The following is a 112,053-nucleotide window of genomic DNA, read 5'->3' on the forward strand; positions in this document are numbered from 1 at the left end:
CGCCGTCGAGCTGCTGCCCGAGCACGGCGGCCAGTGAACGCACGTGCCGCAGCAGCGGGTTGCCCGTGCGCTCGGGCCAGGCCGGGCGGCTGGAGAGCACCTCGGTACGCACCCGCGCGCCCGGGCGCAGCGCCGTGAGCCGGGCCAGGTTGTCGAGCGTACGGCGCTGCGCCTCGGCGGTGGCGAAGCGCAGTCCGAGCTCGGCCTCGGCCCGTCCGGCGACCACGTTGGCGCGCGAACCGCCGCTGATGCGACCGGCGTTGAGCTCGGTGCCGGGCTGGCGGGCGAGCCCGCGGACGAGGACGAGCTGGTCGACGAGCTCGTCCACCGCGGACACCCCGTCGTGCGCGTCGTTGCCCGCGTGGGCCTCCCGCCCGGTGACGGTCAGCCGCACTCGGGTGCTGCCGCGCCGCGCGGTCTTGAGCCGCCCGTCCGGGTGTGGCGGCTCCAGGCCCAACACAGCTGCTGCCCCGCGCAGTTGGCGCTCTACGAGGCCGCGCCCGTCCGGGCTGCCGACCTCCTCGTCCGAGACGACGACCAGCCGCACGGTGCGGTGCGGGCGCTGCCCGAGGTCGGCGAGCAGGGCGAACGCGCCTTCCAGGATGGCGAGTCCGCCCTTCATGTCGACCACGCCGGGGCCGGTGAGCAGGCCGTCCTGCTCGGTGACGGGCCAGTCGGCGAGGGTGCCGACGGGCCAGACGGTGTCATGGTGGCCGACCATCAGCAGGTGCGGGAGGGACTCGTCCTGTCCCGCCCACTCCAGGACGAGGTGGTCCCCGGCGGGGCCGGGCTCGCGGCGGGCGGTGGCGCCGGTGGCACGGAAGCCGGAGGCCAACTCCTCGGCGAGGGCGTCGAGTCGGGGCGCGTCCCCGCTGGGCGACTCGATCCGGGCGAGGTCGGCGCAGCGCCGTCTGACGGCCCCGGCGAGGGTGCGGGCCCGGGTGCTGAGCGCCTGGGGCAGGCCGGGCAGGGCCTTGGTGACCGTCGCGGCGGGGGCGCCGGTCGTGGCGGGCTTGGTGGCGGTCGTCGCGGCGGGCTTGGCGGCGGGTTCGGTCGGGGCTTCGGCGACGGTGTCGGGCGCGGCGGGCGCGGCGGGCGACCCGAGGGTCTGGGGGGTCAACGCACGCCTCCGCCGGTGCGGCCGGTATCCAGCGGCCGCAGCGGCCGGCCGCCTCCGCCCGGGCGTCCGGCCCGGCCGGGCTCCGCCGGGGCGCCGGGGCGGTGTGCGGCCCCCCGGTACGGCCCGTCTGGCCCAAGTGCGGTGGAACGGCTGGGCGGCGTGCTTGACATTGCGTCCTCCTCGCTCGATCCGGTGGCCCCGGTCCGCCCGGGGCCCCGTGGACGGCGGCCTGCCGGCGGCGGCGGGCGCAGTGGCCGTACCGCAGCAGGGAAGCCGAGATGTGAGCCTAGAAGAACCGTTCGGTTTCCTGCGAGGTGGCCCTGCTCCCAGCGTGCCGGTTCCGGACCGCCCGCCCCGGGCGCCCGTCGACGGACGGCGGCGGGTGCGGGGGCGCGCGGGACGGGCTCGGCGCGCGGGCGCGGTCCTCGGATCACGCCCGTCTCCAACGATGGACCCGCGGGGCGCGATCGGCAGCGCAAACGGCCAAGGCACGGCATTTCCACGCCGGATGGGTGACATCGGCTCAGTCCGCGGTACGAGCCCGGGTCACGCCGCCGACCCGGGAGAGCCCGCTTCCGCGCCGCGGGGACGCGCGCGGACGGCGCGCGGGGACGCGGGAGTGACACCGGGCGATGGCGGGGGTGCCGGGGCGAACCGCCGTCGAACCTCGGCCGAATCCCGACCGAATCCCGACCGAACCGAATCCGAACCGCGACCGGACCGAGTCCTACCGGACACCTGGGGAGCGCGTCTCGCCCGGGAGGGATCGCTCAGGCGCCGTCCCCGACGAGCCCCGCGTCGCGCGCCAGCAGCGCGGCCTGCACGCGGTTGCCGACGCCGAGCCCGGTGAGGATGCGGCTCACGTGCGCCTTGACGGTGCTCTCCCGCATCCCGAGGGCGCCGGCGATCTCGGCGTTGGAGAGGCCGTCGGCGAGTTCGCGCAGCACGTCGGTCTCGCGCGGGGTGAGCCCGGCGACCCGGCCGCGCGCGGCGACGGACCGGGGGGCGCCGGCGCGGTGGTAGCGGTCGATCAGGCGCCGCGCGGCGGCCGGGTGCAGCATCCCCTGCCCGCCGGCGACCACGTGGACGGCCCGGGCGATCTCGGACGGCGGGGTGTCCTTGAGCAGGAAGCCGTCCGCGCCGGCGGCGAGCGCCTGGTACACGTACTCGTCGAGGTCGAAGGTGGTGAGCGCGATCACCCGTGGGGCGTCGGGGAGTTCGCGCAGGCGGCGGGTGGCGGCGATGCCGTCGAGCCGGGGCATGCGGATGTCCATGAGGGCGACGTCGACGCGCACGCTCCGGGCGAGTTCGACGGCCTGGAGGCCGTCCGCGGCCTCGGCGACCACGGCGAGCGCCGGGTCCTGGGCGAGCAGGTCGACCAGGCCGAGACGGACCAGCGCGTCGTCGTCGACGACCATCGTGCGGATCATGCGGAATCCTCCTGGCGCGGCCCCGGGAGCGGGGACAGCGCCGGGGTCTGGGTCTGGGTCTGGGATGGGGACGGCTGGACGGGCGGGCGCGGGCCGGGGGCCGGGCCGGGGGCAGAACCGGGGCCGGGGCCGCGAACGTCGGCCGCGCCCGGGCGCACGGGCGCCGGCGGCGGGCGCTCCGGCGCGGGCAGCCGGGCCGAGAGGCGGAAGCCCCCGGAGCCGTCCGGGCCCGCGTCCAGGTGGCCGCCGAGGGCGCCGACCCGCTCGGTGAGCCCGACCAGCCCGTACCCGCCGCCGGTGGCGGGCCCGTCCGGCGGTGCCTGGCCGGGGCCGTTGCGCACCTCGACGGTGGTCGCCGGTGCGCCGTACGCGACCCGGACGGTGACGGAGGCGGCGTGCGCGTACTTGCGGGCGTTGGTCAGCGCCTCCTGGACGAGCCGGTGCACGGCCAGGCGGTGGGTGGTCGGGACGGCCTCCGGGTCGCCGGACAGGGCCAGTTCGACGTCCTGGCCGGCCTGGGTGGCCTCGCCGACGAGTTCGGTGAGGTCGCGCAGCGCGGGCGCCGGGACGACGGGCGGACGGGCCGGGGCGGCGGGCCCGTCCGCGCCCTCCGGGGCGGGCGGCGGGTCGGCGCGCAGGGCGCCGAGGACGTCGCGCAGGTCGTCGAGCGAGCGGGCGGCGGTGGTGCGCAGCAGTTCGAGGCGGTGGGTGAGGCGGTCCTGGTCGGCGGCGACGGTGCCCGCCCTGGCCTGGTCGCGCAGCACCCCGGCGTGCAGCACCAGCAGGCTGAGCCGGTGGGCGAGCACGTCGTGCATCTCCCGGGCGATCCGGGCGCGTTCGGCGGCGCGGGCCTGTTCGGCGCGCAGTTCGCGCTCGCGGCGCAGCGCGTCGACCTGGGCGTGCAGGGTGCGGATCAGCACCCGACGGCCGTGCAGCCAGAGGCCGAACGACAAGGTGGCGGCCTGGACGAGGAGTTGGGAGCCGGTGGTGCCGGCCCAGCCGATCACGGAGTCCGCCCCGATGGCGCTGAGCACGGCGATGACGCTGCCCCCGGCCATCGCGGCGCCGGGGCGGCCGAGGTAGGCGAGGTAGAAGACGCTCATGAGGCCGGGCAGGGCGCGGTTGAAGAGGCCGCCGGTGAGCACCGGCAGGACGGCGGAGGCGAGGGGGTAGCGGCGGGCGAGGACGAGGGAGAGGGAGGCGAGGGCGACGGCGACCGTGCCGGGCACGCGCATCGCCCCGCTCGCGTGCAGCCACTGGTAGACGCACTCCTCGGCGGTGAGGGCGAGGATGCCGAGCAGCATCAGGGTCTCGCTCCAGGCGCGGTGCTCCGGGCCGTACCAGCCGAGCGGGCCTGCGCGCACGGGCGCCCTCCTTCCGCCGTTCCCTCGCCGTGGGCCGTGGGCGTTCGCCCGCGATCGCCCCCGATCGTCCGCGATCCTCGGCGGTTCTCCGGGGGCCGTCCGCGGCCCGTACGCGACCCCGACCGGGACCGCCTGGTCGATGCTAGGGCGCGGGCGGGGGCGGGCGCCGCCGACTTCCGGTCGGTCGCGCCCTCGACTTTCGTCGGGGGTCGGCGCCGCTCGTCGGCCGATCCGGGGCGGCGGCGGGCTGCCTAGCGTCGTCGGCATGACGAACGAGCTCTCCCCGCCCCGCGCCAACTCCGCCGACCTGCCCGCCGGTTCGGCGTCCGAGCCGCAGGCGCACCGGGCGCCCGGGTGGCCGCCGAACGGGGACCACGTGCTGTTCCTGGCGGAGGCGCTGCGCACCTTCCACGACACGGGCGCGCTGGCGCCGAGCGGGCCGGACCTGGTGAACGCGCTGGTGGTGCCGGTGCTGAGCCGTCCGAACCGGCCACTGTCGGTGCTGGAGGTCGGCGCCGGGACGGGGGTGGTGACGCGCCGTCTGGCGCAGGTGCTCCGCCCGGGCGACCGGCTGCACGCCGTCGAGGCGAATCCGCGCTTCGCGCAGCGGCTGCGGGAGGACCCGGTGCTGGCGACGCGCAAGGCCGGGGTGGAGCTGCGGCTGTCGACCTGCCGGGTGGAGGAGTTGGAGCCCGCCGGGGCGCGTGAGGAGCCGCTCGAGCGGTACGACGTGATCGTCTCCGGGCTGCCGTTCACCAACTTCGAGCCGCGGACCGTCCGGGAGATCCTCGACCTGTACCTGCGACTGCTCGTGCCCGGGGGCGAGTTGACGTACTTCGGCTACCTCGGCACGACGGTGGCCCGCTCCCTGACCTCCCGTCCGAGCGAGGGCGCGCGGCACCGCGCGGTGGTGCGGCTGCTGCGGCGCTTCGAGGCGACGTACGGGCTGGGCTCGCGCACGGCCTGGCGCAACCTGCCGCCGGCCCGCGCGCACCTGCTGCGGGCTCCGGGCGGCCGGGAGGACTGGCGGCCGGTGGGCGGCGGGTGACGGCCTGCGCGTGACGGGCGCGGGATGACGGGCGACACAAGACAGGTAACAAGTAACAGAAAACAGATAACAGCGAACAGATTTTGAAATCTGTTCGCCGCTGTGGCACAGTTGGCCCCAGGTCGCCCACCGACCCCGCCTCCCGGCGCCGCAACCGATCTGGAGCCCTCCTTGCCTTCGATCAACCGCACCGCTGCTCAGCGCACCCTCGGCACCAACGGCACCGCCCCCTTCACCACCTCCGCCCTCGGCCTCGGCTGCATGGGCATGTCCGACCTGTACGGCCCGGCCGACGAGGCCGAGAGCATCGCCACGATCCACGCCGCCCTGGACGCCGGAGTCACCCTCCTCGACACCGGCGACTTCTACGGCATGGGCCACAACGAGCTGCTCATCCACGAGGCGCTGCGCGGCCGCGACCGCGAGAGCGTCCGGATCAGTGTCAAGTTCGGCGCCCAGCGCGGCCCCGACGGCATGCCGGTCGGCTACGACGCGAGCCCCGCCGCCGTGAAGACCTCGCTCGCCTACACGCTGCGCCGCCTGCGCACCGACCACGTCGACGTCTACCGCCCCGCCCGCCTGGACCCGAAGGTCCCGGTCGAGGAGACCGTCGGCGCCATCGCCGAGCTGGTCGAGGCCGGGTACGTCCGCCACATCGGCCTCTCCGAGGTCGGCGCCGACACCCTGCGCCGCGCCGCCGCCGTCCACCCGATCTGCGACCTCCAGATCGAGTACTCGCTGCTCTCCCGCTCGATCGAGGAGGCCGTCCTGCCCGCCGCCCGCGAGCTGGGCATCGGCGTCACCGCGTACGGCGTCCTGTCCCGCGGCCTGCTCAGCGGCCACTGGCAGCAGGGCCGCGAACTCGCCGCCACCGACTTCCGCGGCCTCAACCCCCGCTTCCAGGGCGACAACCTGGCCCACAACCTCGCCCTCGTCGAGGCGCTGCGCGAGGTGGCCGCCGCCAAGGGCGCGAGCGTCGCCCAGGTCGCCATCGCCTGGGTCGCCTCGCGCGGGGAGGACGTCGTCCCGCTGGTCGGCGCGCGCCGCCGCGACCGGCTCGCCGAGGCCCTCGGCGCACTCGACGTCAACCTGACGGAGGCCGACCACACCGCGATCGAGGCCGCCGTCCCGGCAGGTTCGGCCGCGGGCGAGCGCTACGCGGCCGCCCAGATGGCACTGTTGGACAGCGAGCGCTGACGCCGACCCACCCGAGCGACCCCGGCACGACCGCGGCACGGCCCGGCACGACCCCCAAGGACGGACCCACGTGACCATGGAAACCACCCTCACCGCCGAGCAGATCCTGAGCGCGGCCGAGGACGTCTTCCGGCGATTCGGCCCCACCAAGGCCACCGTCGTGGACGTCGCCCGCATCCTCGGCGTCAGTCACAGCAGCGTCTACCGGCACTTCCCCAGCAAGACCGCGCTGCGCGAGGCCGTGAACCAGCGCTGGCTGGACCAGGCCAACCAGGAGCTCGCGGCCATCGCCGGCGACGCCACCCGGGGCGGTGCGACCGACCGCCTCCACCGCTGGCTGACCACCCTCTTCCAGACCAAGCGCCGCAAGGCCCTGGAGGATCCGGAGCTGTTCGCCACCTTCGCCGTACTGACCGAGGAGAACAGCGCCGGCATCGAGGAGCACATCGAGATCCTCATCGCGCAGATCGGCCAGATCTTCCAGGACGGCGTGGAGTCCGGGGAGTTCAAGCTCGCCCACATCCAGGACACCGCCCGCGCCGTCTTCGACGCGACCGCCCCCTTCCACGACCCCGCCTACGCCCCCGAGTGGTCCGGCCCCGAGGCCGAGCGCCGCTTCGAGGCCGTCTGGACCCTCATCCTCGGCGGCCTGCGCACCACCGGCTGACGGGCCTTCGCCCGCTCCCGCCCAGGGGCCCGACGCGACGCCGGCGACCGGAACGAAATCCGGTCGCCGGCGCCGCGCCCGTCCGGCAGACTTCCGCGCACGGTTGATCTCACCCGGAGGATGACATGCGCGCAGTGGCCGGACCGGCCTCGGACAGCCTGCGGGGGCTCGCCCTCGGCGACGCCTTCGGCGACCGCTGGTTCTCCGTGCCCGCCGACGAGGCCCCCGCCGCCCTGGCCGCGCGCCTGCCCCGGCCCGCACCCTGGCACTGGACGGACGACACCGCGATGGCCCTCGTCCTCCTCCGCCACCTCGACACGCACGGCGAGGTCCGACAGGACGCCCTGGCACGGGAGTTCGCCGCCGAGTACACCGGCACGCCGCACCGCAAGTACGGGCCCTCGATGCGCCGGGTCCTGCGCGACGTCGCCTCCGGAGCCGACTGGCGGGCCGTCACCTCCGCCCAGTTCGAGGGCCAGGGCTCGTACGGCAACGGCGCCGCCATGCGGGTGGCACCGCTCGGTGCCTGGTTCGCCGACGACCTCGCCGAGGCGGCCCGCCAGGCCGAACTCCAGGCGCTCACCACGCACTCCCACCCGGAGGCCGTCGCCGGGGCGGTGGCCGTCGCGCTCGCCTCGGCGCTGGCCGTCCGGGGCCGGGGCGAAGTCCCGCCGCCACGCGGCGAGTTGCTGGCCGAGATCGCCGGACGACTGCCGGAGGGCGACGTGCGCTCCGGCCTGCGGATCGCCGCCCGGCTGCCCGCGCACACCAGCGTCCGGCACGCCGCCACCGTCCTCGGCTCGGGGCTGCGGCTCTCCGCGCCGGACACCGTCCCGTTCGCCCTGTGGTCCGCCGCCGGGCACCCCGACTCGCTGCCCGAGGCGCTCTGGCACACCCTGGAGGGCGGGGGCGACAAGGACACCACCTGCGCGATTTCGGGCGGCGTGGTCGCCGCCCGCACCGGGACGGCCGGCGTTCCGCCCGCATGGCTCGACGCCCGGGAGGCCCTGCCGGACTGGGTCGGCGAGGGCCCCGCCGCATAGCGGAGGCGGGCCGGTTCCCCCCGGAACCGGCCCGCCCGTCGCTCACCGCCCCCGTCAGTTGCGGGAGTTGCCGAACAGGAGGCGGTAGACGATGAGCAGCACCAGGGCGCCGCCGATCGCGGACACCCAGGTGGCCACGTCGAAGAAGTGCGCCGTCACCGAGCGGTGGAGGAAGTGCGAGGCGATCCAGCCGCCGACGAAGGAGCCGGCGACGCCGATCAGGGTCGTCACGATCAGGCCGCCCGGGTCCTTTCCCGGCAGCAGCAGTTTGGCCAGGGCCCCAGCGACCAGGCCCAGTACGATCCACGCGATGATGCCCATCCGTCCCCGTCCCTCACGTCATCGGCGCGAGCGCCCCGTCGCGCGCCGCTCTGCCCCGCAGGACGCCGATCGACCGGCCGGCGGTTCCGGCGCGGGCGTGGCGGCCTGTCGGCGGGCCCCGGCGGCCGGGATACTGCGGCCATGCGCATCCTGATCGCCACCGCCGGGTCCCGGGGCGACGTCGCCCCCTTCACCGGGCTCGGCGTACGGCTGCGGGCGGCGGGCCACCAGGTGGCCGTCGCCACCCACGACACCTTCGCCGAGGCGGTGCGCGACGCCGGGCTGGAGTTCCGCCCGCTGCCCGTCGACCCGCGCGCCGAACTCTCCTCCGCCGAAGGGCGCCGCCTGCTGCGGGCCGGTACGGGACCGGCGGCGATCGCCCAACTCCTGCGCATGGGGCGCCGGTTCATGCCCGCGCTCGGCGAGGGCATCGTCGCGGCGGCGGAACTCGGCGCCGACCTGCTGCTGACCACCAGCACCACGGACGCGCTCGGACAGGTCGCCGCCGAGGCCGCCGACATCCCCAGCCTCGGACTGCACCTGCAACCCCTCTCCCCCACACGGGAGTTCGCGCCCGCCGTGACGGGGGTGCGCTCGCTCGGCCGGGCCGGCAACCTGCTGGCCGGGCACGCCGTCCAGGCCGCCGTCGACCAGCTGTTCGCCCCGGCCGTCCGGGGGCTGCGCCGACGGCTCGGGCTACCCGCCCTCGGCGTGGCCGGCTCCCGGCGGCGCCACGCCGTGCTGCACGGCTTCTCGCCGACGGTCGTGCCCCGCCCGGCCGACTGGCACCCCCGGCTGGACGTCGCCGGGTACTGGTGGCCCCCGGAGCAGCCCGGCTGGCGGCCCCCGGCCCGGCTGCTCGACTTCCTCGCGGCGGGGCCGCCGCCCGTCTTCGTCGGCTTCGGCAGCCTCGTCGTGCCGGACCCGGAACGGCTCACCGGGACGGTCCTCGCCGCCGCCCGGGCCGCGCGGGTACGGCTCCTCCTGCAGTCGGGCTGGAGCGGGCTGGGCGCGGAGGACTCGGACAGCGCCCTCACCATCGGCGACACCCCGCACAGCTGGCTGTTCCCTCGCACGGCGGCCGTCGTCCACCACGCCGGGGCCGGCACCACGGCCGCCGCCCTGCGTGCCGGAACGCCGACCGTGCCCGTGCCCGCCCAACTGGACGCGCCGTTCTGGTCGGACCGTCTCACCCGGCTCGGCGTCTCCCCCGGCCCTGTGCCCCTGCGCACCCTCACCGCCTCTCACCTCGCCGCCTCGCTGCGCCGGGCCCTCGACGACCCCCGCCACTCGGCCCGCGCCCGTGCCGTCGCCACCGCCCTGGCCGCCGAGGACGGCACCGCCAAGGTCCTCGCCGCCGTGGAGCGGGCGGCGAACAGGTGACCGAAGACGAAAGACAGATGACGGATGACAGCGAACAGATGACAGCGAACGGATGACAGATTTCATCAGCTGTCATCCGTTCGCTGTCGATTGAAATCTGTTCGCTGTTATCTGTTTGCTGTCATCTGTTCGCCGTCTTCTGTCGGCCGCCCCCCGGCAGCGCCGCCAGGGCCAGGTACACCGCCGCCGCGCCGACGAAGCCCACCGCCCAGCCGTAGTCGGCCAGCGGCTTGAGGAGCGGGATCAGCCCGTCCACCGGGAACGGGCCCTGCTTGACGCCCTGCGCGTCCACACGCGAGTGCGAGCCGCCGACCGCCAGCAGGCCGCCGGTGAGCAGCGCCGCCACCGCCCGTACGTTCCAGCCCGCCGTGTACCAGTACGCGCCGCCGGGGCGGTACAGCTCGGCGAGGTGCAGGCGGGTGCGCCGCAGGACCCAGTAGTCGGCGAGCAGGACGCCGGCGACCGTCCCGAGGAGTCCGCCGACCACGCCGAGCCAGGTGAAGATGTACACGTGCGGGTCGGCGATCAGTCGCCACGGGAAGATGGCGATCCCGACCACGCCCGCGATCAGCGCCCCCGTACGGAAGTTGACGAGGCGGGGCAGCAGGTTGGCGAGGTCGTAGGCCGGTGAGACGACGTTGGCGGCGATGTTGACCGACAGGGTCGCGACCAGCACGGTCAGCAGCGCGAACAGGATGCCGACCGGGTTCTCCATCTTCGCCGCGAGCTGGATCGGGTCCCACACCGGCGCCCCGTACACCGCCTGGGAGCCCGAGGTGACGAGCACCGACAGCAGGGCGAACAGCGTCATCGTCGTCGGCAGCCCCAGCGCCTGCCCGCGGATCTGGGCGCGCTGGCTGCCGCCGAAGCGGGTGAAGTCCGGGATGTTGAGCGAGAGCGTGGACCAGAACCCGATCATGCCCATCAGCGCCGGGAAGAAGACCTTCCAGAACCCGGACCCCCAGCCCAGCGCGGAGGGTTGGGAGAGCAGCGGCCCGAACCCGCCCGCCTTGACGGTGATCCAGACCAGCAGCGCCAGCGCGCCCGCGATGACGAACGGCGCGGCCCAGTTCTCGAACCGCCGCAGCGCCTCCATGCCCCGGGCGATGATGACCATCTCGATCAGCCAGAACACCAGGAAGGAGAGCCACTGCGTCCACGGGTACCCGCCGAACTCGGCGGCCTCGCGCCAGGATCGGCCGAGGAGCTTGCCCGCGAGCAGGAAGATCCCCTCCCCGCCGATCCAGGTCTGGATGCCGAACCAGGCGCAGGCCACCGCGGCCCGCACCAGCGCGGGCAGGTTGGCCCCGCGCAGCCCGAACGCGGCTCGGGCGAACACCGGGAACGGGATGCCGTACTGCGTTCCCGCGTGTCCGGACAGCAGCATCGGCACGAGCACGATCAGGTTGGCCAGGGCGATGGTGAGCACCGCCTGTTTCCAGTCCATGCCGAGCGCGACGAGCCCGGAGGCCAGCGTCCAGGAGGGGATGTTGTGGGCCATGCCGACCCAGAGGGCGAGGAAGTTGTAGGTGGTCCAGGTGCGCCGCGCCACGGGCACCGGTCTGAGGTCGTCGTTGGTGAATCCGTTGGAAGGCAACTCCCCTGCAGCCGGGTCGAGTTCGACCCGGCCGTCGGGGTGCCGCCGCTGTCCGCCGCCGTCGGCCGCGGTCTCCGCCATGGGCAACTCCCGTCTGCTGCAACCGAATGTCAGGCAAAGCGATAGGAGAGGAGGAGATGAGACAGGAGCGGGAGTCAGAGCCGGGGGATGACGTGCTCCCCGTAGGCGTCGATGGTGGCCTCGATCGCGTCGTGCATCGCGTAGACGGCGAACTGGTCGACACCGAGCGCGCGGAGCTGTTCCAGCCGGGCGAGTTGGGCCTGCGGCGGGCCGATGAGGCAGAAGCGGTCCACGATCGCGTCGGGGACGAAGGCGGTGTCCGGATTGTCGGCGCGCCCGTGGTGGCTGTAGTCGTAGCCCTGGCGCTCCTTGATGTAGTCGGTGAGGGCGTCGGGTACGAGTCCGGAGTGCTCTCCGTAGTGGCGCACGAGGTCGGCGACGTGATTGCCGACCATCCCGCCGAACCAGCGGCACTGCTCCCGGGCGTGAGCGAGCGCGGCGGGCGAGTCGTCGGCGGTGACGTAGGCGGGCGCGGCCACGCAGATGGTGATCGAGGACGGGTCCCGGCCCGCCTCGGCGGCGGCCGCCCGTACGGCCTTCACCATGTACTCGGTGAGGTAGGGGTCGGCCAACTGCAGGATGAACCCGTCCGCCTGACGGCCTGTCAGGGCGAGGGCCTTGGGCCCGTACGCGCCCATCCAGACGGGCAGTTCGGCGCCGGGGCCGACCCACGGCAGGTGCATGTCGGTGCCGTCGACCTCGACGGTGCGGCCCTCGGCGAGCTCCTTGACGGCGTGCATGGCCTGGGAGAGCCGGTCGAGGGTGGCGGGGCGGCGGCCGGCGACGCGCATGGCGGAGTCGCCGCGTCCGATGCCGCAGACGGTGCGGTTGCCGTACATGTCGTTGAGGGTGGCGAACAGGGAGGCGGTGACCTCCCAGGTGCGGGTGGAGGGATTGGTCACCATCGGGCCGACGACCAGCCGTTCGGTCTCGGCGAGGATGCGGCTGTAGATGACGAAGGGCTCCTGCCACAGGACGCAGGAGTCGAAGGTCCAGCCGTGGCTGAACCCGGCGCGTTCGGCGCGGATCATCCGCTCGACGAGCAGGCGGGCGGGCGGGTCGGTCTGCAGGACGAGGCCGATGTCCATGGGTGCGGCTCCAAGCGCGAAAGGAGGGGAGGGGCCGCCGCCCGGGACGCGGGCAGGGGCCCCGGGCGGCGGATGGAAGAGAGGGAAGGGCGGGAGAAGGAGGGTCAGCCCAGGTACCCGCAGGTGCCCCGGCGCAGGAAGGAACCGTGCCCGGCCCGGCCCAGCCACTGCCCGTCGTCCAGCACCACGGCGCCCCGCGAGAGCACCGTCCGTACCCGGCCGGTGAGTTGGCGCCCCTCGTAGGCCGAGTAGTCGACGTTCATGTGGTGGGTGGCGGCGGAGACGGTCTGCACGGCCACGGGGTCGTACACGACGAGGTCGGCGTCCGCGCCCGGCGCGACGGTGCCCTTGCGCGGGTGGAGGCCGAACATCCGGGCCGGCGCGGTGCAGGCGATCTCGACCCAGCGGCGCCGGCTGATCCGCCCCTCGACCACGGCCTGGTGGAGCAGGTCCATCCGGTTCTCCACGCCGGGAAGGCCGTTGGGGATCTTCGAGAAGTCCCCGCGGCCCAGTTCCTTCTGCCCGACGAAGCAGAACGGGCAGTGGTCGGTGGAGACCACCTGGAGGTCGTCGGTGCGCAGCCCGCGCCACAGCGCCGCCTGGTGCTCGCGCGGCCGAAGGGGCGTGCTGCACACGTACTTGGCGCCCTCGAAGCCCGGTTCGGCGAGGTTGTCGGTGGAGAGGAAGAGGTACTGCGGGCAGGTCTCGCCGAAGACGGGGAGCCCTTCGTCGCGGGCCTTCGCGATCTCGGCGAGCGCGGAGGCGGCGGAGACGTGCACGACGTACAGCGGACTCCCGGCGACCTGGGCGAGTTTGACGGCCCGGTGGGTGGCCTCGGCCTCCAGCAGTTCGCGCCGCACCTCGCCGTGGTAGCGGGGGTCGGTCTTCCCTGCGGCGAGGGCCTGTTCGACGAGGACGTCGATGGCGATGCCGTTCTCGGCGTGCATCATGGTCAGCCCGCCGTTGAGGGCGCCGCGCTGCATGGCGCGCAGGATGCGGCCGTCGTCGCTGTAGAAGACGCCGGGGTAGGCCATGAAGAGCTTGAAGGAGGTGGACTCGCCGGAGTCGACGAGCGCGTCCATCTCCTTGAGGACGGCGTCGTTGACGTCGGAGACGATGGTGTGGAAGGCGTAGTCGACGGCGCAGTTGCCCTCGGCCTTGGCGTGCCAGGCGTCGAGGCCCTCGCGCAGGCTGCCGCCGACGGGCTGGACGGCGAAGTCGACGATGGTGGTGGTGCCGCCCCAGGCGGCGGCGCGGGTGCCGGTCTCGAAGGTGTCGGAGGCGGCGGTGCCGCCGAACGCACTGGACCTGCCCATTTTATCCGGAACGGGGTCCGGGCCGAACCCGATGTGCGTGTGCGCGTCCACTCCGCCCGGGATCACGTAGTGCCCGGTCGCGTCGATGACCCGCTCAGCCGTCCACGCTTCGGCCGTGGCGCTCCCGGTGGCCGCGAGCGCCACCACCCGCTCACCTTCGATCAGCACATCCGCGTGAATCTCCTCAGTGGCGGTGATCACCAGACCGTTCTGAATCAGGGTCCGCGTCATTCACTGGCTCCTCTCGGGCACGGGACAGGTACAGATTCCCGCCCAAGCGGCCCGGCAACCCGGAGACACGCGAAAGCCCGCGCCGAGGGACCTTCCCGGACTCGGCGCGGGCTCGTGAGAGCTACTCCTCTCGGTGTGCGAGGGTGACCGTCACATGGTCGGCGGCGAACCGGACGAACTCCGTGTGCCCCGCCTCCCTCGTGTGCCTGCCCATGTCGAGACTCAGGATCTTCAGCGGCACCGGCTCTGTGGTCTCCCACCCGCACGCTTCCCGTAGGCACTGCGCCAGGCCCGTAACGGTCACGTCATCCAGGTCGGTCACGGTGACGTCGCAGAGCCGCAGGATGGGGGCCGTCACGGCTGGATGTGGCGGGCGTACACGCCATCGGTCAGCAGGGAGAATCCGTGTCGTCCCCATGCCCGCCGGAGTTTCTCCACGGCCTCATCGTCGAGCCGCCTCACCATCGGGTCGTCCGACTCGTACGAGCACGCCTCTCCGGGGCCGTGCTTCGGGTGGACGGGGGCCGGGTAGCAGACGGCAAGCGTCCCGGGCACGGCGAACCGGCGCAGCGCCGCGACGGCCAGGCGCATCCCGACGCCCTTGCCCCGCCACTCCTCCGACACCTCAACCGACTCCAGCAGCAGGAGGAGGGACGGCCTCAACTCGGCAACCACGGGAGTGAGTTCGCCGTCCTCGGTGAAGATCACGCGCGGGATGCGGTCGAGCAGGCCGGGGTCCGCCTCGAACGTCTCCCAGGGGTTCGGGGTCACCCCGGGGATGACGCGCGTGAACTCGGCCGTCCCGAACACCTTCGAAACGGCATCGGTGTAGAAGCTCGCCGTCCAACGGTCCGCCTTGGCAGCCCAGTTCGTACCCTCGTAGTGGCGCGTCTCGTAGGCGATCGCGAACCTGTCCGGGTCGGTCACTTGTTCTCTCCCTTGCAGAGGGGGCGGCCCCCGCGCAATGGGCACGCGAGGGCCGCCAGCGTGTCAGCTTCTCGGCGGCGCGGGGTGCGGCGTCGGGTCGGGCGGCCGGTGAGGATTCACCGGCGGATTCGAGGGCGGGGGCGGGGCGGGCGTCTCGGGCCCCGGCTTGCCCGGGTGGATCGGCACCGGATCACTTGCTCGGCGTCGGCGGCGTGGGCTCCGGCGCGGGGTTGCCCCGGTGCTTCGGCGGGTCCTTGGGCTCACCCTTGTGCTTGAGTCGGACACTCATGGCGAACTCCTCCTACTCGGCGTGAACGGTGGTGGTGTGCGCGTTGGGCTCCATCGGGCCGGGCGGCCTCGTCGGCTTGGTCGGCGGCGGGGGCTTGGGCTCCGGGTCGGGGCTCATGGCGGTGCCTCCTCACACGGTGGGGTCCGGGCCGCCTGGTGGCGGTCCGGCCGTTCGGTGTTGCGGACCCTCCCCGCCCGATCGGTTCCGAGCGATCAGGCGGGGAGGGAGTTGTGCCCCCTCCCGTGCGGGGCGTGTCGGGGCCGCACGGGAGGGGAGTTCAGTGGACGACGAGCCAGGCGAGGACGGCCAGGCAGAACATCCCGGCGAACAGGGCCGCCCAGACCTCCGTGTGCGTCGTCGTGCTGGTCCTGGTGCGCTCGGTGCCGTCGCGGTACTCGGCCATCTGATCCTCGGTCATGTCGCGGCCGATGCTGGGCCGTTCACCTACCGGCCCCATGCCGGCCGACCGTTGATCTCAGCCGTCGCCGCACGGAGGCGGAGAAGGCCGGGGGAGTCGGCGGGCTCCAGCTCCGCCGGGTCGGTCGCGGACAGTTCACGCTCCACCCACGCCCGCGCCGACTCGAAGTCCTCGAACCACACGGCGCGACCGGCGAGGCCCCTCGCCCACCGCGCGGGAGCGCCCTTGCGGTAGTCGAGCACGCCGTACCCGTCGAGCCCCCGGGCGTCCTGCCGGGGCACCGGGTGAAGCCCGTCGTGCGGCGTGGTGGACTCCTCGGTGATGATCATCCGGCCGCCCTCCCCGCGTGCACGCGGCAGCCGCAAGAGGCGTGGATCTTCCGGCCGTTGGGCTTGCGCCGCTTCGCCTCGGCCACCCGGTACTCCTCCAGGATGGCCGCCATCGCCTCCGGGGACGCGCGTCCGTCGTCCTTCTTCGGGCCAGACTGTCGCTGCCGCTCACCAGTCGCCATCGCCTGCACGCTCCCTGCTTCCGCTGCTGCGACTGCATCTGCAATCCCGTCAGCAAGACGGTAGGGACCGGCTAGACCGAGCCGCGAGCAAGTTGCACGGTCTTGCGCGGATTCACCCGAGGGCAGCTATTGCCGACGCAATGAGTGCACGCGCCTGCGCGCCGTAGACCGCGAGCCCCTGCATTTCACCGAACGCCCGGATGTAGTCAGCGATCTCACGGGGCTGAGTGACGTTGACCTCGGCGGTCAGCGTCTCCACGACGGCATGCCGGTCGTCGTACAGGTAGAACGCTTCGAGAGGCCACATGCCGCGCTGGGCGGTGAAGGGGATAACGCCCAACGACAAAGACGCTAGCGGCATCACCGCCAGCAGATGACCGAGTTGACCAGCCATCGTCTCCGCGTCGCCGATCCGAGCGCGGAGCACCCATTCCTCCACCAGCACCGCGAACCGGTGCCTACCCTCGTGCAGGAGCCGTCCTCGCGCCACCCTGGCGGCAACGGCAGCGGCAACGTCATCAGGGGTGCCCTGGAACTCCGTGATGGAGCGCATCAGGGCAGTCGCATACTCAGGCGTCTGGAGGAAGCCAGGAACGACGTTGGAGACGTACGTCCGGCACAACTCCGCCCGCTCATGGAGCGCGTAGAAATCCTCCTGCACCTGGCGCATGCCAGTGCGGTGGAGCCGCCGCCACTCCAGGTACATCGATTCGACCGCTCTCGATTTGGCGATCAGGTCGTCCGCCTGGTCAGACGCCGAGCAGGCCGCGCACCACGCCCGAATGTCGGAGTCGACCGGCGGGGTCCGCGCGCTCTGGATTCGGGACACTTTCGAAGGGTTCCACCCGCACCGGAGCGCCAACTGTTTACCCGTGAGCCCGGCGTCCTTTCGGAGGTCGACCAGGCGGTTGGCAAGGGCAAGGCGCGCTGCTTGCGCGCTTGACGACGGAGACGTCGGCATCAGTCTGGCGGTCCGGTGATCGAAGGGGAAGGGTGAGTCAGACGCTGTACTCGTTGTGCGGGGTGCCGCGCTCCCAGACGGCTTCGAACGCAGAGGAGACGAGCCGAACCGTCACGGGGTCCTCGGAGAAGGCGTATCCAGGTACAGCCCAGTCGCCGTACCCCGTGAAGAAGTGGAACAGGGCCAACTTGTCATCAATCAGCCAGAAGTCGTTGCCCGGCAACGCAATGTCCGACGCCTGACTCCTCGGAAGCCAGCGGACCAGTTCCCCGGCCGCCAGGTTCATCGGGGTGACCGCGTGCTCCCACCGGATGTAGTCCGTCACCGGCTCCGAGACGATCCGGGCCCGACGCATGACCACCCCACGGCCGATGGTCTCGCGGACAAGTCCCAGCCACTCGGGCCACCACGACGCCTCGGGGTCCAAATCGATCTCGCCGGTTCGGGCGAAGCGGTCGATCTCCTCGGCCTCGTCGCCGACCGCGTAGGCGTCACGCATCTCCAGGTGTACGGCGGTCTTCTGGGCGCTCTTCAGCAGCGCGGCGAAGTCGGGCACGTTCGACACGTTCGATAGCCTCCTTCAGGATCGGCAACATGTGTGCCGGGATTCGGATGACGGACTCGTGAGCGGGGATGCCGATCGTGTGGCCGGGAACCCACTCGATCCCTGCGATCTTCTCGCAGAGCGCGGCACCGGCCGTCCAGCTCTGCACGATGATCTCCTCCAACTCGTCCTCGACCCACACGGTCGGAGATCCTCCGCCGCCGGTGGTCGGGTCGATGCCCACGAAAATTAGCGCCACGACGATCTCCAACGTCTAGGAAGTTGCAGGGACATGCACCACCGTCAGCCCTGCGAGTGAGATCCACAACCCCGCATGCACGAAATTGCACGAAGTCGGCACGAGGCGCAGCCCCCACGCCGCTCAGCGCAAGATGAGCCGGGCCATGCCAGAAGCGTGAGCGGGAGGGACCACGGGCCGGGGGCTGAAACGACGAAAAGCCCCGGCCTGCCCTTCATGGGCAGGCCGGGGCCTTGGGATGTGAGGCCGACGCCGGCCTGACGGAGAGTCACAGTACGTGGCTCAGGGCAATGGGATAGCCCCCTTGGCCAAGCGGCACAAGGGAAAGCGAATTCACCGCATTCTGGAAAAGAGGGGTCAACCCTCTTCGTATGGGATTCGGGATGCTATGACGGTACGGCCAGGGAAAGGCGGAGAGGGGAGTTACCCCCCACCCCCGATATGGGTTCCGATAAACGCTGACGCATTTGCAGCTCGCCATTCTCAGGCGGTTATGCGCGTATCGAATTGTGCATTTATTTGCATTCTCTCAACGCAAGTGAATCAATTCATTGCAATGCAGCACGACCACCCATGCCTACCCCACCCCAGGGCCATAAACCCATACACTCAGGGCCGCCCTGCACGGGGGCCTGATGAGGGACCAACTATCGGTAGAGGATGGATAGTTGACTCCTTCTCTCCCGAGCCGGCACAGGGCCGGAAGGGCCTACAGGAGGCCGTTCCGGCAATGCCTCCGCACCGGGGGAATCAGGAGGGGATCGACGGGGCCCGGTGGAGGAATTCCTCTACCGGGCCCGCGAGTTGTCGTCTCAGTCGAACGGGTTCAGCGCACGCCGGGCAACAGCATCCGGATCGAATGGCGGGGACTGAGCCTTCACCCGCCGTTCCAGCGCTGCTTTCTCCCGCGCCTCTCGGGCCCGCACGACTTCCTGCCTGGTGGCCTTACCAGTACGCGGGTCAGCCAGGATCGCCGCCTCGCCGAATTCATATCCGGCGGCTTCCAGAGCCACTTCCGCGTTCCAGCGCTTCTTCGCTTCCTCGCTCCAGGCCATCAGCCCACCTCGCCCGGGTGGCGGTTGGCGTCTTCCTTGGCGGCCCGGCGCTTCCGCGCGGCCTCCTTGGCGTCCGCCTTGGCCTGCTCGGCTTCGGCCTCAGCCTTGGAGGTGTCCTCGGCCCCGGCCTCCGGCTGTGCGTCCTCGCCGCCGAAGCGCTCCACCCAGTGCAGCGGCATGCGGGTGTCCGAGGTGTGGAGCAGATCGAAATTGTCCTTGGGCTCCTCGGCATAGCCGTCCACGAACCGGCCAAGCAGGTCCCCGATGGCGGCAACGTTGGTCTTGAACGACGGATTGCCCTCCGGGGCCCGGGTGGTCCACGACTGGCTCATAACGCCGCCTGCCAGGTGTCCCATGAGCGAGCGGACGTGCTCGTATCGGCGCATGACCTTCTGGGCCTCTCGAAGCGCCTTCACGGCTTCCTCCTGAGCCTTGATCAGGTCGGGCCAAACCGCCTGCGCGGTCGACTCCTTCACAGCGGGGTCAGCCAGTGCGGCCGTCACCATCTGGTGATGCCGGTTGGTGACGGCCTGCAATGCGTCGTGCGCCCGGGAGGCGCGGTTGAAGTCCCGCTCCAGCCCCTCGACAGACTTCGGCTCCGGCAGGTCCTCACCCGCCAGCAGCGCCCGGCGGTCGGCCGTCTCGTTCTCCGTCTTGACCCGGGCTATCTCGGTCAGCAGCGCGGACGCGGCCCGATTGGTCTCCTTGAGCTGCCGCTCGGCCACGAAGGTGGGCTCCCACACCTCCCGGACGGCCGGGGAGTACGGGGCAGCATCCGCGACCCAGGTCGGCACATCGCGGCGTGCGTGGTTCAGCGCTTCCCGCATGCGGTCGCGCTTGAGGATCTGCTCATCAGTGCTGTACACGTCGTCGTCGTGAAGCATGTGGCGCATGATTCGGGTGTCTCGCATGGTCAATCTCCTTGCTAGTTATTGCTGTTGATGTCGTCGGAAGCGCTGGATGCGTCTTCCACGGAGTCGATGAAGGGCACGCGGGCCAGTTCCTCGGCCGACCACAGGTCATCCACATCGGCCAGCAGTTCAGGCACGGCGGCAAGGGCCTGCGCGTGCTCCTTCTCGGCAGCCTCCACACAGTCCCGTGCGGCCTTCTCCCGGACGTTCGCGGCCTCCTCGGCCTGCCGGGCGCTCAGGGCCTCCTCGGCGGCCTCCTCGGCCTGCTCGGCCTCCTCCTGCTCCCACCGCCGGTACGCCTGCGCGTGAAGCCACCGCACGCGGCGGCCGTCCTCCGCGTTGGCGATGCCCAGGAAGGCCGGGGAGGCCGGATCGTGGAGCCTCAGCGCCCCGTCCGGGTCGACCAGCACGGGCAGGCCGTACGGGGGCCGGGCGTGGCCGCGCGGGGGCCCGGCGATGTGCCAGCCCGCCACCGGGTACCAGGTGATGCGGCTGTGGGTCTGCGGATCGTAGAAGTAGGCGCGTGTCTCGCGCTCCTCCGGGAGGTATCCGGGGGTGTTCATCAGGTGTCCTCTCATGCGAAAGCCCGCGCCGGGTTGACGCGGGCTCATGTGGTGGTTGTCCGTCAGGCCGCTTGGGAGCGAGGGCCGGGCGAGACGCCGGCTGAGGGCCACTCCGGGCCCAAGTCGTCACGGCGAGCGGGCCGGGAGGCCAGGGTGTAACGAAGTAACGTTTTCAGGTCTGTTTTCCAGAACCTTCCTATGCGAGTACGTACTAGAGAGGTTTAGGCAATCGGCCCCAAAACCGTTACTTCGTTACACCTCGGCCAGGATGTTGGGGTACCGGCCCGCCGCACTGTCCTCCCGCAGGCGCACGCCGCGCAGTCCCCGTACTGCCCTGCCGTGGTGGCGGAACGCCTTGGCCGGGCGCTCACCGCCGACGTGCCGGAGCACGGCATCCGAGAACTTCCGGCCCTGCCCGCGCAGCCCGTACGCCTTCGCGCTGGCCTCGATCTCCTTGTTCGACACGGCCCCGTCGGGGGCGGCCTCGAACGCGCCTTCCGCCCATTCGGCGAACGGGTCGGACTCCTCGCGGTAGTCGTTGGTGGCCTCGCTGATCCGCTGGTGCGGTCGCAACCCTTCCGCGTGCCATTCGACCGCGCCCCGGACGGCCCATGCGGCGATGCCCGGGGCTGCCTGTGCGGACTTGAGCCGGGGTTTGAGCCCCTTGTCCGGCCGGTCGGCGAAGGACTCCTCCCACGGCACCAGACGGAAGCGCCGCCAAATACCCTCGTCGGTGCCCTCGATCACGGGCTTGTCGTTCCCGGACATGATCAGCAGGGACACCGGCCGGAAGTCGTACGCCGGTTTGTACTTCTGGTTCGCCGTCTGGAGGTCAGCGGCGGTGAACCCCTTGACGAATGCCTCGTCCATCCGGGCCGCCTTCACCTCTCCCGTGACGACCAGTCGGGCACCGTGCAGCTTGGCCATGAGCGAGCCGTTCCGCTCATGGCGCTGCTTCTCCCAAAACGCCGCGTCCTGCGTCGTCGTGATGTCGGCGAAGTGGTGGGAGAGCGTCTCGGTGAACGCCCCCTTGCCGTTCGCGCCGGAGCCGTAGAAGAACGCGAGGCACTCCTCCCGGGTCTCGCCGGTGATCGCGTATCCGGCGAGCCTGCGCAGGAATCCGGGCATCTCCGGGTCGTCCGGATGGCAGCTCGTCAGGAACGACTCCCACTCCTCGGCCGGGGCGTCGGGGTCGTACTCCACATCGACAAGGCGCGTCAGCAGATCGGCGGGATCGTGGGGCCGAATCGCGCCGTCCCGCAGATCGACCGTGCCGTTCGAGAAGCTCAGGAGGTGGGTCGGGCCGTCCAGCTCGGCCACGCTACGGCGGATGCCCGGCATGGCCTGTAGCTCTGTCAGAAGGGCGCTGATCCGGTGGGACGACCTGAGGGCCTGCGCGGCCTCGATGGCGTCCCGCCCGTTGGCGGCCTGCGTGTCGGCGGCGTACCGGAGCAGTTCGGCGGACAGCTCGTGCACCTTCCGGCGGGCCACGGCGTCGCGGGTGGAGTCGTTGACCCACACGCGTCCGTCCCATGCGTACCAGCCCGGCCCCTCGCAGTACATGAGCCGCCCGGCGAGCTTTCGCGCGGCGTATTCGGCGCGGTCGACGTCCGTACCGGCCTTGCCGTACAGCGCGGTGAAGTCCTCGGCGTCCAGCGGCTCCGGGGCGTATGCGGGCCCGGTCATGGCGTCCAGGTCGGCGGTCACGTGCTCACGTCCTCGGTGATCTCGTAATCGGGCAGGCCGCCGGGCGGACGGGTCCAGAGGGGTTGTTTGGTGCGCCGTCGCCCGTCCTCGCCGGGGAGTTGCCAGCGGTACACCTCGGCCGGGCAATGCGGCGTGCGGGTGCCGTGGCTGGCCGTTCCGGGGTCCGGGTCGCCGGTGGTGTTGCCGCTGCCGTGCGCGTGCTGCATCGGGCAGTGGGGGCACTGCACCAGCAGTTCCCAGTAACGGACTTGGCCTCGCCGGGGACCTCCGCGCACCAGCACGGGCCTCTTCTTCACCAGCGGTGCCTTTGACGGTTCGGTAGTCATGCGCTTCTCTCGTTCGGTGTCACCGAGCGGTGGTCGACCGCCTTCCGGACTGGTCCAGGGGGTGCGGTTAACGCGCACCGGGCTGTTGTGGGGACTCCACAGGGACTTCCGTCCCACCGCCGCTCAACCGCAAGGGTTCACGCCAGCGGCCGGCGGTTGGGGTTCCTACAACGCCAGTGGCCCGCCGCTGGTCTCCCAGCAACGGGCCACAGTGATTCAGGGGGTGCGGTTAACAGCGGTCAGGCGGCGTACCCCTCAGACGCGTCTTCCAGGATCGCCGCGTAGTCTGCTTCGGGCGACCCGACAGAGAACCGCAACCGGTCAGCCACGTTGCGCCTGCCCTTGCCCGTGGGGAGAACGAGCAGCTTCGCCCCTGCGTCCCGCAGCATGGTCCGCTTCTCGGAGTCCGATCCGGCGTCGTCCCACATCTCGCTGAACGTCTGGCCGGTCGGCACCTCCTCACGGCTGGCGGGGATCACCGGGGCCGCTGCCAACGACTCCGCACGGTCGGAGAGGGCGTTGAGCTTCTTCGACACCGACTCTGCGGCGCGGCCCCTCAGGCCAACCAGTTGTTCCGTCAGTTCGTCAATGTCGGAGTTCAACTCCGTGATCTCCGGCGTGTGGTCGACCCCCGGCGTCTCGACCACGGCCACCACGGGAGCCTCTCCGAACTGGTCGAGGAACTGCCCGTGCGTCCACTCCAGCGCGGGCCCCAGGGTGACGACCACGGGGTGTTCGCACACTCCGCCACGGCTGCGCGCGTTGCACTTGAGAAGCGGGATCTTGACGCCCTTGCGGGTGTTCCATCCGGCGTACAGGAAGTCTCCGCAGCTCCCGCAGTGCGCCACGTGGAGCAAGGGGTGAGCATCTGCGCGCTGTGTCGGGACCTTCTGGGGGTTGCGGGCCTCGGCACTGGCCTGGCAACGCTGCCAGAGCGCGTCCGTCACCAGGGCGTCGCCCCAGAGGACGGGGCGGCCCTCGGCGTCGCGGACCGTACGCCCGTCGTGGATCGCCCGGCCGCGCGCGGTGTCCTCGGTGGCAAGCTTGCGGACCTTGTTCGCGGTCCACCCGTACTTGGTCTTCTTCTTGCCTTCGGTCAGCTTGCGCCGTTTGAAGTCGGCCGCGATGTGCGCGTACGCCTCCCCCTTGGCCACCCGCGCGATCAACTCCACTCGGATCGGGCCCTCCTCCGGGTGCTGGTGCAGCCACCGGCCGGACTCCAGCTCGGGGTGCGGCCCGGACTCGTAGCCAAACGGCACCTTCCCACCTGGCCAGCGGCCGACTGTCGGCAGGAATCGGCGGGCCCCGGTGACACGCTCCTGAGTGGCCTGCGACTCCATCTGAGCCGCGAAGGCGAAGATCAACAGGATCAGCTCGGACAGGGGCGACTTGAAATCCAGTTCGAGCCGGACCCCACCGGGCCCGCTGGCGAAGATCAACCGCTTGCCGTGCTTCTTCGCCCAGGCACCGAGCGCGGACATGTCCGCCATGGAGCGAACCGCGCGGTCGAGCCTCCAGAACACGATGCCGTCGTAGGCGTCCGGACGGCGCAGCCACTCGCCGAGTCCCTTCCGGTCGAAGGGGCCGACCTTGGACGCGCTGACGCCGTAGTCGTCCGCGTACTCGGGCAGCAGCGAGCCGCCGACAGCCGACACACAGGCGCTGATCGCCTCGTCCTGCCGTTCAAACGACGTGGACTCGTCGGACGCAACGGACAGACGCCGCGCGCCAAGGAATACGGGAGCCATACTGCAAGCCTCCGGCGGGAGTTGGGCGCGCGCCCGCCGGAGTAGGCCACATGTGCAGGTGTGGTGCCTACGTGCCGCCGAAGGGCAGCTCCATGTGGGTGTGGGCGTCGACACCGCCCGGGATGACGTAGTGGCCGGTGGCGTCGATGACGGTGTCGGCGCTCCAGGCCTGGGCGGCGGCGCTGCCGGTGGCGGCGAGGGCGGCGACGCGTTCGCCCTCGATCAGGACGTCGGCGTGGATCTCCTCGGAGGCGGTGACGACGAGGCCGCCGCGGATGATCGTGCGCTGTCCGGGGTCGCGGGTGGTCATCGGGGCGCCCCTCAGGCCTCGGCGAGCGGGCCGTAGGCGTCGGGACGGCGGTCCCGGTAGAACGCCCACTGCTGGCGGACCTCTTCGATCAGGCCGAGGTCGAGGTCGCGGACGACGAGTTCCTCCTCCTTGTCGGAGGCGACGTCGCCGACGAACTGCCCGCGCGGGTCGACGAAGTAGGAGGTGCCGTAGAAGTCGTTGTCGCCGTACTCCTCGGTGCCGACGCGGTTGATGGCGGCGACGAAGTACTCGTTGGCGACGGCGGCGGCGGGCTGTTCGAGCTGCCACAGGTAGGCGGACAGGCCGCGGCTGGTGGCGGAGGGGTTGTAGACGATCTGGGCGCCCGCGAGGCCCAGGGCCCGCCAGCCCTCGGGGAAGTGGCGGTCGTAGCAGATGTAGACGCCGACCCTGCCGACGGCCGTGTCGAAGACGGGCCAGCCGAGGTTGCCGGGCTTGAAGTAGTACTTCTCCCAGAAGCCCTTGACCTGCGGGATGTGGTGCTTGCGGTACTTGCCGAGGTAGCTACCGTCGGCGTCGATCACGGCGGCGGTGTTGTAGTAGACGCCGGTCTGCTCCTCCTCGTAGACCGGTACGACGATCACCATGCCCAGTTCGCGGGCGAGGCCCTGCATCCGGCGCACGGTGGGGCCGTCGGGGACGGCCTCGGCCCAGCGGTAGTGCTCGGCCTCCTGCACCTGACAGAAGTACGGGGCGTTGAACACCTCCTGGAAGCCGATGATCTTCGCGCCCTGGGCGGCGGCCTCGCGGGCGTGGCGCTCGTGGAGGGCGATCATGCTCTCCTGGTCACCGGTCCAGCGCGTCTGGACGAGTGCGGCACGGACGATCTGCGACATGGGTACCTCCGCAACTGCGCCGCCCGGCGTACGGGCCGGGGAGGCGCTTCGAGGGTCGGCGGGGCGGGATGAAGCGGGTCGGGATGAAACGGTCATCTACCCCGCGGGTCGGCTCCCTACGCATCCGCCCACCACGTGCCCGCCCGCCCCCGTACACCGCCGCGCGCCCCCGTACGCCCCGGTCGGGGGATCAGGCGGGAGATCGGGCCTGGGCTCGGGTGGCGGTGGAGCGGTCCGCGGCCCGGCTTGACTTCGCCCGCGTCGCTCGGGAAGGATCCGGCGCATGGACACCGGCACCACTCTGGTCTGCCGCCTGCACGTCGATCTGCGACGCCAGGCGAGTTCCATCTGTGCCTGTTGACCTTCGCCCCTCCCGCGCGCCCCTCCCTGTGACGTCCGCCAGGGCCCTCGCCGCGCACCCGCATCCGCAGTCCTGACTCCCGCCCTCTCCGGCGCTCCGCACCCGTGCGGGCCGGTCCGCTCCCGCGGCCCGTCCGCCCGCGTCCGCGCCGGGCCCGGGCAGCCCCTTTTCGACGTTCCCGCCGCATCCGAGGACGCCCCGATGAGCCCGAGCACCACCACCCCGCCCGCCGTCACCGACACCGCCGCCACCGCGACCGCCGCCGCCTCGGGAGCCCCCGAGGAGGCCGGGCCCCGTACGCCGCTCACCCCGAGCACCCTGCGGGGTATCGTCCGCGACCTGGCCGAACGCCCCGACCAGTGGATCCACCACGTCCGCCTCTCCACCGAGGAGCGCTGGTACCGCCGGCTGGCGGGCGACGAGGAGCACGAGGTGTGGCTGATCAGCTGGCTGCCGGGCCAGTCGACCGGCTTCCACGACCACGGCGGCTCGCGCGGCGCCTTCACCGTCGCCCTGGGCGAGCTGGAGGAGCTGTCCCTCGGCGGCCCCGAGCAGGGGCTGCTGATCCGCAGGGTCCCGGCCGGGACGGCCCGGGCGTTCGGCCCGGAGTACGTCCACGACGTGCGCAACACCGCGAGCGGACCGGCCGTCACCCTGCACGCCTACTCGCCGCCGCTGAGCTCCATGGCGCACTACGACCTGCGGGCCGAAGGGCTCGTCCGCACCTCGGTGGAAGGACCTGAACAGTGGTGACCACGATCGACGACCTGGTGGAGCGCTCCCGCGAAGGGGTCCACCGACCCCGGGGGCCCGAGGCGCACCGGGCCCAGCAGGAGGGGGCGCTGCTGGTGGACATCCGTCCGGCGGCGCAGCGCGCGGCGGAGGGGGAGATCCCCGGTTCGCTGATCGTCGAGCGCAACGTGCTGGAGTGGCGCCTCGACCCGACGGGCAGCCACCGCCTGCCGGAGGCGACCGGGTACGACCTGGAGGTGATCGTGGTCTGCTCGGAGGGCTACGCCTCCAGCCTGGCCGCGGCCTCGCTGCGCGAGCTGGGGCTGCACCGGGCGACCGACCTGGACGGCGGTTTCGTCGGCTGGGCGGCGGCGGGGCTGCCGACGCGTCAGGGAGGCTCCTGAGCGGCGCCGACGCGGGCGGCCGACCCCTGGCCGGCGCCTTGCCGCCACCTGGCCGGCGCCTCGCCGCCCGCCCGGGAGACGGGCCTCGTGACGGACCTCGTGACGGGCCGGGAGGCGGCCCGTCATACGGCCCGTCCGGCCTCCGGCGGCTGATAACCGTGCGACAGGAGATGACGCAGCTCATAGTCTGATCAGAGTTTCCAACGCTCCGAAGCTGGGCAGCCACGCGGGCGGCGAACGGCGGAAGAACGTCGGCGCCCCGGCGGTTGAAGCCGCTGTCAACCGAACAACTGTCCTATCGATCGAACCAGGCGCCGCCTCCCCGGGGCGCCCTGACGAGGAAACACCCCGTGATCAGATTCGAGGGCGCCGGCAAGCGCCACCCCGACGGCACCATCGCCGTCGAGGGACTGGACCTCGAGGTCCCCACCGGTCGTACGACCGTCCTGGTCGGGCCGTCCGGCTGCGGCAAGACCACCCTGCTGCGCATGGTCAACCGGATGGTCGAGCCCACCTCCGGCCGGGTCCTGCTGGACGACACCGACGTGGCCGACCTGGAGCCCGCCAAGCTGCGCCGCGGCATCGGGTACGTGATCCAGCAGGCGGGCCTCTTCCCGCACCGCAAGGTGATCGACAACGTCGCCACCGTCCCGCTGCTGCTCGGCTGGGACCGCAAACGGGCCCGCGCCCGGGCCGCCGAGCTGCTGGAGCTGGTCGGGCTGGCGCCCGAGACCGCGAAGCGGTACCCGTTCCAGCTCTCCGGCGGCCAGCAGCAGCGCGTCGGCGTGGCGCGCGCCCTGGCCGCCGACCCGCCCGTCCTCCTGATGGACGAGCCGTTCAGCGCCGTCGACCCGGTGGTGCGCGCGGGGCTGCAGGACGAGCTGCTGCGGCTGCAGTCCGAGCTGCACAAGACGGTGCTGTTCGTCACCCACGACATCGAGGAGGCCGTGCGCCTCGGCGACCAGGTCGTGGTGCTGCGCGAGCACGGCCGAATAGCCCAGCTGGCCGATCCGCACACCCTGCTCACCGCCCCCGCCGACGAGGGCGTGGCCGCCTTCCTCGGCCGCGACCGGGGCCTGCGCGGGCTCGCGCTGCGGCCCGCGAGTGCCGTCGACGTACGCCCGCTCGGCGACGGACTGCGGTACGGGGCATGGGAGTTGACGCTGGACGACGAGCGCCGCCCGATCGGCTGGATCGACCGGGACGCCGCCGGGGCCGAGCTGCACCCGGCCGCCGGCTACCGCCCGGACACGGACACCCTGCGCGCCGCCCTCGACGCGGCCGTGCTCTCCCCCGCCGGGGTCGCCGTCGCACTGGACGCGGACGGACGGGCCACCGGCACGGCGGGCCGCGAGGCCGTCCTCGCGGCGCTGTCCTCCCCGGCCGGGTCCGCCGTTCCCCCGGACCTGCTGCGCAAGGCCGACGCGGCCGCGCAGGCGCCGACTCCCCCGACGGACGGAGCCGCCGGTGGACGATGAACCGATCATCCGCTGGTACTGGATCGGCGACCACCTCGGCTACCTCGGCCACCTCCTCGCCGACCATGCCGTGATCGCCCTCGTACCCGTCCTCATCGGCCTGCTCGCCGCCGTGCCCCTGGGCCTGGCCTGCGCCCGCTTCCCCCGGCTGTACCAGCCGCTCGCCGCCGTCTTCAACATCGTCTACGCGCTGCCCTCGCTGGCGGTGTTCATCATCCTCATCCCGTACACCGGGCTCGCCACCCAGGCGACAGTGATGATCCCGCTGACCTTCTACGCCCTGGCCGTGCTGCTGCCCACCACCGTGGACGGGCTGCGCGCCGTCCCCGACCCCGTGCGCCAGGCCGCCACCGCGATGGGGTACGGGCCCTGGCACCGGCTCACCGCCGTCGAACTGCCCGCCGCCGTGCCGTACCTGATCGCCGGACTCCGGGTCGCGGCGGTGTCCAGCATCTCGCTGGCCAGCGTCGGCGCGCTGGTCGGGCGCGGCGGGCTCGGCTACCTGTTCATCGACGGCTACCAGCGCAACTTCCCGACGCCGATCTGGGCCGGGATCGCGCTGATCGCCGTCCTCGCCCTGGCCGTCGACCTGCTGCTGGTGGGCTCGCGGCGCCTGCTCGCGCCCTGGGCCGCACGGCAGAAGGGGGCCGGATCGTGAACTGGCTGGACTGGCTGGGCGACTTCTTCTCCGCCCCCGACCACCGCAGCGGCCCGGACGCGATCGTCCACCGGGTCTCCGAGCACCTGCTGTTCTCGGGCGAGGCGCTGCTGTACGCGGCGCTGCTGGCCGTGCCGCTCGGGCTCCTGATCGGCTACACCGGGCGGGGCGTCACCGCCGTCACCGCCTTCGCGGGCGCCACCCGGGCGCTGCCCACGCTGGGCCTGGTGACGCTGGCGGTGCTCCTGATCGGGGTCGGCGAGACGGCCGTGCTGATCGCGCTGGTGGCGCTGGCCGCGCCGCCGCTGCTGGTGGCCGCCGTCGAGGGGGTGCGCGGCACCGACCCGGACGTGCGGGACGCGGCGCGCGGCATCGGCCTGACCCACCCGCAGGTGCTGTGGCAGGTCTGCGTCCCCTCCGCCGCACCGGCCCTGCTGGCGGGCTTGCGCACGGCGACCGTCCAGGTGATCGCGACGGCCACGGTCGCCGCGTACGTCGGCCTGGGCGGCCTGGGCCGCTACGTCATCGACGGGCTGGCCACCCGGCAGTTCTCGTCCACGGTGGGCGGGGCGCTGCTGGTGGTGCTGCTCGCCGTCCTCGCGCAGGCGCTGTTCGCCCTGCTCGCCCGCTTCGCGCTCCCGTCGGGGGTGCGCGCCCAGCTCCGGGCCCGCTGACCCCCGTCCGGCCGTACCGCTCCGCTCTGCTCCTCCCCAACTCTCCCGTCCACTCCGGAAGGACCTCCGACACCATGTCGACCTCGCACAAGGCCCGGCGCGCCGTCGTCCTCGGCACCCTGGCCGCGCTCACCCTCGGCGCCACCGCCTGCGGTTCCTCCAGCAGCAACCCGCTGGGCGGCTCCACGGCCTCCTCGGGGGCGACGGCCTCCGGGGCGTCGGGCGGCTCCGGCTCCGGTTCGGGCTCGACGGTGGTCGTCGGCTCGGCGAACTTCCCCGAGAACGTCCTGCTCGGCTCGATCTACTCGCAGGCCCTCAAGGCCAAGGGCGTCAAGGTCGAGGAGAAGTTCAACATCGGCAGCAGAGAGGTGCTGTACGGGCAGTTGCAGAGCGGCAACCTGACGGTGCTGCCCGAGTACAACGGCGCGCTGCTCGCCTACCTGGACGCCAAGGCCACCGCCGTCACCACCCAGGACGTGAACGCGGCCCTGGGCAAGGCGCTTCCCGCCTCGCTGTCGATCCTGGACTCCTCGCCGGCCGAGGACAAGGACTCGCTCAGCGTCACCCAGGAGAGCGCCGACAAGTACAACCTCAAGAGCATCTCGGACCTGGCCGCCAAGGCCGGGGAGTTCACCATCGGCGGGCCGCCGGAGTTCAAGACCCGCCGCGAGCAGCAGTTCAAGGACGTCTACGGGCTGACGTTCAAGGAGTGGAAGCCCACCGGGGACACCACGGCGAACGCGCTCAAGGACGGGGGCATCCAGGTCGGCAACGTGTTCACGACCGACCCGAAGATCGTCCAGTACAAGCTCGTCGCGCTGGCCGACCCGAAGAACGTCTTCGGGGCGCAGAACGTCACCCCGCTGGTCAACAAGGCGGGCGTGGACGCCACGGCGACGGCGGCGCTCAACGCGGTGTCGGCGAAGCTGGACACGGCGGGGCTGACGGCGCTGATGAAGCGGGTCGCGGTGGACAAGGAGGACCCGTCGACGGTGGCCAAGGACTGGCTGAAGTCCAACGGCCTGGGCTGACACGCGGGTTGGGTTCCGGAGGGGCGGCGCGGCTTCGGCCTCGCCGCCCGTCGGCGTCCTGTGAGGCTTCCGGGGCACTCCGGCGACGTTGCGGTGGCGTTCCGACGGCGTTCCGGCGGCGCCTTGAGAGCACCTTCCCTTCGGCGCCGCGAACATGACAGGGTGGCGCCATGCGCACTCGTCTCCTCGCCGCCACCCTCACGGCATTCGCCGCGGTGAGCCTCGCTGCCTGCTCCAGCTCCGGCTCGGGTTCCACCGCGGCCGGCTCCCCCACCACGGCCGCCTCCGCCGCCGGTTCGGCCGCCGCTCCCACGGCCGCCCCGACCGGCGACGCGTCGGCCACCGCCCCGGCCTCCGCGCCGGCCGACGGCGCCACCCCCGGGGCGACCGCCCCGGCCAAGCCCGCCCCGCCCACCGACGCGGGGCTGCCCGGCAAGCCGGACGCCGACCTGACGGCCAAGCTGGTCGCCGCGCTGAACGCCATCGACCCCTCGATCGTCGACGGCAAGCCCGGCCAGGCCGTGGAGCGGGCCCGCAGCCAGTGCCAGGCGATCTCCCAGTCCCCCAAGGACAAGCAGAAGTTGACCGACCTGGCCGACCAGCGCTTCACCTCGCCGCAGCACCCGCAGGGCCTCGGACCGGAGACGGCCGCGAAGATCAACGACGCCCTGCGCGCCACGCTCTGCCCGCCGCCCCGCTGACCCTCGCTCCCCCGAACCGCCCGGTGTCCTGAGCGCCGGGCGGCCGCGGCCGCGCCCCGTCCACCGGGTGCGCGGCCGTGGCGTTTGCATGCCACCCGCGCCCCGTCCGGACATGCCAAAGCCCGTGCGCCGACGAACAGTTAGGACTCTTGACAGAGCAGTGGTCTAGTCCAAACATAGGCATGTCGATCCGACCGGGATGCACTGTGGGGGTGTGACCACCGGCGGCTGAGGCACTGCCCTGCCCTGTTCCGATCCACCCCCGCTCCCTACGGCGTGCGCGCGCCCGCACCACCCGCCGCACCGCCACCGCCGCACCGCCACCGCCGCACCGTCGCTGCTCCACCGCCACGGTCCGGCGGGTCTTCGCACGCCCGCTCCTCCACCACCCGGCTCCCCGGGCCCGACCGTCCACGCGGCCGACCCCACACGGCCGCCGGACGCCCCCGGCCCGTCCGCACCGCCCCAACACCATCCCCCACCACGTCCGTTGGAGAACCGATGCGTCTACGCAGAACCATCCAGGCGGCGCTGACGGCCTGCGCCACACTGGCCGCCTCGGCCGGCCTCGTCGCCGCCGGGACGGGCACCGCCCAGGCCGCGACCCCGCTGCCGAGCCGGGTGTTCGCCCCCTACTTCGAGTCCTGGACCGGCCAGAGCCCCGCGACCCTGGCCGCGCAGTCCGGCAACAAGTACCTGACGATGGCCTTCCTGCAGGCCAGCACCAAGGGCTCCTGCACCCCGTACTGGAACGGCGACACCTCCAAGCCGGTCGCCTCCTCCACCTTCGGCGCCGACATCGCCACCATCCGCGCCAACGGCGGGGACGTCATCCCTTCCTTCGGCGGCTACACGGCCGACAACACCGGCACCGAGATCGCCGACAGCTGCACCGATGTCAACCAGATCGCGGCCGCCTTCGAGAACGTCATCACCACCTACGACATCAGCCGGATCGACCTCGACATCGAGGACAACTCGCTGACCAACACCGCCGGCATCGACCGCCGCAACAAGGCGATCAAGCAGGTGCAGGACTGGGCCGCCTCCAACGGGCGCAACGTCCAGTTCTCCTACACCCTGCCGACCACCACCAGCGGGCTGGCCGACAGCGGCCTCGCGGTGCTGCGCAACGCCGTCAGCAACAAGGCGAAGATCGACGTCGTCAACATGATGACCTTCGACTACTACGACAACGCCACCCACGACATGGCGGCCGACACCCAGACCTCGGCGCAGGGCCTCTACAACCAGCTCTCCCAGCTCTACCCGGGCAAGACCCCGGCGCAGATCTGGGGTTCGATCGGCATCATCGAGATGCCCGGCATCGACGACTTCGGCGCGGCCGAGACCTTCACCCTGGCCAACGCCGCCACCGTCTACAACTGGGCCGTCTCCAAGGGCATCAGCACGCTCTCCTTCTGGGCGCTGCAGCGCGACAACGGCGGCTGCCCGGGCAAGGGCGGGGACGACACCTGCTCCGGGATCGCGCAGAACACCTGGGACTTCTCGCACATCTTCCAGCAGTTCACCAGCGGCACGACGGTGCCCACCAACGACTTCTCGGTGGGGGTCAACCCCAACTCCGCGACGGTCACGGCCGGTTCGTCCACCTCCGCCACCATCTCCACGGCGGTGACGTCCGGTTCGGCGCAGAGCGTGAACCTGTCCGTGAGCGGCGCTCCGGCAGGCGTGACGGCCACCGTCACCCCGGGCAGCGTCACCGCGGGCGGCAACGCCACCCTCAACGTGGCCACCACCTCCTCGGTGGCCCCCGGGAGCTACCCGCTGACCGTCACCGGCAGCGCGGCCTCCGGCAGCCACACCGGCGTCTTCACCCTGAAGGTCACCGGCACCCAGCCTGGCAACGACTTCTCCGTCGCCGTCAACCCGAACTCCGGTACGGTGGCGGCCGGTTCGTCCACCTCGGCGGCGATCGCCACGGCTGTCACCAGCGGCTCGGCGCAGAACGTGAACCTGTCGGTCGCCGGCGCCCCGGCGGGCGTCACGGCCACCGTCACCCCGGGCAGCGTCACCGCGGGCAGCGGCGCGACGCTGAACATCGCCACCACCTCGGCGGCCACGGCGGGCACCTACCCGCTGACCGTCACCGCCACCGGCGCCTCCGGCAGCCACACGGCCACGTACTCGCTGACCGTCACCGGCACCACCCCGCCGCCCACCGGCCTCGTCAACGGCGGCTTCGAGACGGGCAACCTGGCCCCGTGGACCTGCCAGAGCGGCGGCGCGGTCGTCACCACGCCCGTCCACTCCGGCTCGTACGCCCTCTCGGCGGCGGCCTCCGCGAGCCAGACCGGCGAGTGCTCCCAGACCGTCACCCTCAAGCCCAACACCAGCTACACGCTGAGCGGTTGGGTGCAGGGCAACTACGCCTACCTGGGCGTCTCCGGCGGCGCCACGGCCAGCACCTGGACCAACTCCTCCGGCTGGACGCAGCTGACCGTCCCCTTCACCACCGGCGCCTCCGGCACCGTCACCGTGTACCTGCACGGCTGGTACGGGCAGGGGAACGTCTACGGGGACGACTTCTCCATCGCCTGAGCGGCGCGAACGAACGACAGGCGACCGGCGACCAGTAACAGGTAACAGGTGACAAGTAACAGATAACAGACGACGGATAACAGCTGACAGATTTCATCATCTGCCAGCTGTTATCCGTTCGCTGTTTTCTGTCATCTGTTCGCTGACATCTGTTCGCCGTCCGGCGGCATCCGTCAGCCGTCAACCGTCGGCTGCCAGCCCTCAGCCGGCAGCCCCGGCCGTCAGCCCTCGACCGCCTCCGGCATCCGCCCCGGCCGGCAGAGCACCAGGTACGTGAGCGTCGACAGGACGCCCGACGCCAGCACCACGATCGCCAGCAGCACCGCGGACGGGTGCCCGCCGAGGCTGCTCAGCGGGGCGACCACAGCGCCCGCGAGGAAGCTGAACGTGCCGAGCAGCGCCGCCGCCGTGCCGGCCGCCTGCGGCTCGACCAGGCCGAGCGCCAGGGCGGAGGCGTTCGGCAGCAGCACGCCCAGGCTGCCCATCATCACGAACAGCGGCACGCAGAACCCGACGAGCCCGGCGTCCCAGACCGCCGTGCCCAGCACCAGCGCCACCCCGGCGGCCACCGCCGCCGCGAGCCCGCCCAGCACCAGCGCCCGCGGCGTGAAGCGCGGAGCCAGCAGCCGTCCGTTGACCTGCGTCATCACCACGATCGCCACCGAGTTCAGCCCGAACAGCAGGCTGTACGTCTGCGGCGAGACCTCGAACACGTGCTGCAGCACCGTCGACGACCCGCTGATGTACCCGAACAGCGCGCCGTACGCGAGGCCGTTGGTCAGCACCAGCCCGAGGAACGGCAGGTCGCGCAGCAGCCGCCCCATCGTCCGCAGCGTGGCGCCGACCCCGCCGCCGTGCCGGGACGCGGGCGGCAGCGTCTCGCGCAGCGCCGCGAAGGAGGCGAGGGTGAGCAGCAGCCCGAGCCCGGTCAGTGTGCCGAAGGTGCCCCGCCAGGAGGTGAAGCGCAGCAGCTGCGCGCCGACGATCGGCGCGAGGATCGGCGCCAGCCCGGAGATCATCGTGATCGAGGCGAGGAAGCGCAGCATCGCCACCCCTTGGAAGCGGTCCCGGGCTATCGCCCGTCCGATGACCAGGCCCGCCGAGCCGGCCGCGCCCTGGACGAAGCGTCCGGCCATCAGCACCGGCAGGTTGGGCGCGAGCACGCACACGGCGCTGGCCAGGGTGTACAGGACCATCCCGACGAGCAGCGGGGTCCGGCGGCCGAAGCGGTCGCTGAGCGGTCCGAAGAGCAGCTGCCCGGCCGCGACGCCGAACATCGAGAAGGTGAGGGTGAGCTGGACGGCGGCCGGGTCCGCGTGCAGGTCGTCCGCGATGGCGGGCAGGCCGGGCAGGTAGAGGTCGATGGTCAGCGGGCCGAGGGCGGCGAGCCCGCCGAGGACGGCGATCGTGGCCGGGCCCGTGATGGAGGAGGCGGCAGCGGCGGATTTCGTGCCGGGGGCGTCCTCGGGGCCTGAGTCGGGGCCGGTGGTGGGGGCGGTGCCGGCGGGTCCGGCGGCGCCGGCGGTCGGGCCGGGCATGGGGCTCCTTTCGGAGGGTGAGGGATGTTCGATCACGCCCCGTCCTATCGCAGCCCGGTGCGGTTCCGACAGGAGGGGTCCCCCCGAACGCTCCTGTCGGCCCTCTCCGACCTGCGGTTTCGCCCGGTCCCCCCGCGAGGGTCCCTGTACGCACGAAGGCCCGCCCGGTGCCGTGGCACGGGGCGGGCCGGTGCGGCCGTACGGGTCCGGGCGGGTCAGCGCCGGGCGGAGTGCTCGGCGCGGTGGGCGGCCTGCACCGCCGCGCCGTCCTGCCAGGCGTACAGCTGGTTGCCGTGCATCGAGACGCTGTAGTGGCCGCAGGTGCCCGTCGCCCGGGTGGCGACGTCCTGCGGGAACCAGCCGACCTTGAGCGAGGCCGGCACCGGGTGCGTCGTCCGGCCCGGTACGCCGATGGTGCAGCCTGCGGGCAGCCGGCCCTCGGGGAGGGTGGCGATCAGCAGCCGGTCGTCGCCGGTGGTGGACATCAGGTACTTGACCGAGGAGGCGTTGTCGGGCAGCCAGGCGGGCATGGAGCGGCGGTCGTTCTTCGCCTGCACGCCGGTCGCGTACGCCGCCTGCTCCTGGTGGCGCTCGTCGTACCAGTCGGACACCCGCGGGCCGATGGCCACGGCCGCCACGGCGACGGCCATGCCGGTGCCCGCGACTCCCAGCGCGACCTTGCTCACGATGCCCTTCATGCCCGCCTGCCCTCTCGTGTCCGACTGTCCGTGCGTCCGTGCCATATGCGTTGTTGTTGCCGCTGCCGTCGCCGTGCGGCCCGTCCTGCTCCGCCGCCCGGGTGTCTCCATCGTGGCCCAGTCCGACCCTTCGGAGCGTCACCACCAAGTCGCGATCCGGCTTCCGACCTACGGGGTACGGTCTCCACCTTCCGGCGTATGTCGTTCGGCGGAGTCCTGGTGACGGCCTGGTGGCGGGCCCGGTGGCGGGCCCCGATCGAGCCTCGCCCAGAGCCGTGCGCTCCGCAGCCCGGCCTGCTGCACCCGGGGGGATCGCCCCCGGGCCGGCGGGTCCGTACGGCTCCGTACGGGGCGCGGTCAGACGGCCGCGGCCACCGGGCGGGCGAGGGGGAAGGGCCGCCCGTCCAGCGTCCAGTGCGGGTCGATCGGGCGCAGCAGCGAGGCGTACACCTGGGCGGCGACGTCCGGGTGGCGGATCTCGCCCAGCGGCGGTCCGGCCGGGATGTCGTGCCCGGCGCAGGCGACCCAGGCGGTGCGCTCCTCGTCGGTGCGGCCGCCGTGGCCGCCCGCGTCGACGTGCCCGTGGTCGGTGACGACGATGACGGTCCACTGCTCCTCGGCGTACGTGGCGCGGCCCCGGACGGCGTCGAGCAGGCGGCCGAGGCGCTCGTCGGCGGTGCGCATGGAGGCGCGGTACTCGTCGCCGCAGCCGAGGAAGTGGGCGGTCTCGTCGACGGCGCCGAGGTAGACGAAGGAGGCCTCGGGGTCGGCGGTGGCCAGGACGTGGACGGCCTCGCGGGTGACCTCCTCGTCGACGGTCTCCCAGGCCTCGGGGGTGTCCTCGGCGGGGGCGACGTAGGAGAGGCGGCCGGGGGCGCGGAAGAGCGGGCCGCCGGCCTCGTTGATCATCAGCGGGTCCCAGCCGGCGGCGACGAAGGTGCGGCGGCGGTCGCCGCGGTTGAGGCGGGTGGCGAAGTCGGGGAAGACGTCGAGGCGGTTGCCGGCGAGGTGGTTGCCCCAGACGCCGTGCTTGGCGGGCTCGACGCCGGTGACGATGGTCGCCCAGCAGGGCCCGGACATGGTGGGCACGGTGTCCGCGACGGTGACCGGCACCAGGAACCCGGCCTCGGCGACCTCCTGGAGGCGCGGCATCGGCACCTCGGTCAGGTAGTCGTGGCGGACGCCGTCGATCCCGACGACGAGCACCCGGGGGCGGGGCCACTGGGCAGCGGTCATGGCAGGGGGTTCCTTTCGATCGTGCACACCCGGCCGCGCCCGCCGTGGGGCGCCGCCGACCGCGCCATGGTTCACCGCCCGCCGTACCGATCGGCGTCGTCGCGTCGAACGCCGGGTGTCCTGGAGGTGTCGGACGGACGTCAGCCGGTGGGCTGCACGCCGTCCGCGAGGGGGCCGGGGCCTGGGCCGGTTCCTGGGCCGGTTCCTGGGCCGCGGACGAAGCGGCGGTCGGCCGGGGCGAGTTCGGCGGCCGGCCCGGCGGCGCGGAGCACGACATCGAGGACGCGGTCCGGGTCGGCCGCGTAGCAGTGGGCGAACCACGGCATGTTGGCCTCGACGACGGCCCAGTGCTCGGCGGGGTCGTAGGGGTCGGCGAGCGGGCCGACGTCCAGCGCGACGGCGCCGGGCAGGGTGTCGCCGACGGCGTCCAGCAGGCGGCGGGCGAAGCCGGCGGCCCCGGCGGTGAGCGGCGCCGGGTCGAGGCGGCCGAAGCGGGCGTAGCGGCTGCCGGTGAGCACCTCGCCGTCGAGGAGGAACAGCCGGTACTCGGCGGCGAAGGTCACCGGTTCGCTGACGAGGACGGGCGTGTCGGGGCCGATCCGCTCGCCGGTGCGGGGCAGCCGGGTGCCGTCCGCGTAGACGGCGGGCGGGACGGACTTGTCGGCGGGCGGCTTGACGAAGGCGGGCTCGCGCAGCGCCCACGCCTCGGCGAGGGTGGTGAGCTCGATGCGTCGGCGGGTGAACTCCCGGGGCAGGCGCGGCAGCCAGCCGTCCTCGGGTTCGAGGAGGGCGAGGCCGAGCGGGCCGGCGATCCGGGCGGCGGCGAGCGGGCCGCCGTACCAGTGGACGGGCCGCCCGGCGAGGCGCTGTCCGTCGAGTCCGTCGAGGACGGCGATGTCGAGGCCCCGCCGCGCGGCGGCCGCGGTGAGGAGGGCGGTGGTGGTGGTCTCCTGGGCGGAGGTGAGCAGGACGCGGCCGGCGGCGTTCACGGCTGGGGCCGGAACTCGTGGACGACCTCGATGCGGCCGACGATGTGCTCGTTGAACTCGGTCAGTTCCTCGGCGGGCACCCACAGTTCGAGGATCGTGCGGCCGCCGGCCTGCCGCACCGGGTAGCGGGCGAGGAACTCCGTCTCGACCTCGAAGCGGGTCACGTAGCCGACGCCGGAGGCGGGCACGTTCCAGTCCCGGGCGATGCGGATCGCGTAGTCCTCGTCGAGGACGGGGTAGAAGATCGGCTGCTCGGGCAGCCGGGGCGGCCAGGCGCGCCGGTCGGCGGCCTCGACCAGGGCCAGTTCCTCGGGGCCGGTGGGGCGCCAGAGGGTGGTGGTCGGGGGCGTCGGGGCGGTCCTGGTCATGCCGGGGACGGTAGCCGGGCCGCGGCGGGCCCGGCCATCGGTTTTCCCCGGCCACAGGTCTTCCCCGGCCATCGGATCTCCCCGGCGCGGGGCGCCTCAGCGGTAGGCGGACTCGCCGGTGATGGCCTCGCCGAGGACGAGGGTGTGGATCTCGCTGGTGCCCTCGTAGGTGAGGACCGACTCCAGGTTGTTGGCGTGGCGCAGCACCGGGTACTCGGTGGTGATGCCGTTGGCGCCGAGGATCGTGCGGGCGCTGCGGGCGATCTCCAGCGCGGTGCGGACGTTGTTGAGCTTGCCGAAGCTGATGTGCGGCGGGCGGGCGGCGCCCTGCTCCTTGAGGCGTCCGATCCGCAGCGCGACGAGGTAGGCCTTCTCGACCTCCAGCATCATCTCGACCAGCTTCTGCTGGGTGAGCTGGAAGCCCGCGATGGGGCGGTCGAACTGGATGCGGCTCTTGGCGTAGTCGAGGGCGGCGGTGTAGCAGTCGCGGGCGGCGCCGACGGTGCCCCAGAGGATGCCGTAGCGGGCCTCGTTGAGGGAGGAGAGGGGGCCTCGCAGGCCGGTGACGCCGGGCAGGACGGCGTCGGCGGGCAGGACGACCTCGTCGAAGGCGAGTTCGCTGGTGACGGAGGCGCGCAGGGAGAGCTTGCCGTGCACGTCGGTGGCGGTCAGGCCGCGGGTGCCGTGTTCGACGAGGAAGCCGCGCACGCCGTCCTCGGTCTGCGCCCAGACCACGGCGACGTCGGCGATGCTGCCGTTGGTGATCCACATCTTGGTGCCGGAGAGGACCCAGTCGCCCCTCTCGCCGCCCTTCTGGACGGCGCGGGTGCGCATGTTGGCGGGGTCGGAGCCGAAGTCCGGCTCGGTGAGGCCGAAGCAGCCGATGAGTTCGCCGGCGGCCATGCCGGGCAGCCAGCGCTGCTTCTGCTCCTCGGAGCCGTAGGCGTGGATGGAGCGCATGGCCAGGGAGCCCTGGACGGAGACGAAGCTGCGCAGTCCGGAGTCGGCGGCCTCGAGCTCCATGCAGGCGGCGCCGTACGCGACGGCGCCGGCGCCCGCGCAGCCGTAGCCGTCGAGGTGCATGCCGAGGACGCCGAGGGCGCCGAGTTCGGGGGCGAGTTCGCGGGCGGGGAAGACGCCTCGTTCGAACCAGTCGCCGAGGTGGGGGCGGACGCGCTCCTCGGTGAACCGGCGGACGGTGTCGCGGACCAGCCGCTCCTCGTCGGTGAGGAGGTCGCCGACGGCGAGGAGGTCGGCGGGGTCGATCCGGGGCGGCTTCGTCATCGGAGCTCCTGGTCGTCTCGGCGTAGTGTCTGCGTAGTCTCGCGCACTCCGCCCGGTGGCGGAGGGGCGCGAAGGCGTGAGGAAAGCGACACACGGGGGAGGCAGGCATGGCGCGCTGGGCGCTGGTGGTCGAGGAGACGGTGGGGGTCGGCCAGGACCGCACCTGGGGCAACAAGGTGCTCGCCGAGGTCGAGGGCACCCGCGAGGAGGCCGTGGAGGAACTGCGGCGGATCGTGCCGACGTTCGAGCCGCAGCACCCGTTCAACAGCCGCCAGCGGACGCTGCTGCGGGACGGGGACACGTACCTGCTGATCTCCCGGGGGAGCATGCGCGACTACCACTGCGTGTTCAAGGTGTGGGAGATGCTGTGGGACAGCAAGCGCCCCGAGGTGCAGGCGGAGCGGCTGGCGGAGGACGACTGACGGGTTTCGGCGAACAGAATTCAGATGACAGCTGACAGATGACAAAATCTGCCAGCTGTCATCTGTTCGCTGTCGACTGTTATCTGTTCGCTGAAATCTGTCGGTTGTTCGTTGACATCTGTCAGCTGCTCGCCGCCACCGGCGGGCGGGGACCGGCCGCCCACCGCTCGTCACCCCGTACCGCTCGTCAGCCGACGCCGCACAGCCGCAGGAGGGCGGTGGTCGCGGCGCCCGCGACGACCACCGCCGGGAACGGGGCGCGGCGCAGCGCGAGGAGGCCCGCGGCCAGGACGCCCGCCGGGCGGGCCCAGCCGGCGAAGCCGTGCCCCTGGGTCAGTGCGCCGGTGGCGACCAGGGCGACGAGCAGCACCGCCGCCGCGACGGTGAGCAAGTTCCGCAGCCGGTCGGAGAGTTGGAGCCGGTGGCCGAGCAGCGGGCCGGCGAGGCGGAAGGCGTAGGTGCCGGCGGCGAGCAGCAGGACGGCGTAGAGCGGCATCATCGGGCGGTCTCCTCGAGCGCCGGGGCGGGGGCCGGCTGCGGCGGCGTGGCGGGCCGGCCGGCGAAGAGCAGCCCGAGGAGGGCGAGCAGCACCGGCAGCCCGGCAGGGACGTACGGGGTCGCCGCGACGGCCACAACCGCGCCCGCCAGGGCGGCTGTTCGGGTGCGGCGTTCGGAGAGCGAGGGCAGGACGAGGGCGAGCAGGACGGCGGGGAAGGCGGCGTCTAGGCCGAGCGCGTCGGTGTCGCCGATCAGTCCGCCGGCGAGGGCGCCGAGCAGCACGGCGAGGTTCCACACGATGAACAGGGCGAGGCCGCAGATCCAGTAGGCGGCGCGGCGGCGGCGCGCGTCCGTCTCCTGGAGGACGAAGGCGGCCGATTCGTCGGTGAGCAGCTGGGCGCCCAACAGCCTTTTCCACCAGGGGCCCTGGAGCACGTCGGCGACGGTGAACCCGAAGGGCAGCATCCGGGCGTTGAGGACGAGCCCGGTGGCGACGGCCGCGAGCGCGCCGCCGCCGGAGAGGACGACGCCGACGGCGGCGAACTGCGAGCCGCCCGCGAAGACGAGGACGGACATCGCCATCGGCACCCACAGGGGCAGCCCGCCGGAGACGCTGATCGCGCCGAAGGAGGCGCCGACGAGGGCGTCGGCGAGGCAGACGAGGGCGATGTCGCGCAGGGTGGCGCGTTCCAGGGTTCGGAGGAGCGAACGCATGTTCATCAGAGTGAACCCACCCCGCCGGGTTCGTCAAGCCGAACGAGTGGACCGACAGAGCGAACGATCACCGGGCGGGGCGCGGGCGGCGGGGGCCGTGGCAGCATGAACGGCACCCGACCGAAGGAGTCGGGAGGAAGCGTGCGTGGCGACCATGACGGACCAGACCCCCCACCGGGCCACGGGGACCAGCGGCCCCGGAACCAGCACCGAAACCAGCACCGGCACCGAGCTGATCGGCCAGATCGCCGCCTCCATCCGCCGCGAGCGCGAGCGCAGCGGCCTGTCCATGGCCGAACTCGCCCGCCGCGCGGGCATCGCCAAGTCGACGCTCTCCCAACTGGAGTCGGGCGCGGGCAACCCCAGCGTGGAGACGCTCTGGGCGCTCGGGGTCGCCCTCAACGTGCCATTCAGCCGGCTCGTCGACCCGCCGCGCCCGGCGATCAAGGTGATCCGGGCCGGGGAGGGCCCGGTCACCCACTCCGAGCAGGCCAACTACGCCGCGACGGTGCTCTCCTCCTGCCCGCCCAACGCCCGGCGCGACATCTACCGGATCGAGGCGCAGCCCGGCGAGACCAGGGCCTCCGACCCGCACATGCCCGGCACCGTCGAGCACGTGATGATCGGCGCGGGCCGGGCCCTGGTCGGCCCGAGCGAGACGCCCGTCGAGCTGGGCCCGGGCGACTACATCAGCTTCCCCGGCGACGCCCCGCACGTGTTCCGCGCGCTCGCCCCCGACACCCTGGCGGTGATCGTGATGGAGCACATCTGACGAGTCGTCAAGAACGGGAGCCTACGTCAACAGCCCGTCCAGGAACGGGTTTCCGAACACCCGGTGCGGGTCGTGCCGGTCGAGGACGGCGACCGCCTCGTCCCAGCCGGGGCCTCCCCCGGCCCGCAGGCTCTCGGGGATGACCCGCCCGAGGAGGTCGGGGTCGGCCCAGGCGGCGTCGGCGGTGTAGGCCCAGCCCTTGGACCACTCGACGCGCAGGCCCGCCCGGGTGCCGTCGAAGGTGCGCACCAGCCACTGTTCGAGGTCGCGGGCGAAGCGCTCCAGTCCGGGCGTGCCGGGGAGGGAGAGGACGTCCAGCCAGACGGCGGTGTCCCACTCCGGGCGGTCGGCGCGCGGGCGCAGCGCGGACAGCAGCGGCGGGCGGGCGCCGGGGACGCCGGCGGCGGCCGGGTCGTCCAGGCCGGTCACCCGGATCTCCACGGCGCCGTTGATCGGGAACTCGCCGCGCGCCTGGTAGTCGGCGAGCAACTGCCGGTAGAAGGCAGCGAATTCGCTGACGACCCACTGGAGGTCGGCGCGCCGGGCGAGGATCGCGTAGCCGTTGGCGGTGACGCGCAGGGTGGTGGGGCGCACGTACTGGAGCAGGGTGCGCGAGGGGCCCCAGAGGTCGGATCGCAGGCCGCCGGCGAGCAGGTGGGTGATCAGGTCCCCGGTGAGCAGTTCGCGCAGGAGTCCGCCGGAGAGCAGGACGTCGGTGAGGTCGCCGGTGAGCGCCACCTTGGCGATCAGGTACTGGAGTTGGCCGAAGAGGGGGGCCGACGCCCAGGTGCCGGCGACGAGTTGGCCAGCGAGGCGGGCGACGGGTTCCGGGATGCTGTCCGAGAAGGGGTAGTTGTAGGGCTGGTCGACGGCGCGGGAGGCGAGCGGCTTGGCCGGTGCGACGCTCCAGGTCTTCAGCCAGGGGGTGTCGGTGTAGGCGAACCAGATGGCCTCGGCGCGGCCGTCGCGCTCGACGAACTCGGCGAAGGTGCGGGGCCCTCCCCCACCCAGCAGCCCGCCGCCGCCCAGCAGCCCGCCGAGGAGGCCGCCGCCAGGCGCCGTGCCGGGCCGGGCGAAGAGTTCGGCCGCCGGGATGTCGAGGCGGCTGACGCAGCGCAGCGGCCGGTCGGTGCCGGCGCGCAGGACGACCTCGGTGAGGAAGGCGCGGCCGAGGTGGACGAGGAAGGCGGCGCTGTCGGCCTCGTTACGGTCGAAGGTGCGCAGGGCGTAGCGGCCGGTGGCGGGGTCGAGGACGACGGCGGTGAGCCGGACGACCTGGTTGGAGACGGAGCCGTAGCCGAGCCCGTCCGGGCGGAGTTCGCCGGCGGCGGGGACGGCGGTGCCGTGGCCGCCGATGGCGAGGACGCCGCCGAGGGTCAGTTCGCCGGGTGCGGGGCAGGCCGTCAGGCCGAGGCCCCGGTCGGCGAGGTGGGCGAGCAGGGCCTCCATGGTGGCACCGGTCTGGGCGCGGACGGTGGTGGGCGAGTCGGCGGTGAGCGCGGTGAGGTGGCGGGCGGTGTCGACGAGGAGCACCCGGGCGCCCTCCGGGGTGCCGTTCGCGACGGTGAGCGGTGCCCAGGTGTGGCGGTGGCCGGTGGCGCGCAGGCGCCAGCCGTTGGCGTGCGCCCAGTCGGCGAGGGCGGGCACCTCCTCGGGGGTGCGGGGTGCGCAGGTCCACAGCTGGTCGGTGCGGATCTCGCCGGACCAGTTCTGGAAGACCCGCTGGTACAGCTCGGTGCCGGCGGGCAGGCCGGGCGGTACGGGTGCGGAGGCGCGGGCGTCCTCGGGGCCGATGGTGGCGCGCAGCAGCCAGGCGGCGCCGCCGAGGGCGGTGGTGCCCAGGAGCCTTCGGCGGGTGAGGCCGCCCTCGAGGTCGGTGGTCCGTGCGCCTGCGCCGTGTTCGGTGGTCATTCGTCCGCCCCTGGCCCCTCGGTTGGTCCCTCGGTACGGGCCGGGTCTCCCCCGGCCCGGTCAGGAGCGTACGAAGCGCCGTACGGCCGTTTGAAGCCTCGCCTCCGCTTTCTCACTCGTTCGAGTGATCATGGAGCGGAACCCCGTACGCGCGCCTCCCGCAGCATGAACCCGGGGCGGCCTCAGCGCGGAGCGGCCTCAGCGCGGAGCGGCGAGCGCGGCCTGCGCGTAGCGGCTCCAGCGGGCGGCGGAGGCAGCCGGCACGCACACCCAGTCCTTCATCGGTCGCCCACCCGCCGGATCGAACAGGTGTGCACCGGGCAGGGCGAGGGCCTCGGCGTGCTCGGCGGAGTCCCGGCCGAGCCGGCAGACGAGCTCGCTGCCGTGGAGCCCGGCGAACGCCTTGCCGTTGACGTCCTTGAGGCAGGGCATGCCGAACATCTGCGAGCGGTGGGCGCCGAGCGGGGCGAGGTCCTCGGCGATGGTCCCGTAGCGGGCGAGGGCGGCGGAGTCGGCCGCGTCGTTTCCGGTCATGCGGCCATCGTCGCGCACACCGGTGCCTTGCCGCGCCGTCCGGCGGGCCGATAACTTGATCATCATCCCGCACCCCCGCCAGGAGGCCCCTCCATGCCCTCGTCCAGCAGCTCCGCACGCCCCGGCCTCACCGTCGCCGTCGCCCAGCCGCCCTGCGTGCCGGGCGGCCGCCCGGACACCCTGGCCGGGAACGTCGAGCAGCACGCGCTGGCCGTACGGGAGGCCGCAGCCCGCCTGGTGGTGTTCCCGGAGCTGTCGCTGACCGGCTACGACCTGGCCGCCCCCGCCGTCGACCCGGCGGACCCGCGCCTGGCCCCGCTGGTCGAGGCCTGCGCCGCCGCCGGCTCCCTCGCCCTGGTCGGCGCGCCGGTCGCCGAGGAGGGCGGGCGCGAGTCCATCGCCACCCTGGCCGTCACCGGCGAGGGCGCGAGCGTCGTCTACCGCAAGACCCGCCTGCACGGCGCGGGCGAGCCGGAGCGCTTCACCCCCGGCGAGGGGCCCGTCGTCCTGGAGCTGGACGGCCTGCGCCTCGGCCTCGCGATCTGCGCCGACGCGGCCGACCCGGGCCACGCCGAGGAGACCGCCGCCCTCGGCATCGACGCCTACGTCGCCTCCACGCTGTACGGCCCCGGCCCGGCCCAGGCCGAGCGCCGCGACGGCCACCTGCGCGGGCGCGCCACGGCACACGGCGTCTGGTGCGTGCTGTCCACCTCCGCCGGCCCGACCGGCGTCTTCCCCGACAGCTCGGGAGGCTCCGGCGTCTGGGCCCCGGACGGCACCGTCGTCGCCCGGTGCGGCACCGCCCCCGGCGACCTCGCCCGCGCCGAGCTGCCCCGCCCGTAACGCGCGTCCCCCGGCACACCCCGGCCCCCGGAAATACCCCGGCCCCGGAAATACCTGCGGCCCCCGCGGGGCTGTGGTGATCAGGAGCCCGCCCCGCCCCCGGGGAGGGCCGTACGGGAGGTGCGGGGCGACATGGGCGGCGAGCGGGAGTACCGGGTCGAGCACGACTCCATGGGCGAGGTCCGGGTGCCGGCGGACGCGAAGTGGCAGGCGCAGACGCAGCGGGCGGTGGAGAACTTCCCGGTGTCCGGGCAGCGGCTGGAGCGGGCGCACATCGCGGCGCTGGCCCGGATCAAGGCCGCCGCCGCCCGGGTGAACGCGCACCTGGGCGTCCTGGACGGGGAGACGGCGGAGGCGATCGCCTCGGCCGCCGAGGAGGTGGCCGAGGGCCGCTGGGACGGCGAGTTCCCGGTGGACGTGTTCCAGACCGGCTCGGGCACCTCCTCCAACATGAACGCCAACGAGGTGATCGCCACCCTCGCCTCGGAGCGGCTCGGCCGGCCCGTGCACCCCAACGACCACGTCAACGCCAGCCAGTCCTCCAACGACGTCTTCCCGTCCTCGATCCACATCGCGGCCACCGCCGCCGTCACCCACGACCTGATCCCGGCGCTGGAGCACCTCGCGGAGGCGCTGGAGCGCAAGGCCGTCGAGTTCGCGAACGTGGTCAAGTCCGGCCGCACCCATCTGATGGACGCCACGCCCGTCACCCTGGGCCAGGAGTTCGGCGGCTACGCGGCGCAGGTGCGGCACGGCCGCGAGCGGCTGCTGGCGACGCTGCCCCGGGTGGCCGAACTGCCGCTGGGCGGAACGGCGGTGGGCACGGGGATCAACACCCCGCCCGGCTTCCCGGAGGCGGTGATCGCCGAGGTGGCCCGCACCACCGGCCTGCCGCTGACGGAGGCCCGCGACCACTTCGAGGCGCAGGGCGCGCGGGACGCGCTGGTGGAGCTGAGCGGCCAACTGCGCACGGTGGCGGTCGGGTTCACGAAGATCGCCAACGACCTGCGGTGGATGGGCTCGGGCCCGCGCACGGGCCTGGGCGAGATCAACCTGCCGGATCTGCAGCCGGGTTCGTCGATCATGCCGGGCAAGGTCAACCCGGTGCTGCCCGAGGTGGTGCTGATGGTGGCGGCCCAGGTGGTGGGCAACGACGCGACGGTGACGCTGGCGGGCGCGAGCGGCAACTTCGAGCTGAACGTGATGCTCCCGGTGCTGGCCCGCAACGTGCTGGAGTCGGTGCGCCTGCTCGCCAACTCCGCCCGGCTGCTGGCGGACCGGACGGTCGACGGGGTCACGGCCAACGTCGAGCGGGCCCGGGAGTACGCGGAGTCCTCCCCCTCGGTGGTGACGCCGCTGAACCGGTACATCGGCTACGAGGAGGCGGCGAAGGTCGCCAAGCAGGCGCTGGCGGAGCGCCGCACCATCCGTCAGGTGGTGCTGGACCGCGGCTACGTCGAGCGGGGCCTGCTCACCGAGGAGCAGCTGGACGAGGCCCTGGACGTCCTGCGGATGACCCGCCCCTGAGAGCGCGCGGGAGCGCGTGCGCCGGGGCGCGGCGGGCGGTTGAGGCCCTCCGCGCCCCGGCACGGGCTGCGGGGTCGTTCAGCCCCTGGCTCGGCCGGCCCGGCCGCGCCGCATCGACGCTCCGTTCGACGTCATGGTCGCCATGGACAGCGCCGCGAGGCCGAGCAGGAACATGACGGCACCGGCGATGAGGCAGGTGACGATGTTCTTGCCGTGCGCGACGGAGCCGGAGACGGCCCAGGGGGAGATGATCGTCCAGACGCCGAGCGCGGCGGCCGCCCAGGCCCTCGCGTGGGTGCGTTCGTAGGCCGATCCGTAGCCGGCCATCAGCGCCGTGTAGGCCAGACCGACGATCAGGCAGGTCACGGTCAGGGTGCTGAAGGCGGTGAAGCCGACGATCCACGGCGATGCCGCGAGGAAGAGGCCGGCCAGTACGGCCAGGGCTTCGACGCCCTGGGCGCGGGGGGTCGAGGTGACCCGCTCGTAGTGTTCGCGTAGTTCGACGATGTCCGGATGGTGCTCCATGCCCGTCGGGATATGGGTTGCCACCGATACCACCTCCTGTGGTCCGGATGGGTGAAGGCGCATGCCCCGTACCCCATTCTGGCGCTTCTCGAAGGTTTTGCACCTGATAGTCCGCAATGACCGATAACCATCCGGTCACGCCGGTGACCTGCGTCTCACCGTCGCGCGCCGCCATTGCCTATGCAACTCGTTGCATAGCAGGATGCGGTCCATGGCACTGGAGCACGCGATCCTCGTCTCGCTGCTGGAGCAACCCGGCTCCGGCTACGAGCTGGCCCGGCGCTTCGACCGCTCCATCGGGCGCTTCTGGACCGCCACCCACCAGCAGATCTACCGGGTGCTGCGGCGGATGGAGGCGGACGGACTGGTCCTCTCCGAGGAGGTCGCCCAGGACGGTCGGCCGGACAAGAAGGTGTACGCCGCCTCCTCGGACGGGCGCGCCGCGCTCGCCGACTGGCTGCGCGAGCCCGTCGAACCGGAGACCGTCCGGCACGAGCTGGCGGTCAAGATCCGCGCCGCCGCCTTCGACGACCCGGGCGCGCTGCTCTCCGAGGTCGAGCGGCACCGGGAGGCCCACGCCGCCCTGCTCGCCCGCTACCTGCACGGCGAGGAGCGCGACTTCCCCGACCCCGCCGCGCTCGACGCCCAGCAGCAGCTCCAGCACGTCGTCCTTCGCGGCGGCATCGAGTTCGAGCGGATGACGCTCGCCTGGCTCGACGACGTGCTCGCCACCCTGCACCGGCTCGCCCGGCCCTGAGCCCGACACCCTGCACCGGCTCGCCCGGCCCTGAGCCCGACACCCTCACCCACCCCTCCCGGGAGCCCCTCATGCTCTTCAACCCGCGCACCTACGACCCCGCGCAGTTCGACGAGCCGACCCGCCGGCTGCTGCGCGCGACCGTCGACTGGTTCGAGACCCGCGGCAAGAAGGCGCTCATCGACACCTACGTCGACCGCACCTGGTACGCCGACTTCCTCGAGTTCGCCGCGCGCGAGGGCCTGTTCGCCGAGTTCCTCACCCCCGCCTGCGCCGACCCGGACAAGCGCTGGGACACCGCCCGCATCGCCGAGCTGAACGAGATCCTCGGCTTCTACGGCCTCGGCTACTGGTACACCTGGCAGGTCACCATCCTGGGCCTGGGCCCGGTGTGGCAGAGCGGCAACGAGCAGCTGCGCGCCCGCGCCGCCGAACTCCTGCGCGAGGGCCACGTGATGGCCTTCGGCCTGTCCGAGCGCACCCACGGCGCGGACATCTACTCCACCGACATGGTCCTCACCCCCGACGGCGAGGGCGGCTTCACCGCCACCGGCTCCAAGTACTACATCGGCAACGGCAACGTCGCCGGCCTGGTCTCGGTGTTCGGCCGCCGCTCGGACGTCGAGGGCCCGGACGGCTACGTCTTCTTCGCCGCCGACAGCCGCCACGAGGCGTACCACCTGGTCAAGAACGTGGTCAACGCCCAGATGTACGTCAGCGAGTTCCGCCTCGAGGACTACCCGGTGCGCGCCGAGGACGTGCTGCACACCGGCCGGGCCGCCTTCGACGCCGCGCTGAACACCGTCAACGTCGGCAAGTTCAACCTCTGCACCGCCTCCGTCGGCATCTGCGAGCACGCGATGTACGAGGCCGTCACCCACGCCCGGAACCGGGTGCTGTACGGCAAGCCCGTCACCGAGTTCCCGCACGTGCGCCGCGAGTTGACGGACGCCTACGCCCGCCTCGTCGCGATGAAGCTGTTCAGCGCCCGGGCCGTGGACTACTTCCGCACCGCCTCCCCCGAGGACCGCCGCTACCTGCTGTTCAACCCGATGACCAAGATGAAGGTCACCACCGAGGGCGAGAAGGTCATCGACCTGATGTGGGACGTCATCGCGGCCAAGGGCTTCGAGGCGGACACCTACTTCGACAAGGCCGCCAAGGACATCCGCGGCCTGCCGAAGCTGGAGGGCACCGTCCACGTCAACCTGGCGCTGATCCTCAAGTTCATGGCCAACTACCTGTTCGCGCCCGCCGACTACGCCCCGGTGCCGACCCGCCTGGACGCCGCCGACGACGAGTTCCTGTTCCGCCAGGGCCCGGCCCGCGGCCTGGGCGCGATCCGCTTCCATGACTGGCGCGCCGCCTACGACCGCCACGCGAAGACGCCCAACGTGGCCCGCTTCCGCGAACAGGCCGACGGCTTCTGCGCGTTGCTGCTCGAGCACGCGCCGAGCCGGGAGCAGCAGGCCGACCTCGACTTCCTGCTGGAGATCGGCCAGCTGTTCGCGCTGATCGTCTACGGCCAGCTGGTGCTGGAGCAGGCCGAGTTGACGGGCCTGGACGGGGACGTGCTGGACCAGGTCTTCGACGCGCTGGTGCGCGACTTCTCCGCGCACGCGACCGAGCTGCACGGCAAGGCCTCCACCACCGAGGAGCAGGCCGCCTGGGCGCTGGCGCACGTGCGCCGCCCGGTCGCGGACGCCGGGCGTGCCGCGCGGGTGTGGGAGAAGGTCGAGGCGCTGTCGGGCGCGTACGAGATGCGCCCGTAGCGGCGACGACGCTCCGGGGGTGCCGGTCGGCGGACCGGCACCCCCGGCCTCACAAGGCGCTACTGGAGGCCGGTACCCGGACCGGAGGCGTCGCCCAAACCCATGTCGCGGGCCCGGGCGACGGCCTCGGCGCGGGTGGCGACGTGCAGCTTCTCGAAGATGTGCGTGACGTGGTTGCGCACCGTCTTCTCCGCCACCACCAGCTCCCGGGCGATGCGCCGGTTGTCGTGCCCGCGCGCGACGAGGTCCAGCACCTCGGCCTCGCGGGCGGTGAGTTCGGGGAACAGCTGCCCGGCCTCGCGCATCCGCGCCCCCGCCAGCAGCGCCGTGATCCGCCCGGCGACCTCGCCGCCGAAGACGGCGCCGCCCGCCGCGACGGTGCGCACCGCGTGCAGCACCTCCTCCCGCCCGGCGCCCTTGACCAGGTAGCCGCGCGCCCCGGCCTGGAGGGCGGCGAGCAGGTTCCCGTCGTCGTCCGACATGGTGAGCATCAGCACCGGCGGCGCCTGCTCCCCCGGCGCCCGCTCCCCCGCGCAGAGGCGGCGCACGGCCTCCAGCCCGGAGCCGTCCGGGAGCGAGAGGTCCATGACGACCACGTCCGGCCGGTGCCGGGCGACGGCCCCGGGGACATCCGCGACCCGCTCGGCCTCGGCGACCACGGCGACCCCCTCGGCGCTCTCCAGGGCCGCCTTGAGCCCGGCGCGGAACAGGGGGTGGTCGTCGACGATCAGCACCCGAACGGGCGGGTCGTCCCGCGACCGGTCGGGGGGTGTCACCGGCTGCTGTTCATCCACCCGGCCGACACTACCAGCGATGATCCGTGACGTTCCGTGACAGGCTCGGTGAAGCCCCGGCGCGTCGCCGCACGGCCCCTGCGCGATGCGGGACGCCCGCCTCAGGCGTCCGGGACACCGGGCGGACCAGACTGGGTGCGCATGCCCCGGGCCCGTCAGCGAGGTGGTGGTGCCATGATCACGGAGGGCCGAGCCCGCCGCACACCGGCCGAACGGCAGCTGACGGCCGCGGCCGTCGCCACGGCGGTGTGCCTGGTCGCCGCCGCCCTGTGGACCTGCTACGTGCTCGTCCACCTCGGCGACCCCGGCGTCTCCCACCCCCGGGACCAACTCGCCACCCTCGTCTACGCGTTGCCGACCGCCGGCGCCGGGATGCTGCTGCACGCCCACCGCCCCGGCAGCCCGCTGGGCTGGGTGATGCTGGTGTACGCGATGACCGCGATCCTGCCCCACGCGGCCACCGCCCCGGTCTGGGTGGAGGTCTCCGACCCCGGCCTGGTCGGCGCGGCGGCCGCCTTCTCCGCGCTGTGCGCCGTCGTCAACGTGACGCTCTTCTACGTGCTGCCGCTGTGGCTGCCCAACGGTCGGCTGACGAGCCGCCGCTGGTGGTTCTACATCGCGGCCGTCGCCCTGTTCGTCGTCCCCGAGGTGGCCTGGACCCTCGACCTGCCGACCCTGTACGGGCGGGCGAACCCGCTGGCCGGGAACCCCCCGGCGCACCTGCTGCACAGGATCGCCCACGCGGTCGACGGCCACGACATGGTCGTCAGCGAGTACCTCGTCGGCTTCGTCGCCCTCGTCCTGCTGGCCCGCCTGCTGCGCCCCACGCCCGGGAGCCTCGGCGCCGAGGCCCGGCGCCACCGGCTGCGGGTCGGCGCGATGCTCGCCGCCTACCTGCTCTGGGCCGCGGCGCAGGACCTGTACGAGCGCTCCTGGACGACCAACTACTGGCTCAGCTACGCGCTGTTCGCGGGAGCGGGGGTGGTGTGGGCGGTCGCGGTCGGCCTCCTGGTCGTGCGCGACCACGGCTGGCGCCTGCACCGGGCGGCCCGCAGCGCGCTGATCGGCCTGAGTCTGGCCACCGGCACCACCGTCCTGTTCGTCGGCGCCTCCGCCCTGTGCTCCACCCTGCTGGTGCCCGGGCGCGGCGGCCCCGTCCTGCTGCTGATCGCCGTCGTGTACGTCCTCGGCGCGTTCCTGCCCCGGGCGGCGCGGCGCTCCGTCGGCGTCGTCGACCGGCTGTACTACGGCGAGCGCGCCCAGCCGTACCAGGTGCTGCGCACCCTGGCCGGGCGGGTGCGGCAGGTGGTGGACCCGGAGCAGCTGCCCGCCGCGCTGTGCGCGACCGTCGCCGAGGAGCTGCGGCTGCCCGGGGTCGCGCTGACCGTCACCACCCGGGCCGGGCGCCGCACCCTGGCCGTCGCGGGAACACCCGACCAGGGGCGCGGCCAGGGCTTCGAACTGGTCCACAACGGCCTGGCCATCGGCGAGTTGAGGGTCGCGCTGCGGGCGGGCGAGGAGCGCCTCGACGCCAGCGACATGGACATCCTGCGCTCGCTCGCCGACCAGGCCTCCCCCGCCGTCGCCTCCCTGCGCCTCCAGCAGGACCTCCAGGCCGGGCGGGAGCAGGTCGTGGCCGCGCGGGAGGAGGAGCGGCGGCGGCTGCGGCGCGACATCCACGACGGGCTGGGGCCCGCGCTGGCCGGGCTGCGGCTGCGCGTGGACAGCGCCGCCACCTCGACGGCGGCGGACGGCGGGCTGGAGCGGTCGCTGCGCGGGGTCTCGGACGACCTGGGGCTGGCCATCCGCGAGCTGCGGCGCATCACCGACCGGCTCGGGCCCGCGCCGCTGGGCGAGTTCGGGCTCGCCCGGGCCGTCGAGCAGCTGGCGGGCACGTTCAGCGGGCCGGGACTGGCGGTGACGGCGGAGCTGTCGCCGCGTCCGCTGCCGGAGCTTCCGGCGGCCGTGGAGGTGGCGGCGTACCGGATCGCGGCGGAGGCGCTCACCAACGTGCTGCGCCACGCCCGGGCGCGGACGGCGCGGGTCGAACTGCGGGTGGAGGCGGGGGCGGTGGTGCTGTCGGTGCGCGACGACGGGGTGGGGTACGGGCCCGCGCCCGACGGTGCCTTCGCGTCCGCGGACGGCGCGACGGACGGCCTGGCGGGCGGCGGGGTCGGCCTGCGGTCGATGGCGGACCGGGCGGCGGAGATCGGCGGGTCCTGCACGGTGCGGCCGCTGCCGCTGGGCGGCGGGACGCAGGTGCTGGCGGTGCTGCCCCGGACGGCCGGGGGCGGGTGAGGGGCGCCGGCGGAGGCAGGCCACGGCCCCCGGTGCTGGCTGCGCCGGGGGCCGTAGGGGTTCGAGGGGTTCGAGGGGGTCGGGGACGGGCGAGGACGGGTGGGGTGAGCCGGGTCAGCTGTCGCCGGGGCCGCCGCGGCCGGGCGGCGGCGGGCAGTCGCCCGGGGTGCAGCCGATGCCGCCGGCGATCCCGCCGCTGCGGGCCGGGGAGGCGGCCGGAGCGGAGGGGGCGGACGGGACGGAGGGGGCGGAGGGCGCGCAGGCCCTGCGGAACGCGGCGGCGGCCGCGATCACCCCGGTGAGCGCACCGGCGGCCGCGCAGACGGCCTTGGTCGCGGTGTTCGTGGTCATGAGGGGTACTCCCGTGTTCTTCCTGGGGAGCGGGGCGGCCGCTCCCGTCCACCACTGTGCGCAGCGCGGGCGCCCGGGCGCACGGGTCCGCCGTCCCGTTCCTGTCCCACATCCGACTCAGAGCCCGGTTCAGGGCCGGGTCCGGGAGGCCGGGCGGGGGTGCCCGGCGGAGGCCTTGCGGCGGGGCGCGGCGAGGACGAGGCAGAGGAGTTCGGCGCCGAGCGGCCCGGCCTCCAGGTGCAGTTCCCTGCCGCGGGGGGCGAGCAGCAGGTCGCCCTCGGAGGCCAGGTGGTCGGGGGCGTCGTCGGTGCGGCCGACGACGGCGGCTCCGCGCAGCACGTGCAGGACCGTCTCGGTGTCGGGCCGGCCGGGGAGCACGTGGTGGGCGCCGGGGCTCAGGCGCAGGTGGTCGAAGGTCTCGCAGTCGCTGGCGAGCATGGCGCGCCGGGCGAGGGAGCGGACGCGGACGCGTTCGCCGCCGGGGCCGAGGAGGATCATGGCGGCGCCGGTGTCGGTGGTGACGATCACCGGGGATCGCCTCCTTCGTCTTCGTGTGGTTCGTCTTCGGGCCCGTCCTGGGGCGGGGCCTGGTGGCCGGGGACGGCGAGGACGGCCTGGAAGAACTCCAGCCCGGCCGTTCCGGCGGTGAGGACGGTGTGCCGGCCCAGCGGCAGGACGAGGGCGGTGCCCTCGACGAGGGGGATCGCGACGCCGACCTCGGAGCCGTCCGGCAGGCCGCCCTCGGGCAGCACGCCCTTCGGGAGGGCGTCGTCGGGCAGGGAGGCCAGGCCTGAGCCGGCGGTGACGTAGACGGCGTGTTCGACGCCCTCCGCGGCCAGTTCGGCGCTGCGGCCGGGGTCGAGGCGGCGCAGTCCGACGCCGCGCAGCGGGCCCGCGAGCAGGCGGCCGGGGTCGACGGCGCCACGGCGGCGCAGGTCGGTGATGACGGTGCCCGGCATCTCGGGGCCTCCTTCCTGTGGTGGGCGGGCCCTGCGGCCCGTCCGTCCCCCTCACGGTCCGCCGCCCGCCGTCCCGGCCGCACGGGGGCCGCGTCCCGTCCCGTTCCCGTACGTGCGCCCGGGGCGTCCCGTTCACGTCCCGGGCGGGGCGGGACCGGGTGCGGGACCGGTCGCGGGACCGGTCCCGAGCAGGCACGGGCGCGGGCGCCGGTGCAGCGGGGCGACGTACGGTGGAGGGCGGAGGACGTGACATGCGCGTCACCGGAGTCCGGTTCACCGACCGCACCGACGCCGGCCGGCGGTTGGCCGCCCTGCTCGGCCATCTGCGCGGCCCGGGCACGGTGGTGGTCGCGCTGCCCCGGGGCGGGGTGCCGGTGGCGGCCGAGGTCGCGGCGACGCTGGGCGCGCCGCTGGACATCTGCGTGATCCGCAAGCTGGGCGTGCCGCAGCAGCCCGAGCTGGGCATGGGGGCGATCGGCGAGGACGGCGTGCGGGTGCTGAACGCGCAGGTGATGCGGGCCGCCGGGGTGGGCGAGGGGCAGCTGGCCGAGGTGGAGCGGCGCGAGCGCGTGGAGCTGGAGCGCCGGGCCCGCCGCTACCGGGGCGGGCGGGAGCCGGCCGCCGTCCGGGGGCGCACGGTGGTCGTGGTGGACGACGGCGTCGCGACGGGCTCGACGGCGCTGGCGGCCTGCCGGATCGTACGGGCCAGGGGCGCGGCGCGGGTGGTGCTGGCGGTGCCGGTGGCGCCCCGGGACTGGACGGAGCGCCTGGCCGGGGCGGCGGACGAGCTGGTGTGCGTGGCCACGCCCTCGCCGTTCTTCGCGATCGGCGAGTTCTACGAGGACTTCTCGCAGACCGGCGACGAGGAGGTGCTGCGGCTGCTGGCGGCGGACGGTGCGGATGGTGTGGCTGGTGCGTCCCGTACGGCGCCCGTGGAGCGCGAGCTGAGGCTGGCGGTCGCGGGCACGGGCCTGGCCGGGCTGCTGGCGGTTCCGGCGGCCCCGCGCGGGGTGGTGGTGTTCGCGCACGGCAGCGGCAGCGGCCGGCTCAGCCCGCGCAACCGGCACGTCGCCCGGCGGCTGAACGGCGAGGGCCTGGCCACGCTGCTGTTCGACCTGCTCACCGAGGCGGAGGAGCCGGACCGGGGCAAGGTGTTCGACGTGGAGTTGCTGGGCGCCCGGCTGGCGGCGGTGGCCCGGGCGGTGCGCGACGGGGATGCTGCGGGCACGCGGGAGGCGCGCGGGCTCCCGCTGGGGCTGTTCGGGGCCAGTACCGGCGCCGCCGCCGCGCTGCGGGCCGCCGCCGAACTGGGCCCGGCCGTACGGGCGGTGGTCTCGCGCGGCGGGCGGCCGGACCTGGCGTCCCCCGGCGACCTGGCCCGGGTGCGGGCGCCGACGCTGCTGGTGGTCGGCGCGCTGGACACCGCCGTGCTGGACCTCAACCGGCGGGCCCGGGAGCGGCTGCGGTGCGAGAGTGAACTGGCGGTGGTGCCGGGGGCGGGCCACCTGTTCGAGGAGCCGGGGACGCTGGAGCGGGCCGCCGACCTGGCTGGGGCGTGGTTCCTGCGCCATCTGCCCGCCGGCCCCGCCGGTCCCGGCGATCCCAGCGGCCCCGGGGGCAGCGGCGGTTCTGCCGGTTTCGGCGGCGGCGGAACGGTTGCGCAGACCTCGTGAATCCCCCGCGATCGACAGCGCACTTTGCACAGTCGATCCAGGGATTTCCTGATCAGCTTGTACACATTGAGCAGTGAAAAACCGACCTGTTGCCCAACCCACCGGACAGGAGCAAGCTCTCCGCCAACCGCACCCGCCCACCCCTGCGCGGAGCGGCCGCCATCCACGACCGCCGCCACGACCGCGATCCACGCACCCCGACAGCGGGTGCCCGATGGCACGTGCTCGATCCAAGCGGACGCCTCAGAGCCGAGGCCCTAACTGGAGGAACGACCGATGACTCCGCAGTCCCACGCCCTTGAGCTGACCCCCGAGGAGCGCGAGGCCGGCCTCGACGCCGACCAGCTGCGCCGCCTCGTCGGCCTCGTCGAGCACGACGCGGCCGCCGACCCGTTCCCCGTCACGGCCCAGGACGCCGTCGTCTTCGTGGTCGGCAACGCCACCCAGACGGCCCAGTTCTACCAGGCCGTGTTCGGCATGGAGCTGGTCGCCTACTCCGGCCCGGAGACCGGCCGCCGCGACCGCAAGGCCTTCGTGCTGCGCTCCGGCTCCTGCCGCTTCGTGATCAAGGGCGGCGTCCTGCCGGACAGCCCGCTGCTGGACCACCACCGCCGCCACGGCGACGGCGTCGTCGACCTGGCCCTGGAGGTCCCGGACGTCGACAAGTGCATCGAGCACGCCCGCGCCACCGGCGCCACCGTGCTGGAGGAGCCCAACGACGTCTCGGACGAGAACGGCACCGTGCGCCGCGCCGCCATCGCCACCTACGGTGAGACCCGCCACACCCTGATCGACCGCTCCCGCTACAACGGCCCGTACCTGCCGGGCTACGTCGTGGCGAAGGGCCGCGTCCAGCACCCGGAGGGCTCGCCCAAGCGCCTGTTCCAGGCCCTGGACCACGCGGTGGGCAACGTCGAAATCGGCCGCATGGACGAGTGGGTGGCGTTCTACAACCGCGTCATGGGCTTCGTGAACATGGCCGAGTTCGTCGGCGACGACATCGCCACCGAGTACTCCGCGCTGATGTCCAAGGTCGTCGCCAGCGGCAACCACCGGGTGAAGTTCCCGCTCAACGAGCCGGCCGTCGCCAAGAAGAAGTCGCAGATCGACGAGTACCTGGAGTTCTACACGGGCCCCGGCTGCCAGCACATGGCGCTCGCCACCAACGACATCCTCACCACCGTCGACGTGCTGCGCGCCCGCGGCGTGGAGTTCCTCGACACCCCGGACGCGTACTACGACGACCCGGAGCTGCGCGAGCGCATCGGCAAGGTGCGCGTGCCGATCGAGGAGCTGAAGAAGCGCGGCATCCTGGTCGACCGCGACGAGGACGGCTACCTGCTCCAGATCTTCACCAAGCCGATCGGCGACCGCCCGACCGTCTTCTACGAGTTCATCGAGCGGCACGGTTCGCTGGGCTTCGGGAAGGGCAACTTCAAGGCGCTCTTCGAATCCATCGAGCGCGAGCAGGACCGCCGCGGCAACCTGTAACCGCGCGGGGCCCGTTCGGAGGAATCCTGCCGCGGATCCGGCAGAATCCGCCGGGCGGGCCCCCATCGCCGTCGGCTCCGCGGCCCTCACCGCCGCGGCAGCCCGTTCGGCACGGTCGAGAAGGACACGGTCGAGAAGGAACAGGGAGCAGGGAGATGGCGTACTACCGGCAGCTGGGCAGCATCCCGCCCAAGCGGCACACTCAGCACCGCACACCCGAAGGCGGGCTGTACTACGAGGAGTTGATGGGCGAGGAGGGGTTCTCCTCCGACTCGTCGCTGCTCTACCACCGGGGCATCCCCTCGGCCGTGGTGAACGCGGTGCCGTGGGAGCTGCCGGACCAGTCCACGGTGCCCAACCACCCCCTGCTCCCGCGCCACCTGAAGCTGCACGAGCTGTTCGCCGGGCAGGAGTGGAAGTCGGCGGACGTGGTGGCCGGGCGCCGCCTCGTCCTCGGCAACGGGGACGTGCGGATCTCCTACGTCGCCGCCGGGGCGCCCAGCGAGCTGTACCGCAACGGGCTCGGCGACGAGTGCGTGTACGTGGAGGCCGGATCCGGCACGCTGGAGACGGTGTTCGGCTCGATCGAGGTCGGGCAGGGCGACTACGTGATCATCCCCCGGGCCACCACCCACCGCTGGGTGCCCGCCGGGGACGAGCCGCTGCGCGCGTACTGCATCGAGGCGAACAGCCACATCACGCCGGTCAAGCGCTACCTGTCGAAGTACGGGCAGCTGCTCGAGCACGCGCCGTACTGCGAGCGGGACTTCCGCGGGCCGGTCGGGCCGCTGGTGGTCGAGGAGTCCGGCGACGTGGACGTCCTCGTCAAGCACCGTGGCCCCAACGGGATTTCGGGCACGCGCTACACCGTGCCGCACCACCCGTTCGACGTGGTCGGCTGGGACGGCTGCCTGTACCCGTACGCCTTCAACATCAGCGACTTCGAGCCGATCACCGGCCGCATCCACCAGCCGCCGCCGGCCCACCAGGTCTTCGAGGGCAACGGCTTCGTGATCTGCAACTTCGTTCCGCGCAAGGTGGACTACCACCCGCTGTCGATCCCGGTGCCGTACTACCACGCCAACGTGGACAGCGACGAGGTCATGTTCTACTGCGGCGGCGACTACGCGGCGCGCAAGGGCTCGGGCATCGCCCAGGGCTCCATCTCGCTGCACCCGGGCGGGCACACGCACGGGCCGCAGCCCGGCGCGTACGAGCGCAGCATCGGCGCGGAGTTCTTCGACGAGCTGGCCGTGATGGTGGACACCTTCCGCCCGCTGGAGCTCGGCGAGGGCGGGCGGGCCTCCGAGGACCCCAACTACGCCTGGACGTGGGCGGGTCGGGGGCCCGGGCGATGAGCTCCGCGATCCCCGCGCTCTTCCGCGCGCTGTTCGACGACGCGGCCGTGTTCCCGCCGGGGAACCTGCCGATCGCCGAGGCCGTGCCCGCGCACCGCGCCCACCGGGCGGCCTGGTACGCGGAGGCGGTCGGGCCGTTCCTGTGCGGGGCGGGCCGGCTGGGCGAGCTGGCGTCGGCGGTGGATGGGCCGGCGGCCGGGCCGATGACGGACGGGCCGGTGCTGAGGGTCGGGCTCGTACTGCCGGGGGGCAGTGCGGAGTTGGCCCCGGCGCTGGCCGCCGCCGCGCCCTTCGAGGTGGCCGGCGTCGAACTGGCCACCCGGGACGCGGCCGGGGCCGTGGCCGAGCTCGGCCGGCTGCTGGCGCCCGAGGTGCCGGCGGCCGTCGAGCTGCCGCGCGAACTCCTGCGCGGGGAGGGCCTGGAGGCCGCGCTGGACCTGCTCGCCGACACCCCCTACCGGGCGAAGTTCCGCACCGGCGGGCTGGCCGCCGAGGCCTTCCCGGACGAGGAGGAGCTGGCCGCCTTCCTCGCCGGCTGCGCGCGGCGCGGCCTGGCGTACAAGTGCACGGCCGGGCTGCACAACGCCGTCCGGCACACCGACGCGACGACCGGCTTCGAGCACCACGGCTTCCTGAACGTGCTGCTGGCCGCTCAGGAGACCGACCCGAAGGCTGCGGCCGAGGTGCTCGCGGAGCGGGACGGCGAGGTGCTGGCGCAGTCCGTGCGTACACTGACAGATCGTCAGATTACGGTGATCCGCGACTCGTTCACCGCGTTCGGCACCTGCAGCATCGCCGAACCGCTGGCCGACCTGGCCGCTCTCGGCCTGGTTCCGGCCCATCCACTGCCCCAGGAGGACCGTTGAGCACCACCCCCAGCAGCCCCCACAGCTGGCTCGTCAGCGCCCAGGACTCGCCGTTCGGCGTGCACAACCTGCCGTACGGCGTGTTCACCGCCGCCGACCAGCCCGGGCGGCGCCGGATCGGCGTGCGCGTGGGCGACTTCGTCCTGGACGCCGGGGCCGCCGCCCGCGCGACCGGGGCGCCGTCCGTCCTGCTGGACGCCGACACGCTCAACCCGCTGATGGCGGCCGGGCGTTCGGTCTGGACGCAGGTGCGCACGGACCTCACGACCTGGCTGACGGACGAGTCCTACCGCGAGGCGCTCACGGGCGCGCTGCTGCCGGTAGGCGACGTGGAGCTCCACCTGCCGTTCGAGGTCGCGGACTACGTCGACTTCTACGCCTCGGAGCACCACGCCACCAACCTCGGCCGCATCCTCCGGCCGGGCCTGGAGCCGCTCACGCCCAACTGGAAGCACCTGCCCATCGGTTACCACGGCCGGGCCGGGACGGTCGTCGTCTCCGGCACGCCGGTGACGCGCCCGCACGGGCAGCGCAAGGCCCCGGCCGACGCCGTGCCCGGCTTCGGGCCGAGCCGGCGACTGGACATCGAGGCCGAGGTCGGCTTCGTCGTCGGCACGCCCTCGCCGATGGGGCAGCGGGTCGCGCTGGACGACTTCGAGGAGCACGTGTTCGGCGTCTGCCTGCTCAACGACTGGTCGGCGCGCGACATCCAGGGCTGGGAGTACGTGCCGCTCGGGCCGTTCCTCGGCAAGTCCTTCGCGACCTCGGTCTCGCCGTGGATCGTGCCGCTGGACGCGCTGCGCCACGCGCGGATCGCCCCGCCGGCGCGCGACGTCGAGCCGCTGCCGTACCTGGACGACCGGGGCCGCGAGCCGTGGGGCCTAGACCTCGCGATGGAGGTCCGGCTCAACGGGCACACCGTCTCGCGCCCGCCGTTCGCCACCATGTACTGGACGGCGCAGCAGCAGCTCGCCCACATGACCGTCAACGGCGCTTCGCTGCGCACGGGCGACCTGTTCGCCTCGGGCACCGTCAGCGGGCCGGAGGTGGACACCCGGGGCGCGCTGATCGAGCTGACCTGGAACGGCGAGGAGCCGCTCAAGCTCGCGGACGGGACGACGCGCACGTTCCTGGAGGACGGGGACGAGGTCGTCATCACCGCCACGGCCCCGGGCGCGGACGGCGCGGTCGTCGGGTTCGGCGAGGTGACGGGGCGGGTCGTCGGGTGACGGCTGACGGCTGACGGCTGACGGCTGACGGCTGACGAGTAGCAGCCGACAGCGAACAAGTAACAGCTGACAGATTTCAGCGAACAGATAACAGCTGGCAGATTTCATCATCTGTCAGCTGTTATCTGTTTTCCGTCATCTGTTCGCTGTCGGCTGTTACCTGCTACCTGTTACCTGTTCGCCGCCCGCCCTCCCCCGCCCTACAGCGCCGACCCGCCGGTGGCGTCGACGACCCGGCCCGAGACCCAGCGGGCGTCGTCCGAGGCGAGGAAGGCGACGACGCCGGCGATGTCCTCCGGCTGCCCGATGCGGCCGAACGCGGAGAGCGAGGCCGCGTGGGCGGCGGCCTGCGGGTCGGCGCGCAGCCAGCCCGCGTTGACGTCGGTGTCGATGATCCCCGGCGCCACCGAGTTGACGGTGATGCCGCGCGGCCCGAGTTCCTTCGCCAGGTTGAGCGTGAAGGTGTCGAGCGCGCCCTTCGTCGAGCCGTAGGCCATGATCTCCGGCATGGCGAGCCGGGCCAGGCCGCTGGAGATGTTGATGACCCGGCCGCCGTCGCGCAGCCGCTCCAGCCCGTGCTTGACGATGAAGAACGGCGCGCGGACGTTGACGGCGAAGACCTCGTCGAAGCCCTCCTCGGTCAGGTTCGCGAGGTCAGCGCTGCGCCCGATCCCGGCGTTGTTCACGATGATGTCCACGCCGCCGGTGGGCGCGTGCTCGCCGATCCGCTCGTCGAAGGCCTCCCACAGGGCGAGCGCGTCGCCGTGGAACCCGAGCGCGGCCGGCAGGGCAAAGGCCCGGCCGCCGGCGGCGCGGATGCCGTCGACCACCTCGGCCGCCGCCTCCTTCTCCCGTGCGTAGCCCACGGCGACCACGGCGCCGTCCCGCGCCAGCCGCTCGGCGATGGCCCGCCCGATCCCCCGACTGCCGCCGGTGACCAGCGCCGTCCTGTCCTCCAGTGCACGCTCAGCCATGGCTGACCCTCCCTGTCCGCATCGCCGCTCATTTATTGAGTGATCGCTCAAAAAAACCTAGCACACACTTCTTGAGCGACTGCTCTAAAATTTCGCCATGGCCGAGAAGACGCCCCCGACGCCGACCGCGACGACACCCCCGACACCCCCGGCAGACCCGGCGCCCCCGGCAGACCCGCTGCCCCGCCCCGCCAGGCGCGGCCGTCCGCCCGCCTTCGACCGCGCCGAGGCGCTGGCCGCCGCCACCCGGCTGTTCTGGGAGCGCGGCTACGAGGCCACCTCCGTCAGCGACCTCACCGCCGCGATGGGCATCCGCCCGGGCAGCCTCTACGCCGCGTTCGGCGACAAGCGCACCCTGTTCGACGAGGTCGTCCGGGAGTACGGGCTCTCCCCCGTCGGCTCGTTCCTCGGCACGGCCCTGGCCGAGGAGCCCACCGCCCGCGACGCCTTCGCCCGCATGCTGCGCGAGACGGCCGCCGTCTACGCGGACCCGTCCCACCCGGCCGGCTGCCTGGTGATCAGCGCCGCCACCAACGTCTCCGCCCAGGACGCCGAGGTCGAGGCCCGCCTGCGCGACCTGCGCAACGCCAACCTGCGTGTCTTCGAGGCCCGGCTGCACGCCGCCCGGGAGGACGGCGAACTCCCCCCGGAGGCCGACCCGTCCGCCCTCGCCCGCTACTTCGCCGTGGTGGTCCAGGGCATGTCCCAGCAGGCCCGCGACGGCGCCACCGTCGCCGACCTGGCCGCCACCGCCGAACTCGCCCTCCAGGCCTGGCCCGGCTGACCGGGCCGGGAGGCCCCCGTCCGCCGTCCTGGTGATCGCCTCCACCCCCGCCCCGGTACGGTGGAGCGCGGCGGCCGCCCGGCCGCCGCCACCGAGGGACGGGAGCGGACACCATGGGCTCACAGCCGGAGGAGACGGCGGAGGTCCTGACCCGCGTCGACGGCGGGCTCGGACGGATCGTGCTGAACCGCCCCCGCGCGCTCAACTCCCTGACCCACGGCATGATCACCGCCGTCCGCGCCACCCTGGACGCCTGGGCCGCGGACGACCGGGTGCGCGCCGTCGCGCTGACCGGCGCCGGCGAGCGCGGCCTGTGCGCGGGCGCCGACATCCGCGCCATGCACGAGGACGCCAAGGCCGGCGGGGCCGGAATGCGCGCGTTCTTCCGCGACGAGTACCGGCTCAACTCCCTGATCGCGCACTACCCGAAGCCGTACCTGGCCGTCATGGACGGCATCACCATGGGCGGCGGCGTCGGCCTCTCCGCGCACGGGGCGGTGCGGATCGTCACCGAGCGCTCCACCGTCGCGATGCCCGAGACCCGCATCGGTCTCGTCCCCGACGTCGGCGGCAGCCGCCTCCTCGCCCTCGCCCCGGGCGAGTTGGGCACCCACCTCGGGCTCTCCTCCACCTCGATGGGCCCCGGCGACGCGTTGCTGTGCGGCTTCGCCGACCACTTCACGCCCTCCGCCCGGGTGCCCGACCTGCTCGACGCCCTGGCCCGCGACCTGGCGGGGGCGACCGACGCGGCCGCCGCCCTGGCGGCCGTGGAGTCGGCCGTCGCCGCGCACGCCGAGCCCGCACCCCCGCCCGGGCTCGCCGCCAACCGGCCCTGGATCGACGCCTGTTACGCGGCCGACACCGCCGAGGAGATCGTCCAGCGGCTCATCGACTCCGGCGCGGCGGAGGCCAAGGAGGCCGCCGGGCAACTGCTCGGCAACTCCCCGACCGCCGTCAAGGTGGCCCTGGCCGCGCTGCGCCGGGCCCGTACGCTCCCCTCGCTGGAGGCCGTGCTCGACCAGGAGTACCGGATCTCCTGCGCCGCGCTGGCGGGCCACGACCTCGTCGAGGGCATCCGCGCCCAGGTGATCGACAAGGACCGCGACCCGCACTGGTCCCCCGGCTCGCTCGCCGAGGTGACGGAGGCGGACGTCGAGCGCTTCTTCGCCCCGTGCCCGGAGGGCGAGTTGGGCCTGGCCTGACCCTCCTCGCAGCACCCCGCCCGCACCACCTGGAGCCCGCCGTGAACCACCCCGACCCGACGCCGCAGCCCTCGCCCGACGACGCCGACCGGCTCTCGCGGGTGCCGCTCGGCGAGCAGGTGCGCGCCCTGCTGCTGGACGGGCTGCTCGGCGGCCGGTGGCGGCCCGGGGACAGGATCGTCGAGCGGCGCCTGGCGGCCGAGTTGAACGTCAGCCAGGCACCGGTGCGCGAGGCGCTGCGCTCGCTCCAGGCGCTCGGCCTGCTGGACGCCGAGCCCAACCGGGGCGTGCGGGTGCGCGAGATCGCGCCCGCGGAGCTGCGCGAGGTGTACCAGGTGCGGGCCGCGCTGGAGCGGCTGGCCGCCGAGTCCGCGGTGGTCCGCCTGGCCGGGGACGTCGGCGAACTGGAGCGCCACGCACGGGAGATGGAAAAGGCCGCCGCCTCCGGCGATCTGCTCGGGCAGGCCCGGCACGGGGTGGCGTTCCACCGCGCGATCGTCGCCGCCTCGGGCAACGGGACGCTGCTGCGCACCTGGGAGGGACTGGGCGTCGAGGCGTGGACGGTGCTGTCCCTGCACCGGGTGCGGCCCGAGCTGCACGAGAACGCCGCCGACCACCGGCCACTGATCGAGGCGTTCCGGAGCCAGGCCCCCGAGGCGGGGCGGCTGCTGGCGGAGCACGTCCTGGAGTACGCCGACCGCTCCGTCTGAGCGGCGGCCTCGCCTCACCTCTGCCTCTCCCCTCCGAGTGTTTTATTCGCATAGGAATGATCGATCATCGCTCACACTACCCGCGAGTAGCGGTTGACTCACGACCGAATCGCTTCATACTTTCCATAGAGGGAAATGTCATTCCACCATGCGGAACCATGGCGGAGTCGACTCGTCCGAAGCGCACCGGCAAAGGGGAACCATCCGTGTCCCAACTCGACCAGCTTCCCGACCAGGACCCCGAGGAGGTCGCGGAATGGCGCGCCTCGCTCGACGCCGCCCGTGAGTTCGGCGGCCCGCACCGCGCGGCCCACCTGCTGCGCCGCCTCGTCGAGCACGCCGAGCAGCGCCGACTCGGCCTGCCGCCACTGCTGGACACCCCGTACGTCAACACCATCCCCACCGCCGCCGAGCCGGACTTCCCCGGCGACGAGGCGCTGGAGCGGCGCATCACCGCATGGAACCGCTGGAACGCCGCCGCCATGGTGACCAGGGGCAACCAACGCGGCGGCCTGGGCGGGCACATGGCCACCTACGCCTCCGCCGCCTGGCTGTACGAGATCGGCTTCCAGCACTTCTTCCGCGGCAAGGAGGCGGACGGCTCCGGCGACCAGCTGTACGTCCAGGGCCACGCCGCGCCCGGCGTCTACGCCCGTGCCTTCCTCGAAGGACGCCTGACGGAAGGGCAGTTGGACCACTTCCGCCAGGAGGCCGGCGGAGGCGGACTGCCCTCCTACCCGCACCCGCGCCGACTGCCGGACTTCTGGGAGTTCCCGACCGTCTCGATGGGCCTCGGCCCGCTCTCGGCGATCCACCAGGCCCGGTTCAACCGGTACTTGACCGCGCGCGGCATCAAGGACACCTCCGCCTCCCACGTCTGGGCCTTCCTGGGCGACGGCGAGATGGACGAGCCGGAGTCGACGGCCGCCCTCGCCCTGGCCGCCCGCGAGGGTCTGGACAACCTCACCTTCGTCGTCAACTGCAACCTCCAGCGGCTCGACGGCCCGGTGCGCGGCAACGGCAAGATCGTCCAGGAACTGGAGCGGAGCTTCCGCGCGGCGGGCTGGAACGTCGTCAAGTCCCTCTGGGGCGAGGCCTGGGACGACCTGCTGGCGCGCGACCTCGACGGCGCCCTGGTGCGCCGCCTCGGTGAGGTCCCGGACGGGCAGTTCCAGACCTACGCCGCCTCCGACGCCGCCTACATCCGCGAGCACCTGTTCCATGCCTCGCCCGAACTGCGTGCCCTCGCCGACACGGTGGACGACCGGCGCCTGCTGGAGACGGTCGCGACCTCGCGCGGCGGCCACGAGCCCCGCAAGGTGTACGCGGCCTACCGCGCGGCGATCGAGCACCGGGGTGCGCCCACCGTCGTGCTGGTGCAGACCGTCAAGGGCTGGACGCTCGGCCCGGGGTTCGAGTCCCGCAATGCCAACCACCAGATGAAGAAGCTCACCGGGGCCCAGTTCCGCGCCATGCGCGACCTCCTCGAACTTCCCATCCCCGACTCGGCGTTGAGCGGAGAGCAGGTGCCCTACGCGCACCCGGGCCCCGACTCCGAGGAGGCCCGCTACCTGCGCGAGCGCCGCGCCGCGCTCGGCGGTCCCGCTCCCGCCCGCCGGGTGCGCTTCACCCCGCTGCCCGAGCCGCCCGCCAAGCCCTTCGAGACCCTGTTGAAGGGCTCCGGCGGCCAGGAGATCGCCACCACCATGGCGTTCGTCCGCCTGGTCAAGGACCTGATGCGCGACGGCGCCACCGGCCGCCGCTGGGTGCCGATCGTGCCCGACGAGGCCCGCACCTTCGGCATGGAGTCGCTCTTCCCCACCGCCGGGATCTACTCCCCGCTCGGCCAGACCTACGACCCGGTGGACCGCGACCAGCTGCTCCACTACAAGGAGTCGGCGAGCGGCCAGATCCTCAACGAGGGGATCACGGAGGCCGGTTCGATGGCCTCGCTGACCGCCGCCGCCACCTCCTACGCCACCCACGGCGAGCCGGTCGTCCCCTTCTACATCTTCTACTCGATGTTCGGCTGGCAGCGCACCGCCGACCAGATGTGGGCGCTGGCCGACCAGTTGGGCCGGGGCTTCCTGGTCGGCGCCACCGCCGGACGCACCACCATGACCGGCGAGGGCCTCCAACACGCCGACGGCCACTCGCAGTTGATTGCCTCCACCAACCCGGCCGCAGTCAGCTACGACCCTGCGTTCGGCTACGAGGTCGCCATCGTCGTCCGCGAGGGCCTGCGCCGGATGTACGGCGCGAGCGCCGAACACCCGCACGGCGAGGACGTGTTCTACTACCTCACCGTCTACAACGAGCCGCTCGCGCAGCCGCCGCTGCCCGCCGACGAGGCGTCGGTGACGGAGGGCGTGCTGCGCGGCCTCTACCGCTACCGCGAGGCCCGCCCGCCGGCCGACGCCGGGGCGCCGCGCCTCCAACTGCTCGCCTCCGGCACCGCCGTGCGCTGGACGCTGGACGCGCAGCGGCTCCTGGAGGAGGACTGGGGCGTGGCAGCCGACGTCTGGTCCGCGCCATCCTGGACGGAGCTGCGGCGGGAGGCGCTGGACTGCGACGCGGCCAACCTCGCCCGGGCTGCGGCCGGAGGCGGCGAGGCTCCCCGGGTGCCGTACGTGACCCGGGCACTGGCCGGGGCGCCCGGGCCGGTGCTCGCGGTCAGCGACTGGATGCGCGCGGTGCCGGACCAGATCCGCCCGTGGGTGGAGCAGGACTGGACTTCCCTGGGCACGGACGGCTTCGGCCTCTCCGACAGCCGGGCGGCCGCGCGGCGCCATTTCGGGGTGGACGCCGAGTCGGTGGCCGTCGCCGCGCTGGCGGCCCTGGCCCGCCGGGGCGAGGTCAAGGCGGAGACCGTACGGGAGGCGGCGCAGCGCTACGGCGTGCGGTTCTGACGGACCGGACCGGGGCGCGCACGGGCGGAGCTGGTGATCGTCGTCTCGCATGCCAAGACTGGCGCGAGGCGGGGCGCGTCGTGGATCCTCGGGTGGTCAGGGCGCGCCCGTGCGGCGCCGAGCAGCGGAATGGGAGTCGACGGCGATGACCGAGACCGAGACCACCGGGACCTACGAGACGATCCTGGTCGAGCGCAGGGGCCGGGTGGGGCTGATCACGCTCAACCGCCCGAAGGCGCTGAACGCGCTGAACACGCAGCTGATGAACGAGGTCGTCGCGGCGGCGACCGCCTTCGACCGGGACCCGGAGATCGGCTGTCTGGTGATCACCGGGTCCCAGAAGGCGTTCGCCGCCGGGGCGGACATCAAGGAGATGCAGGGCAACGCGTTCCCCGACGTGTACCTGGACGACTGGCTGGGCCCGTGGGACCGGCTGGGCGCGCTGCGCAAGCCGGTGGTGGCGGCGGTGGCCGGGTTCGCGCTGGGCGGCGGCTGCGAGCTGGCGATGCTGTGCGACATCCTGCTGGCGGCGGACACCGCGAAGTTCGGTCAGCCGGAGATCAAGCTCGGCGTGATCCCGGGCATCGGCGGCTCGCAGCGGCTCACCCGGGCGATCGGCAAGGCCAAGGCGATGGAACTGTGCCTGACCGGACGGATGATGGGCGCCGAGGAGGCCGAGCGGGCGGGCCTGGTGTCGCGGATCGTCCCGGCCGACCAGCTGCTGGAGGAGGCTCTGAGCACGGCCGAGACCGTCGCCTCGATGTCCGCGCCGGCGTCGATCATGATGAAGGAGAGCGTCAACCGCGCCTTCGAGACCACCCTCGCCGAGGGCGTCCGCTTCGAGCGCCGCCTCTTCCACGCGACCTTCGCGACGGCGGACCAGAAGGAGGGCATGGCGGCGTTCGCCGAGAAGCGGGCGCCCAAGTTCGAAAACCGCTGACGGAGGTCGGCGAACAGATGACAAAAAACAGCGAACAGATGACAGATTTCATCAGCTGCCATCTGTGATCTGTTCGCTGTCATCTGTTCGCTGTTATCTGTTTTCTGTCATCTGTCTTTTGTCAGCTGTCAGCCCTCAGCCGTTCGCGGCCCGTCCGCCCCCCGGCGGCCGTCACGTCTCGTCCACCAGCGCGGTGTTGATCCGGGCGAGCCCGCTGCGGGTCGCGGCGAGCACGATGCGGTCGCCGGGGGTGAGTCGGCGGGTGCGATCGGCGAACTTCCAGTTGAGCCGGGAGTTGCGGGCGAAGCCGACCGCGATGACCCGGACGCCGCCCGGGTCCTCCAGGTCGTGCCGGTTCATACCGATCAGCCCGCTGCCGTCCTCGACCGTCAGTTCGGCGATCAGCAGCGCGTGCCGGAAGACGGACAGCGTCCCGCGCACCTCCCGTCCCATCAGGGCGGCGGCGAAGGCGGGCGCGGCCAGGTAGGAGACGGAGCGCGAGGCCGCGTCCTCCAGCGTGGCGTAGAAGTGCCGGGCGAAGTCGTCGTCGAACAGCCGCACCACGACGCGGACGGACGGGTTGCCGTGCCGCGCCTCCAGCGCCGCCTCCACGTTGGTGGCGTCGTCGCCGCTGACCGCGACCACCGCCCGGCTGTGCCGCAGCCGGGCCCGGGACAGCTGCTCCTCGAACGGCCCGTCGCCCACCACGACCGGCAGGCCCAGCGCCCGCAGCGCCCCGATGCCGCGCGCCTGCGGGTCGCGCTCCACGCCGACCACCGGGACGCCGAGCCCGTGCAGCTGTTCGGCGATGCGGGTGCCGAGGTTGCCGAGGCCGACGACGATGACGTGGTCCCGGGTGCCGGCGCCGGGGTTGCGCGGCTGCCCGCGCCGCCCCGAGCCGAGCACCTCGACCGCGATGGCGGTGGCGACCGGCGCGAAGGTGATCCCGCACAGCGTGATCACCACCTGGGCGATGCGCTGCCAGAGCCCGCCGGTGCCGCTCCCGTTGGCGATGTCGGTGAGCTGGTCCGGCTGGGCGGCCCCGGCCAGGTCGAGCAGCGAGATGTAGACCGTCCAGCCGAAGTCCCGGTTGAGGGCCCAGAGCAGCCCGAAGGACATCATCACGGCGGCGAGCGCGATGAGCAGCACCACCCGCAGCCGGGCGCTGGTGAGGAAGCGCATGGTGTCGAAGAGCCGCCACTGCGTCCGCTGCACCCAGCTGATCGGCTCCCGGGGCTCGATCGGCAGCGCCTGGAGCGCGGCCACCCCGCCCCGGCCCCGCACTGCCCCCGCGGGCGCGTCCTCGTCCCCGGTCTCCCCCTCGGTGCGCGGCAGGGGCACGCGGCGGACGCCGCCGCCGGGGCGGATCACCGGTCCGTCGTCGCCGAACTCGGCCGCCAGGCGCAGGAACTCCTCGAAGTCCCCCTGTTCCTCCGGCATGAGGCGGATCTTGCTGAGGTCCTGCCGGTCGATGTGGTCGGCGACCACGCAGATCCGGTCCGAGGTGATGGCCTCGTCGAAGGCGACGTGCAGGAAGCGGCCGTCGATCTCGACCGAGTTGGGCCGCCCGAGCGCCGCCGCCGCGAAGGCGGGGGCGGCGGTGGCCGAGCCGGAGAGCGCGGCCCCGTTCTTGAGGAGCCGTTCGATGTTCTCGCCGAGGCGCTGGTTGAACATCCGCAGGACGATCCGCAGGTCCTGGTTGTGCCCCTGGGCGCTGAGCGCGGCGTGGATGTTGTCCTGGTCGCTGCCCTCGACGAGCGCGATGCCCCGGGCGGTGGCGACGGAGACGGCGCGCAGCGCCTCCTCGGTGATGGCGGCGGACTCCACCACGGCCGCGACGCCGGGCAGTTGCTCGATCCGGGGAGCGTGGTCCCGGGTGCGGTCGGTGACGAGGACGACGACCGGGACTTCGTAGTGCTCGACGAGTTCCAGAACGAGGCGGTGGGCGAGGGCGTTGCCCCCGCACACGATGTAGTGCTGGCTGATCGGTTCGACCGGCGGGGTCCCCCACCCTGCAGTAGTCATACCGGATGGTATCGACCGCCGGTGGATGGAACATGACGTTCCGAAGACCGGGCGCCCATCGGTTGCGGTAGGGCGGCCGTCCCCGAACGAAGCAGTGCCCCCAACGAGCCCCCCGAATGGAGTAGTCCCTCGAATGGAGTAGTCCGGCGCGCGGGGCGGCGGTGCCGCGGTGAGGCTGGGTCAGGTCCTCTGTCCGCTCCCGTCCCCGAGGAGTTCTCCGCCGTGGTCTCTCCGATCATCACCCCCGAAGGCACCCCGGTCCAAGGCCCGCTCGGCCAACTCGCCAGGGCCGCCTGGCAGGTGCTGCTGGCCGCCGGGCTGGCCTCGCTGGCCCTCGGGGTCATCGTCTTCGCCTGGCCCCGGCAGACCCTGCTGGTGGTGGGCGTGCTGTTCGGCCTCTACCTGCTGGTGACGGGCATCGTGCAGCTGGTGGCCGCGTTCGGCACCCATGCGAGTACGGCCCTGCGGGTGATGGCCTTCATCAGCGGCGCGATCTGCGTGATGCTGGGCCTGCTCTGCTTCCGTAGCGCCGTGCAGTCGCTGCTGCTGCTCGCGCTCTGGATCGGCATCGGCTGGCTGTTCCGGGGGATCACCCAGCTCGCCGCGGCGGCCTCCGACCCGATGATGCCGGCGCGCGGCTGGCAGGCGTTCGCGGGTGTGGCGAACACGCTGGCGGGTGTGCTGCTGATGGTGTGGCCGGTCGGTTCGATCTCCGCGCTGACGGTGCTGGCCGGGTGCTGGCTGCTGATCCTCGGGGTGGTCGAGATCGTGACGGCGCTCCAGGTCCGGGGCCGGGCGAAGCGGATTCCGTCCGGGGTCTGACTGTCCATCCGTACGTGCCGGGGCCGTGACTCCTTCGAAGAGGGGGTCACGGCCCCGGCACGTATCCGAGGCGGAAGGTGAGGCCGGCCAGTCGCTCGGGGGCGAGGCGGACGTCGGTGAGCCGTTCGGCGAGGGCGAAGGCGGCCTCGGTGTGCAGGTCGAAGCTGTCGTCGTCGAGGTGGAAGCCGCAGGCGGTCAGCAGCTCGGAGGTGCCCCGGCCTTCGGCGTCCTCGCCGTCGCGCTGGGTGGGGAACAGCGGCTCGAAGTGCAGGCGCCGGGTGCCGTGCTCCCACCAGTGGAAGTGGTCGACCGCGTTGATGTTGCGGAAGTGGGAGACCAGCCGGGTGCCCTCGGCGAGCCGGGCGATCGCCTCGGGGGTGACGCCGAGGTAGCCGTTGGGCTCCACCGCGAGGGCCCAGCCGTCGAGTTCGGTGACGGCGACGTACGACCAGTTCTCCGGGTCGATGCCCTCGGGCAGTTCCCCGACCGGGTGGTCGTCCTCCTCCCGGCCGTCCGGGCCGGTGTCCGTGACCTCGCGCAGGCCGACGACCTCCCCGGCGGGCACGGCGCCGAAGCGGCGCTGCAGTTCCTCGGCGGTGAGGCCCTGGACGAGGGTGAGGCAGTAGGCCTCGGCCAGGTCGGGGTGGTCCCGGCGGAACCAGGTGAAGTCGGTGGCGTGGGCGGGTCGCGGTGCGGCAGTCATGCGGGCGATGCTGCCAGAGGCCACCGACAGCGCCCGTCGGTCTACCGGTCGAGCCAGACCGCCTCGTCCGTGCCCCAACGGCCGGGCGGGCGGGTCCAGTTGTCGGGGGCTCCCGCGTAGCCGATCGGCGGGAGGGCGTGGCGCAGCCTCCCGTACGGGGAGTCGGTGACGGTCAGCCAGGGCTGCGGGTCGTACGGCGTGCCCGCGTCCGGGCCCGCGTCCGGGCCCGCGTCGGCGATGCCGTGGAGGAGCCAGGAGGCAGTGCCCGCGAAGGAGTGGCGCAGGTGGCGGCCGCCGGGGCGTCCGGCGGCGCGGTCGGCGAGGGCGCGCAGGACGCCGGCGGCGGCGAGGTAGCCGGTGCCGTGGTCGAGGGCCTGGGCGGGCAGGGCGCCGGGGCGGCCGTCGGGTCCGGCCTCGTGGGCGGCGATGCCGATGCCGGCCTGGACGAGGCTGTCGAAGCCGCGCCGCCCGGCCCAGGGGCCGTTCCAGCCCCAGGCGTCGATCTGGGTGAGGACGAGGTCGGGGCGGCGGGCGAACAGGGTCTCGGGGGCGAGGCCGTGGGCGTCGAGGGAGCCGGGGCGGTAGGCGTTGACCACCACGTCGGCGGTGTCGAGGAGGGCCTCGAAGACGGCGCGGTCGGCGGGGTCGGCGAGGTCGAGGCGGGCGGAGCGCTTGCCGAAGCCGGTGTCGGCGTGGGCGTCGTCGGATTCGGGCAGTCGGGGCGAGTCGATCCGCAGGACGTCGGCGCCGAGCAGGGCGAGGGTGCGGGTGGCGACCGGTCCGGAGATGACCCGGGTGAGGTCGAGGACGCGCACCCCGGCGGCGGGCCGGTCGACGGGAGCGGCGCCGAGGGGCCGTACGGGGGCGGGGGCGGCGCTGGGGACGGGGAGGTGCTCGACCAGGGGGTGCCTGGAGGCACTCACCGGCGCGACGGCCACGGCGAGCGCCCCCGCCGCGTACGCGCGCTCCTGTACGTCCTCGGCGCGCAGGGCGGCGAGGGTCTCGGCGAGGCGCTCGGGCCCGGTGTCGGAGGGCAGTCCGAGGGCGTCGAGCAGCCGGGCGCGGTGGTGCGGGTAGTTGGCGTGGGTGCGCACCCAGCCGTCCGCCGTGCGCCAGAAGCCGGACAGCGGGGCGAAGCCGACGGGGCTGCGGCCGTCGACGGTGAGGTGGCGCTCGCTGGTGAAGGCGGTGGCGACGGCGCCCTCGTCCACCCTCACGGCCGGGACGGGTCCGCCGGCGCGGCGGGCGGCGAGTTCGGCGGCGGCCAGGGAGCAGGCGGCCACCGTCGCCCGGGCGAGGCGGCGCAGCGGCAGGCCGGAGGGCAGGCCGTCCTGCGGTCCGTGGAACTCGACCAGGCGCAGGAGTTCGGCGGAGCCGCTGAGGGCGGTCCAGACGTCGGCGGTCGGGCCGTCGAAGAGGCCGTTGGCGAGGCCGTCGGAGGAGCCGTCGAACGGGGTGCTGGAGGCGGCGGGTGAGGAGGGTTCGATCATGAGCCGCATTGTGCGCCCGCGCTCCGGGTCTGCGCCGTGACGCCGGCCACAGGTGTCGGCGGTACGGCGGGGATCGCGGGGTGCGGGGCGCGGGAGGTGGGCACCTGGTCGCGAAGGGTGGGGCGGTGGCGCGTTGAGGGCGGGAGGGTTCTGCCGGTCGACCGATAGGGTGCGGACGCGGCCCTTCCGGGGGCGCGTCCACGGGGAGCGGGGGCACTCGGGGTGGCGCGGGGCGCGGTGGGGGCGTGCGAGGGCGACCCCGTACGCCCTTGAACGTATGACGACGCGATGATGTGACGAACCGACGGCAGGGTGGGGCGGGCGCGAGCAGTGCCGCGTCTCCGTGCCGGGCAACACGAACAGGGGATGACGCCGATGGACCCGATCCGCCGACTCGATCTGGGCTACTTCGTCCGGCCGGCCGTCGAAGTGGGCGGTCCGGAGCCCCGGGTGGAGCCGGTGCTGGCGTACCTGGTGAAGCGTCCGGAGGGCCTGCTGCTGTTCGACACGGGCATCGGCTCGGGCGATCCGGAGACGGAGGCGCACTACCGGCCCGTCCGCCGTCCGCTGCCCGAGGCGCTGGCGGCGGCCGGGGTGGCGGTCTCCGACATCGACCTGGTGGTCAACTGCCACCTGCACTTCGACCACTGCGGCGCCAACCCCCTGCTGGCCGGGACCCCGGTGGTGGCGCAGAGCGCGGAGCTGGCCGTCGCCCGGCGCGGCGGGTACACCTTCGACGAGCTGGTCGACTTCCCCGGCGTCGAGTACCGCGAGGTCGACGGTGAGACCGAGGTCTGGCCGGGCGTGCGGGTGCTGCCGACCCCGGGGCACAGTCCGGGCCACCAGTCGCTGCTGGTCGACCGCTCGGGCGGGCGCTCGGTGCTGCTGGCGGGGCAGGCGTACGACTTCGCGAGCGAGTACGGGCAGGCGGTGCTGGCCCGGCGGGCGGCGCTGGAGGGGGCGGCGGCGCCGCTGCCCGGCTACCCGGCCTGGCTGGACCGGGTGGCCGAGGCGCAGCCGCGCTGGGTGCTCTTCGCGCACGACCAGGCGGTGTGGGAGCCGGCGAGCTGACGGCCGGTCCGCGGGGCCGGAGCGAGCGGGCTCAGTAGGTGAAGCGCAGCGAGCGGACCCGGTGGTCGAAGCTGGAGGGCACCGGCACCGGCTCCCCCACCGAGCGGATCCCGGGCAGCCGGGTGAACAGCGCGTGGAACAGGGCCCTCATCTCCTGGCGGGCGAGGTGCGCGCCGAGGCAGTAGTGCGGTCCGCCGCCGCCGAAGCCCAGGTGGGGGTTGGGCGTGCGGGTGATGTCGAAGGCGTCCGGGTCGGTGAAGACCGCCTCGTCCCGGTTGGCGGCGCCGAAGAACAGCGCGACCTGCTCCCCGGCGCGCAGCAGCGGGCCGCCGGGGCCGCCGAGTTCGTGGTCGACGGCGAGGGTGCGCCGGAACTGGACGATCGGCGTGGCGTGGCGCAGGATCTCGTCCACCGCGCCGTCGAGGCGGCCGTCGAGGTCGGCGAGCAGCAGGGCGCGCTGCTCGGGGTGGGCGGTGAGCAGGTGCAGGCCGTGGGCGAGGGCGTTGCGGGTGGTCTCGACGCCGGCGACCAGCAGCAGGGAGAAGAAGGCGCCGAGTTCGCGGCCGCTGAGCGCCCGCCCGTCGACGTCGGCGGTGACGAGCGCGGAGATCAGGTCCTCGGCGGGGCGGCGTCGGCGTTCGCGGCCGATCGCGGCGACCGTGGCCTGCATCCGGGCGAGCGCGGCCAGTCCGCGGCCGGGCATCCGCAGGCGGCTGCGCTGGGAGCGGGCCACGCCGGTGTCGGCGGAGGCGCGGTCGACGAGGTCGAGGATCAGGCGGCGGGGCTCCTCGGGGATGCCCATCATCGTGCAGATCACCTGGAAGGGGAGTTCGGCGGCGACGGCGCTGACGAAGTCCCCGGGGGGCCCGGCGGCCGTGGAGCGTCGCTGCTCCAGGTCGTCGACCAGGGCGGCGGTGATCCGGTGGACGTCCTCCTCGACCCGGCCGAGCAGCCTCGGGGTGAACGCCCGCGAGACGATCCGGCGCAGCTGGGCGTGGCGGGGGTCGTCGAGGTTGACCATCGAGTCGCCGAACACCGTGCGCACCCAGCGGGGCGGGGCGGGGGTGGTCACGCCGGGGCCGCTGAGGAAGACGGCGGGCGTGCGGCTCGCCTCGACGACGTGGGCGTGCCGCACGAGCGCGTGGAAGCCGCGCCCGGCGGCGCGGTCGCCGACGTACAGCGGGGCGGGGAGGCGGCGCAGCTCGGCGAAGGCGGCGGCGCGGTCGGGGGCGGGCAGCCGCCAGAAGCGCGGGTCGGCGAGGTCGGCACCGTGCTGGGTGGTGCGGGTGTGCATGGGTGTGCCTCCTGCTTCGTACGGGCTTCGTTCCTGTACGGACGGCCTGTGGTCAGGGTGCACATTTAGTGAGCAGGCGGTCACGGATGTCAAGCGGTTCGACCGGCGCGCCAGGGTCGTCCGGGAGGGTGGCCGCCTTGGGCGGGCGGGCATGGTCTCACGGGGCGGAACCGGCCGGTACCGGAGGGTGCGGCACGGACGGGGCGGGGCGGGTGCGACGATGAGTGCCATCGTGATGACCGACCGAGTACGCCTGCTGCGCGCCGTGGTCTTCGCCGCGCTGTGCGTGGCGCTGGCCGCCGCGGCGCACGTCGCCATGGGCGGGGCCGGGGTCACGCCCGCGGTGCTGGCCGGCGCGGCCGGCGGCGTCCTCGTGCCGACCTGGCTGCTGGCCGGGAGGCGGCGGGGGCTCGCGGTGATCAGCGCCTGGATGGTCGCGGCGCAGGGTGCGCTGCACCTGCTGTTCGAGCGCGCCGGGGCGTACGGCGCGGGCGCGGGTGGCGGCGGTACGGACTGGGCGGCGCTGCTGCTCTGCAATCCGGAGCGGCTGCCGGGCGGGCTCTCGCCGGTGGAGCTGGCGCGGATGGCGGGTCTCGACCCGGGTGTTCCGCCGCCGGCCTCGGTCGCGCCGCACGGTGGCGGGATGCATCACGCGATGGCGGGGATGCCCGGGATGGCCGGGATGGCGGACATGCCGGGGATGGCCGGGATGACCGGGATGACCGGGCACGGTGTGTCGGGTGCCGCCGCGCACGGGGCCTCGCACGGCATGTCCCACGGCATGTCGCCGGGGATGCTCGCCGGCCACGTGGTGGCGGCGCTGGCGTGCGCGCTGCTGCTGTGGCGCGGGGACGCGGCGCTGGTGCGGCTGTTCGAGCTGTTCGGCGCGCTGGGCGCCGTGGTGGCGGGGGCGCTGCTGCTCCCGTTGCTGGCGCTGTGTCCGCGCCCGTGCGGGTACCGGCCGCCGGCCGCGCCCCGGCCCGCGGACCGGTCGGTGCGGCCGCCCCGGTCGGTGCTGCTCACGCACGCGGTGGTCCGGCGGGGGCCGCCGGCCTTCGGCCTCGCCTGCTGACGCGCCCGCCGCCGCTCGGATCGCCGACCCGTGGCGGGCAGGTCGCCCGCCGCCCGGTCGCGCCCTCGTGCCGCCGTGGTGGGCGGGCGCGGGCTCCGCCGTCGGCCGTCCTGTCACGGGAGGCGCGGTGGCGGGTGCCCCTGGACGTCGACGGTGCCGCCCTGTCGCGGCGCCGCAGCCAGCCCTCCCCTCGGGACCTTCACATGCCTGACCACGACGGCGCACCGGCTCCGGCCGGCGCCCTACTTCTCCCTGCCCTCTTCTGCCGGCTCGTCGGACAGCCGGGCCAGCAGTCCGGCCGTCCACTCCGGCCCCGGACCGTCGGCGGCCTGCGCCCCGGTACGGGCCCGCAGGCCCTCGGCGCGTTCCAGCCATGCGCGGCAGCCGCCGCAGCGCGCGAGGTGCTTGTCCAGCCGGGCCTCCGGCAGTCCGGTCGGCTCGCCGTCGAGGCGGGCGGACAGGGCGGTACGGAACTGCGCGCATCTCATCTGACCATCGTCCCGCACGGCGGCTTCGCCGGGGCCGACCGGGTGGGAGGCGACCGTGGATGACGACCAGCTCACCGCACTCGCGCTGACCGCCCGGGGCGGGCGGGCCGCCGACGTCGAGGCCTTCGTGCGCGCCACCCAGCGGGACGTGTGGCGGTTCGTCGCCCACCTCACGGACGTGCAGTCGGCCGACGACCTCGCCCAGGAGACGTTCCTGCGCGCGCTGCGCGGGCTGCCGTCCTTCGCCGGGCGCTCCTCGGCGCGCACGTGGCTGCTGTCGATCGCGCGGCGCACGGTGATCGACCGCTACCGGATGGCGGCGGCCCGGCCGCGCCTCGCCGCACTGCCGGACTGGCAGGAGGCGGCGGAGCGCCAGGGCGCGGGGGCGGCGCCGGCCGCCGGGTTCGAGGACGGGGTCGCCCTCGGGGACCTCCTCGACCGGGTGCCCGCCCAGCGCCGGGAGGCGTTCGTGCTCACCCAGGTGCTGGGCCTCAGCTACGCGGAGGCCGCCGCCGTCGCGGGCTGCCCGGTCGGGACCGTCCGTTCCCGCGTGGCGCGGGCGCGGGAGGAACTGATCGCTCGGCTGCGCGCCGCCGAGCGCGGGGAGTTCGCGGCGGCCTGCTGAGCCGACCGGCGGACAGGATTCGGCGAACAACATTCAGTCGACAACTTTCAGATGACAACTTTCAGCGAACAGATAACAGCTGATGCCAGCTGTTATCTGTTCGCTGTCATCTGTCATCTGTCATCTGTCATCTGAACTCTGTTCGCTGAACCCCGTCAGCCGTCATCCGTTCGCCGCCTCCTGTTCGATTCTCCCGCGCTCCTCCAGAAATCCCCCACCTGTTCGGAACCCGGGCGGCCCCTCCCCCGACTGCTGTACCGGACCCCGCCGCCGAGGCGGTGCCCCGGTCCGAAGCGGCATCCGAACGGAGGGCTCCATGACGGCTCAGCAGCACCCGATACCCGATAATCTGACGGACCATCAGATCATCCTGGAGCCGGACCGCTGGATCCTCGTCGTCGCCGCCGGCCTGCTCTCCTTCGTCGCGATGCTCGACATGAACGTGGTCAACCTCGCGCTCACCGACATCGCCACCGGCCTGCACGCCACCGCCGGGGTCGCCCAGTGGGCCGCGCTCGGGTACCAACTCCCCCTCGTCGCGCTGCTGTTGCCCGCCGGGCGATGGCTCGACCGGGTCGGCACCAGGCCGGCGCTGCTGCTGGCGGTGACCGGGTTCGCCGTGTGCAGCGCGCTGGCGGCGCTGGCCCCCTGGGCCTCCTGGCTGATCGCCGCCCGCCTGGCCCAAGGCGCCTTCGCCGCCGTGCTGTTCGTCCTGATGCCGGTGCTCGCCGCCACCTCCGTCCGGCCCGCGCTGCGCGGCCGGGCGATGAGCGTGCCCGCGACGCTGGGCCCCCTCGGAGCCGTCACCGGCCCCGTCGTCGGCGGGCTGCTGCTGGACCACTTCGGCTGGCGGGCCGTCTTCCTCGTCAAACTGCCCGTCTGCCTGGCCGCCGCCTGGATCGTGCTCCGCCACGCCCCGAGGCGCGGACGGCTGCGCCCGCCCGAGCGCGGCTCGCTCGGCGACGCGGCGCTGATCGGCGCCGCCGTCGCCGCCGTCCTACTCGGCCTCACCCTCGCCCCCGGGGCCCCGCTGTGGCTGCTGCTCGCACTGCCCGCCGCGCCGCTGGTCCTGCTGTGGCTGCGCCGCCCCGGCGGGCGCCCGGTCGCCCACCTGCTGCGCGCCGCCGGGACGGCCGGGGCCAACGCCTCCGTGCTCTGCCTCGCCGCCGGATTCGCCGCCTGCCACTACCTCCTGGCCCAGCAGCTGCGCGGCCCGCGCGGCGAGAGCGCCACCGCCACCGCCCTGACCATGCTGGCCTTCCCCCTCGGCATGGTCCTGGCCGGACGGCTCGGCGGGCGGCTGGCCGACCGCTGGGGCGCCCGCCCCACCGCGCTGACCGGAGCCGCCGTCACCGCCCTCGGCCTGGCCCTGCTCGTCCCGCTCGACCCCGGCTGGGACGGCCCGCAGATCGCCTGGCGGCTCGCCCTGGCCGGCGCCGGGATGGGCCTCAACGGCGGCCCTACACAGGCCCTGGTGATGTCCGCCGCGCCGCCCGGGCGCCTGGCGACCGCCGGGTCCGCCGTCCAGCTGTGCCGCAGCCTGGGCTTCGCCCTCGGCCCGGCCCTCGCCACCGCGACCGCCGCGGCCGCCACCGCCCGTACGGGCCTGGCCGTGGCCGCCCTGCTCGCCGCCTCGGCCGCCGTGCTGCTCGCCCGGCACCGCCCGTCCGCAGCCGCCTGACCCGCCCGCACCGCACCCCGCGCACCGGACCGCACGTACCGCACCCGCCCACCGGAGGAACACCGCCCATGCAGCAGGACCACGTCACCCCCCAGCGCTGCCCGTACGCCCCGGCCGGCGCCGACCCCGTGCCGCTGTACGGGCCGGAGTACAAGCGCGACCCGTACCCGCTCTACCGGCAGTTGCGCGAGGCCGGTCCCGTGCACCGGGTGGAGTTCCCCAGCGGCATCCACGCCTGGCTGGTCACGGGCCACGAGGCCGCCCACGCCACCCTCAACGACCCGCGCCTGGGCAAGAACCACGCGCTGGGGAACGCCAATTGGCGACGGCTCGCCTCGATCATGCCCGAGCCGCAGCACTCCCGACTCCAGGTCCACCTCCTGCACCAGGACCCGCCCGAGCACACCTCGATGCGCCGCCTCGTCCTCGACGCCTTCGCCCCGCGCCGGGTGGAGGCGCTGCGGCCGCGCTTCCGCCGGATCGCGGACGAGTTGGTGGACGCCCTGCCCGCCACCGGCGGCGCCGACCTCGTCGCCGGGTTCGCCGCGCACTACCCGTTCCGGGTGCTCGCCGAGGTCATCGGCCTGCCCGCCGACCTGGCGGCGCGCTTCGACCGGGACTGGGGCAAGGTCGTGCAGCCGGTCGGCCCGAACGACCCCGGCCGGCCCGCCTACGAGGCACGGCTGCGCGGCCTGCAGACGTACATCGCCGACGTCGTCGCCCGCAAGCGCGCCGACGCCGACACCGACTCGGGCAGGGACGGGGACGACCTCCTCGGACGGCTCGTCCGGGCCCACGGAGAGGGCGTGTTGAGCCGGGCCGAGCTCGACTCGATGGTCTTCCAGCTGCTGGTCGCCGGCCAGGAGCCGGTCACCAACCAGATCACCACCATGCTCGTCACCCTGCTGCGCCACCCCGAGCAACTCGCCCTTCTGCGCGACCGGTTGGAGGAGGACGAGGCCGCGCTCGCCCGGGCCGTGGAGGAACTGCTGCGCCACGACGCCGCGTTCGAGCTCACCACCTGGCGGTTCTTCGCCGAGGACGCCGACCTGTTCGGCACCACCGTCCCCGCCGGGGACTCGGTGATCGTCTCGCTCTGCGCCGCCAACCGCGACGAGGCCCGGTTCCCGGACGCCGACCGGCTCGACCTCGACCGCACGCCCAACGCCCACCTCGCCTTCGGCCACGGCGCCCACTACTGCCCCGGCGCCGCCCTCGCCCGCGCCGAACTCCAGGTCGCCCTCTCCGCCCTGCTCACCCGGCTGCCCGGCCTGCGCCCGAGCGCCGAGCCCGGCGACGCCCTGGACGAGCTCGCCTGGATCCCCGCCGTCCTCGCGCGCGGCGTCAACCGGCTGCCCGTCGCGTACGACCGCCGCCACTGACGGCCGAAACCCCCGTTCCCGCCTGCCCCGGAGGACCAGAACCGTGCCCCTCGCCCCCGCCCCGATCCGCCCCGCCCCGATCCGTCCCGACGCGATACCGGAGACCGCCGAAGCCGCACGCCTCGCGGAGCGCGTCCTCGCCCTGCTGCTGCCCCACCGCCGCGCCGCCGACCCCGCTGCGGACGCACGCCCCGAGCAGTTCCCGCTGCAGCTGGCGCAGGTCACCGCCTTCATCCGCGCCGGCGAGCCGATCCTCCTCACCCTGCCCGGCTTCCCCTGCAAGTCCCCCAACCCGGCCAAGGTCCTCGGCCACCTGCCCGACGAGGGCGAACGCCTCTCGCTGGCCTTCCTCGACGGGCTCTGCGCCGAGATCGGCTGCCTCCACGCCCCCGGCGCCCGGCTGCTGATCTGCTCGGACGGCCACGTCTTCGGCGACCTGATCGGCGTCCCGGACGACCACATCGACGCCTACTCCGACGAGTTGGCCCGCATGATCCGCCGCGAGGGCCTCACCCGGCTGTCCGTCTTCGACCTGCGCGACGTCCTCGGCGACCTCCCCCACGACGACAAGCGCGCCCGGGTGCACGCCCGTTACGCCCCCAGCCTGGAGCGGCTGCGCGAGCAGGTCGTGGCCGACGAGGACACCCGGCGGCTCTACCTGGGCATCACCCGCTTCCTCGTCGAGGACACCGCCGCCTTCCCCGGCACCCGCTCCGCCCTCCAGCGCGACTGCCGCCGCCGTGCCTACGGGGTGATCCAACGCAGCCGCGCCTGGGGCGAGTTGATCGCCGAGCACCACCCGGCGGCCGTACGGCTGTCGATCCACCCGCAGCCGGTCGGCGCCCCGAAGTTCGGCATCCGCCTGCTCGCCGCCGACGACGCCTGGACCACCCCCTGGCACTCCTGCGCCCTCCAGCACCCGGACGGCCGCTGGGAGTTGCTCCGCCACGAGAGCGCGGCCCGGCTCGGCCGCCCGGCGCTGCGCGACGGCCGCCCGAGCCACTTCGAAGCCCTCTGACCCGCCCTCCCGACGAACGAGGAAAGGGGTGTCGGGCGGACGGGGGAACCGTCCGCCCGACACCCCGACGGGCCGGTCAGGACACGGGAACGGGCACCGGCGCGCGGTGGTCGAAGGCGATCAACGGGTCCCCCGTCAACGGGTGTTCGACCACCGCCGCCCGGACGCCGAAGACCTCCGCGAGCAGCTCCGACGTCAGCACCTCGCGCGGCGTGCCGGAGGCGACCAGCGCCCCCTCGTGCAGCACGTGCAGCCGGTCGCAGACGGAGGCGGCCGCATTGAGGTCGTGCAGCGCGACGAGCGTGGTGCGGCGCTGCTGCCGGAGCAGGGCCAGGAGCTCGACCTGGTGCCGGACGTCGAGGTGGTTGGTCGGCTCGTCCAGCACCAGCACGTCCGGCTGCTGGGCCAGCGCCCGGGCCAGCAGCGCCCGTTGCCGCTCCCCGCCCGAGAGCTGGGAGAACCGGCGCCCGGCCGAGCCCGTCAGGCCGACGCGCTCCAGGGCCTCGGCGGTGAGGCGGCGGTCCTCGGCGTCGTCGGCGGCGAAGGCGCCCTTGTACGGGGTGCGGCCCATCGCCACGACCTCCCGCACGCTCAACTCGAAGTCCCCGCCCCGCTCCTGGGGCAGCGCGGCGATGTGCCGGGCGGACTGCGCGGGCCGCAGTGCGGCGAGGTCGCGCCCGGCGAGCAGCACCCGCCCGGCGCTGGGCCGCAGGTGCCGGTAGACGGTGCGCAGCAGGCTGGACTTGCCGCTGCCGTTGGGCCCGACCAGTCCGGCGATCTCCCCGTCCTCGGCGACGAGGTGGACCCCCGCCACCACGCGCCTCCCGGCCAGGACGACGCTCAGGTCCTCGACGGCGATCCTCACGTGCGCTCCAGTCGTCGGTCCAGTAGGTAGAGCAGGGTGGGGGCGCCGATGACGGCGGTGACGACGCCGATGGGCAGTTCCTGGCCGTCCAGGGCGGTGCGGGCGGCCGTGTCGACGACGACGAGCAGGACGGCGCCGGTGAGGGCGGACAGCGGCAGCAGGCGCCGGTGGTCGCCGCCGACGAGCAGGCGGCAGACGTGCGGGACCAGGAGGCCGACGAAGCCGATCGCCCCGGAGACGGCGACGAGGACGCCGGTGAGGAGGCTGGTGACGACGAAGACCTCGCGGCGCAGCCGGGTGACGTCGATGCCGAGTCCGGCGGCCGTCTCGTCGCCCATGAGGACGGCGTTGAGGCCGCGGGCGCGGGCCTGGAGGAGGAGCAGTGCGAGGGCCACGGCGGCGGCGGGGACGGCGAGTTGGGCCCAGACGGCGCCACCGAGGCTGCCCATGAGCCAGAACAGGACGCCGCGGGTCTGCTGTTCGTCGCGGGTCTGGAGGACGAGGTAGCTGGTGAGGCCGCCGAGGAACTGGGCGATGCCGATACCGGCGAGGACGAGGCGCAGCGGGGAGAAGCCTCCGCCGCGTCGGGCGACGAGCCAGACGAGGGTGAACGCGCCGAGTGCGCCGGCGAAGGCGGCGAGGGAGACGGTGAGTCCGAGGGCGCTGCCGAAGGAGAGTTCGAGGCCGAGGGTGGTGCCGAGGACGATGGCGGCGACGGCGCCGAGGGAGGCTCCGGAGGAGACGCCGAGGAGGTAGGGGTCGGCGAGCGGGTTGCGCACGAGCGCCTGGACGGCGGTGCCGACGAGGCCGAGTCCGGCGCCGACGACGGCGGCCAGGAGGGCGCGGGGGACGCGGAGTTGCCAGACGATGAGGTCGTGGGTGCCGGGGTCGGGGGCGCGGCCGGTGAGGCGGCGGGCGACGACGGACCAGACCTCGCCGGGCGGGATGTCGACGGAGCCGAGGGAGACGGCGGCGGTGAGGGCGAGCAGCAGGGCGGCGCCGAGGGCGAGGGCGAGCGGCCCGGCCCGCAGGGTGCGGGCCGGGCGGCGGCCGGTGTCCGGCGGGGCCGGGGCGGCGGTGGCGGCCACCTGCTACTGCCCGCTCGTGGTGGCGGGGGCGGCAGGGGTCCCGGCGGGCTTGACGAGGTCGGGGTGGAGGGCTTGGGCGATCTGCTGGACGGCGTCGGCGTTGCGCACGCCCGCGATGGTGGTGGCCTCGGAGCCGAGGCGGATGAAGTGGCCCTGCTGGACGGCCTTGAGGCCCTGGGTGGCGGGGAAGCCGCGCAGGAACGCCTCGGCGTCGTCGAAGGCCTTGCGGTTGGCGTCCTCGCTGCCGCGGTTGCGGACGGCGAGCTGTATCCAGTCGGGGTTCTTGGCGACGACGTCCTCCCAGGTGCCGGGCTTGAAGTCGGCGTCGCAGTCGGCGTACACGTTGCGCCCGCCGGCCAGGGTGACGACGGCGTTGGCGACCTGGCGGCCGCAGACGGCGACGGGCTGCTTGGTGCCGGCGTCGAAGTCGAAGAGGAAGTAGGTGGGCCACTGAGCCTCGGGGACGGCGGCGAGCGCGGTGCGGACCTCGCCGACGCGCTTCTCCATGCCGGTGACGAGTTCCTCGGCGCGGGCGGCGGTGCCGGTGACGGCGCCGAGGCGGCGGATGTCCTCCTCGACGCCGGAGAGGTCGGTGCGCGGGGCCTTGGCGGCCTTGGGGGTGCCGGCGCAGGCGGTGGAGAGCAGGTAGACGTGCTGGATGCCGGCGGCCGCGTACTCCTGTTCGCTGGGCCCGGTGGCGCCGCCGCCCATCATCGGCATGGCGCCGAAGGTGTCGATGTAGAGGTCGGCGCCGGAGCCGAGGAGCTTCTCCTTGGGGATGGCCTTGTCGCCCAACACCGGGACCTTGGCGCCCTGTTCGGCGAGTTCGGCGGGCAGGGCGCCCTTGCCGGGCGGGAAGCCCGTGCCGATCACGCGGTCTCCGGCGCCCAGGCGCAGCAGCATCTCCAGGCTGGAGGCGTTGCTGGTGACGATCCTGGTGGGCGCCTTGGCGACGGTGGTCTCCTTGCCGGCGCAGTCGGCGACGGTGACGGGGAAGCCGGAGGCGGCGGTGATGGTCGCGCCGGGCCCGGTGCCGGCCGCGGTGTTCGTCCCGCCGCCGCTGCCGCAGCCGGTGGCGAGCAGGGCGACGGCGGCCGCCAGGCCGTAGACGGCTCCCTGACGGGCGTTCGAACGGGTGTTGGGGCGGCGAACACGGTGGCGGGGGCGAGGGCGCATGGCGACTCTCCTGGTCGGTGACGGTGGCAGTGGCAGTGACTGTGACGGGCCCGCGCTGCGGACCCGGACCAGGTAGTCGGGCGGGGCGGTCAGCGGGTTCCCGGGGATTCCCGCCGCGGGGCCGGTCGGGCATTGGGGGCTGGCGGGGGCCGGCGGCGGGACCGTCCGCCGGGCGGGCGGTGCGCGCGTAGGGTGGCCGGATGGCCGACCCCACCGTGCTGCGCGACGACCTCGACCTGCCCGTCCCGCTCGGGCCGCGCCCGCCCCGGCGGGTGGTGTCGCTGGTCCCCTCCCTCACCGAGGCGATCGCCGTCACCGCCCCCGGCCTGCTGGTCGGCGCCACCCGGTGGTGCAGCCACCCCGCCGACCTGGACGTGGCCCGCATCGGCGGCACGAAGAACCCGGACGTTCCCGGCGTCCTCGCCCTGGCGCCGGACCTCGTCGTCGCCAACGACGAGGAGAACCGCCGCCCCGACCTGGAGGCGCTGCGGGCGGCCGGGGTGCCGGTCTGGGTCACCGACGTGCGCACCCTGGACGACGCGTTCCGCTCGCTCGACCGCCTGCTGACCGTCGCCTGCGCCCTGCCGCGCCCGTCCTGGCTGGACGAGGCGGAGGAGGCCTGGCGCCGGGTCGTGCCCCTGCCGGGCGGCCCGCGCGCCGTCGTGCCGATCTGGCGCCGCCCGTGGATGGTGCTGGGCCGCGACACCTTCGCGGGGGACCTGCTGCGCCGCCTCGGCCTGCGCCTGCTCCACGCCGACCACGCCGAGCGGTACCCGACCGTGCCGCTGCCCCGACTGCTGCTCGACGAACCGGAGTTGGTGGTGCTGCCGGACGAGCCGTACCGGTTCACCGCCGAGGACGGGCCCGAGTCGTTCCCCGGGATTGCGGCGGCGCTGGTGAGCGGGCGGCACCTGACCTGGTACGGGCCGTCGCTGGTGCACGCCCCGGAGGTGCTGGCGCGGGAGATCGCGCACCCGCTCGGCCGTCCGACCGGCCACCCGTTCGCACAAGACGGACCGGGCACCTCGTAGGATGACCGCCATTCACCGGGACCGCCGGTGAACGAGTGGGGGGAACGCAGGTGAACGCGAGCAGGAACAGTACGGCCCGTCGGGCGCTGGTGCTGGTGTCGGCGGTGGCCGTCTCGACGGCCGTCCTGACGGGCTGCGGCAGCAAGTCCGCAGAGACCCACCAGGACGCCGCGGCGAGCAGCACCACCGCGGCGGGGACGGTCTCACCCAGCGCGAGTGCGAGCCCGAGCGCGACGGCCACCGACACGGCCTCGGCGAGCGCCTCCCCGACGGCGAGTGCGAGCGCGAGCAAGTCGGCGAAGGCCGGGGCGAGCACCCAGGCGGGCAGCGCCAAGTCCGGCCCGGCCACCCAGCCGCCGGTCGCCAAGCCCGCCATCGTGGCGCCCGTCCCGGTGGCCAAGCCCGGCCCGGTCGCGCCCCCGCCGCCGCCCGCCCCGGCCGTCCCGCACGTGCCGCCGCTGCAGAGCTCCTGCAAGCCCAGCAAGCCGCAGCCGGACGAGCCGAAGGAGGCCGTGGGGGCGGCGCTCACCTCGGCGGCCGGTCAGCCGCGCACGCTCAACCTCAGCAACGGCGGCACGGACAAGCTCCCGCCGCTGCCCGTCAACCTCGTCAAGGCCATCGCCTGGCAGGAGAGCGGCTGGCAGTCCGGCATCCTCGCCTGTGACGGGGGGATCGGCACGATGCAGATCATGCCGAACACCGTCGACTGGATGAACGGCAAGTTCGGGACGAAGTCGGACCCGAAGACGCTCAACGGGAACGTCCAGCTCGGCAGCCAGCTGCTGGACTGGCTGGTCGCCTACTACGGGGACTCGTCCTTCGGCGGCGCGTACGACCTCTCGCCGGACCCGGCCACCGGCAAGACGCCGCTGCTCGACCTGGTCATCTCCGCGTACAACGCGGGGGCGGGGAACGTGCACTACAACACCGTCACCGACCCGGCCTCGGGCCAGGTCGTCGGCAGCCTGGTGATCCCGAACCCGTCGTATGTGGCGAACGTCAAGGCGCTGATGGCCAGCCAGCCGTGGAACAAGGCGGGCTGAGGCCCGCTCACCCGGTCAGCCCGGTCAGCCCGCTCGTGCGACGGGGCCCGGGACGCGAACCTCTCGCGTCCCGGGCCCCGCTGCTTTCCGTTCCTCGTCGCCGCGCCCGGAGCCGTCGTCAGCCGCGGGCGGCGGTGACGGCGGCGCCCAGCGCCTCCTTGATGCGCGGGCCCAGGCGGGCGAAGCCCAGCTCCTTCATGGCGGCGCGCAGCAGCTCCTCGTCGCTGCGGTCGGTGCCGTCGGCGTCGATCCAGCGGACGATGGCGAGCAGCTCGTCGGCGGAGTAGGCGGTGACGGGGCGGCCGGGGGTGAAGTCCGGCTTCGCGGGGGCGGCCTCGTCGGCGGCCTCGGCCTCGACAACCGGCTCGGGCTCCGCCTCGACGACGGGCTCCGGCTCGACGGTCGGCGCCTCGGCCTCCGCGACCGGCTCGGCCTCAACGACGGTCTCCGGCGCGGCAGTCACGGCCTCGGGCTCGACCTCGACGGCCTCAGCCTCAACAACCGGCTCGGTCTCGGTCTCGGTCTCGGTCTCGGCCTCAACGACCGTCTCCGGTGCGGCAGTCGGCGCCTCGGCCTCGACGGTGACCTCGGGCTCGGCCTCAACGGCCGTCTCGGCCACCGCAGTCGGCTCCTCGACGGCCTCCGGCTCCTCCGCCACGGCCTCGACGGCCTCCGGCTCGGTCTCGACCTCGGCCTGCTCGACCTCGGCCTGCTCCGCCTCGGCGGTCTCCGCCACGACGGTCACGGCGTCCACGACGTCCACCAGGTCGTCAGCGGCCGGGGAGGGCGCCGGGAGGGACACGGCGGCAGCCGGGGCCTCCTCCGTCTCGTTCTCCGTCGCGACCTCCGCGAGCGGCTCGTCGTCGGCGACGACGACGTCCGTCTCCTCGGTCACCGCCGCCTCGGGCTCCTCGGCGTCGGCGGTCTCGACCTCAGCCTCAGCGGCTTCAACCTCGGTGGCCTCAACCTCAACAGGCGCGACCTCGACCTCAACCTCAGCGGCCTCAACCTCAACGGTCTCGGTCTCCGCCGGAGCATCCTCCGCGAGCCCGTCCCGCTGCCCGCTCGCCAGCGCCTGCAGCGCGGCGGCCTCGGCGTTCGCGTCGGCCTCAACCTCGGCCTCAACCTCGACCTCGACGTCGGCCTCAGCCTCAACCTCGGTCTCGGCCTCGGTCTCGGGGGCCTCCGTACCCGCCCCCGCCAGCCCGTCCCGCTGCCCGCCCGCGAGCGCCTGACGCGCCGCGTACGCGGCCTCGGCGGCGCGGCGGTCGGCACGCGCGGCGGCGAGCTCGGCGAGCAGCTCGCCGAGGCCCGCCTCCTCCAGGGTGGCGCGCAGGCCGCGGATGGTGGGCAGCCGGTAGAGGGTGCCCTCGTCGGCCGCGAGGCGCTCGACCAGCTCGACGAGGTCGGCGAAGGCGATCCCGTCGAGGTCGCGGCCGGGCAGCAGGCGGGCGAGTTCGGTCAGGCCGGCGCCGAGCGCCTCGAAGGCCTGGGCGGTGGTCTCGACCAGCTTGCCGTCCGAGGGCACCTTCGGGAGCGTGCCGGCCGGGGCGAGCAGGGCCCAGGCGCGGCGCTCGACCAGGGCGGAGGAGAGGGCCTCGTGCAGGTCCTCGCGGCGGATGCGGCGGTCGTGGGCGAGGGCGGCGGCCTGCTTGCGCAGCGAGCGGCCGCGCAGCCAGGAGACCTTGACGTCCCGCTCCTTGCGCCAGGCGCTGTCGGCGGTGGCGGCGACGAGGGGGCCGAGGTCGGTGTCGTACGCGGCGGGGATGAGGGTGGCGGAGGTGGTGCGCACCCGCTGGAGGGTCTCGACCAGGGCCGCGGTCTGGGTGACGGTGGCCGGCTCGTCGACCCTCACCTCGGTGACGAGGGCGGTGACGGTCTCCCAGAGCTGCTGGAGGTCGCGGCCGCGCAGTTCGGCGAGGACGGTGGAGGCGGCGCGGGCGTCCTCGGGGGTGGCGACGGTGTCGACGGCCGCGTACCAGGCGTGGGTGTCGGCGCTGAGCGTGAAGGCCCCGAGTTCGGCGTAGCGGCCGAGGTCCTCGCGGAGGTCGGGCTCGGCGGCGGCGTCCTGGGGGTCCTTGACGTCGGCGGCGGCGTCGGCGGCGGCGACGTCCGCCGGGTCGGCGGCGTCGGCGTTGCGCGAGTGAAGCACTGTCATGTGAGGTCCGGTTCTGGGCGACGACGGCGGGGCTGGCGGCGAGGGGGCGGCGGACCGGGTGCGCGGGCTGCCCCTGGGCGGGGCCGGGGGCGCGCGGTACGGGCCGCCGGGTGTGGACGCCCAGAATACGGGTGCCCGTTCGAGCCTTGCACGCACCCACCCGTCGGAGGGGCGGGTGTCGCGTGCCGTACCGCCCGCCCGGCCGCTACCGGGGAGGTCCGTCCGGGTGGTGGGGTGCTGGTCCGTGCGGGTGGCCGGTGCCGCCGTCCGGGTGGCGGGGGCCGGGGCGGGGTGGGTGCGCGGGGCGCCGCAGGGCGTCCAGCGGGACCTTGCGGACGGGGCGGCCGAGGGGCGGGCGGTGTCCGGCGCGGGCGAGGGCGGCGAGGTCGACGGGCGCGAGGTACTCGTGCAGCGCCGTGCGGTGCCACCACGCGCCGGTTTCGCGCAGTTCGCGCCATCCGGTGAACCGGTAGAGGTGGAGGGTCGCCCGAATGTGGGTCGGCGGGGCGTCGGGGAAGGGGTTGTGGCGCAGCAGGCGCAGGGTGGCGCGGTCGCCGGTGAGGAGGCGGGCGACGAAGGGCAGGAACCAGGGGCGGGCGTAGGCGGGTGAGATGCCGGCGAACCACATGAGCCAGTCCAGGCGCAGGTGGTAGGGGGCGTACTGGCGGGGCATGCGGCGCACGTCGCCGGGTTTGCCCTTGAAGCCGTACTCGCGCCAGACGGTGTGCGGGGTGAGGACGGCCTCGTCGGTGCCTTCGACGACGACCTCCTGGCGCACGCGGTTGACGCTGCCGAAGGCGCCGTAGGTGTTGACGAGGTGGAGGCGGTCGTAGGAGCGGTTCATGACCTGGTGGCGGGAGATCAGGTTGCGGGCGGGCCGGTAGCTGAGGGCGGCGACGGCGGCGGTGAGGGCGAGGACGAGCAGTTCGTACCAGGCCGGGGCGGGCGGGTAGGTGCGGGGGTGGACGGGCAGGCCGAGGCGGGAGGGGTCGACGGCGGCGAGGGCGAGGGCGACGGTGGCCCAGTTGAGCCAGGCGAAGTTGCCGGAGGCGATCAGCCACAGCTGGGTGGCGACGATCGCGCAGGCGGACCAGCTCGCGATCGACTGGGGCAGGAACAGGCCGATCGGGACGAGGAGTTGGACGAGGTGGTTGGCGGCGGCCTCGGCGCGGTGGACGGGGCCGGGCAGGTGGTGGAAGAACCAGCTGAGGGGGCCGGGCATGGGCTGGGTCTCGTGGTGGTAGCGCAGGCAGGTGAGGTCGCGCCAGCAGCGGTCGCCGCGCAGTTTGATCAGCCCGGCGCCGAACTCGACGCGGAAGAGGAGCCAGCGCATCAGCCACAGGACGAGGGTGGGCGGGGCGGTGTCGGCGTTGCCGAGGAAGGCGGCGAGGGTGCCGGCTTCGAGGAGGAGGGATTCCCAGCCGAAGGAGTACCAGGTCTGCCCGACGTTGACGACGGAGAGGTAGAGCGCCCACAGGACGGCCCACAGGGCGATGGACGCCGCGAGGGGGACGGCGTCGCCGAGCCCGGCGGTGACGGCGGCGGCGAGGGCGGCGCCGCTCCAGGTGACGGTGGCGAAGAAGCGGTCGCTGTAGTGGGCGTGGAAGAGGCTCGGGGAGTCCCGGAAGGGGACGCGGGCGGTGTAGCGGGGCACGGGCAGCATGCCGTCGGCGCCGATGAGGGGGCGGAACTGGGCGGCGGCGTCGAGGAAGGCGATGAGGTAGAGCGCGGCGAGCAGGCGTTGGACGAGCAGGCGGCTCAGCCAGTGGTCGGGGGCGGCGAACCAGGCGGACCAGTCCATGCGGCCCATGCCTACCACCGGCGGGTGGTCGGCGGGGTGCGGCCGTGGCGGGTCGGGCCGGGGGCGGCGGGCGGTTCACCCGCCCGGGCGCCTCAGGCCTTGGCCGGGGACTGTGCCGTGCTGGCGGGGCCGGTGGCCGGGGCGGAGGCGCCGGTAGCCGGAGTGGAGGGGCCCGTCGCCGGGGCGGCTTCGGCGAGGACGGCGACCAGCGGGGCCAGTTCGGGGGCTTCGGCGGCGGTCGCGAGGACCGCCTCCAGGGTGGCGTCGTGGACGGGCCGGGCGGCCTCCAGCAGGGCGCGGCCCTCGGGCGTCAGCTCGGTGTAGATGCCGCGCCGGTCGTCGGCGCAGAGGTAGCGGCCGAGCAGGGCGCGGTCCTCCAGGCGGGCGACCAGGCGGGTGGTCGCGCTGCTGCTGAGGGCCGCCGCGCGGGCCAGCTGCTGCATGCGCATGTGCCAGCCGTCCTGGCGGGAGAGGGCGTCCAGGACGGTGAACTCGACCACGGAGAGCCGGTGTTCGGCCTGGAGGGCCTTCTCCAGGGCGGTGTCGATCAGGCCGTGCAGTGCGGCGAGCGTGCGCCAGCCACTGGCCCGGATCTCGGCCGCGTCGTCGCGCATCGGCATGGCGGGCCTTCCCTTCGCGTTCGCCTGTGGGACTCCTGGGGTCGGGCGTGCGCCCTTCCGTCCAGTATGACAGTCGACGCCCACTACCGGCCCGTGCAACTACCAGGGAGTCTCCTCACCCCTCCCCCGCCCAGGCGGCGGCGCACAACGCTGTGGCCAGGGCCTCGGTGTAGCAGGCGGCGGCCAGCCAGGCGGTGGCGAAGCCGTCGTGGTCGTCGGCGAGGACCCGGCCGAACACGTCGCGGCGACGGCCGGCGGACTCGGCCCGCAGGCCGTCGAGCAGGTCGGCGGCCGTGGCCAGCCCGGCGGCGCGCAGCAGGCGGCGGTCAGCGGCGGCGGCCTCGCCGGGGGCGAGGGCGTGGCGGCCGGTGGTGACGGTCTGCGCGACGCGGCGGGCGAGGACGTGGACGGGCGGGCTCAACGGGGTTTCGGCGGTGGCGGGTTGGGGCTGCCGCAGCCCGGCCGGGGCGGGCAGGTCGGCGGTCTGGAGGCGTTCGAGGCCGAGGTTCGCGCGGCCCGCGCGGGCGGCGGGCAGGGTCGGGCCCTCGGCCTCCTCCCGTGCCGGGGTGCCGAGGGCGAGCAGGCGCAGCTCGGGGCGGTCGGCGCGCTCCAGGCGGCCGATCACCCGCAGGCGCAGCCCGGGGGCGGTGGCGAGCAGGGCGAGGTTCTCCCGGTACGGCAGCCCGGGGTGCTCGTGCCCGGCGGTCAGCGCGAGGACGAGGTTGCCGGGGCCGTCCGCCGTGCCGTCCTCGGGGCCGTTGTCTGCGGCGTTGTCTGCGGCGTTGTCTGCGATGTCGTCGCAGCGGGCGAGCAGCTGCGGGGCGCCGTCGGGGCCGGTGGGGGCCGCGCCGAGGAGGGTGACGTCCAGGAAGAGCAGGTCGGAGCCGGCCGGGCGGCTCTCGTACGGGGTCTCCTGCGCCGCGAGGGCCCGGGCGACCTGCTCGGCCACGGGGACGGCCCACAGCCGGGCCGCCGGCTCCGCCGTCCACGCCGCGCCCGTGGCGCGCACGGCCCGTACGGAGGCGCCCGCGCCGAGGCGGCCGGTGGCGGAGCGGGTGGCGCCCTGGACGGACAGGCCGGCGCGGCTGAACTCGCGGTGGCTGAGCGAGGCGTCGCCCAGGCGCACCGGCCGGCTGCCCGCGCCGACCGCCTGGCCGGGGGCGGCGGCCGCGTCGGTGTGCGGCATCACCTCGGCGAGGGTGCTCAGCCGCCCGTCCGCGTCCACCGCCCAGCTGAGCGTGCCGGCGTGGGTGGCGGTCAGGACCGGTTCGGCGAACAGGCCGTACAGGCGCAGCCCGCCCTCCGGCTCGTACGCCTGGCGGGCGGTGCCGCGCAGGTCGGCGAGCGGGGTGTGCCGCTGCTCGGCCGTCAGGGCGGTGGTGACGTCGAGCAGCTCCCGCAGGGCGGCGACGAGATCGACGAGCCGGTGCTCGGGGGCGCCGGAGCGGGCGGCGCGCAGGCGGCTCACCACGGCGACGGCCGCGGCGGCCGGGCGGTGCAGGCCGGCGAGCCGGGCGCCGTGGGCGGCGCGCAGCAGTTCGGCCTGGGCGACGGCCCCGGCCGCGCTCACCCCGGCGGCGAGCAGGGCGCCCGCGGCGCGGTGCAGGTGGCGGGCGGCGGCGAGTTCGGCGGGGGTGGGTTCGGCAGGGGCGGGTTCGGCGGCGTCGGGGGCCTGCGGTTCGGGCGCCCCGGGGCGGGGGCCGTCGGCCGGGGCTTCGGCGGGCTGCGCCGGGTCCGGGTCGGGCGCGCCTTCGGCGAGGGGGCACAGGGTGACGGCCGCGGCCCGGTGCACGCAGGCCGGGGCGAGGAGGCAGCCGCAGCGCACGTCGGCTGCCGTGGCGACCAGCCCGTCCGGGGCGTGGAGGACGAGAAGGGTCTCCTCGTCGACCTCCACCCGCCACTGGCCGTCGGCCCGGGTGGCCGGGCACCGGGCCAGTTTCGCGGCCGCGCCGTCCAGCCGCTTCTGCAGCCGGGCGCTCAGCCCGGCGACCACCTCGGCGACCACCTCGGGCCGCACGGCCGGCCAGTCGCCGGCGCTCGTCGTCACGCTCATCGGACCTTCTCCCCCACCCAGCGGGCCAGTTCCAGCGGGCTCAGCGCCGCCACGGGCATGCCGGCCGCGACCAGTTGGCCGGCGACCGCCTTCGAATAGCGGGCCGTGCCGGTGTCGTCCAGCGAGGCGCAGCCGAGCAGCTGCACGCCGGAGTCGACCAGGGCCCGGGTCTGGGCGAGCAGGGGGCCCAGCGGGCCGCCCTCCTCGAAGTCGCTGATCACCGCGACCAGGGTGCGCGAGGGCACCGTGACCATCGTGCGGGCGTAGCGCAGGCCGGCCGCGATGTCGGTGCCGCCGCCGACCCGGACCTCCAGCAGCAGGCCCAGCGGGTCGTCGACGCGTTCGGTCAGGTCGACGACCTCGGTGGAGAACGCGACGAAGTGGGTGCTCAGCGCGGGCACCCCGGCCAGGATCGCGGCGGTGAGCGCCGCCCAGACCGTCGAGGCCTCCATCGATCCGGAGACGTCGACGACGAGGACCAGGCGCCAGTCGTTCGCCTGCTTGGCCCGCGTCCGGAACACCGGGCGCTCGGGCACGATCAGGGTGCCTCCGTCGGGGCCGGGGCGGGCGGTGGCGAGGTTGGCGCGGATGGTGCGGTCGAGGTCGAGGCCGCCGCCGGGGCGGCGGGAGGGGCGCGGCACGGCGATGCCGGTCAGCGCGGGGCGCAGCCTGGTCGCGAGTTCGCGGCTCAGCTCGTCCACGAGGCGGCGCACCAGGGGGCGCAGCTTGGCCAGACGCGCCTCGGGGAGGCCGCCGGCGTGGTCGAGCACGGTGCGCAGCAGGTCGACGGAGGGCTGGACGGCGGCGGGGTCGATGGCCTCCAGGGCGTCGGTGCGGCCCCGGGCGACGGCGGCGGCGAGGACCTCCTCCCGTACGCCCGGGCCGAACAGCGCCTCCAGCTCCTCGGCCCACTCGCGGACTCCGGGGTAGGGCGCCTCGCGGCCGCCCCGGCTGCCGCGGCTGTCCAGGCCGGGGCCGGAGCCCTCGCCGTGGCCGGTGCCGTACAACTCGTCGAGTGCGGTGGCGAGTCGGGCGCCGCGGCCCTGCGGGGCGGCGGCGCCGGGGCGGCCGAGGAGCAGGCGCCAGCGGTCGGCGGGGGCGATGGCGTGGGGGGTGGCGGGTGTCGCCGGTGCGGCTGCTTCCTCGGTCTCGGGCTCGGCCTGCGGGTGTCCGGCCGTTCCCCGGATCAGTCCGCGGCGGGCGAGGGCGGCCCGGGCGGCGAGGTCGGCGCGGACCCAGCCGGCGAGGACGGCGGGGCCGGCCTCCTCGGGCAGGTCGGTGAGCCGGGCGCCGAGGCGCTCCTCGACGAGGGTCAGCAGGCGGTCCCGGGCGGCGGGGCTGAGGGTGTCGAAGCCGCCGCGCAGGGCGGGCAGGCGCGCGAGGAAGGCGTCGTCGGTGAGGGAGCCGACGCGCTCCAGCACGGGCTCCAGCGCCTCGGGGGCGCTGTCGAAGAGGCCCTCGGCGGCGGTGAGCAGCCCGACGAGGCTGCGCCCGAGCACGCGGCGGGCCTCCGGCCCGGTCGCCCCGTCGACCCAGGACGCGGCCCGCCCGCCCAGCACCTCCGGCGCCTCCTGCCCGAGCAGCACCCGCACGGCCCCGGCGGCGCCCCGCACCAACGGGCTCCCCCGCTCGGCGAGTTCGGCCAGCGCGTGCGCCAGTCTCACCCCGCCCCGCAGATCCGCCCGCCGCGCCAGCTCCACCAACGCCCGCGCGTCCCCGGGCTCGTCCGACCCGGCCACCCCCTCGACCTGCCGCACCGCCGCCACCGTCAACACCTCGACGGCGGCAGCGACCGGTCCGCCTTCGGTCGCCCCACGGCCGGACGCTCCGGCCGCGGCTGCGCCGGCGGCGGGCACTGCGACAGCGCCCGCCGCCGAAGTGGAACCGGCCGGCACGTGGGCGGCCGACGTGCCGGACTCGCCCCCGCGCGCATCGGCCTGCACGGGCGGGCCGGAGACGAGGACGCCCGCCCGGGCGTTGGCGCGCTCGGTGTCGAGGTCGGCCACCGGAACAACCACCGGCCCGAGCGCGGGCGCGCCGGTGCCGAGCGGGACGGCACCCGCCTGGGCGGAGGCGTGGCCGGGCTCCGAGGCGCCTGCTGATGGCGAGGTCGCCGCGATCTGGCCGGGCGCGGCGGAGCCGTCGCCCTGCCCGTCGGCACCAGGCAGCGCGATGTGCTCGCCTGCCCGGGCATCGACGCGTTCGCGGCCGATGCCAGCCGCCGAAGCGGTCGCCTCCCCTGGCGCAGGGGCGCCGTCAGCGGGCGTAGCCGCGCCCGGCGGGGACGCAGTCGGCTGGCTCTCGCCCTGCGCGGGCGTTGCGGGTGTGCCCGCCCGGGTGTTGGCGCGATCGGGGGCGGGGGTGCCCGGGAGGGTGGTGGGGTCGAGGGGGAGGTGGGAGGCGGTGAGGCGGTCGAGGAGGGTGAGGCCGGCGAGGAGGTCGGGGAGGGTGGCGGTGGTGGGGAGGACGGTGGTGAGTTGGGTGAGGCGGGTGGTGGCGAGGGCGGGGAGGGCGCAGGAGGCGGCGGCGGTGAGGCCGTCGATGATCTCGCGCGGGGTGGGCTGGTCGGTGAGCTGGGCGCGCAGGGCGCCTTCGGCGGCCTGGGCCGGGGTGACGCCTCGGGTGGAGGCGACGGTGAGCATGGCGGCGGTGGCCGGGGTCCAGTGGAGGGTCCAGCGGGTGCCGAGGGTTTCGAGGCCGCCGGCGCCGGTGGTGGGGACGGGCTCCGCGTAGGGGACGGCGCAGGCGGTGAGGCGGTGGAGGAGGATTTCGCGGCGGCGGTCGAGGGGGCTGCGCAGGGAGTCCAGGCGCAGGTCGCGGGGGCCGGGGTCGTCGGGGCCGGGGAGGCCGAGGTCGGCGAGGAGGGCCTCGACGGCGGGGGCGAGGCCGCTGCGCGGGGCGGCGGGGGTGGGGCGGCCGGTGCGGGTGCCGATGAGGACGCGTTCGAGGGCGCGGGCGACGGCCCGGCCCCGGCCGAGGGGTTCGCCCTGGGCGAGGACGGTCTGGACGGCTTCGACGAGTTCGCCGCGCCCGGGGGCGGCGTGGCCGCGCAGGCGGGCGAGGTCGCCGGCGAGGCGGACGATCTCGCGGGAGTCGGCGGGGCCGCTGGGGTGGTCGTCGGCGCGCAGGGCTGCGCTGATGCGCACGGCGGTCGTGGTGAGCGCGTCCTGGAGGCGGTGCGGGTCTCCGGCGGCGTCGAGGACGGTGTGCTGCCATTCCGGGTCGCGGATGCCGGCCGGGTAGCCGGAGCGGGCGTCGAGCAGTGGGTAGGTGTAGGGGATCAGGGACAGGACGTGGCCGGACTCGCCCGGGCCGGGGGCCCGGTCCTCGGAGGCGGGGCCGTCGAGGAGGGCGGGGGCGTGGAAGGCGCCGACGACGACGGCCGCGCGCCGCCCGCCTTCGGTGGCCTCCCGGATGCGGGCGCGCATCCAGGCTTCGCGCCGTGCGTCGTAGGGGTCGACGCCGGGGCCGGTCTCGGCGTCGTGGCGCATGGCCCAGCCGACGAGGAGGGCGGCGCGGCGGACGGCTTCGGGGGTGGAGCCGGGGGCGGCCGTCTCGACGAGGCGGTCCCACAGGTCGTCGTCACCGGCGCGGCCAGTGAGGCGGTGGCGCAGCGCGTCCCCGAGGCGGGGGCCGCCGCCCTCAGCTGCCGCCGGGGCGGCGGTGCGCGGGGCGCGGTGGGTGAGGGGCAGGTCGCAGGCGAGGGCGGGGACGCCGTGGCGTCGGGCCCAGCGCAGGGCGACGAGTTCCGGGGAGAAGTCGGCGAACGGGTAGAAGGCGGGCCCGCCGGCCTCGTCGGCGCCCGCGGGGGCGGCGGCGAGGGCGACGGGGGCGGTGGTCCGTTCGTCGGCGAGGTGGTCGAGCCAGGGCTGGAACTCGGCGGGGAGTTCGATCAGCACCGTCTCGGGGCGGGCGGCGTCGAGCAGCGCGGGCAGGACCGCGCTGAGGGACGGCGCGTGGTGGCGCACGCCGATCAGGTAGGGCCCGGGCCGGGCGGTGCCGGTGGCGGCGAGGCGGTCGGCGGCTGCCGTGACGAGGGCCTCGTCGGTCTCGGTGCGCGTCTGCGCGCTGCTCAACGTCCGCATGTGCTCAGGCCTCCAGTGCCGATCGAAGGTCCCACAGGGTGCGCCAGGTGGCGGCGCCCTGTTCGGCGCGGCGGCGCACCGGGCCGTCCCAGTAGCCGAGGAGCCGGGCCGCGTCGGCCGGGTCGTCCTTGCGGACGACGCCGAGGAGTTGGCCGGGCAGGCGGCCGAGGAGGTCGCCGCCGTCGGGCAGGTAGGCGGCGGTGACGCCGAGGGCGGTGGCGACGGAGACGGCCTCGGCGGTGCTCATGACCGTGGAGGGCCTCTCCACGTCCCAGCCTTCGGTGGAGCGGCCGGTGCGCAGGTCGCGGAAGGCGGTGACGAGGGCTTCGAGGACGGCGTCGTCCACGCCGTAGGCGGCGCCGGCGCGGGCGACGGCGGCCGTGGACTGGCGGCGGACGAGGTCGACCTCGGCGGCGAGGCTGCCGATGGGGCCGACCGTCTCGAAGTTGAAGCGCCGTTTGAGGGCGGCGGACATCTCGCTGACGCCCTTGTCGCGCAGGTTGGCGGTGGCGATCAGGGTGAAGCCGGCGGCGGCGTGCAGCTGGCCGTCCGGGGTGCCCGCCAACTCGGGGACGGCGATGCGGCGTTCGGAGAGCAGGGAGACGAGGGCGTCCTGCACCTCGGGCAGGCAGCGGGTGACCTCCTCGACCCGGGCGACGGCCCCGGTGGTCATGGCGGTGAGCACCGGGGAGGGGACGAGGGCGTCGCGGCTGGGGCCCTTGGCGAGCAGCAGGGCGTAGTTCCAGCCGTACTTGAGCTGGTCCTCGGTGGTGCCGGCGGTGCCCTGGACGGTGAGCGCGCTGGTGCCGCAGACGGCGGCGGCGAGCAGTTCGGAGAGCATGGACTTGGCGGTGCCGGGCTCGCCGACGAGGAGCAGGCCGCGCTCTCCGGCGAGGGTGACGACGCAGCGTTCGACGAGGGCGCGCTCGCCGACGAACTTCTCCTCGATGGCGAGGCTCTTGCGGCCGGCCTTGAGCTTCTCGCCGCCGCTGCCCATGACGAAGGTGACGACGGCGCGCGGGGTGAGCCGCCAGCCGGGCGGGCGGGGGCCGCTGTCGTGGGCGGCGAGGAACTCCAGTTCGGCGGCGTGCTTCTCCTCGGGCGGGACGATCTGCCGCTCGGGGACGCCGGGGACGCCGGGGGCAGTGGGCGTGGTGGGCGTGGTGGTGGTCATCGGCGGGCCTTCCTGCGCTTGCCGGTCTGGAGCTCTTCGTAGCCGGGGACGTCGCCGTCGAGGGTGCGCCGCCAGGCGAGGGCGAACAGCTCGGGGACGGGGTGGTGGGGCAGGGCCGGCTGGTGGGTGGCGGTGGGGTAGAGGGCGGACTTCCAGGTCTCGACGGGCAGGGCGGGGCTCTTGGCCTCCTGCCAGCCGCCGGGCAGGAAGAGGCTGCGGCCGGCGCGGGCGCGCTTGGCCTCCAGGACGAGGCCGGTGGCGGCGAGTTCGGCGCGGGCCTGCTTGAGGCGGGCGGGCTTCCAGCCCGTCCAGCGGGCGGTGTTGCGGTCGGTGGGGTCGGGCAGGGCGAGGAGTTGGAGGTAGAGGGCGGCCGCGTCCTCGGAGAGGCCGTGGGTGCGGGCGGCCTCGGCGACCAGCTCGGGCACGGAGTGCTGGGGGTTCTGCAGCCAGGCTCCGGCGGCGCCCTCCCCGGGGGTGGCGGCCGTCTCGGGGATGGTTCCGGCTTCGGGGGCGGCGACGAGGCGTTCGACCGCGCCGTCGATGACGGCGCCGACGGCGAGCTGGTCGCTGCCGTACCAGGAGCTGCCGCGCAGCCCGTCGATCAGGGCGAGCAGCGGGTCGTCCGAGCCGGTGAGGCCGGAGGGGCGCATCCACACCCATTCGGTTTCGCTGTTGTACGGGGTGAGGACGGCGGCCGGGCCGCAGTGGACGCGCCCGTCGGCGTCGGCGCCGCCTTCGGCGGGCAGGCCGTAGTGGGCGCGCAGGGCGGCGGCCATGGAGCCGCCCTTGGCGGTGTAGACGATGTGGAAGTCGAGGAGGAGCTCCGGGTCGGCGAGGCGGGTGCGCAGCCTGGCGGCGGCTTCGGGCAGCAGGGGGCGCAGCGGGCTGTCGGCGGGCAGGTGGTAGGCGAGCCAGCGCAGGGCCTGGACGCTCTGGTGGAGGTCTCCGCGGCCGGGGACGGCGGTGGCGTCCTCGGGTTCGAGGCGGCCGTTGCCGTCGGCGCTGGTGCGGAAGCGGGTGGTGCGGGCCATCCACGGGGTGGTGGCGGAGTTGAGGACGGCCTCGATGTGTTCGATGGAGGCGCCCTTGACGGCGGCCTGGGTGTCTTCGGGGAGGGTGACGAGCCGTCCGAAGTGGCGGGTCCAGGTCTCGGCGGCGGCGCGGACGTCGGGGCCGTCGGTCCACAGGGTCTTCGGGTCCTCCGTGAGGAGGGCGCCCCAGACGTCGTGGATGTGGGCGTAGGTGTGCCGGCGCAGCCATTCCTTGGCGGCCTGGGCCTCGCCGACCTTGAGGCCGAGTTCGGCGATGCGCTCGGCGGGCAGGTTGAGGCCGCTCCAGTGGAGGAGGGAGGGCGTGGGGCAGAGCAGGAGGGTGGCGCGGGCGGTGCCGATGCCGGTGAGGTCGGCGAAGGCCTCGGCGCGGGCGCGGTCGAAGGGGACGCTGCCGCGCAGGGCGGCGAGGCGCCAGAACCTCTCGACCCAGGCGGCGCCGATGCGTTCGTGGGTGTCGCGTTCGTCGACGGTGGTGAAGTGGGCGACGGGGCCGAACTCGCCGCTGGGGTCGTGGTCGACGGCGAGCCATTCGACGATGCCGTCGTTGTGGTGGTGGGTGGTCAGGGCGAGGACGACGACGGTGCGCCCGCCGCGGCGCAGCACCTGGCCCTGGCGGGGGATGGCCGGTTCGGCGCTGTGGCTGGGCTTGCCGGTCTCGCGCAGGGTGATCTGGCGCAGGGTGGCGCCGCGGTCCGCGAGGACGCCCTTGCTGAGTTCCCCGAGGAGGTAGACGAGGGAGGAGCGCAGGGCGGGCTCGGTGAGCGGGTTGGTGATGCCGAGGGCGATGACGTGGAGCCGGCCGAGCAGGCGCAGCCAGCCCTGGCTCTCGGGGCCGCCTTCGAGCGGGAGGGTGGCGGGGGTGGTCCAGTCGTCGCCCTGGGCGGGCGGCGGGTCGGCGAGGAGCCTGGTGACGGTGCGCAGGTTGGTGGCCGTCCACCAGCGGTTGCGCTGGTTCCAGCCGCCGCCGAAGCCTCCGAGGTCGGGGAGGACGGCGGTGACGGCCTCGCTGAGCTGCTGGTCGTCGGCGTGGTCGGGCCGGTACTCGGCGGTCTTGGCCTTGACGCGCCGGACGGCCTCGGGCTGGGTGACGAACCGGGAGACGCGGTCGAGCAGGTCGGCGGCGGCGCGGGCGCGGCCGGCGACTCCGGCGAGCAGCAGGGGGTGGCCGATGCCGGGCAGGAGTGCGGCGACGGCGGTGACGGGCAGGGTGGTGCGGCTGGGCTCGCCTTCCTGGGCGAGGCGGCGGCGTGCGCCGTGGACGGTGAGCCAGCGCTGCTCGTCCTCGGGGACGGGCCGGGTGTCGACGGGCCAGGCGGCGTCGACCAGTCGGGCGGCGAGGGCGTGGTCGACGCCGCGCAGGGCGCGGGAGCCGGCCTCGTCGCGGGGGCGCAGGCAGTGCCAGTGCTCGACGGGCGGGACGAGGGCGGTGCCGGCGGCGGCGAGGTGGCCGGGGCGGCAGGACTGGAGGTCGGCGGTGCGGTCGGCGGGGGCGGTCACGTCGGGCAGGGCGAGGGAGAGCCTGTCGCTGTGGTTCGTCCCGGAGGGGCCGAGGAGAACGGGGCGGCCCTCGCCGGGCAGGGCGAGCCGGCCGACGGCGACGGTCTCGGGGTGGTCGCCGGCGACGGGCAGGACGATGCGGTGCCCGCCGGCGGTGACGGTGGTGGCGGTGCGGCCGGGGTCGACGCGGACCCAGTGGCCGAGGACGGTGCCGTCGGTGCCGAGCGGGGTGTCCTCCAGGCCGGGCTGGAGGGGCATCAGCCGGGTGCTGCCCCAGTCGGGGCGGCCGTCCCGGGCGTTGGCGGCGATGACGGGCGGCTCGCAGGCGCGGCCGGTCGCGCCGGTGCGCGCGTCGAGCTCGTGGGGGCCGAAGGTGCCGTCGACGTGGCGCACCGTCCAGTGGCCGGTGCCGTCGCCGAGGACGAGGTACTCCTCGGGCAGGCGGGTGTCGCCGGCGTGCAGGGGGCGTTCGCCGTGGGTGCGGCCGCCGCCGGGCAGCGGGAGGGAGGGCTTCTCGGGCGTGATGTCGCCCCAGTGGTAGCCGGTGACGGTGGTGCCGACGATCTCGACGGTCTGGTCGGGGCGGCCGGACCAGTAGCCGACCTGCTTGTTGTCCTGCTGCCAGGTGACGAGGAGTTCGCCGTCGACGAAGCGGGTGCGGGGGCGGTTCCAGTGGTCGAGCTTGGGCAGGCGCAGGGTGTGGTCGAGGACGACGCCCTCGGGGCCGACGACGAGGGCGCGGCCCTTGCGGACGAGGACGAGGTGGGGCCAGGACTCCTCGATGTCCAGGCCCTTGAGGGCGCCTCCGCCGTAGCCGGGGGTGTCGGGCCTGTCCGGGGCCTCCCCGTCGGCCGGGTCTCCGGAGGTGGAAGCGGAGGCGGAGGCGGCTGCCGGGTCGACCGGGTCGGCGAGGGAGGCGACGGCCTCCTCCAGGGCGGGCCAGCCGAGTTCGTCGAGGATGCCCGCGCTGAGGGCGTCGGCGAGCAGCGCGGCGACGTCGAGGGCGGCGATCCGTTCGGCGGCGGCCGGGGCGATGTCGCGGACGGTGTCGCGGTGGGCGCCGAGGGAGCGGACGAGGTCGGCGGCGCCGGCCAGGCCGCGGGCGGCGGTGATCTCGTCGGCGCGCTCCTCGGCCCATTCGACGAACAGCTCCCGCAGCACGGGCAGTGCGGGCGCCTTGCGGACGACGGCGATGTCCCAGGCGGGCGGGGTGGAGGTGCGCAGCAGCGGCCGGAAGCGCTTGTCGGCGGCGAGGGCGGCGAGGGCGGCGCCGGTGTCGTCGCCCTGTTCGGCCCAGTGCTTGACGCCCAGGCGCAGGTCGGCGGGCGGGTCGGCGAGGGGGATGTCGGCGGCGAGCAGGAGGTCGAGGATGTCGAGGTGGTGGTACTCGCCGCGCAGGCCGGCGAAGGGGTCGACGGGGACGGCGTCCTCGCGCAGGCGCGGCGCCATCCGGTCGAGGAGGGCGAGGGTGGCGGGGCAGCGGGTGCGGGCGGGCCAGCCGCCGCGCAGGTGGCGGCACCAGGCGGCGAGCCAGGTGGCGGCGGGTTCGGCGCCTTCGGCGCGGGGGCCGGTGAGCTGCTCCTCGGCGCCGGTCTCGGCGAGCAGGGAGAGCCAGGCGGTGTCGCGTTCGGCGGCGTTGCCGCCGTCGGACTCGGGCAGCAGCTCGAGGAGGCGGGCGCGGACGGTGGGTTCGCGCTTGCCGAGTTCGACGATCCGGGCGTGCCAGGACTTCCAGAAGGCGGCGGGGGCGCGGTTGACGGCCGGGGAGTCGAGGAGTTCGGCGAGCAGGGCCTGTTCGGCCTCGTCGCGGTCGAGGCCGGCGGCGCGGATGAGGGCGCGGGCGTCCTCGGCGACTCCGGCGTAGGGGGCCATGCCGGCGGCGGAGCGCTCGGTGCACAGCTGGCGGAAGCGCTGCCAGGCGGTGAGCGGGTCGAGGCGCTTGGAGAGCTCCTTGACGTACTGGCGCAGGGCCTTGACGGTGAGGGCGCCGGCGAGGGCGAACTCGAGGAAGACGGCGCGCAGCCGCTCCTCGTCGACGGTCAGGCCGTGGGTGCGCTCGGCCTCGCGGGCCTTGCCGAACCAGGCGGCGGCGTAGGTCTGGTTGCCCTGGGCGAGGAAGACGCGGCCGACCTCCTCGCAGTAGGTGGGCAGGAAGTGCGGGACGGTGCGGCCCAGGCGGGTGGCGAGCTCGCCGAAGCCGTCCTTGGCGGCGCCGGGCTTGGACTTGACCTGGCGGGCGAGCCGTTCCATCTCCTTGACGAGGGCGAGGGCGTGGTGGCCGTTGGCGGGGTCGTTGACGAGGGCCCAGGCGGGGAAGCCGAGGGCCTCCTGGCGGACCTGGCCGACCTCGGCGGGTTCGCTCTCGGGGGTGAGGCCGAGGAAGTCGAGGGCGGCGTCCTCGGCGGGGCCGAGCGCGCCGGGGACGAGCCGGACGACGCGGCGGCCGTCCAGGGCGGGGTGGGCGTAGGTGCGGGCGGTGAGCACGTCGGCGGCGGAGTCGGGGCGGCCGGCGTCGGGCAGGGTGCCGGCGGGCAGGACGGCTCCGGCGTCGAGCAGGGCAGCCGCGGTGACGGCGCCCGCGGCGCCGCCTGCGGTGGTGGTGGCGGTCATTCGGTTTCCTCCCCGGTGATCGTGCGGCCCGCGTACAGGGCGGCGGCCATGCGCATGCCCTCGGACCAGGCGACGGGCCCGACCTCGGACAGCGGCAGGGCGCGGCCGTCCGGGCCGGCCCAGCTGAGCGGGCCCGTCTCGCAGGCGTCGTACTCGTAGTAGTCGCCGACCCAGACGCGGGCCTCGACGGTGCGCCCGCCCTCGGTGACGGGCTGGACGGCGTAGCCGCCGCGCACGCGGCAGCCGAGGCGGGTGCATCGGCCGACGAGCTCGCGCAGCTCGCGGTAGCGGCCGCCGGCGTACTCGTCGACGACGGTGCCCGCGGGGGTCTCGGCGGGCTTGTGCCAGACCTCGCGGTAGAGCTGCTGGACGCGCTGGGAGACGCCGAGTTCGACGGCGAACTCGCGCAGCTCCTCGAGGTCGGGCAGCAGGACGGGGTGGGGTATGAGGACCTCGCCGTCGGTGAGCCGGACGGTGTCCCCGTCGAGGTCGACGAGGCCGAGGCCGCGTTCGGCGTCGGCTCCGCGCAGGAAGCCGGTGACGGAGCCGTCGGGGCCGGTGACGACGAGGTCGCGCAGGACGGCCTGCCAGGACTCGTCGGCCCAGACGGCGGTGAGCACGGCGGCGGGCACCGGCAGGGAGCGGACCATCCATCGCTCGGCGTCGTCCAGGCAGCGCCGGTCGTGGCCCTGGAGCCACTCGGCGAGCTGCTTGAGCTGGGTGACCACCGGGTCGTCGTTGAGTTTGGACGGGAGGGACTTCAGGTCGCGGCCGGCCGCGTTGCGGCACAGCACCCTGCCCTCCTCGTCGAGCGTGACGCGGTAGCCCCCCGCGCCCGTCTCCACCCATGCCACGGCCGTACTCCTCCCACCCGGAAAACGGGAAAGTCGTCATTCGGAACGGCGCCGCCTTCGATCCGAAGGCGAGCGGCGATGCGAGGAACGTAGCGAGGCCCACTGACAACGCGACGGGCGGGTCCCCCCTAGTTCTTGACCTGCGGAGTTCAAACCGCTCGCACGAGTGAACGAGACCAACGAACCGACGGCGCGCCGCACTTGGGCTGTACACGGCAAGTGCATGGGCGGCACGGGCGGACGCGGGGGAACGCGAAGTGCCCGGCACCCCCGGGGAAGCGGGGGTACCGGGCACTGAGGGCACGGAGGGAGGAGACGTCAGACGGCCGGGGCGCGGGGCACGATCACCGGCGCCCCGTCCCCCGGAGCGGCCAGCACGTGGCTGTCGATGTCGTACAGCGCCCGCACCAGCGCCGCGTCCACCACCTCGCGCGGCGGCCCGCAGGCCACCAGCGCGCCGTCGCGCAGCGCCACCACCAGGTCCGCGTAGCGCGCCGCCGCCGCGAGGTCGTGCAGCACCATGACGACGGTGCGCCCGCCCGCCGCGACCCGGCGCACCAGCTCCAGCACCTCGACGGCGTGCCCGAGGTCGAGGGCGCTGGTCGGCTCGTCGAGCAGGACGACGGGCGTGTCCTGGGCGAGCACCATGGCCAGCCAACAGCGCTGGCGCTGGCCGCCGGAGAGCCGGTCGAGGCGCCGCCCGGCCAACTCCTCGACGCCGGTGGCGCGCAGGGCCCCGGCGGTGAGCCGCTCGTCCTCGGGCGACCACTGCCGGAACAGCCCCTGGTGCGGGTGCCGGCCGTAGCGCACCAGCCCCTCGACGGTGACGGCCTCGGGCGCCTGCGGGCTCTGCGGCAGCAGCGCGATGCGGTGCGCGGCCTGGCGCGGGCGCAGCCGCCACACGTCCTCGCCGCCGACCAGGACGCGCCCGCCCTCCGGCCGGTGCAGCCGGGCGACGGCCCGCAGCAGGGTGGACTTGCCGCAGCCGTTGGGGCCGACCACGGCCACCACCTTCCCGGCGGGGACGGCGAGGTCCACCCCGGAGAGCACCGGGCGGCCGGGGCCGTAGCCCGCGGTGAGCCCTTCGATCGTCAACTCCATGCCGTCCCCCCGGGGTTCGCGAGTCTGCTGATGTGCGGCGGGGTCAGGACGCGGCGCCGAGGGCCTTGGTGATGTCGGCGATCACCGCGTCCGCCGCGAGCGGGCCGCCGCGGGTGGACCACACGGAGCCGTCGACGGTGACGGCGTGGTTGTTCTTCACGGCGCCCAGTTCCTGGTAGGCGGGCTTGGACTGGACGTCCTTGAGCGCCGACTTGCCGTCGTCGGTGAGGGTGGACAGGAACAGCCAGTCGCCGTCGATCTCATTGAGCTTCTCCAGGCTCAGCGCCGGGCTGTGGGCGTTGCCGTCCTTGTCCTGCGCGGCCGGGCGGGTCAGGCCCATGTCGAGGGCGACACCGCTGGAGAACTGCTTCTTCTCCATCCAGCTGGGGCCGGTGGGGTTCCAGCGGACGATGGAGACGGCGGCGCCCTTGTTCTTGCCGAGGTCGCCGCCGGCCTTGGCGGCCTTGGTCTCGTAGTCGGTGATGACCTTGTTGGCCTGGTCGAGCTTGTTGACGGAGTTGCCGATGCCGCGGAAGGCGAGCTTCCAGTCGTCGGTGGGCGCCATGGTGACGAGGGTGGCGGGGGTGATCTCGCGCAGCTGCTTGAGCATCTGCTCGTCCTGCATGTCGCCGGCCAGGATGAGGTCGGGCTTGGCGGCGATGACCTTGTCCATGACGGGCTGGAGCAGGTTGCCGACCACGGGAATGCCCTGGACCTTGTCCTTGAGGTACGCGGGCGGCTCGGCCAGGCCCTGGCCGTTGGTGATGCCGACGGGCTTGACGCCGAGGGCGAGGACGGCGTCGAGGTCCTCCTGGGTGAGGGTGACGACGCGCTTGGGCTCGGCGGGGATCTCGACGGCCTTGCCGGTGGCGTCCTTGACGGTCCGCTTGCCGCCGCCGGCCGCGTCGGCCGCCGGGGAGCCGGAGGCGGAGGAGCCCGAGGAGGACGAGGAGCCCGAGGAGCCGCAGCCCGTGAGCAGCAGGGCGACCGCCCCGGTGGCGGCCAGCGCCTGGGCCGCGCGGCGGCGGGCGGGGCTGAGCGGGCGACGGGCGAACGGCATGGGTGCCTCCGGGCAGCGGTGGTACGGGTGTTGGGCGCGCCGGGCGTCGGGAGGGCCCGGGCTGCGCGGCGACGGCGCGCCATCGGGGCGCCTCGACCATTAGGTTAGCCTTACCTTATGACATTGTCGCAACCGGGCGTCCACGCACCGTCCGCACCGCCGCCCCCGGACGACAGCCGGACCCCCGGCCCGGGGAAGTCCCGCCGCAGCACCTGGACGGGCTGGCCCCTGGCCGTCGGCGCGGTCGTCCTGCTGCTGGCCCTCGCGGCGCTGTCCCTGTCCGTCGGCGCCGGGGAGATCGGCCCCGGCCGCGTCCTGGACTACCTGCTGGGCCGCGACGGCGCCCGCGCGGACGGCCGGCTCGCCCTCGTCGTCGGCGACCTGCGCATGCCGCGCACCGTCACCGCCCTGCTCGTCGGCGCCGCACTCGGCGTCGCTGGCGCCCAGTTGCAGACCGTCACCCGCAACCCGCTCGCCGAGACCGGCCTGCTCGGCGTCAACGCCGGCGCCTCCCTGGGCGTCGTCGCCGGCATCGCCCTCCTCGGCGTGCAGAGCTCCTACGGCTACCTCGCCCTCGCCTTCGGCGGCGCCGTCCTCGCCAGCGCCCTGGTGATGCTCGTCGCGGGCAGCCGCGGCGGCGGCTCCCCGATGCGCCTGGTGCTCGGCGGCTCCGCCGTCGCCGCGATCTTCCGCGGGCTCACCGACGTGCTGGTCGTCAACTCCCCCGAGGCGTACGAGCGTTACCGCGTCTGGGTGCTCGGCTCACTGGCCGGGGTCGAGGGCTGGACGACGCTGCGCCAGCTCGCCCCCGTCCTCGGCGCCGGCTTCCTGCTCGCCGCCCTGACCACCCGGCCGCTCACCGCCCTCGCCCTCGGCGACGACCTCGCCCGGGGCCTGGGCCACCGGCCCGGCGCCACCCGCGCCGCCGTCGCCTTCGCCGTCACCCTGCTGACCGCCTCCGCCGTCGCCCTCGCCGGGCCCGTCGCCTTCCTCGGGCTCCTCTCCGGCTTCCTCGCCCGCACCGTCGCCGGGCCCCGCGTCGGCCGACTCACCCTGCTCGCCGCCCTGTTCGGCGCCGCCGTGCTCACCGCCTCGGACGTGCTGGCGCGGGTCGTGGCCCGGCCGTTCGAGGCGCCGGTGTCCGTGATCGTCGCGCTGATCGGCGCCCCGACGCTCATCGCCATCGTCCGCTCCCGCCGCTCCGCCGCCCTCGCGCTGAGCGACCCGGCCGCCGAGGCCTCACCGCCCGCCCGCAGGCCCGAACAGCCCTCCCCCGCACCGGACGTGCTGCTGAGGCGCGGCACCTGGTCGCTACTGCTCCCCCGCCGCGCGATGCTCGCCTCCCTCGGCCTGGCCGGCGCACTGCTCGCCGCCGTCGTCGTCTCCGCGCACGCCGGGCAGAGCGAACTCGACCTCGGGCGCACCTTCCAGGCCGTGTTCGGCTACGGCGACCGCCTCGACGTGCTGCTGGTGCAGAAGTTCCGGCTCGGCCGGATCGTCGCCGGGCTCGCCGCCGGCGCCGCCCTCGGCCTGGCCGGCTGCCTCACCCAGACCCTCGCCCGCAACCGCCTCGCCACCCCCGAACTCCTCGGCGTCAACGACGGAGCGACGGCCGCCGTGCTGATCTCCGTCGGCGCGGCCGGCACCTTCGGCGCCTGGTGGGCCGGGCCGCTGGGCGCCCTCGCGGCCGTCCTCGTCGTCTCCCTCGCCTCCGGCGGGCTCGGCGCGCGCGGCTACCGGGTGCTCGTCGTCGGGCTCGCGATGTCCGCGCTCGCCTCCGCCGTCATCCAGGTCGCGATGGCCCGGCGCTCGCTCAACTCGGCGGGCTCGCTGTACGTCTGGACCTCCGGCAGCCTCAACGGCCGGGACTACGAGGTCGCCACACCGGTGCTCCTCGGGCTCGCCGTCCTCGTCCCGCTCGCACTCGTCGCCGCCCGGCGCCTGGCGGTGCTGCGCTTCGACGACAGCGTGGCCTCCTCCCTCGGCGTCGACCCCGCGCGGGTGCGGCTCGCCTGCCTGCTGCTCGCCGTCGCCCTGGCCGGGCTGGCCGTCGGCGTCTGCGGGCCCGTCGGCTTCGTCGCCCTGGCCGCGCCCGTGGTCGCCGGCCGCCTCGCCGGGCCCGCCCGGGTGCCCGTCCTCGGCTCCGCGCTCACCGGCGCGCTGCTCGTCGTGCTCGCCGACACCCTCGGACGGGTGCTCATCGGCGGGGTCGAGATCCCCGTCGGCATCGTCACCACCGTGCTGGGCGGGCCCTTCCTGCTGTGGGTGCTGCTCGGGCGCGGCCGCAGCATCAGCTGAACCCACCAGAGGAGCAACCGACGTGAAGACCCCCTCCATCACCACCGCCCCGGACGACCCGGCGTACCGGCTCGTCACCTTCGGGTACGCCGGGGACTGCGACGGCGTCCTCGCACTGCTGCACACCGTCACCGACAAGGACCGCCACTCCGGCGACCTCACACCGCATCTGATGGACCGTCAGGCCGACGGCTCCTGGTCCATCACCTACCGCCTGCGCGCCGACCACCGCGCCTCGTACCAGCTCCACCCGTTCCGGGGCCCCGTCCCCGGCACCACCCGGGCCGAGTGGCTGCACGTCCTCGACCACGCCGTGCCCGACACCTCCGGGCCCCGACTCCCGGCCCGCGACGGGCGCAACCCGTCCTCGGTGCTCAGCCTGCCCGAGGCCCCCCCGCAGCCGTACGCCCGGCGGCGCGAGGGCGCCACCCGGGGCCGCACCGCCCCGTACGAGGTCGCCGGACGGCGGGTGGACGTCCACCTCCCGGGCGGGGACGGGCCGTTGGGCGCCGTCGCCGTGCTGCTGGACGGGGAGATGTGGGGCGAGGTGCTGTCCGTCGGCGACACCCTCGACAACCTCACGGCCGACGGGGCGATCCCGCGCACCGCCGCCCTGCTCGTCCACACCATGGGCCCCGGACGGCCCGAGGACCTCAGCTGCAACCCCGCCTTCGTCGACCTCCTCGCCGACCGCCTCCTCCCCTGGGCGCAGCGGGAGTTCGGCGCCCCGCTCGACCCCTCCCGCACCGTCGTCGCGGGCCAGAGCGCGGGCGGCCTCACCGCCGCCTTCGCCGCCTTCCACCGCCCGGACCGCTTCGGCAACGCGCTCAGCCAGTCCGGCTCCTTCTGGTGGCCGGACGGCACGGAGTTCGACAGCGGCAGCGAATGGCTCACCCGGCAGTTCGCGGGCTCCGAACGGCGCGAGGCCCGGTTCTACGTGGAGGTCGGCCTCCAGGAATGGATGCTGCTCCCCCAGAACCGCCACCTGCGCGACGTGCTCACCGCCCGGGGCTACGACCTCGCGTACCGCGAGTTCAACGGCGGCCACGACTACGCCTGCTGGCGCGGCGGCCTCGCCGACGGGCTGGCGCACCTGCTGGGGCCGCTGGGCTAGGGCCGCTGGACAGGCCCTAACCGGCCCTGCGCAGGCGGTCGCGGGCGATGTGGCGCACGCGGCGCGTCCGGCCGTCGTCGGCGAGTTGTGCCAGGGCGGCCGGGGCGTGGGAGTGCTCGGCGACGCGCAGCTGGCACCAGGTGGAGGCCTCGGTCAACTCCCCCGCCCCCTCGCCGAGTTCGACGGACCGGATCAGCGACCACTCGTGCAGGCGCCGTCCGGCGAAGGAGTCGGCCGCCACGGGGCCCGCCATCTGCGCCTGCCAGGCGGGGAAACCGGGGTCGGTCAGCAGTTCCGCGCCCCGGCGGTCGAGGTACTCGCACACGGCGCTGTTCGCCATCTGCGCGTCCGGGTCCGCCAGCACGCGGCCGATCAGCGCCGCCGCGCCGTCCGGCGCCACCCGCGCGAACGCCGCGCGGTAGCGGGCGAACCGCACGTGCTCGTCGGGATGCCGGTCCTGCTCCATGGGCGCCACCGTACCCGGGGGCGGATATCCGCTCGCTCGCGGGCGGGCGGTGCTGCGACGATCCGGGCATGGGAACGGACATCCACGGCGCCGTCGAGTACCGCAGGACCCACGGCCACGCGTGGAACGAACCCGCCTCGTGGCAGGTCGCGATCGACCTCGAAGCGCTCCACGACGAGCGGAACTACGACGCCTTCGACTGCCTCTTCGGCGTCCGCAACCACGCGGGCTTCCGCCCCCTCGCCCCCGACCGGGGGCTCCCGGAGGGCGCTTCGGCCGAAGTCCGGGCCGACATCGAACGGTGGCGGTCCTACGAGTCGCTCGACAGTGTGACCTGGATCGGCTGGGAGGAGATCGCGGCCGTCGACTGGGACGAGCCGGCCGAGCGCGCGGACCGGCGCGTGACCATCTACCGACGGGGAGCGGACGCCACGTGGGTA

The 112,053-nt window shown here is 74.3% G+C and carries 100 protein-coding genes and 1 pseudogene (2 of these 101 running past the window's edge); 43 read left to right on the plus strand and 58 right to left on the minus strand.

The genetic code is table 11. The features are described from left to right. From ACIRRS_RS02665 to ACIRRS_RS02675, 3 genes are all read right to left on the minus strand, one after another. A protein-coding gene (locus tag ACIRRS_RS02665) for a M20 family metallopeptidase (protein ID WP_402963858.1) crosses the window boundary here: on the minus strand, nt 1-1,120 show its 5' portion. It extends 200 nt beyond the left edge of the window; 1,120 of the gene's 1,320 nt are visible here — the first part of the coding sequence; it begins with the start codon at nt 1,118-1,120; its stop codon lies beyond the left edge, outside the window. 770 nt (nt 1,121-1,890) lie between these two features. Beyond that, nucleotides 1,891-2,550, minus strand: coding sequence for a response regulator (locus ACIRRS_RS02670; protein WP_402963861.1), 660 nt, complete (start codon nt 2,548-2,550; stop codon nt 1,891-1,893). Continuing rightward, a complete protein-coding gene (locus tag ACIRRS_RS02675; protein WP_402963864.1) occupies nt 2,547-3,914 on the minus strand; it encodes a sensor histidine kinase in 1,368 nt (455 codons plus the stop codon). The genes ACIRRS_RS02670 and ACIRRS_RS02675 overlap by 4 nt, the downstream gene beginning before the upstream one ends. 265 nt (nt 3,915-4,179) lie before the next feature. On the opposite strand from ACIRRS_RS02675, the gene ACIRRS_RS02680 reads away from it, so the two are divergent. The 4 genes from ACIRRS_RS02680 to ACIRRS_RS02695 all read left to right on the plus strand — a co-directional run bounded on the left by ACIRRS_RS02680 (nt 4,180) and on the right by ACIRRS_RS02695 (nt 7,869). Beyond that, nucleotides 4,180-4,962: a class I SAM-dependent methyltransferase gene (locus tag ACIRRS_RS02680; RefSeq protein ID WP_402963867.1), complete on the plus strand. Its 783-nt coding sequence runs from the start codon at nt 4,180-4,182 to the stop codon at nt 4,960-4,962. Nucleotides 4,963-5,133: 171 nt separating this feature from the next. Then, nucleotides 5,134-6,159, plus strand: coding sequence for an aldo/keto reductase (locus tag ACIRRS_RS02685; RefSeq protein WP_402963870.1), 1,026 nt, complete (start codon nt 5,134-5,136; stop codon nt 6,157-6,159). Nucleotides 6,160-6,235: 76 nt separating this feature from the next. Then, nucleotides 6,236-6,826 (plus strand): TetR family transcriptional regulator, encoded by a 591-nt coding sequence (locus ACIRRS_RS02690; protein WP_402964659.1) that lies wholly within the window; start codon nt 6,236-6,238, stop codon nt 6,824-6,826. Nucleotides 6,827-6,951: 125 nt separating this feature from the next. Next, nucleotides 6,952-7,869, plus strand: coding sequence for an ADP-ribosylglycohydrolase family protein (locus tag ACIRRS_RS02695; protein WP_402963873.1), 918 nt, complete (start codon nt 6,952-6,954; stop codon nt 7,867-7,869). Between the two features lie 54 nt (nt 7,870-7,923). Here ACIRRS_RS02695 and ACIRRS_RS02700 read toward each other — a convergent pair whose 3' ends face one another. Then, complete coding sequence (locus tag ACIRRS_RS02700; RefSeq protein WP_402963876.1) at nt 7,924-8,190, minus strand: GlsB/YeaQ/YmgE family stress response membrane protein; 267 nt, start codon at nt 8,188-8,190, stop codon at nt 7,924-7,926. A 141-nt stretch (nt 8,191-8,331) separates the two neighbouring features. On the opposite strand from ACIRRS_RS02700, the gene ACIRRS_RS02705 reads away from it, so the two are divergent. Beyond that, nucleotides 8,332-9,573 (plus strand): glycosyltransferase, encoded by a 1,242-nt coding sequence (locus ACIRRS_RS02705; protein WP_402963879.1) that lies wholly within the window; start codon nt 8,332-8,334, stop codon nt 9,571-9,573. Between the two features lie 121 nt (nt 9,574-9,694). On the opposite strand, the gene ACIRRS_RS02710 is transcribed toward ACIRRS_RS02705, so the two are convergent. The 19 genes and pseudogenes from ACIRRS_RS02710 to ACIRRS_RS02800 form a co-directional block, all read right to left on the minus strand. Continuing rightward, nucleotides 9,695-11,251 carry an NCS1 family nucleobase:cation symporter-1 gene (locus tag ACIRRS_RS02710; protein ID WP_402963882.1) on the minus strand — a complete coding sequence of 519 codons (1,557 nt, stop codon included), beginning with the start codon at nt 11,249-11,251 and terminating at the stop codon, nt 9,695-9,697. A 74-nt stretch (nt 11,252-11,325) separates the two neighbouring features. Further along, nucleotides 11,326-12,339 carry a TIGR03842 family LLM class F420-dependent oxidoreductase gene (locus ACIRRS_RS02715; protein WP_402963885.1) on the minus strand — a complete coding sequence of 338 codons (1,014 nt, stop codon included), beginning with the start codon at nt 12,337-12,339 and terminating at the stop codon, nt 11,326-11,328. Between the two features lie 104 nt (nt 12,340-12,443). Then, nucleotides 12,444-13,886: a dihydropyrimidinase gene (hydA, locus tag ACIRRS_RS02720; RefSeq protein WP_402963888.1), complete on the minus strand. Its 1,443-nt coding sequence runs from the start codon at nt 13,884-13,886 to the stop codon at nt 12,444-12,446. Nucleotides 13,887-14,007: 121 nt separating this feature from the next. Continuing rightward, nucleotides 14,008-14,244 (minus strand): hypothetical protein, encoded by a 237-nt coding sequence (locus ACIRRS_RS02725; RefSeq protein ID WP_402963891.1) that lies wholly within the window; start codon nt 14,242-14,244, stop codon nt 14,008-14,010. Beyond that, nucleotides 14,241-14,813, minus strand: a complete 573-nt coding sequence (locus ACIRRS_RS02730) for a hypothetical protein (protein WP_402963894.1) — start codon at nt 14,811-14,813, stop codon at nt 14,241-14,243. The genes ACIRRS_RS02725 and ACIRRS_RS02730 overlap by 4 nt, the downstream gene beginning before the upstream one ends. Nucleotides 14,814-15,379: 566 nt before the next feature. Next, the gene (locus ACIRRS_RS02735) at nt 15,380-15,520 is read right to left on the minus strand and encodes a hypothetical protein (protein WP_402963897.1); all 141 of its coding nucleotides are present in this window, start codon (nt 15,518-15,520) and stop codon (nt 15,380-15,382) included. 26 nt (nt 15,521-15,546) lie between these two features. Next, nucleotides 15,547-15,849 carry a hypothetical protein gene (locus ACIRRS_RS02740; RefSeq protein ID WP_402963900.1) on the minus strand — a complete coding sequence of 101 codons (303 nt, stop codon included), beginning with the start codon at nt 15,847-15,849 and terminating at the stop codon, nt 15,547-15,549. Next, nucleotides 15,846-16,031 carry a hypothetical protein gene (locus tag ACIRRS_RS02745; RefSeq protein WP_402963903.1) on the minus strand — a complete coding sequence of 62 codons (186 nt, stop codon included), beginning with the start codon at nt 16,029-16,031 and terminating at the stop codon, nt 15,846-15,848. Before ACIRRS_RS02745 ends, ACIRRS_RS02740 begins: the two co-directional genes overlap by 4 nt. 112 nt (nt 16,032-16,143) lie before the next feature. Continuing rightward, nucleotides 16,144-16,992, minus strand: coding sequence for a helix-turn-helix domain-containing protein (locus tag ACIRRS_RS02750; RefSeq protein WP_402963906.1), 849 nt, complete (start codon nt 16,990-16,992; stop codon nt 16,144-16,146). A gap of 37 nt (nt 16,993-17,029) precedes the next feature. Continuing rightward, complete coding sequence (locus ACIRRS_RS02755; RefSeq protein ID WP_402963909.1) at nt 17,030-17,557, minus strand: DUF6879 family protein; 528 nt, start codon at nt 17,555-17,557, stop codon at nt 17,030-17,032. After that, nucleotides 17,484-17,807, minus strand: a complete 324-nt coding sequence (locus tag ACIRRS_RS02760; protein ID WP_402963912.1) for a hypothetical protein — start codon at nt 17,805-17,807, stop codon at nt 17,484-17,486. The genes ACIRRS_RS02755 and ACIRRS_RS02760 overlap by 74 nt, the downstream gene beginning before the upstream one ends. Before the next feature lie 800 nt (nt 17,808-18,607). Then, nucleotides 18,608-18,850: a hypothetical protein gene (locus ACIRRS_RS02765; protein WP_402963915.1), complete on the minus strand. Its 243-nt coding sequence runs from the start codon at nt 18,848-18,850 to the stop codon at nt 18,608-18,610. Continuing rightward, nucleotides 18,850-19,761, minus strand: a complete 912-nt coding sequence (locus tag ACIRRS_RS02770) for a hypothetical protein (RefSeq protein ID WP_402963917.1) — start codon at nt 19,759-19,761, stop codon at nt 18,850-18,852. Before ACIRRS_RS02770 ends, ACIRRS_RS02765 begins: the two co-directional genes overlap by 1 nt. 14 nt (nt 19,762-19,775) lie before the next feature. Further along, a complete protein-coding gene (locus tag ACIRRS_RS02775; RefSeq protein ID WP_402963920.1) occupies nt 19,776-20,324 on the minus strand; it encodes a hypothetical protein in 549 nt (182 codons plus the stop codon). A gap of 252 nt (nt 20,325-20,576) precedes the next feature. Next, complete coding sequence (locus tag ACIRRS_RS02780; RefSeq protein WP_402963923.1) at nt 20,577-22,031, minus strand: phage/plasmid primase, P4 family; 1,455 nt, start codon at nt 22,029-22,031, stop codon at nt 20,577-20,579. After that, nucleotides 22,028-22,357, minus strand: coding sequence for a hypothetical protein (locus tag ACIRRS_RS02785; protein ID WP_402963926.1), 330 nt, complete (start codon nt 22,355-22,357; stop codon nt 22,028-22,030). Before ACIRRS_RS02785 ends, ACIRRS_RS02780 begins: the two co-directional genes overlap by 4 nt. A 239-nt stretch (nt 22,358-22,596) precedes the next feature. Continuing rightward, a complete protein-coding gene (locus ACIRRS_RS02790; protein WP_402963929.1) occupies nt 22,597-24,105 on the minus strand; it encodes a recombinase family protein in 1,509 nt (502 codons plus the stop codon). A 70-nt stretch (nt 24,106-24,175) separates the two neighbouring features. Beyond that, nucleotides 24,176-24,415: pseudogene (locus tag ACIRRS_RS02795) on the minus strand (dihydropyrimidinase); the annotation flags it as partial. A gap of 11 nt (nt 24,416-24,426) precedes the next feature. Then, entirely contained in the window at nt 24,427-25,269 is an 843-nt protein-coding gene (locus ACIRRS_RS02800) for a nitrilase-related carbon-nitrogen hydrolase (RefSeq protein ID WP_402963932.1), read from the minus strand. 283 nt (nt 25,270-25,552) lie between these two features. On the opposite strand from ACIRRS_RS02800, the gene ACIRRS_RS02805 reads away from it, so the two are divergent. From ACIRRS_RS02805 to ACIRRS_RS02845, 9 genes are all read left to right on the plus strand, one after another. Next, entirely contained in the window at nt 25,553-25,630 is a 78-nt protein-coding gene (locus ACIRRS_RS02805; RefSeq protein ID WP_106981192.1) for a putative leader peptide, read from the plus strand. Nucleotides 25,631-25,831: 201 nt separating this feature from the next. Beyond that, entirely contained in the window at nt 25,832-26,383 is a 552-nt protein-coding gene (locus ACIRRS_RS02810) for a cysteine dioxygenase (protein ID WP_402963935.1), read from the plus strand. Further along, nucleotides 26,377-26,766 (plus strand): rhodanese-like domain-containing protein, encoded by a 390-nt coding sequence (locus ACIRRS_RS02815; RefSeq protein WP_402963938.1) that lies wholly within the window; start codon nt 26,377-26,379, stop codon nt 26,764-26,766. The genes ACIRRS_RS02810 and ACIRRS_RS02815 overlap by 7 nt, the downstream gene beginning before the upstream one ends. A 350-nt stretch (nt 26,767-27,116) precedes the next feature. Next, nucleotides 27,117-28,244, plus strand: a complete 1,128-nt coding sequence (locus ACIRRS_RS02820) for an ABC transporter ATP-binding protein (RefSeq protein WP_402963941.1) — start codon at nt 27,117-27,119, stop codon at nt 28,242-28,244. Continuing rightward, nucleotides 28,234-28,902, plus strand: a complete 669-nt coding sequence (locus ACIRRS_RS02825; RefSeq protein ID WP_402963944.1) for an ABC transporter permease — start codon at nt 28,234-28,236, stop codon at nt 28,900-28,902. Before ACIRRS_RS02820 ends, ACIRRS_RS02825 begins: the two co-directional genes overlap by 11 nt. Beyond that, nucleotides 28,899-29,576 carry an ABC transporter permease gene (locus tag ACIRRS_RS02830; RefSeq protein ID WP_402963947.1) on the plus strand — a complete coding sequence of 226 codons (678 nt, stop codon included), beginning with the start codon at nt 28,899-28,901 and terminating at the stop codon, nt 29,574-29,576. Before ACIRRS_RS02825 ends, ACIRRS_RS02830 begins: the two co-directional genes overlap by 4 nt. Before the next feature lie 74 nt (nt 29,577-29,650). After that, on the plus strand, nt 29,651-30,607 hold the full coding sequence (locus ACIRRS_RS02835) for an ABC transporter substrate-binding protein (RefSeq protein ID WP_402963950.1): 957 nt from the start codon (nt 29,651-29,653) through the stop codon (nt 30,605-30,607). A 170-nt stretch (nt 30,608-30,777) separates the two neighbouring features. Beyond that, entirely contained in the window at nt 30,778-31,308 is a 531-nt protein-coding gene (locus ACIRRS_RS02840) for a hypothetical protein (RefSeq protein ID WP_402963953.1), read from the plus strand. Between the two features lie 501 nt (nt 31,309-31,809). Then, nucleotides 31,810-33,870: a carbohydrate binding domain-containing protein gene (locus ACIRRS_RS02845; RefSeq protein ID WP_402963956.1), complete on the plus strand. Its 2,061-nt coding sequence runs from the start codon at nt 31,810-31,812 to the stop codon at nt 33,868-33,870. A gap of 221 nt (nt 33,871-34,091) precedes the next feature. Here the strand turns inward: ACIRRS_RS02845 and ACIRRS_RS02850 are convergent, their stop codons facing one another. The 6 genes from ACIRRS_RS02850 to ACIRRS_RS02875 form a co-directional block, all read right to left on the minus strand. Then, nucleotides 34,092-35,408, minus strand: a complete 1,317-nt coding sequence (locus tag ACIRRS_RS02850) for a multidrug effflux MFS transporter (RefSeq protein WP_402963959.1) — start codon at nt 35,406-35,408, stop codon at nt 34,092-34,094. A 215-nt stretch (nt 35,409-35,623) separates the two neighbouring features. Then, entirely contained in the window at nt 35,624-36,106 is a 483-nt protein-coding gene (locus ACIRRS_RS02855; RefSeq protein WP_402963961.1) for a hypothetical protein, read from the minus strand. 357 nt (nt 36,107-36,463) lie between these two features. Then, nucleotides 36,464-37,342, minus strand: a complete 879-nt coding sequence (locus tag ACIRRS_RS02860; RefSeq protein ID WP_402963964.1) for an alkaline phosphatase family protein — start codon at nt 37,340-37,342, stop codon at nt 36,464-36,466. Nucleotides 37,343-37,482: 140 nt separating this feature from the next. After that, on the minus strand, nt 37,483-38,331 hold the full coding sequence (locus ACIRRS_RS02865) for an ATP-grasp domain-containing protein (protein ID WP_402963967.1): 849 nt from the start codon (nt 38,329-38,331) through the stop codon (nt 37,483-37,485). Next, complete coding sequence (locus tag ACIRRS_RS02870) at nt 38,328-38,699, minus strand: hypothetical protein (protein WP_402963969.1); 372 nt, start codon at nt 38,697-38,699, stop codon at nt 38,328-38,330. Before ACIRRS_RS02870 ends, ACIRRS_RS02865 begins: the two co-directional genes overlap by 4 nt. Nucleotides 38,700-38,795: 96 nt before the next feature. Next, nucleotides 38,796-39,983, minus strand: a complete 1,188-nt coding sequence (locus tag ACIRRS_RS02875) for an acyl-CoA dehydrogenase family protein (protein ID WP_402963972.1) — start codon at nt 39,981-39,983, stop codon at nt 38,796-38,798. Nucleotides 39,984-40,090: 107 nt separating this feature from the next. Between ACIRRS_RS02875 and ACIRRS_RS02880 the strand changes: the two genes are divergently transcribed. After that, complete coding sequence (locus tag ACIRRS_RS02880) at nt 40,091-40,405, plus strand: hypothetical protein (RefSeq protein WP_402963975.1); 315 nt, start codon at nt 40,091-40,093, stop codon at nt 40,403-40,405. Between the two features lie 187 nt (nt 40,406-40,592). Here the strand turns inward: ACIRRS_RS02880 and ACIRRS_RS02885 are convergent, their stop codons facing one another. Then, nucleotides 40,593-40,904, minus strand: a complete 312-nt coding sequence (locus tag ACIRRS_RS02885; RefSeq protein ID WP_402963978.1) for an AzlD domain-containing protein — start codon at nt 40,902-40,904, stop codon at nt 40,593-40,595. Further along, nucleotides 40,901-41,617 (minus strand): AzlC family ABC transporter permease, encoded by a 717-nt coding sequence (locus ACIRRS_RS02890; RefSeq protein ID WP_402963981.1) that lies wholly within the window; start codon nt 41,615-41,617, stop codon nt 40,901-40,903. The genes ACIRRS_RS02885 and ACIRRS_RS02890 overlap by 4 nt, the downstream gene beginning before the upstream one ends. A gap of 289 nt (nt 41,618-41,906) precedes the next feature. Here ACIRRS_RS02890 and ACIRRS_RS02895 point away from each other — a divergent pair, with 289 nt between their 5' ends. Continuing rightward, entirely contained in the window at nt 41,907-42,389 is a 483-nt protein-coding gene (locus ACIRRS_RS02895) for a helix-turn-helix domain-containing protein (protein ID WP_402964662.1), read from the plus strand. Nucleotides 42,390-42,410: 21 nt separating this feature from the next. Here the strand turns inward: ACIRRS_RS02895 and ACIRRS_RS02900 are convergent, their stop codons facing one another. Further along, nucleotides 42,411-44,300 (minus strand): cholesterol oxidase substrate-binding domain-containing protein, encoded by a 1,890-nt coding sequence (locus tag ACIRRS_RS02900; RefSeq protein WP_402963984.1) that lies wholly within the window; start codon nt 44,298-44,300, stop codon nt 42,411-42,413. Between the two features lie 198 nt (nt 44,301-44,498). Further along, nucleotides 44,499-44,834, minus strand: a complete 336-nt coding sequence (locus ACIRRS_RS02905; RefSeq protein ID WP_402963987.1) for a hypothetical protein — start codon at nt 44,832-44,834, stop codon at nt 44,499-44,501. A gap of 93 nt (nt 44,835-44,927) precedes the next feature. Here ACIRRS_RS02905 and ACIRRS_RS02910 point away from each other — a divergent pair, with 93 nt between their 5' ends. Both ACIRRS_RS02910 and ACIRRS_RS02915 read left to right on the plus strand, forming a co-directional pair. Further along, nucleotides 44,928-45,677, plus strand: coding sequence for a carbon-nitrogen hydrolase family protein (locus ACIRRS_RS02910; protein ID WP_402963989.1), 750 nt, complete (start codon nt 44,928-44,930; stop codon nt 45,675-45,677). A 132-nt stretch (nt 45,678-45,809) separates the two neighbouring features. Continuing rightward, entirely contained in the window at nt 45,810-47,204 is a 1,395-nt protein-coding gene (locus ACIRRS_RS02915) for a class II fumarate hydratase (RefSeq protein WP_402963992.1), read from the plus strand. A 78-nt stretch (nt 47,205-47,282) separates the two neighbouring features. On the opposite strand, the gene ACIRRS_RS02920 is transcribed toward ACIRRS_RS02915, so the two are convergent. Further along, entirely contained in the window at nt 47,283-47,729 is a 447-nt protein-coding gene (locus ACIRRS_RS02920) for an SPW repeat protein (RefSeq protein ID WP_402963995.1), read from the minus strand. Between the two features lie 211 nt (nt 47,730-47,940). Here ACIRRS_RS02920 and ACIRRS_RS02925 point away from each other — a divergent pair, with 211 nt between their 5' ends. After that, nucleotides 47,941-48,486 carry a PadR family transcriptional regulator gene (locus ACIRRS_RS02925; RefSeq protein WP_402963997.1) on the plus strand — a complete coding sequence of 182 codons (546 nt, stop codon included), beginning with the start codon at nt 47,941-47,943 and terminating at the stop codon, nt 48,484-48,486. Nucleotides 48,487-48,557: 71 nt separating this feature from the next. After that, entirely contained in the window at nt 48,558-50,258 is a 1,701-nt protein-coding gene (locus tag ACIRRS_RS02930; RefSeq protein ID WP_402964000.1) for an acyl-CoA dehydrogenase family protein, read from the plus strand. Between the two features lie 59 nt (nt 50,259-50,317). Here the strand turns inward: ACIRRS_RS02930 and ACIRRS_RS02935 are convergent, their stop codons facing one another. Further along, a complete protein-coding gene (locus ACIRRS_RS02935; RefSeq protein WP_402964003.1) occupies nt 50,318-51,052 on the minus strand; it encodes a response regulator in 735 nt (244 codons plus the stop codon). A 174-nt stretch (nt 51,053-51,226) separates the two neighbouring features. On the opposite strand from ACIRRS_RS02935, the gene ACIRRS_RS02940 reads away from it, so the two are divergent. Then, nucleotides 51,227-53,350, plus strand: coding sequence for a sensor histidine kinase (locus ACIRRS_RS02940; RefSeq protein ID WP_402964006.1), 2,124 nt, complete (start codon nt 51,227-51,229; stop codon nt 53,348-53,350). A 114-nt stretch (nt 53,351-53,464) separates the two neighbouring features. On the opposite strand, the gene ACIRRS_RS02945 is transcribed toward ACIRRS_RS02940, so the two are convergent. The 3 genes from ACIRRS_RS02945 to ACIRRS_RS02955 form a co-directional block, all read right to left on the minus strand. After that, on the minus strand, nt 53,465-53,701 hold the full coding sequence (locus tag ACIRRS_RS02945; protein ID WP_402964009.1) for a hypothetical protein: 237 nt from the start codon (nt 53,699-53,701) through the stop codon (nt 53,465-53,467). 129 nt (nt 53,702-53,830) lie between these two features. Beyond that, complete coding sequence (locus ACIRRS_RS02950) at nt 53,831-54,229, minus strand: hypothetical protein (protein WP_402964012.1); 399 nt, start codon at nt 54,227-54,229, stop codon at nt 53,831-53,833. Continuing rightward, complete coding sequence (locus ACIRRS_RS02955) at nt 54,226-54,660, minus strand: hypothetical protein (RefSeq protein WP_402964015.1); 435 nt, start codon at nt 54,658-54,660, stop codon at nt 54,226-54,228. The genes ACIRRS_RS02950 and ACIRRS_RS02955 overlap by 4 nt, the downstream gene beginning before the upstream one ends. Before the next feature lie 251 nt (nt 54,661-54,911). On the opposite strand from ACIRRS_RS02955, the gene ACIRRS_RS02960 reads away from it, so the two are divergent. The 5 genes from ACIRRS_RS02960 (at nt 54,912) to fahA (ending at nt 61,277) form a co-directional block, all read left to right on the plus strand. Further along, entirely contained in the window at nt 54,912-56,333 is a 1,422-nt protein-coding gene (locus ACIRRS_RS02960) for a phosphoribosyltransferase family protein (protein ID WP_402964018.1), read from the plus strand. Nucleotides 56,334-56,609: 276 nt separating this feature from the next. Then, complete coding sequence (gene hppD, locus ACIRRS_RS02965) at nt 56,610-57,824, plus strand: 4-hydroxyphenylpyruvate dioxygenase (protein ID WP_402964021.1); 1,215 nt, start codon at nt 56,610-56,612, stop codon at nt 57,822-57,824. A 155-nt stretch (nt 57,825-57,979) separates the two neighbouring features. Then, nucleotides 57,980-59,182, plus strand: a complete 1,203-nt coding sequence (locus ACIRRS_RS02970) for a homogentisate 1,2-dioxygenase (protein WP_402964024.1) — start codon at nt 57,980-57,982, stop codon at nt 59,180-59,182. After that, nucleotides 59,179-60,048, plus strand: a complete 870-nt coding sequence (locus ACIRRS_RS02975) for a hypothetical protein (protein WP_402964027.1) — start codon at nt 59,179-59,181, stop codon at nt 60,046-60,048. Before ACIRRS_RS02970 ends, ACIRRS_RS02975 begins: the two co-directional genes overlap by 4 nt. Beyond that, a complete protein-coding gene (gene fahA / locus ACIRRS_RS02980) occupies nt 60,045-61,277 on the plus strand; it encodes a fumarylacetoacetase (protein ID WP_402964030.1) in 1,233 nt (410 codons plus the stop codon). The genes ACIRRS_RS02975 and fahA overlap by 4 nt, the downstream gene beginning before the upstream one ends. Before the next feature lie 200 nt (nt 61,278-61,477). On the opposite strand, the gene ACIRRS_RS02985 is transcribed toward fahA, so the two are convergent. Continuing rightward, entirely contained in the window at nt 61,478-62,251 is a 774-nt protein-coding gene (locus tag ACIRRS_RS02985) for an SDR family oxidoreductase (protein ID WP_402964033.1), read from the minus strand. A 97-nt stretch (nt 62,252-62,348) separates the two neighbouring features. Between ACIRRS_RS02985 and ACIRRS_RS02990 the strand changes: the two genes are divergently transcribed. The 5 genes from ACIRRS_RS02990 to ACIRRS_RS03010 all read left to right on the plus strand — a co-directional run bounded on the left by ACIRRS_RS02990 (nt 62,349) and on the right by ACIRRS_RS03010 (nt 68,796). Then, a complete protein-coding gene (locus tag ACIRRS_RS02990) occupies nt 62,349-63,035 on the plus strand; it encodes a TetR/AcrR family transcriptional regulator (RefSeq protein WP_402964036.1) in 687 nt (228 codons plus the stop codon). 113 nt (nt 63,036-63,148) lie between these two features. Beyond that, on the plus strand, nt 63,149-64,237 hold the full coding sequence (locus tag ACIRRS_RS02995; RefSeq protein WP_402964039.1) for an enoyl-CoA hydratase/isomerase family protein: 1,089 nt from the start codon (nt 63,149-63,151) through the stop codon (nt 64,235-64,237). Nucleotides 64,238-64,278: 41 nt separating this feature from the next. Continuing rightward, nucleotides 64,279-64,947: a GntR family transcriptional regulator gene (locus ACIRRS_RS03000; RefSeq protein WP_402964042.1), complete on the plus strand. Its 669-nt coding sequence runs from the start codon at nt 64,279-64,281 to the stop codon at nt 64,945-64,947. Between the two features lie 158 nt (nt 64,948-65,105). Next, complete coding sequence (gene aceE / locus ACIRRS_RS03005) at nt 65,106-67,856, plus strand: pyruvate dehydrogenase (acetyl-transferring), homodimeric type (protein WP_402964045.1); 2,751 nt, start codon at nt 65,106-65,108, stop codon at nt 67,854-67,856. Nucleotides 67,857-68,001: 145 nt separating this feature from the next. Beyond that, a complete protein-coding gene (locus ACIRRS_RS03010; RefSeq protein ID WP_402964048.1) occupies nt 68,002-68,796 on the plus strand; it encodes an enoyl-CoA hydratase in 795 nt (264 codons plus the stop codon). A 171-nt stretch (nt 68,797-68,967) separates the two neighbouring features. Here ACIRRS_RS03010 and ACIRRS_RS03015 read toward each other — a convergent pair whose 3' ends face one another. After that, on the minus strand, nt 68,968-70,821 hold the full coding sequence (locus ACIRRS_RS03015) for an NAD-binding protein (protein WP_402964051.1): 1,854 nt from the start codon (nt 70,819-70,821) through the stop codon (nt 68,968-68,970). 222 nt (nt 70,822-71,043) lie between these two features. Between ACIRRS_RS03015 and ACIRRS_RS03020 the strand changes: the two genes are divergently transcribed. Further along, on the plus strand, nt 71,044-71,643 hold the full coding sequence (locus ACIRRS_RS03020; protein ID WP_402964054.1) for an HdeD family acid-resistance protein: 600 nt from the start codon (nt 71,044-71,046) through the stop codon (nt 71,641-71,643). A 46-nt stretch (nt 71,644-71,689) separates the two neighbouring features. Here ACIRRS_RS03020 and ACIRRS_RS03025 read toward each other — a convergent pair whose 3' ends face one another. Continuing rightward, nucleotides 71,690-72,346, minus strand: coding sequence for a DUF6461 domain-containing protein (locus ACIRRS_RS03025; protein WP_402964057.1), 657 nt, complete (start codon nt 72,344-72,346; stop codon nt 71,690-71,692). 41 nt (nt 72,347-72,387) lie between these two features. Beyond that, nucleotides 72,388-73,836 carry a CoA transferase gene (locus ACIRRS_RS03030; RefSeq protein WP_402964060.1) on the minus strand — a complete coding sequence of 483 codons (1,449 nt, stop codon included), beginning with the start codon at nt 73,834-73,836 and terminating at the stop codon, nt 72,388-72,390. 366 nt (nt 73,837-74,202) lie between these two features. Between ACIRRS_RS03030 and ACIRRS_RS03035 the strand changes: the two genes are divergently transcribed. Beyond that, nucleotides 74,203-74,907, plus strand: coding sequence for an N-acyl homoserine lactonase family protein (locus ACIRRS_RS03035; protein ID WP_402964063.1), 705 nt, complete (start codon nt 74,203-74,205; stop codon nt 74,905-74,907). Nucleotides 74,908-74,938: 31 nt separating this feature from the next. On the opposite strand, the gene ACIRRS_RS03040 is transcribed toward ACIRRS_RS03035, so the two are convergent. Further along, complete coding sequence (locus ACIRRS_RS03040; protein WP_402964066.1) at nt 74,939-76,201, minus strand: cytochrome P450; 1,263 nt, start codon at nt 76,199-76,201, stop codon at nt 74,939-74,941. 235 nt (nt 76,202-76,436) lie between these two features. On the opposite strand from ACIRRS_RS03040, the gene ACIRRS_RS03045 reads away from it, so the two are divergent. Beyond that, nucleotides 76,437-77,273 (plus strand): hypothetical protein, encoded by an 837-nt coding sequence (locus ACIRRS_RS03045; RefSeq protein WP_402964069.1) that lies wholly within the window; start codon nt 76,437-76,439, stop codon nt 77,271-77,273. A 242-nt stretch (nt 77,274-77,515) separates the two neighbouring features. Here ACIRRS_RS03045 and ACIRRS_RS03050 read toward each other — a convergent pair whose 3' ends face one another. Then, entirely contained in the window at nt 77,516-77,761 is a 246-nt protein-coding gene (locus ACIRRS_RS03050; protein WP_402964072.1) for a zf-HC2 domain-containing protein, read from the minus strand. A gap of 55 nt (nt 77,762-77,816) precedes the next feature. On the opposite strand from ACIRRS_RS03050, the gene ACIRRS_RS03055 reads away from it, so the two are divergent. The 4 genes from ACIRRS_RS03055 (at nt 77,817) to ACIRRS_RS03070 (ending at nt 82,467) form a co-directional block, all read left to right on the plus strand. Continuing rightward, nucleotides 77,817-78,386, plus strand: coding sequence for a sigma-70 family RNA polymerase sigma factor (locus ACIRRS_RS03055; protein WP_402964075.1), 570 nt, complete (start codon nt 77,817-77,819; stop codon nt 78,384-78,386). A 316-nt stretch (nt 78,387-78,702) separates the two neighbouring features. Beyond that, nucleotides 78,703-80,067: an MFS transporter gene (locus ACIRRS_RS03060; protein ID WP_402964078.1), complete on the plus strand. Its 1,365-nt coding sequence runs from the start codon at nt 78,703-78,705 to the stop codon at nt 80,065-80,067. A 68-nt stretch (nt 80,068-80,135) separates the two neighbouring features. Further along, entirely contained in the window at nt 80,136-81,449 is a 1,314-nt protein-coding gene (locus tag ACIRRS_RS03065; RefSeq protein ID WP_402964081.1) for a cytochrome P450, read from the plus strand. Between the two features lie 43 nt (nt 81,450-81,492). Continuing rightward, a complete protein-coding gene (locus tag ACIRRS_RS03070; RefSeq protein ID WP_402964084.1) occupies nt 81,493-82,467 on the plus strand; it encodes an L-tyrosine/L-tryptophan isonitrile synthase family protein in 975 nt (324 codons plus the stop codon). A 76-nt stretch (nt 82,468-82,543) separates the two neighbouring features. Here the strand turns inward: ACIRRS_RS03070 and ACIRRS_RS03075 are convergent, their stop codons facing one another. From ACIRRS_RS03075 to ACIRRS_RS03085, 3 genes are read right to left on the minus strand one after another with little or no spacing between them, the layout of a single operon-like run. Next, entirely contained in the window at nt 82,544-83,332 is a 789-nt protein-coding gene (locus ACIRRS_RS03075) for an ABC transporter ATP-binding protein (RefSeq protein ID WP_402964087.1), read from the minus strand. After that, entirely contained in the window at nt 83,329-84,420 is a 1,092-nt protein-coding gene (locus tag ACIRRS_RS03080) for a FecCD family ABC transporter permease (RefSeq protein ID WP_402964090.1), read from the minus strand. The genes ACIRRS_RS03075 and ACIRRS_RS03080 overlap by 4 nt, the downstream gene beginning before the upstream one ends. 3 nt (nt 84,421-84,423) lie before the next feature. Beyond that, nucleotides 84,424-85,596, minus strand: coding sequence for an ABC transporter substrate-binding protein (locus tag ACIRRS_RS03085; RefSeq protein ID WP_402964093.1), 1,173 nt, complete (start codon nt 85,594-85,596; stop codon nt 84,424-84,426). A gap of 200 nt (nt 85,597-85,796) precedes the next feature. Between ACIRRS_RS03085 and ACIRRS_RS03090 the strand changes: the two genes are divergently transcribed. Together ACIRRS_RS03090 and ACIRRS_RS03095 are read left to right on the plus strand one after the other, a co-directional pair. Further along, nucleotides 85,797-86,627, plus strand: coding sequence for a helical backbone metal receptor (locus tag ACIRRS_RS03090; protein ID WP_402964096.1), 831 nt, complete (start codon nt 85,797-85,799; stop codon nt 86,625-86,627). A gap of 50 nt (nt 86,628-86,677) precedes the next feature. Next, nucleotides 86,678-87,670, plus strand: a complete 993-nt coding sequence (locus ACIRRS_RS03095) for a transglycosylase SLT domain-containing protein (protein ID WP_402964099.1) — start codon at nt 86,678-86,680, stop codon at nt 87,668-87,670. A gap of 118 nt (nt 87,671-87,788) precedes the next feature. Here ACIRRS_RS03095 and ACIRRS_RS03100 read toward each other — a convergent pair whose 3' ends face one another. From ACIRRS_RS03100 to ACIRRS_RS03145, 10 genes are all read right to left on the minus strand, one after another. Further along, nucleotides 87,789-89,828 carry a hypothetical protein gene (locus tag ACIRRS_RS03100; protein WP_402964102.1) on the minus strand — a complete coding sequence of 680 codons (2,040 nt, stop codon included), beginning with the start codon at nt 89,826-89,828 and terminating at the stop codon, nt 87,789-87,791. Between the two features lie 205 nt (nt 89,829-90,033). Further along, nucleotides 90,034-91,629 (minus strand): lipase maturation factor family protein, encoded by a 1,596-nt coding sequence (locus ACIRRS_RS03105; RefSeq protein WP_402964105.1) that lies wholly within the window; start codon nt 91,627-91,629, stop codon nt 90,034-90,036. A 92-nt stretch (nt 91,630-91,721) separates the two neighbouring features. Then, nucleotides 91,722-92,249, minus strand: coding sequence for a MarR family transcriptional regulator (locus ACIRRS_RS03110; RefSeq protein WP_402964108.1), 528 nt, complete (start codon nt 92,247-92,249; stop codon nt 91,722-91,724). 115 nt (nt 92,250-92,364) lie between these two features. Further along, nucleotides 92,365-94,302 carry a hypothetical protein gene (locus tag ACIRRS_RS03115; protein WP_402964110.1) on the minus strand — a complete coding sequence of 646 codons (1,938 nt, stop codon included), beginning with the start codon at nt 94,300-94,302 and terminating at the stop codon, nt 92,365-92,367. Further along, nucleotides 94,299-98,387, minus strand: coding sequence for a DUF5682 family protein (locus tag ACIRRS_RS03120; protein WP_402964113.1), 4,089 nt, complete (start codon nt 98,385-98,387; stop codon nt 94,299-94,301). Before ACIRRS_RS03120 ends, ACIRRS_RS03115 begins: the two co-directional genes overlap by 4 nt. Before the next feature lie 4 nt (nt 98,388-98,391). Beyond that, the gene (locus ACIRRS_RS03125; RefSeq protein WP_402964116.1) at nt 98,392-99,561 is read right to left on the minus strand and encodes an AAA family ATPase; all 1,170 of its coding nucleotides are present in this window, start codon (nt 99,559-99,561) and stop codon (nt 98,392-98,394) included. Then, on the minus strand, nt 99,558-104,720 hold the full coding sequence (locus ACIRRS_RS03130) for a hypothetical protein (protein WP_402964119.1): 5,163 nt from the start codon (nt 104,718-104,720) through the stop codon (nt 99,558-99,560). Before ACIRRS_RS03130 ends, ACIRRS_RS03125 begins: the two co-directional genes overlap by 4 nt. Further along, entirely contained in the window at nt 104,717-105,574 is an 858-nt protein-coding gene (locus tag ACIRRS_RS03135; RefSeq protein ID WP_402964121.1) for a DUF4132 domain-containing protein, read from the minus strand. The genes ACIRRS_RS03130 and ACIRRS_RS03135 overlap by 4 nt, the downstream gene beginning before the upstream one ends. A 318-nt stretch (nt 105,575-105,892) precedes the next feature. After that, on the minus strand, nt 105,893-106,675 hold the full coding sequence (locus ACIRRS_RS03140) for an ABC transporter ATP-binding protein (RefSeq protein WP_402964124.1): 783 nt from the start codon (nt 106,673-106,675) through the stop codon (nt 105,893-105,895). A gap of 43 nt (nt 106,676-106,718) precedes the next feature. Continuing rightward, nucleotides 106,719-107,735 (minus strand): ABC transporter substrate-binding protein, encoded by a 1,017-nt coding sequence (locus ACIRRS_RS03145; RefSeq protein WP_402964127.1) that lies wholly within the window; start codon nt 107,733-107,735, stop codon nt 106,719-106,721. Between the two features lie 117 nt (nt 107,736-107,852). On the opposite strand from ACIRRS_RS03145, the gene fhuB reads away from it, so the two are divergent. Further along, nucleotides 107,853-110,033, plus strand: a complete 2,181-nt coding sequence (fhuB, locus tag ACIRRS_RS03150; RefSeq protein ID WP_402964129.1) for a Fe(3+)-hydroxamate ABC transporter permease FhuB — start codon at nt 107,853-107,855, stop codon at nt 110,031-110,033. Nucleotides 110,034-110,055: 22 nt separating this feature from the next. Then, nucleotides 110,056-111,147: an alpha/beta hydrolase-fold protein gene (locus ACIRRS_RS03155; RefSeq protein WP_402964132.1), complete on the plus strand. Its 1,092-nt coding sequence runs from the start codon at nt 110,056-110,058 to the stop codon at nt 111,145-111,147. Nucleotides 111,148-111,163: 16 nt separating this feature from the next. Here ACIRRS_RS03155 and ACIRRS_RS03160 read toward each other — a convergent pair whose 3' ends face one another. After that, entirely contained in the window at nt 111,164-111,613 is a 450-nt protein-coding gene (locus tag ACIRRS_RS03160) for a hypothetical protein (protein WP_402964135.1), read from the minus strand. 68 nt (nt 111,614-111,681) lie between these two features. Between ACIRRS_RS03160 and ACIRRS_RS03165 the strand changes: the two genes are divergently transcribed. Continuing rightward, a protein-coding gene (locus ACIRRS_RS03165) for a hypothetical protein (protein ID WP_402964138.1) crosses the window boundary here: on the plus strand, nt 111,682-112,053 show its 5' portion. 231 nt of this gene lie beyond the right edge of the window; 372 of the gene's 603 nt are visible here — the first part of the coding sequence; the start codon lies at nt 111,682-111,684; the stop codon falls past the right edge of the window.

Source organism: Kitasatospora sp. NPDC101183 (assembly GCF_044767945.1).
Classification (GTDB): domain Bacteria; phylum Actinomycetota; class Actinomycetes; order Streptomycetales; family Streptomycetaceae; genus Kitasatospora.

Coding starts and splice junctions, on each gene's coding strand:
- aceE (WP_402964045.1), top strand. CDS start 65,106: ATGGCGGAGTCGACTCGTCCGAAGCGCACCGGCAAAGGGGAACCATCC.
- ACIRRS_RS02890 (WP_402963981.1), bottom strand. CDS start 41,617: ATGCGTTCGCTCCTCCGAACCCTGGAACGCGCCACCCTGCGCGACATC.
- ACIRRS_RS03015 (WP_402964051.1), bottom strand. CDS start 70,821: ATGACTACTGCAGGGTGGGGGACCCCGCCGGTCGAACCGATCAGCCAG.
- ACIRRS_RS02915 (WP_402963992.1), top strand. CDS start 45,810: ATGGGCGGCGAGCGGGAGTACCGGGTCGAGCACGACTCCATGGGCGAG.
- ACIRRS_RS02905 (WP_402963987.1), bottom strand. CDS start 44,834: ATGACCGGAAACGACGCGGCCGACTCCGCCGCCCTCGCCCGCTACGGG.
- ACIRRS_RS02705 (WP_402963879.1), top strand. CDS start 8,332: ATGCGCATCCTGATCGCCACCGCCGGGTCCCGGGGCGACGTCGCCCCC.
- ACIRRS_RS02690 (WP_402964659.1), top strand. CDS start 6,236: ATGGAAACCACCCTCACCGCCGAGCAGATCCTGAGCGCGGCCGAGGAC.
- ACIRRS_RS02735 (WP_402963897.1), bottom strand. CDS start 15,520: ATGACCGAGGATCAGATGGCCGAGTACCGCGACGGCACCGAGCGCACC.
- ACIRRS_RS02870 (WP_402963969.1), bottom strand. CDS start 38,699: ATGACCAGGACCGCCCCGACGCCCCCGACCACCACCCTCTGGCGCCCC.
- ACIRRS_RS03065 (WP_402964081.1), top strand. CDS start 80,136: ATGCAGCAGGACCACGTCACCCCCCAGCGCTGCCCGTACGCCCCGGCC.
- ACIRRS_RS02975 (WP_402964027.1), top strand. CDS start 59,179: ATGAGCTCCGCGATCCCCGCGCTCTTCCGCGCGCTGTTCGACGACGCG.
- ACIRRS_RS03115 (WP_402964110.1), bottom strand. CDS start 94,302: ATGAGCGTGACGACGAGCGCCGGCGACTGGCCGGCCGTGCGGCCCGAG.
- ACIRRS_RS03120 (WP_402964113.1), bottom strand. CDS start 98,387: ATGCGGACGTTGAGCAGCGCGCAGACGCGCACCGAGACCGACGAGGCC.
- ACIRRS_RS02715 (WP_402963885.1), bottom strand. CDS start 12,339: ATGGACATCGGCCTCGTCCTGCAGACCGACCCGCCCGCCCGCCTGCTC.
- ACIRRS_RS03125 (WP_402964116.1), bottom strand. CDS start 99,561: ATGACCACCACCACGCCCACCACGCCCACTGCCCCCGGCGTCCCCGGC.
- ACIRRS_RS02710 (WP_402963882.1), bottom strand. CDS start 11,251: ATGGCGGAGACCGCGGCCGACGGCGGCGGACAGCGGCGGCACCCCGAC.
- ACIRRS_RS02745 (WP_402963903.1), bottom strand. CDS start 16,031: ATGGCGACTGGTGAGCGGCAGCGACAGTCTGGCCCGAAGAAGGACGAC.
- ACIRRS_RS02790 (WP_402963929.1), bottom strand. CDS start 24,105: ATGGCTCCCGTATTCCTTGGCGCGCGGCGTCTGTCCGTTGCGTCCGAC.
- ACIRRS_RS02800 (WP_402963932.1), bottom strand. CDS start 25,269: ATGTCGCAGATCGTCCGTGCCGCACTCGTCCAGACGCGCTGGACCGGT.
- ACIRRS_RS03040 (WP_402964066.1), bottom strand. CDS start 76,201: ATGCACACCCGCACCACCCAGCACGGTGCCGACCTCGCCGACCCGCGC.
- ACIRRS_RS02985 (WP_402964033.1), bottom strand. CDS start 62,251: ATGGCTGAGCGTGCACTGGAGGACAGGACGGCGCTGGTCACCGGCGGC.
- ACIRRS_RS02805 (WP_106981192.1), top strand. CDS start 25,553: ATGGACACCGGCACCACTCTGGTCTGCCGCCTGCACGTCGATCTGCGA.
- ACIRRS_RS02930 (WP_402964000.1), top strand. CDS start 48,558: ATGCTCTTCAACCCGCGCACCTACGACCCCGCGCAGTTCGACGAGCCG.
- ACIRRS_RS02880 (WP_402963975.1), top strand. CDS start 40,091: ATGGCGCGCTGGGCGCTGGTGGTCGAGGAGACGGTGGGGGTCGGCCAG.
- ACIRRS_RS02900 (WP_402963984.1), bottom strand. CDS start 44,300: ATGACCACCGAACACGGCGCAGGCGCACGGACCACCGACCTCGAGGGC.
- ACIRRS_RS03130 (WP_402964119.1), bottom strand. CDS start 104,720: ATGACCGCCACCACCACCGCAGGCGGCGCCGCGGGCGCCGTCACCGCG.
- ACIRRS_RS02860 (WP_402963964.1), bottom strand. CDS start 37,342: ATGACCGCTGCCCAGTGGCCCCGCCCCCGGGTGCTCGTCGTCGGGATC.
- ACIRRS_RS02775 (WP_402963920.1), bottom strand. CDS start 20,324: ATGAACACCCCCGGATACCTCCCGGAGGAGCGCGAGACACGCGCCTAC.
- ACIRRS_RS03025 (WP_402964057.1), bottom strand. CDS start 72,346: ATGACTGCCGCACCGCGACCCGCCCACGCCACCGACTTCACCTGGTTC.
- ACIRRS_RS02990 (WP_402964036.1), top strand. CDS start 62,349: ATGGCCGAGAAGACGCCCCCGACGCCGACCGCGACGACACCCCCGACA.
- hppD (WP_402964021.1), top strand. CDS start 56,610: ATGACTCCGCAGTCCCACGCCCTTGAGCTGACCCCCGAGGAGCGCGAG.
- ACIRRS_RS03085 (WP_402964093.1), bottom strand. CDS start 85,596: ATGCGCCCTCGCCCCCGCCACCGTGTTCGCCGCCCCAACACCCGTTCG.
- ACIRRS_RS02855 (WP_402963961.1), bottom strand. CDS start 36,106: ATGAAGGGCATCGTGAGCAAGGTCGCGCTGGGAGTCGCGGGCACCGGC.
- hydA (WP_402963888.1), bottom strand. CDS start 13,886: ATGACGCGGACCCTGATTCAGAACGGTCTGGTGATCACCGCCACTGAG.
- ACIRRS_RS02995 (WP_402964039.1), top strand. CDS start 63,149: ATGGGCTCACAGCCGGAGGAGACGGCGGAGGTCCTGACCCGCGTCGAC.
- ACIRRS_RS02885 (WP_402963978.1), bottom strand. CDS start 40,904: ATGATGCCGCTCTACGCCGTCCTGCTGCTCGCCGCCGGCACCTACGCC.
- ACIRRS_RS02910 (WP_402963989.1), top strand. CDS start 44,928: ATGCCCTCGTCCAGCAGCTCCGCACGCCCCGGCCTCACCGTCGCCGTC.
- ACIRRS_RS02945 (WP_402964009.1), bottom strand. CDS start 53,701: ATGACCACGAACACCGCGACCAAGGCCGTCTGCGCGGCCGCCGGTGCG.
- ACIRRS_RS03110 (WP_402964108.1), bottom strand. CDS start 92,249: ATGCCGATGCGCGACGACGCGGCCGAGATCCGGGCCAGTGGCTGGCGC.
- ACIRRS_RS02750 (WP_402963906.1), bottom strand. CDS start 16,992: ATGCCGACGTCTCCGTCGTCAAGCGCGCAAGCAGCGCGCCTTGCCCTT.
- ACIRRS_RS03060 (WP_402964078.1), top strand. CDS start 78,703: ATGACGGCTCAGCAGCACCCGATACCCGATAATCTGACGGACCATCAG.
- ACIRRS_RS02875 (WP_402963972.1), bottom strand. CDS start 39,983: ATGACGAAGCCGCCCCGGATCGACCCCGCCGACCTCCTCGCCGTCGGC.
- ACIRRS_RS02850 (WP_402963959.1), bottom strand. CDS start 35,408: ATGCCCGGCCCGACCGCCGGCGCCGCCGGACCCGCCGGCACCGCCCCC.
- ACIRRS_RS03145 (WP_402964127.1), bottom strand. CDS start 107,735: ATGCCGTTCGCCCGTCGCCCGCTCAGCCCCGCCCGCCGCCGCGCGGCC.
- ACIRRS_RS02770 (WP_402963917.1), bottom strand. CDS start 19,761: ATGCGAGACACCCGAATCATGCGCCACATGCTTCACGACGACGACGTG.
- ACIRRS_RS03090 (WP_402964096.1), top strand. CDS start 85,797: ATGGCCGACCCCACCGTGCTGCGCGACGACCTCGACCTGCCCGTCCCG.
- ACIRRS_RS03035 (WP_402964063.1), top strand. CDS start 74,203: ATGACGCCGATGGACCCGATCCGCCGACTCGATCTGGGCTACTTCGTC.
- ACIRRS_RS03140 (WP_402964124.1), bottom strand. CDS start 106,675: ATGGAGTTGACGATCGAAGGGCTCACCGCGGGCTACGGCCCCGGCCGC.
- ACIRRS_RS02925 (WP_402963997.1), top strand. CDS start 47,941: ATGGCACTGGAGCACGCGATCCTCGTCTCGCTGCTGGAGCAACCCGGC.
- ACIRRS_RS02895 (WP_402964662.1), top strand. CDS start 41,907: ATGGCCGAACTCGCCCGCCGCGCGGGCATCGCCAAGTCGACGCTCTCC.
- ACIRRS_RS02845 (WP_402963956.1), top strand. CDS start 31,810: ATGCGTCTACGCAGAACCATCCAGGCGGCGCTGACGGCCTGCGCCACA.
- ACIRRS_RS02835 (WP_402963950.1), top strand. CDS start 29,651: ATGTCGACCTCGCACAAGGCCCGGCGCGCCGTCGTCCTCGGCACCCTG.
- ACIRRS_RS02920 (WP_402963995.1), bottom strand. CDS start 47,729: ATGGAGCACCATCCGGACATCGTCGAACTACGCGAACACTACGAGCGG.
- ACIRRS_RS02785 (WP_402963926.1), bottom strand. CDS start 22,357: ATGACTACCGAACCGTCAAAGGCACCGCTGGTGAAGAAGAGGCCCGTG.
- ACIRRS_RS02810 (WP_402963935.1), top strand. CDS start 25,832: ATGAGCCCGAGCACCACCACCCCGCCCGCCGTCACCGACACCGCCGCC.
- ACIRRS_RS02955 (WP_402964015.1), bottom strand. CDS start 54,660: ATGCCGGGCACCGTCATCACCGACCTGCGCCGCCGTGGCGCCGTCGAC.
- ACIRRS_RS03100 (WP_402964102.1), bottom strand. CDS start 89,828: ATGACAGTGCTTCACTCGCGCAACGCCGACGCCGCCGACCCGGCGGAC.
- ACIRRS_RS02700 (WP_402963876.1), bottom strand. CDS start 8,190: ATGGGCATCATCGCGTGGATCGTACTGGGCCTGGTCGCTGGGGCCCTG.
- ACIRRS_RS03050 (WP_402964072.1), bottom strand. CDS start 77,761: ATGAGATGCGCGCAGTTCCGTACCGCCCTGTCCGCCCGCCTCGACGGC.
- ACIRRS_RS03030 (WP_402964060.1), bottom strand. CDS start 73,836: ATGATCGAACCCTCCTCACCCGCCGCCTCCAGCACCCCGTTCGACGGC.
- ACIRRS_RS02680 (WP_402963867.1), top strand. CDS start 4,180: ATGACGAACGAGCTCTCCCCGCCCCGCGCCAACTCCGCCGACCTGCCC.
- ACIRRS_RS02670 (WP_402963861.1), bottom strand. CDS start 2,550: ATGATCCGCACGATGGTCGTCGACGACGACGCGCTGGTCCGTCTCGGC.
- ACIRRS_RS03010 (WP_402964048.1), top strand. CDS start 68,002: ATGACCGAGACCGAGACCACCGGGACCTACGAGACGATCCTGGTCGAG.
- ACIRRS_RS02695 (WP_402963873.1), top strand. CDS start 6,952: ATGCGCGCAGTGGCCGGACCGGCCTCGGACAGCCTGCGGGGGCTCGCC.
- ACIRRS_RS02970 (WP_402964024.1), top strand. CDS start 57,980: ATGGCGTACTACCGGCAGCTGGGCAGCATCCCGCCCAAGCGGCACACT.
- ACIRRS_RS02840 (WP_402963953.1), top strand. CDS start 30,778: ATGCGCACTCGTCTCCTCGCCGCCACCCTCACGGCATTCGCCGCGGTG.
- ACIRRS_RS03105 (WP_402964105.1), bottom strand. CDS start 91,629: ATGGACTGGTCCGCCTGGTTCGCCGCCCCCGACCACTGGCTGAGCCGC.
- ACIRRS_RS02740 (WP_402963900.1), bottom strand. CDS start 15,849: ATGATCATCACCGAGGAGTCCACCACGCCGCACGACGGGCTTCACCCG.
- ACIRRS_RS03160 (WP_402964135.1), bottom strand. CDS start 111,613: ATGGAGCAGGACCGGCATCCCGACGAGCACGTGCGGTTCGCCCGCTAC.
- ACIRRS_RS02765 (WP_402963915.1), bottom strand. CDS start 18,850: ATGGCCTGGAGCGAGGAAGCGAAGAAGCGCTGGAACGCGGAAGTGGCT.
- fhuB (WP_402964129.1), top strand. CDS start 107,853: ATGACATTGTCGCAACCGGGCGTCCACGCACCGTCCGCACCGCCGCCC.
- ACIRRS_RS03045 (WP_402964069.1), top strand. CDS start 76,437: ATGACCGACCGAGTACGCCTGCTGCGCGCCGTGGTCTTCGCCGCGCTG.
- ACIRRS_RS02960 (WP_402964018.1), top strand. CDS start 54,912: ATGCGCGTCACCGGAGTCCGGTTCACCGACCGCACCGACGCCGGCCGG.
- ACIRRS_RS02940 (WP_402964006.1), top strand. CDS start 51,227: ATGATCACGGAGGGCCGAGCCCGCCGCACACCGGCCGAACGGCAGCTG.